The sequence below is a fragment of the Streptomyces sp. ISL-43 genome (genome assembly GCF_018614195.1).
GTDB lineage: Bacteria > Actinomycetota > Actinomycetes > Streptomycetales > Streptomycetaceae > Streptomyces.
Window position 1 is genome coordinate 1 of record NZ_JAGGOT010000001.1, and the last position, 115,343, is coordinate 115,343.

Sequence of the window (115,343 nt, forward strand, 5' to 3'; positions counted from 1 at the left end):
CGACTCTATCAGACTCTTTCGGGCCTGACTCCCAGTCAGCGGGTTTTGCCTTCCGGGCTGTTGGGCCCTTCCGACTCCCTGAACTCTAGTGGATTTCCCGGTCGATTCATAATCGGCCTTCGGAAATGAATTCGGGCATGCCGAATATGTTCCCGGTGGGAGATCGTGCTGAGTTGGGTGCCGCAACGAGGCGGCGGGATTCGCTGTCTCCGAAACCTTTCAGCTCAGGGACAACTCGAAGAACCTTACGGATCCGCGAGGCCGGTGTCAACCCCAGACTCTGGTCGGGGTCAGCTGGGGGACTGGAGGTCCTCTACGCGGCTCAGGAGACGGGCGAGCATGTCGCCCAGGACCCCGCGTTCGGCGGTGGAGAGGTCCTGGAGGAGGTCCTCCTCGAAGACCGTGGCCGCGCGCATCGCGTCCAGCCACTTGCTGCGGCCCTCCGCGGTGAGCTCCACGATCACGCGGACGCGGTTGTTCTCGTCCCGCTCGCGCGTGACCAGCCCCTCCGCCGTCATGCGGTCGATCCGGTGGGTCATCGCCGCCGGCGTGAGGCCCAGCTGCTTCGCGAGCTCGCTCGGGCCCATCCGGTACGGGGCTCCGGAGAGGACGAGGGCCTTGAGGACCTCCCACTCCGCGTTGCTGATGCCCAGGGCCGCGGTCTGGCGCCCGTACGCCACGTTCATGCGGCGGTTCAGGCGGCTCAGGGCCGATACGACCTTCTCGACCTGGGGGTCGAGGTCCTGGAACTCGCGCTGATAGACGGCGATCTGTTCGTCGAGGCTCGGTTCGTGGACGGGCGCAGTGCCGTCGGGGGTGTCACCCATGGTCCGAAGTATCGCACGAGCCCGTTGGCATCTAACTCCTTCGATGTGTAGAGTTAAGGATCGAACTTTAGGGATGAAGTCTTCAAGCTTCAGCAATCAAGGTGGTGAGAAGTGACCAAGGTGATGGGCGCTGCGATGCGGCGGATCCAGGCCGGGAACGCGTTGACCGCGTTCGGCATCGGCTACACGGTTCCGTTCCTCTATGTCTACGCGGCGAAGGTGCGAGAGCTGGACCCCATGTGGGCGACCGGCACGTTCATGGCGTTCGCCCTCGGCGCGCTTCTCGCGCTGCCCTTCACCGGGCGGGTGATCGACCGGCGCGGTCCGGTCCCCGTCGTCATCGGCGCGGCCGTCCTCGCCTCGGTCGGTGCGCTGTCGCTCGGGCTCTCCACAGGCGTGGCCGGGATCCTGCTCTCCGCGCTCGCGCTGGGTGCCGGCCAGGCCGTCATGCAGCCCGCGCTGGCCACGATGATCGTGCGGTGCTCCACTGCGTCCACCCGGACGCGTGCCTTCGCCCTCCAGTTCTTCATGCAGAACCTGGGCCTGGGCATCGGCGGGCTCATCGGCGGTCTGATCGTCGACGAGAGCCGTCCCGCCAGCTTCACCCTGCTCTTCGGCATCGAGGCCGTGATGTTCCTGGTCCTGGCCGGGGTCATCGCCACCGTGCGGATGCCGCAGGTGCCGGCCATCAGCAATGCCCTGGCCAAGGACGCCGCCCAGGCGGGCGGCGGCTGGAAGCGGCTTCTGGAGCACAAGGCCATGGTGCAGTTCTGTGTGCTCGGCTTCGTCCTCTTCTTCGCCTGCTACGGACAGTTCGAGTCGGGTCTCGCCGCTTTCGGTACCGAGGCCGCCGGGATCACCCCCTCCACGCTCGGGTTCGCGCTGGCCGCCAACACCGGTGCGATCGTCCTCGCGCAGTTCGTCGTGCTGCGGCTGGTGGAGAACCGTCGCCGGCACCGGGTGATCGCGCTCGTCGGCCTGATCTGGACCGGCGCGTGGATCATCGCCGGCTTCTCCGGTCTGGGACACGGCAGCGCCGTCATGGCCGCCGCCGCGTTCGTGACCGCCTACGCGCTCTTCGGCATCGGCGAGGCCATGCTGTCGCCGACTCTGGCCCCGCTGGTGGCCGATCTCGCTCCGGAGGGCTCCGTGGGCCAGTACAACTCGGCCTTCGCCCTGGTCAAGCAGATGGCGCTGGCGCTCGGGCCGCTCGGTGTGCCGCTGGGTGCGGGCGTGCCGATGCTCTACATCGGGATCTTCGTCCTGGTCTCGCTCGGCATCGCCGGGCTGGCCCTGCGCCTCGGCAAGCAGCTGACTCCGGTGCAGGACAACCCGTCGCCGGCCCGGAGCGCCGGTGCGGCGGAGCCGGTCAAAGCCGCCGAGCCCGTACCCGCGTAGGCGGTGGCGGGCGGGTACGTACGTACCGCGCACATGGCGAAGGCCCCGGTCCGGTGGATCGGGGCCTTCGCCATGTCCGGACGCTACTTGTCCTTGTCCTTGTCCTTGTCGGGGAGGGCGAACTCGCACCAGACGGCCTTGCCGCCGCCCGGGGTGCGGCGGGTGCCCCAGGACGAGGCGATGGTGGCGACGATGGAGATGCCGCGGCCGGTCTCGTCGGCCGGTTCGGCGCGGCGACGGCGCGGGAGGTGGTCGTCCCCGTCGGTGACTTCGATGATCAGCCGGCGGTCCGTCCGGCGCAGGCGCAGGCGCATGGGCGGGGTGCCGTGCTGGAGGGAGTTCGCCACGAGCTCGCTGGCGGCCAGGACGCCGAGGTCGCACAGTTCGACCGGGAAGCGCCAGGAGGCGAGGACGCCCTGGGCGAAGGCGCGGGCGCGCGGGGCGGCCTCGATGCCACCGAGGAGTTCCAGGGCCGCGTTGTGGAAGAGCTCGGCGTCGGCTCCGGTGCGGGCGGGCTGCTGGAGGACCATCACGGCGACGTCGTCGTCGTGGTCGGCGTCGACTCCGAGGGCGCGCATCAGGCGGTCGCAGATGACGGCGGGCGTGCCCTGGGCGCCGGAGAGGGCGCGCTCGAGGGCGGCGACGCCTTCGTCGATGTCCTCACCGCGGCGCTCGACCAGGCCGTCGGTGTAGAGGACGGCGGTGGAGCCGGGGCCGAGCGCGATGGTGCCGGAGGTGTGGAGCCAGCCTCCGGTGCCGAGCGGCGGGCCGGTGGGGTCGGCGGCGCGGCGGACGGTGCCGTCCTCGTCGCGGACGAGGATCGGGAGGTGGCCGGCGGAGGCGTAGGCGAGGAGGCCCTCGTTGGGGTCGTGGACGGCGTAGACGCAGGTGGCGATCTGGCTGGCGTCGATCTCGGCCGCGAGTCCGTCGAGGAGTTGCAGTACCTCGTGGGGCGGGAGGTCGAGGCGGGCGTAGGCGCGGACGGCGGTGCGGAGCTGGCCCATGACGGCGGCGGCGCGGACCCCGCGGCCCATGACGTCGCCGATGACGAGGGCCGTGCGGCCGGCGCCGAGGGTGATGACGTCGTACCAGTCGCCGCCGACGGCCGCCTCGGTGCCGCCGGGCTGGTAGGTCGCCGCGACGCGCAGGTCGTCGGGCTGTTCCAGCTCCTGCGGGAGGAGGGAGCGCTGGAGGGTGACGGCGGCCTCGCGCTGGAGGCGCTCGCTGGCCCGCAGGCGCTCGGCGGCCTCGGCGTGGTCGGTGACGTCGGCGAGGTGGATCAGGATCCCGGCGTGCTCGGGGCTGTCCGCCTCGTCCTCGGCTGCGGCCTTGGGGAAGTCGATGGGGGTGCAGGTGACGGTGTACGAGCTGGCGCCGCCGGGGGCGGTGCGGTTCTTGGCGGTACGGGGCTTCCCGCTGCGCTGGACCTGGTCGAGGAGCGGGAGCAGGCCGAGCTCGCCGAGCTCGGGGAGGGCGAGGTGCGCGGGGGCGCCGGGGGTGCGGGCGCCGAAGCCGGCGGTGTAGGCGTCGTTGACGTAGGCGACGCGGTGCTCGGGGCCGTGCACGAGGGCGACGAGGGCCGGGAGGCGGCCGAGGACGTCCCGTACGGAGAGCTCGTCCGGGGAGGGCACGGGCGCGGCGGAGCTTCCCGTGCCGGCGGTGGCGGGCGCGGCGGCGGTGGCCGAGCCGGTGCCGCGGACCGTGGGGTCGGCGGGCCCGCCGTCGGGCGCGGTCGCGGACTGGCCGGCGGCGCCGCGGGCGGCCGGGACCGAGCCCTCGCCCCGTTTGGCCTGGGCGGCGGCGTGTTCGGACCGGGCGGCGGCGCGGCGCTGCGTTCCGGGAAACCGGGCGCTCCAGCGCGTGAAGTTCACTGCTTTCAAGCCTCGTGGTGTCGCTCGTGGTCGCTGTGTCACTCGGTGGCACTCGGGTGGCACTCGGATGTCACGCTGATGTCACTCTGTGCAGGTGTGAGCCCACCTATGGTCACACGTCCAGTGTGGCGGACGGCACTGACAACGTCAGCCTTCGCTCTTCTTCGGAGGGTCCTTGGGGCCTCCGCCTGCTGCGAGTTCGAATTCTGCTCTGGGGTGTTCGAGGGATCCCAGGGAGACGATCTCACGCTTGAAGAGTCCGGAGAGGGTCCACTCCGCGAGTACCCGCGTCTTGCGGTTGAGGGTGGGGACGCGGCTGAGGTGGTAGACGCGGTGCATCAGCCAGGCCGGGTAGCCCTTGAGCTTGCGGCCGTAGACGTGGGCGACGCCCTTGTGCAGGCCGAGCGAGGCCACGGATCCGGCGTACTTGTGGGCGTACTCGGTCAGGAGTCCGCCGCGCAGGGACGAGACGAGGTTGTCGGCGAGGACCTTGGCCTGGCGGACGGCGTGCTGGGCGTTGGGCGCGCAGGCGGTGCCCTTCTCCGGCGCCGTGATGTCGGGGACGGAGGCGGCGTCGCCGGCCGCCCAGGCGTGTTCCACGCCTTCGACGGTCAGGAAGGAGGTGCAGGCGATGCGGCCGCGGTCGGTCTTGGGCAGGTCGCTGGCGGCGAGGATCGGGTGCGGTTTGACGCCGGCGGTCCACACGACGGTGCGGGTGGGGAAGCGGGCGCCGTCGCTGAGGACGGCGACGCGGTTCTCGCAGGATTCGAGGCGGGTCTCCAGGCGCAGGTCGATGCCGCGGCGGCGCAGTTCGCGGATCGTGTAGGTGCCCATTTCGGGGCCGACCTCGGGGAGGATCCGGTCGCTGGCCTCGACCAGCACCCATTTCATGTCCTCGGGTTTGACGTTGTGGTAGTAGCGGGCCGCGTAGCGCGCCATGTCCTCGAGCTCGCCGAGGGCCTCGACTCCCGCGTAGCCGCCGCCGACGAAGACGAAGGTGAGGGCGGCGTCGCGGATAGCGGGGTCGCGGGTGGAGGAGGCGATGTCCATCTGTTCGATGACGTGGTTGCGCAGGCCGATGGCCTCTTCCACGGTCTTGAATCCGATGGCGTATTCGGCGAGTCCCGGAACGGGGAGGGTGCGGGAGACGGAGCCGGGGGCGAGAACGAGTTCGTCGTACTCGATCTGAACGGGTCCGCCGCCCTCCTCGTCGGTGGCGAGGGTGGTGACGGTCGCGGTCCGGGCGGCGTGGTCGATGCGCTGGGCCTCGCCGATGACGATGCGGCATTTGGACAGGACGCGGCGCAGCGGGACCACGACGTGGCGCGGTGAGATGGAGCCGGCGGCCGCTTCGGGGAGGAAGGGCTGATAGGTCATGTAGGGCTCGGGAGTGACCACCGTGACCTCGGCCTCGCCGGTTCTCAGCTTTCGCTGGAGCCGGAGTGCCGTGTACATGCCTACGTAGCCGCCGCCGACGATGAGGATCCGCGTACGGGGCGGGGTACCGGGGGCCGTGCCCCGGGAGTTAGCAGCCTTCACCATCCCATGACGCAACGTGGCCGGGAGTTTGTCCACAGGCCCGACAAATTGTGTGACCGGAGGGAAGCCCGGGACGGGGCTGCCGTGGGAGGCGGATGGAGGTGAAGGTGCGCAGGTCAGGCAGTGCGGAAGGAGTGATTCCGGGGGCTTGGAACGGAAAAGTGGGGGTGAATGCTCCGATCGGGGGGCGGTCCGTCCGGGGCTGCCTCTTCTGAATTGACTCTGGCTCAACTATGTTCGTATCTCGTCGAGGAGTAGGACCAGGGCCCTCATGACCGTGGCCCCCCTCGACGCGAAGGCGGGGAGTGTCTCCGGGGGGAGACAAATGATTACCGGGGGATACACATGCACATTTCCGATTTCCATGCTTCTGCCACCGCACTGTCGACGGCTACGGCCTCGGCGGAAAGCAATGGCCGACTGATGGCGGGCGGCGCCACCACGCACGGCGTGGGCCGCTCCACTCCGCTGCGCGTCGACGCGCAGCGCAATCTCGAACACGTACTGCGCGCGGCCCGCGAGGTCTTCGGCGAGCTGGGCTACGGGGCTCCGATGGAGGACGTGGCGCGGCGCGCGCGGGTCGGCGTCGGCACCGTGTACCGGCGGTTCCCGAGCAAGGACGTCCTGGTCCGCCGCATAGCCGAGGAGGAGACCTCACGGCTGACCGAGCAGGCCCGTACCGCGCTCGGCCAGGAGGAGGAGCCGTGGCAGGCGCTGTCGCGCTTCCTGCGCACTTCCGTGGCCTCCGGCGCCGGGCGGCTGCTGCCGCCGCAGGTGCTGCGGGTCGGCGGGCCGGACGAGGACGGGGCTCAGGACGAGGGCGCTCGCGTCCCGCACCAGCGTCAGGCCGTCGTGGCCAGCGGACCGCCCGACCTGCGGGTCGTGGGTGCTTCGCGTACCGGCCTGGAGGACGAGCCCTCGGACGACGCGGGCTCGGGTGCGCTGCTGGAGGTCGTCGGCCGTCTGGTGGACCGTGCCAGGGAGGCCGGTGAGCTGCGCGCCGACGTCACGGTGGCCGATGTGCTGCTGGTGATAGCCACGGCGGCGCCCGCGCTGCCGGACGCGGCGCAGCAGGCGGCGGCCTCGGCCCGGCTGCTCGACATCCTGCTCGAGGGGCTGCGGTCCCGGACCGTCTAGTGCTGTGGCCGGAGAGGTTTGCCGGGGCGTGACCCGGTGAACCTCGCCGGGCACGGCATCAGGTGCTGACGACAGGGCCCAGGAGGGACCGGCGCGGATGACGGGCCCCGCCGTGGTGGTGCCGTCAACCGCATCCATCGAACGACCGACCGCTCGAACGGGTGAGGTGGCGTACGGCGATTCGCCGGAGCTTGCCCGGATGAGTGGTTGGCGTGGAGACGGGGCCGGCGCGCGTCCCCCATGTGACACGCTGGATCGGTGTACCGGTTGAGTGTGTCGTGCGGGGGCTTCCGCGATGAGCGTTGACGGGCGGGAAGAGCCACGCGGTGGCGCCGGTGGCGACGTCGAGGCGGGCAGCCTGCCCGCCCGGCAGGTCCCGGCGCAGCGCGAACCGGGCGGGCGCCACGCCGCCGGGCCGGGCGGTGAGCTGCCGCCGTCCGACGGGGACTTGATCGCCCGGATGCGCGGCGGCGACGACGGCGCGTACGAGGAGCTGTTCCGCCGGCACGCCGATGCCGTACGCCGCTACGCCCGCACCTGCTGCCGCGACGGACACACCGCCGACGACCTGACGGCCGAGGTGTTCGCGCGCACCCTCCAGGCCGTACGGGGCGGGGCGGGTCCGGACCAGTCAGTACGCGCCTACCTGCTGACCACCGTGCGCCGGGTCGCCGCGGCCTGGGCGAAAACGGCGAAGCGGGAGCATCTGGTCGAGGACTTCGCGCTGTTCGCGGAGCAGGCCGCCGGATCCGGTGACGGCCCGGTCGCGCTGACCGGGGACGACACCCTGGAACTGGGCGCCGACGTGCGGGCGATGTGCGAGGCCGAGCAGTCCCTCGCCATGCAGGCCTTCCGGAGCCTGCCCGAGCGGTGGCAGGCCGTGCTGTGGCACACCACCGTCGAGGAGGCCTCGCCGAGCTCGATCGCGCCGCTCTTCGGGCTGAGCGCCAACGCCACCGCCGTACTGGCCAGCCGGGCCCGCGAAGGGCTCAAGCAGGCTTACCTGCAGGCCCATGTGAGCACCGCGCTGAGCTCGGGCGGAGACTGCGCCCGGTACGCCGACCGGCTGGGCGCTTACGCCCGCGGCGGGTTGCGCATGCGGGCCGAGCGGGGGCTGCGCAAGCACCTGGAGGAGTGCGCCCAGTGCCGGCTCGCCGCCGGGGAGCTCAAAGACGTCAACGCGGGCATTCCCGCGCTGCTGCCGGTCGCGGTCATCTGGTGGTTCGCCGCCGGGTACGCGGCCAAGGCCGCCGGAGTGGTGGCGGGCGGGGCCGTCGCCGCGGGCGGTGCGGGGGCCGCCGCGGCCGCCGCGGGCGGGTCGACCGCCGGTGCCGGAGCCGGGGCCGCGGGTGGTGCGGCGAGTGGTGCCGCGGCCGGCGGGGCCGGGTCCGGCGGGATCGGCGGAGCCGTGGCTTCGGAGGGGCTGGGCCTGCCCGCGAAGGCGGCCATCGCCGCCGGGGTGGTGGTCGCCGCGGCCGCCGGGGTGGTGTTCGCGCTGGCCGGTGACGACACCGAGCCGCAGGCCCGGGCGACGCCCGCGCCGAGCGTGGCGGCGCCCGCGCTGCCGGTGCCGGGGAGTTCCGCCCCCGCCGCGCAGGAGCCCAGCCCGGCGGGGGCGCAGCCGCCGCCGGCGCGAGGCCCCGTACCGCCGTCGCGGGCGACGACGCCACCGCCGGCGGTCAAGGCGCCGGCCGCGCCGAAGCCCTCGCCGAGCCGGGAGCGGCCCTCGCCCAGTCCGAGCCGCAGCGCGAGCGCGAAGCCGGCGCCCCCTCCGCCGCCGCAGGCTCCGCAGGGGTTCCGGCTCTCCGGGCTGGACCACTCCGTGTACGGGGACCGCAGCGGCCCCGAGCTCCAGACCTGGCGCAGCAGCTGGGTGTGGCAGCGCTGGGGACCGCAGATCGGCGGGCATCGCTTCGACCACGGGATCACCGTCAACTCCCGCTCTTCCGTGGAGATCGCCCTCAACCGCCAGTGCGCGAGCTTCTCCGCGCGGGCCGGTGTGGACGGCCTGTCGCTGCTCACGGACGGCGAGGTCCGCTTCTCCGTGTACGCGGACGGGCAGCGCCTGTGGCAGTCCCGGGCGCTCGGCTACGAGGACCCCGCGGTGGGCGTGTCCGTCTCCCTGACCGGGCACAAGACGCTGCGCCTGGTCGTGGAGCGGGCCGGGGGCGGCCGCCTGCCGACCCTGGCGACCTGGGCAGACTCCGTCATCAGCTGCCGCTGACGGCGGTCAGGCTCCTGTACCGGTGACCCCGGTCAGGCTTCGGTGAGGAGCGCCGTCACCTCGGGCGGGGTGAGGGCGGCGCCGGCCGCCTGCTCCCGGGCGTACCGCTCCGGGCCGAGCGCGGCGCGGGTGCGGTCCGGGAGATCGGCGAGGGCCGCCGCCTCCGGGACCGAGCGCGGGTGGCCCGCGCGCCAGGCGGTGGCGGCCGCGAAGACCCGTACGGCCTCGGCGGGGCGGCCGGTGGCGGCCAGTTGGTCGGCGGCGGTTTCGGCGAGCGCGGCGAGGACCCGTTCCGCGCAGTGCCCGGCGACGGCGGCGGCCAGAGCGGGGACGATCCGGGCCAGGCCGGCCTCCGGACCGTGCTCACGGGCGGCGAGTACGGCATCGATGTTGTCGAGTCCGGCGGTGAGCTGCGGCGGCCCGGTGACCTTCCCAGCCTCGGCGCGGGCCAGATCGCACTCGGCGCGGGCCCGGTCGAGGTCTCCCCGGAAGAGCGCGAGCAGCGAGGCGATCAGGCGGCTGTAAGCGCGTACGTCGTACACCCCGCCGTACTGCTCGGCTTCCCGGTCCGCCTGGCCCAGCGACTGCGCGGCGCCGTCGAAGTCCCCCGTGCAGAAGGCCGCTTCGGCGATCCGGACGAGCGCGAAGGGCGCCTCGATGTGCGCGCCGACCTCACGGACGAGGCGCAGGCACTCCTCGTACTCGGTGCGGGCGGTGTCGTACCGGCCGTGGGAGAGGGCCAGTTCGCCGGCCGCGCTCGCGACCTGGGAGCGGGTCCAGCGGTCGCCGACCCGGTGGGCGATCTCGTGCAGTTCGGCGATGTCCGCGTCGACGGTGGGCAGGCCGCCGGTGAGGTCGATGGCGACGTGGGTGCGGAGCATGAGGGTGATGCCGAGCTCCCAGTCGCCCCCGTGGCGGCGGCAGTTCTCGACGCTGGTGTCGAGGTGGGCGTGGAAGTCGCGGGCGTCACCGGTGAGGTACGAGGCCATGGGCCAGAGCATGCCGGGGAAGCGGGCCGCCTCGGGGCCGCCGCGGCCGAAGGCCTCGATGATGCGGGCCGAGAGGGCGGCGTACCGGGGGGAGTGGAACTCCTCGATCTCGCGGCTTTCGGCGAGCAGGAAGACGTGGAGGACCTCCAGGCGCATGAGGCTCCAGTACGACGGGGAGCCCTCGGGCGGGTCGGGCGGGGTGACGGCCAGGACGCGGGCGGTCCATTCGGCGCCCTCGTCGCGGTAGTTGCGCAGCCACCAGAACCAGCCCAGGGCGAAGACGAGGCGTTGGGCGGTATCGCTGTCGTGGTGGGTGACGGCGGTGTGGAGGCCGGCGCGGAGGTTGTCGAGCTCGGTCTCGATCCGGCGGATCCAGGGGAGCTGGTCGGCGGAGCGGAGCCGGGGTTCGGCTTCCTCCGCGAGTGCCGTGAAGTGGGTGGCGTGGCGGCGGGCGGTGGAGGTGCGGGGGTTGGGGGCGGTGGGGGCGGTGGGGGCGGCCGCGGCGCGTTCGGTGGCGTACTCGTGGATGGTTTCGAGCATGCGGTAGCGCATGCCGGCGGGGCCGGCGGGCTCGGCGAGGACGAGGGACTTGTCGACCAGGGAGCCGAGGAGGTGGGCGACGTCAAGGGCGTCGGCTTCGGCGCCGGCTCCGGTGCCGGTGCCGTCGTCTTCGGAGTCGGAGTCGGCGTCCGCGTCGGCGTCGGCGTCGGCGCTCGGGGCGCAGACGGCTTCGGCCGCCGCCAGGTCGCAGCCTCCGGCGAAGACGGACAGGCGGCGCAGGACGGTGCGTTCGGGCTCGGAGAGGAGGTCCCAGGACCAGTCGACGACGGCGCGCAGGGTCTGCTGGCGCGGGAGGACCGTCCGGGAACCGCTGGTCAGGAGGCTGAAACGGTCGTCGAGGCGGTTGGCGATCTGCCGCGGTGCCAGCAGACGCAGCCGGGCGGCGGCCAGCTCGATGGCGAGCGGCAGGCCGTCGAGGCGGGCGCAGATCTCGGCTACGGCCGCCGGGTCCTCGTCGGGGGTGAAGCCGGGGCGGGCGGAGGCGGCCCGGTCGGCGAAGAGCCGGTGCGCGGGGGCGGGCGGGAGCGGTTCGACGGGGCGGATCGTTTCGCCGGGGACGCCGAGGGGCTCACGGCTGGTGGCGAGGATCCGTACGCCGGGGCAGTGCGTGAGGAGGCGTTCGGCGAGGTCGGCGGCGGCGCCGATGACGTGTTCGCAATTGTCGAGGACGAGGAGCAGGCGGCGGTTCGCGCAGTGCTCGACGAGGAGGGTGGTGGGGTCGTCGGCCGGGGTCTTCTCACGGGCCACGAGGGAGCTCTCGCGCAGGCCGAGGGCGCTGAGGACGGCCCCGGGGACGGCGGCGGGGTGGTCCAGGCGGGCCAGTTCGACGAGCCAGGCCGGTTCGGGGTGGTGGTCGGTGGTGGTTGCGGCTGCGGCTGCCGTTGCGGTGGCGTGGTCGGCGGCGGCGTGCTCGGCGAGGCGGGTCTTGCCGGATCCGCCGGGGCCGGTGAGCGTGATCAGGCGCAGGCGGGGCAGGTCGGCGCGGAGGGAGGCGAGTTCGGGTTCGCGCCCGACGAAGGAGGTGAGGCGGGGGCGGAGGTTGCCCTGCGGGGGTGCTGGGGGTGGGGGCGGGGTCCGGGGCGGGGCCGGCTGGAGGAGTTCCGCGTGCAGGGCGGCGAGTTCGGGGCCGGGGTCCGTACCGAGGGCTTCGGCGAGGGTGCGGCGGGTGCGCTCGTACGCGGCGAGGGCCTCGGCGGGGCGGCCGGCCGCGCGCAGGGCGCGGAGCTGCTGGGCGCGGAGGGGTTCGTCGTACGGGTGCTCGTGGATCAGTGCCTCGATCTCCGGGAGGAGCGTCGCCGGGTCGGTGGCGCCGGAGCGGAGGTCGGCCTCGACCCGGTCGCGGAGCGCGGCCGTGCGGTGCGCCTCGGCGGCGGCCGCGTGGGCGGTGCGGGCGGGCTCCGGGAGATCGGCGAAGGCGGAGCCGCGCCAGAGGCCGAGGGCGGAGCGGAGGGTCACGGCGGCGGCCGGGTACCGGCCGGAGGCCAGCTCGTGGGTGCCTTGGCGGGCCAGCCGGGTGAAGCGGTGGAAGTCCACGTCGTCCGGGCCGTCGACGGCGAGGCGGTAGCCGCCGGCGGGGTAGGCCAGGACGGTGTCCCGTGCGCCGAGGGCGCGGCGCAGCCGGGCGACCAGGGCCTGGAGGGCGGCGGGGGCGTCCTGGGGCGGGTCGTCGCCCCAGACCTCGTCGATGAGGTCCGCGACGGGGACGGGCGTGCGGGTGTCCGCGCGCAGGGCGAGCGCGGTGAGGAGTGCGCGGAGGCGGGGGCCGCCGAGGGGGCGGGGGGTGGTGGTCGCGCCGCTCGCGGCGATCACGGCGGTCGCGGCGGCCTTGTTCGTCTTGTCGGTCTCGTCGCGGGCCCCGGTGATGCCGAGGATCAGGTAGCGCACGGGGCCATACTGCCGGTCCTTTGCCGGGGGCGGACGGGGGTCGGGTGTGTTCGGCTCCGGCCGGGCCCTGGGCTCCCACCCCGGGGGCCCCGGCGCCTCGAACGCCGGCGGGGCCGGGACTGGCTGCGTCAGGGCCGGAGCGTGTGTGTCATGAGAGGGCTTTGGGGCGGAGGGGGACGCCTGTGGGGACTGCGCGGCGGCGGGGGGTGGAGGTGCCTGTCCAGCAGGTGCCCCGGCGGGCCAGGAGGCGGCCCAGCCACAGTTCCATCGAGACGAGTTCGGCCAGTCCGTCGAGCGGGACCGGGTGGCCGTCCGCGGCGTCCAGGAGGGCCTGGCGGACGACCCGGGCCTCGATCAGGCCCGCGTCCGCCAGGAGGGGGGCGGCGAAGAGGGCCAGGAGGTCGGGGAGGGCGGTGCGCAGGCCCAGGCGGGTCGCGGATTCGTTCGGGGCGTGGGTCGTGGCGCCCCAGCCCGGGGGGAGTTCACGGACGCCGGCCGAGGACAGGACGGTGCGCAGGATCGCCGCCCGCGCGCCGGGCTGGACGCGCAGGGATTCGGGGAGGGCGCGGGCGGCCCGTACGACCTGGTTGTCCAGGAAGGGGGCGTGCAGGCGCTGGCTGCGGACCTCCACGGCCTGTTCGAAGACCCGGTGGTCGGCCGCGTGGCGGGCCAGGACGGCGCGGGCCCGGGCCTCCCCCGGACGCAGGGAGAGCGGAGGGCGGCCCGCGGCGGCGGTGAGGCGGATCGATACCTCGGCCAGTGCCTCACCCGTCAGCCAGGCCGCCGCCGGGCCCGGGCGGGACCAGGTCAGGGCCGCGAGCGACGCGTCCACCGGGGAGGAGGGGCCCCCGGCGGCGGCGCCCTCGCGCAGCCGGGCCGCGGCCGCTTCCATGCCCGCGCGGTACGGCGTACGGGCCAGGCGGCGCGCGGCCGAGTAGACGGTGAGGGGGACGAGGAGGGAGTCGCCGGGGGACGTGCGGGCCAGGGCCAGGGCGGGGCGCAGCAGATGGCGTCGGCGGCGGTCCAGGAGGAGGTCCGCGAGCCGGGCGGGGTGGGCGTCGAGGACCTGGCGGGCTCCGTGGCCGGTGAAGTGGTCGGCCGAGCCGGCGGCGAGGCGGCGCCGCTCGCGCGCGGCGAAGACGAGGGAGGGGCCCGGTTCGTCGGTGAGGGGTCCGTCGAGGTCCGCGTAGGGGAGCGCTTCCTCGGCGGCGGCCACGACCACGTGGTGGAGGCGGGGGTTGGCGGCGATGGCGTGGGCGCGTTCCAGTTCGGCCTCGCGGCCCTGCGGGGTGGCGAGGTCGTTGAAGGTGACCGCGAGGAGGCGTTCCCCGGTGCGGCCGAGGATGGTTCCGGGTGCTCCGGGGAGGCCGGCCGCCAGCAGGGCGAGGGTCGCGGAGGCGCTGCCGCCGGAGAGGTCGGCGCCCACTCCGGGGACGGGCGCGGGGGCGCCGCGGGCCGCGCGCCGGTCGGCGGGGCCCATTCCGGGGACGGGCCCGGGGTCGTAGGGCATTGCCTCGGGGGCATGGCGGGGAGCCGTGAGCCGGGCGCGCACCGCGTCGACCAACGCTTCCCGTACGCCCTCCACCGCGCGCTCGGGGTCGGCCTCGGGGGCGGCCACCGCGAGGGAGGCCACCGACTCGTACCCGGTGATCTCCCGCGAGCCCTCGCGCAGGATCAGCGCGTGGCCGGGCGGGATGCGGCGTACGCCGACGTACGGTGTGCCGTCGCCCAGCGCCTCCGGGCTGTCCGGGCAGGCCAGCAGGGCGGCGAGATGGCCCACGTCGAGCTGCGCCTCGATCAGGTCGGCGAGCGGGAGGGCGGCGGTGGCGTACGCGGTTCCGCTCGCCCAGGGGGTGTAGAAGACGGGCCGGGCTCCGGCGAGGTCGCCGACGACGGTGATGCGGCGGCCGGCCTGGACGACGGCGGTGTAGCTGCCGGGCCACTGGGTGAGATGGCGCAGGGCGCCGCCGCGGGCGGCGTACAGGGCGTGGCGCAGTTCCTCGTCGGTGGCGCCGCAGCAGCCGAGGACGACGAGCCGGGTGAACGGGTCGGCGGGGTCGGCGGTGAGGGTGCGGATCTCGTCCGGGCGCCAGTCGCCGACGGCCCAGAGGGGGTCGGGGTCCCCCCAGAGCAGTTGGGCGCCCACGGGGACGACGGTGCGGTCGGCGTCGGCCGCGGCCGGGGCGTCGGGATGGTCGGCGTCGGCGAGGCCGCCGCGGACGGGGCCGTCGGCCCACCCGTCGGGGCCGGAGCCGTAGCCGGCGGTGTGGGCCGAGGCGCGTCCGGAGCCGTATCCGCCCTGGCCGGAGCCTTGCGCGGCGCTGTGGGCGGAGCCGGGGCCCGCGACCCGTCCGGCCGTGCCGAAGCTCGCGGCGATACTGCTCCAACCCACCAACCAGCGCACCGCGCCGCCTCCCCAGCCCGTGGGCACCTGACCGGGGTACGAACGGCGCGGTCGGCTCTCTGGGCGCGGTCGGCAGGACCCCGGGTGGCTCGGGGACCATGCTGCCACGAGACAGGCGTGCGAGAGTGGTTAAGGGGGGCGCACATGCAAACGAACACGCCCCGTCCATGCGGTATTTGGCGTTCCGTTCCCACCGTCCCATAGGTCGCTTTCGGCCATTCTTCGGCCGTACTGCGGACCCGCCGGTCCCATCCGGCGCGGCACGGCGAAGCGCGGCCCGGGAGGCGGCATCCGCCCCCCGGACCGTTCCGCCACCCGCGGGGATTGAGGCAGCGGCGTCCCCCGGCCCGCCGGATCCACGCGGCGGGCCGACCCACGCACCGCACATCGAATCGCCGGGCCCGCGGAGCGGCCAGAGCGCACGGCCGGGCGCACGGCCACACGGGCGGAGCACGCGCTGAGACGTGCGCCCCGGGCGCGGACCCCCGCCCGACTGTGCATACGGACAACAATCCCGCCATACGGAACAAGGGGCCTTAACGCTTGGGAGGCGGGGAACTACGCTGGGTTTACGAAATGCCGGGCGCCTATGCCCCGGCGGCGTATGCGTTCCGCGTGTGACGAGGGGTGGCGCATGTCCAGGGAGCTCCGCGAGCCCAATGAGAAGCTCGGCGCCGTCCTCGCCCTCGCGGGCATCAGCAACGCCGGGCTCGCCCGCCGGGTCAACGACCTCGGCGCGCAGCGCGGCCTGACACTTCGGTACGACAAGACGTCCGTGGCCCGGTGGGTCTCGAAGGGGATGGTGCCGCAGGGCGCCGCCCCGCATCTGATCGCGGCGGCCATCGGCGCGAAGCTCGGCCGGCCCGTGCCGCTGCACGAGATCGGGCTCGCCGACGCGGACCCGGCGCCCGAGGTGGGGCTGGCCTTCCCGCGCGACGTGGGCGCCGCCGTGCGCTCGGCCACCGACCTCTACCGCCTCGACCTCGCCGGGCGGCGTGGTGGTGGCGGGATCTGGCAGTCGCTCGCCGGTTCCTTCTCGGTGGCGGCATATGCGACGCCGGCCTCACGCTGGCTGATATCTCCCGCCGACAGTTCGGTGGCGCGCGAGCCGGGGCAGGGAGCTGGATCGGGACAGGGAGCTGGGTCGGGACAGAGGCAGGGTCAGGGTCAGGGTCAGGGTCAGGGTCAGGGTCAGGGTCAGGGTCAGGGGCCAGCGAAGAGCAGCGGGCAGGGCCAGCACCGCACGGCGTCGTCCCGCCCGACCGTGGCATCGCGCGAACCGGTGCCGGGCGCGGCCCCGCCGCAAGGCCTTCCGGCGCCTCCCGGCGCCCTCGTCGGGGGTGTGCCCGCCCAGCCTCCAGGCGAAACGCCCGCCCCTTCCGCGCCCGAGGCCGGGCCGCAGCGCGTGGGCCACAGCGATGTGACCAAGCTGCGCGAGGCCGCCGAGGACGCCCGCCGCTGGGACTCCAAGTACGGGGGCGGCGACTGGCGTTCGTCGATGGTCCCCGAATGCCTGCGGGTGGACGCGACGCCGCTGCTGCTCGGCTCCTACACCGACGAGGTGGGCCGCGCGCTCTTCGGCGCGACCGCCGAACTGACCCGGCTGGCCGGCTGGATGGCCTTCGACACCGGGCAGCAGGAAGCGGCCCAGCGCTACTACATCCAGGCACTGCGCCTGGCCCGCGCGGCAGCCGACGTACCGCTCGGCGGGTACGTGCTGGCGTCGATGTCGCTGCAGGCCACCTACCGGGACTTCCCGGACGAGGGCGTGGACCTCGCGCAGGCCGCCGTCGAGCGCAACCGGGGCCTGGCCACGGCCCGCACGATGAGCTTCTTCCGGCTCGTAGAGGCCCGGGCGCACGCGAAGGCCGGCGATTCCGCGGCCGCCGGGGCCGCGCTGAAGGCCGCCGAGAGCTGGCTGGAGCGAGCCCGGGACGGTGACGCCGATCCGACCTGGCTCGGCTTCTACTCGTACGACCGCTTCGCGGCGGACGCGGCGGAGTGTTATCGCGATCTCAAACTCCCGCGCCAGGTAAGGCGTTTCACCGAACAGGCGCTGTCCCGGCCGACGGAGGAGTACGTACGATCACACGGGCTGCGGCTCGTGGTGAGCGCGGTGGCCGAGCTGGAGTCCGGGAACCTCGACGCGGCGTGCGCGGCGGGTACCCGGGCGGTGGAGGTCGCGGGGCGGATCTCGTCCGCACGCACGACCGAATACGTACGGGACCTCCTGCACCGGCTGGAACCGTACGGGGACGAACCGCGCGTCGCCGAACTGCGCGAGCGGGCCAGGCCTCTGCTGGTTACCCCGGCATAGGCCCCGCGTCGCCCCGTTGTCAGTGGCGGGGTGCACTATGCAGGGGTGGGAGGTGTCAGTGTGGGCGGCGTGGGCAGCATGGGCAGGGTGGACTGCGATGTGCTGGTGATCGGCGGCGGAATCGTCGGGCTGTCGACGGCGCATGCCCTCGCCGGGCTCGCTCCGGGGACCCGTGTGGTCGTCCTGGAGAAGGAGGCCGGCCCGGCGCGGCACCAGACGGGCCGCAACAGCGGCGTGATCCACAGCGGCATCTACTACAAGCCGGGATCGCTCAAGGCGCGCTTCGCGGTGCGCGGGGCGGCCGAGATGGTCAAGTTCTGCGCGGAGCACGACATCCCGCACGAGGTGACGGGCAAGCTCATCGTCGCCACCGAGCGGGACGAGCTGCCGCGCCTGCACGCGCTCGTACAGCGCGGCCGGGAGAACGGCATCCCGGTGCGGGAGCTGGGGCCGACACAGATCGCGGAGTACGAGCCCCAGGTGCGCGGGCTCGCCGCGATCCACGTCGGGACCACCGGAATCGTGGACTACGGGCGGGTCGCGGAGCAGCTGGCGGAGTCCTCGGGGGCGGAGATCGTCTACGGCGGGACGGTCGATCTGATCGCGCGGCGCGCCTCCGGGGTGGCGGTGCGGACGAGCACCGGCCTGGTGGTGCGCTCCCGGGTCCTGGTGAACTGCGCGGGCCTGCAGTGCGACCGGATCGCGCGGCTGGCCGGGGACGACCCGGGCATGCGGATCCTGCCGTTCCGGGGCGAGTACTACGACCTGGCGCGGCCCGAGCTGGTGCGCGGGCTGGTCTATCCGGTGCCGGACCCCGCCTTCCCCTTCCTCGGCGTGCACCTGACGCGTGGCATCGGGGGCGGGGTCCACGTCGGGCCGAACGCGGTGCCGGCGCTGGCGCGCGAGGGGTACGGGTGGGGCGTGGTGCGGCCGTGGGACCTCGCGGACGAGCTGGCCTGGCCGGGATCCTGGCGGATGGCCGCGCGGCACTGGCGGTACGGGGCGGGCGAGGTGCGGCGGTCGCTGTCGAAGGCGGCGTTCGTCGAGGCGGTACGGAGGCTGCTGCCGGCGGTGACGGCCGGGGACCTGGTGCCCGCCGCGGCCGGGGTTCGGGCGCAGGCCGTACTGCGGGACGGGACGCTGGTGGACGACTTCCTGATCCGGGAGGGTCCGCGGACGGTGCACGTGCTGAACGCTCCGTCGCCGGCGGCCACCGCTTCACTGCCGATCGGGCGGGAGATCGCGGGCCGCGCGCTCACCGCGCTCCGCGCGGCGTAGTCCCCGGGGCTCCCGAGTCGCGGCCGCGGGTGGCGGGCCCTGCGGGGCGAGTCCCCTACCCGCCCTTCCGCCGTTCCCCGGGCTCTGCCCGGACCCGGTCCTCGAAGGCCGGGCGGGCTGGAGGTGGTCCTCGAAGGCCGGGCTGCGGGCTGGAGGGTCGGGGCGGCGGCCGCGCGTAGAATCCGGGGATTGTGTCTGAGCCACTTAACCCCCAGAATCCCGCCTCCCCGCCCGCGCCGGAGGCGACCGGTACCTACACGCCCCCGAAGTGGCGGACCGAGCCGCGGTTTCCCGACGGGCCCGCGCCCGATCCGGCCGGGTCGCATCACGAGCGGCGGATCCGGAGCTTCCAGCCCCGGCGCAGCCGGGTCACCACCGGGCAGGGCGAAGCCCTGAAGCGGCTCTGGGGAACCTGGGGGCTCGACATCGACGGGCATGACGTCATCGATCTGAAGCAGATGTTCGACGGGCTTCCCGTCGTGCTGGAGATCGGCTTCGGCATGGGTGAGGCCACCGCGCAGATGGCGGCCGCCGACCCGGGGACGGGAATCCTCGCCGCCGACGTGCACACCCCGGGCCAGGGCAACCTCCTCGCCCTCGCCGAGCGCGAGGGGCTCGGCAACGTGCGCGTCGCGAACGGCGATGCCATCATCCTGCTCCGGGAGATGCTGCCGCCCGATTCCCTCGCCGGGATCCGCGTGTACTTCCCCGACCCCTGGCCCAAGGCCCGCCACCACAAGCGGCGCCTGATCCAGCCCGAGTTCCTCGCGCTGGCCGCCACCCGCATGGCGCCCGGGGCGATCCTGCACTGCGCGACCGACTGGGAGCCGTACGCCGAGCAGATGCTCGAAGTGCTGACCGCGCAGCCGGAGTTCGAGAACACGCGGGCCGACGGCGGCTACGCGCCCCGTCCCGACTTCCGCCCCCTCACCCGTTTCGAGGGGCAGGGGCTCGACAAGGGGCACGTCGTACACGACGTGCTCTTCCGCCGCATCGACAACCCGGGGATCTGAGCTACGTCACTCCTCGTGTCGGTGTCGCTCGGTAGAGTCATGGCGTGCTCCGAGCGACAACCCGGCTGTCCCGCGCGGCCCATGTGGCCCGCGCGGCCCACGTGCCCACGTACGTGCTCGTCGTGCTGCTCGCCGCCTCCGGGATCTCGATCCTGGAACTCGTGCGGGAGCAGACCGGCACCCCCGGGTTCTTCGTCGGCCTCGGCCTGGCCCTGCTGCCGGTGGCGCCGCTCATGGCGGCGTTCCGGTGGGTGGGCCGGGCCGCGCCGCATCCGTGGAGGCAACTGCTCTTCTGCTTCGGCTGGGGAGCGTGTGCGGCGGCGCTGATCGCCATACTGGCCAACAGTTTCGCCACCGAGTGGATAGCCGCGGCCACGGCCGATCCCTCCGACGCCGACCAGCTCGGCTCGGTGGCCATCGCGCCGGTGGTCGAGGAGAGCGCCAAGGCGGCCGCCCTGCTGCTGGTGTTCCTGTTCCGAAGACGCCAGTTCACCGGCCCCGCCGACGGTTTCGTGGTGGCCGGCTTCACCGCAACGGGCTTCGCCTTCACCGAGAACATCCTCTACCTCGGCAACGCCTTCGACGAGGACGCGGAGAACGGCACCGCCGTGCTGAACTCCGTCACGGCGGCGACCTTCTTCGTCCGCGGCATCATGTCGCCGTTCGCGCATCCGCTGTTCACGGTGTTCACCGGCCTGGGTTTCGGCGCGGCCGCGCTCTGCGTCCACCGCGTGCGCCGGGCCGGGCTGCCGCTGCTCGGACTCGCCTCGGCGATGGGGCTGCACGCACTGTGGAACAGCTCGTCGGACCTCGGGGAGTCCGGCTTCTACACGGTCTACGGGTGCGTGATGGTCCCCCTGTTCGGGCTGCTGGCGTGGCTGGCCGTGTGGATACGGCGCCGGCGCCTGCGGGCCGTCGCCGGGGAGCTCGCGGTGTACGCGGCCGCCGGCTGGCTGGGCCCTGCCGAGGTCCCCGCGCTGGTGTCGATGCCGGCGCGGTCACTGGCCCGCGAGCTGGCCCGGAGCACGGGCGGCCGCCCGGCCGGGCGCGCGGTGGCCCGGTACGAGGCCGACGCGGCGGCCCTCGCCCTGCTGCGCCACCGGGTGCGCAGCGGGGGTCCGGCCCGCGAGCCCGACTTCGCCGGCCGGGAGCGGGAGTTGCTGCACCGGCTCTGGCTGCGCCGCGCCACGGCGGGACCGGCCCTGTCCCGGGCGGCGGTCCTGGAGGAGCTGCTGCCGCCCTGGTTCGACCCGCTGGGGCACCGGGTCCCTATGGAGCGGCCCGCGCCGGCCGGCGTACCGGCTCCGCGGCACCATCGCGGACTCCGGTCGCCTAGACGTTCAGACCCCGTGCCGTCAGCCATGTCAGCGGGTCCACCGTAGCGCCGCCTTCGCGGACTTCGAGGTGGAGGTGGGGGCCGGTGACGTTGCCCGTGGCGCCGACCCGGCCGATGGTGTCGCCCGCGGCGACCGAGCCGCCGGTGACCGACATCGAGGACAGGTGGCAGTACCAGACCTCGGTGCCGTCGGCCAGTTCCAGCACGATCCGGTAGCCGTACGCGCCGGACCAGCCGGCGGAAGTGATCTTGCCGCTGCCGACGGCCTTGACGGGGGTACCGGTCGGGGCGGCGAAGTCGAGGCCGGTGTGGTGGCCGGAGGACCACATCGAGCCGGAGTCCCCGTAGTGCGAGGTGAGCGTGTAGGCCGAGGTGGGCAGGGCGTAGCCGCCGGCCGCCTTGATGGCGGCCTCCCTGGCCTTGGCCTCCGCTGCCGCCCTGGCCTCCTGCGCCTCGCGCTCCTCCTTGGCCGCCTGCTCGGCCGCCGCCGCCTCGGCCGCCTGGCGCGCACGCTCCTGGGCCTCGCGGGCCTCCTTGGCGGCGGCCTCCTGGGCGACCCGCTGCGACTCGGCCTGCTCCTGGGCGGCGGCCGCCTCCTGCTGGGACTCGGCCTGCTGGAGGATGCGGCTGCGCAGCAGCTCGCCCGCGTCGGCGCGGCGGTCGGCCTGCCGCGGGAAGATCCCGGTCCGGGCCGGGGCGGCGTCCGCGTCCGCCTGCGGCGTCTCGGCGGCGGCGTCGTCGGCGTCGTCCTCGCCGCCCAGTACGCCGGGCAGTGAGGGCATGGAGGGCAGGGATATGGCGACCTGGGGCCGGTCCTGCGCGGTGGCGATGCCGCTCGCGCCGACCGCCGCGATGACACCGACGCCGAGGACGGTGGACGAACGGGCGAGTCCCCCGCGCTGCTTGAGTACGCGGTGCTTGCCGCGCGGCGGTCGCGCCGAGTCCTCCGTGGGGTTCCACTCGCCCCAGGCGCCGGCGGTGGGCGGCTCCTGGACTTCGATGCCTTCAGGGGCAGGCGAGTTGGAGGCCACCGGGGCACACTCCTCATGGACACGCACGCGCACGGCGCCGTCTCTTGCGACGGCTGGGACGACCGCGCTGCGTTATCGAACGGTAATAGAAGAAGGGGAGTGATTCCAAGCAGTTGCGATTGATCGTTAACGACAATCAGCCACCCACCGCACAGCCCTGGCCAGGACTTTTACCCCACTCAGGGATCAACTCGGGCAAAAATTGGCCGACTCGCCCACCCCTCCCGCCACATCTTGATATTGACGGTCCATCAGCAACCTTGCTGAGCGCGCCCACACGATTACGCTCCGTCCCCTCTCGGGACCACCGGGACCGTCCGCCGCCGCTCCGGCTGCCCCTCACCCGGCCGGGCCACCGCCAGTAGGGCCATGTCGTCGGTCGCCCCGCCGCCCGTGTGGTGGCGCACGTCGCTGCCGAGCGCGCTCAGCAGTTCGTCGGGTCCGGGGAAGACCCGACCGCGCAGCCGGGCCGCCGGATCGTAGAAGATCCCGGCCCCGTCCCGGGCCTCGGTCAGCCCGTCCGTGTAGAGGAGCAGCGTGGCCCCCGCCGGGAACTCCCACTCCTGCGCCCGGTCCGGCCAGCCGCCGAGGTCGCCCATGCCGAGCGGCAGCGCCGGGTCGACGGGGACCAGCTCCACCAGGCCCCCGTCCGCGTACAGCAGCAGCGGCTCGGGGTGGCCCCGGTTGACGAGGCGCAGCACGCCCGCGCCCGGCGGGATCTCCCCGAGCACGCACGTCGTGAAGCCCTCCACCGCGTCCAGGGCGTCACGCCGGGTGCCCTCGCGGGCCAGCGCCCGCTCCAGCCGCTGCGCCACCCCCTCCAGGGTGGGTTCGCTCTCCGCCGCCTCCCGGAACGCCCCGAGGACCACGGCGACGGCCTCGACCGCCCCGAGCCCCTTGCCCCGTACGTCGCCCACCGCGAGGCGGACCCCGTACGGAGTGTCCTGGACGGCGTACAGGTCGCCGCCGATGAAGGCGTCCGCCTCCGCGGCCTCGTAGCTGGCGCTGACGTGCAGGCCCGCGATGCGCTCGGCGGGCGACGGCAGTACGGCGCGCTGCGCGGCCTCGGCGATCCCGCGTACCGAGGCGAGCTGCTCGGTGCCGCGCCGCACCACGATGTTGATCAGTGCGGCCAGCCCGGAGACGGTCAGGACGGTGGCCAGCTCGGTGAGGGCCTCCGCCTTCCAGGTGGTGCCGCTGTAGACCTGCAGCAGGATCACGGCGAGCGTGGCCAGCACCCCGGTCAGCACCGTCCAGCGGAGCGTGAACAGCGGGGCGGCTACCAGCGGGGCCGCGGAGAAGAAGGGCGAGCCCGTGAAGCTGGGCGGGGTCATGACGTTGAAGGCGGCGCCGAGCGCGATCAGGGTGACGGGGACCGTTCTGACGATCCGGCGGACCACGGGGCTGCCTGCGACCGCGCCGAACACGCGCTCGCCCCTGCCCTGCCGGCCCAGCCGCGCCACGCTGCTCTCCTGCCGCCCGGTCCCTCGCACGGGTGCGGGCCCGCCGCCGCCTCGCCCCCCAAGGCTGGCCGCCACAGGGCTCGTACGGCCACCCGGACAGGACCGTTCGGGTGAGGGGAGGGCGCCGGGGAGCACACCGGGGCCGCCGCCGGGGCCGCCGGCATACGACGAAGGCCCGGTTCCCCAAGGAGAACCGGGCCTTCGTACTGAGTAGCGGGGGCAGGATTTGAACCTACGACCTCTGGGTTATGAGCCCAGCGAGCTACCGAGCTGCTCCACCCCGCGTCGGTAAACCCAACTCTACGCCATCCGGGGGGAGGGCTCCGCCAATTAACGTCCACACCACCCTGGCGATGGGTATCGCCGCAGGTCAGAGCCGTAAAACCGGGGTTTCGGGCCCGTCCGCACGCGGCCGGGGCGCCGGTGGCGCGGGAACCGGGAACGGAGCGGGAGGGGTTCGGGAACCGCCGCCGGGAGTCTGTGACCAGTCGAAGGCCTGCCGACCGGGAGGCCGAGGAGAAGGGGTCCCCGTGGCGAAGATCGTTCTGATGTCCGGCAGCACGCGCCGAGACTCGGTGAACACCGCAGTGCTGGCGACCGTGCGCCACATCCTGGAGGGTCTGCCCGGCGAGCACGAGGCCGTGTCGCTCTCCGTCGCGGAACTGCCGTTCTACGAGGCCTCCCTGGAGCAGGCCGACGGTTCGGCGGCGGTGCGCGGGGCCAAGGAGCTGGTCGCCGGCGCGGACGCGCTGTTCATCAGCACCCCCTCCTACAACGGCGAGATGCCCGGCGCGCTGAAGAACGCGCTGGACTGGCTGTCCCGGCCGGGCGGCCAGAGCCCGCTGAGCGGCAAGGTCACGGCCGTGGCCAGCGCCTCCCCCGGAGCGCGCGGCGGGCTCGACGCCCAGCCCGGTCTGGTCGGCGTACTGCGCCGCTGCGGCGCGCAGCTCGTCGAGCACGAGCCGGTCGCCGTCGGCGGCGCCGGCGCACTGGCCGTCGAGGACGGGCGCTACACCGACCCGGAGCTCGTGGGCCGCCTCGAGGGCCTGACCCTCGCCGTACTCGCCGAGGCCTCCGGGCTCACCGCCGTCGGCGACCGCGCCGAGGCGCTCGTCTGATGCCCGCCGACCGGCCCGGGCTGCTCCGGATCATGAAGGAGGACCTGGAGGTGGTGGTGGCCCGCGATCCTTCGATCCGCAGCCGCCGCGAGGCCCTGCTGCACGCGGCGCTGCCCGCGCTGTGGGCCCACAGGATCGCGCACCGGCTGCACCGGCGCGGGCTGCGGATGACCGCGCGGGCCGTCGCCTGGTACGCCCGGCGCGCCACCGCCGTGGAGATCCACCCCGGTGCGGTGCTCGGACGGCGGGTGTTCATCGACCACGGCGCGGCCGTGGTGATCGGCGAGACCGCGGTCGTCGGCGACGACGTGACCATCTACCACCAGGTGACGCTCGGCGCGGTCGGCTGGTGGAGCGACAACGACCGGGCCGACGGGGAGCGCCGCCACCCGGTGGTGGGCCACGACGTCGTGCTCGGTACGAACGCCACCGTGCTCGGGCCCGTCACCATCGGCGAGCACGCCGTCATCGGAGCCCAGGCCCTGGTGAACAAGGACGTGCCCCCGGGAGCGCGGGTGCTGGCCGCCACCGCCGTGATCAAGGCGGTCGGCGCGGAGCCGCAGCCCATGGAGGACCTGTACGCGACGACCGCCTCGGCCGGGTCCTGGTAGGGCCCGTCCGCACCGCAGGGACCGCGGCCCCGTAGAGCCACTCCGCACCGTAGAGCCCCTCCGCGCCGACTCCCGCGGAACCCGCGGATCCCCCGCGAAGACTTCACCGGCGTACGGCTGACCCGTACGACCCGCCACCCGAACACGCAGCCGTACGACCCGACTTGTGAGGAACCAGACGTGGAAAGCCGTGAGATGCGCCCCATCGCCGACAGCATCGAGGACCTGGTCGGTTCGACCCCGCTGATCCGCCTGCGCTTCGAGGACACCGCCCCGGGCACCGAGGTGCTGGCCAAGCTGGAGTCGGCCAACCCGATGTCCAGCAGCAAGGACCGGGCCGCCCTGTACATGCTGCGGGCGGCCGAGCTGCGGGGCGATCTGACGCCCGGCAACGGCACCGTCATCGAGGCGACGTCCGGCAACACGGGCATCTCGCTGGCCGCGTTCTCCGCCGCCCGCGGCTACCGCTGCGTCATCGTGCTGCCCGACAGCGCCACGCAGGAGCGGGTCTCCCTGCTCAAGGCGCTAGGCGCGGAGATCGTGCAGACCCCGCGCGAGGCGGGGTACCCCGGCGCCATCGCCAAGGCCGAGGAGCTGCACGCGGCGACCCCCGGCTCCTGGTTCCCCTGCCAGCACGAGAACCCCGACAACGTGAAGGCCCACTACGAGACCACCGGCCCGGAGATCTGGACCGACACGGCCGGCCGCATCGACGTCCTGGTCTGCGGCGTGGGCACCGGCGGGACCCTGACCGGCGCCGCGAGGTACCTGAAGGAGCAGGACCCGACGATCCGCGTCGTCGCGGTCGAGCCGGAGAACTCGCCCGTGCTCTCCCGGGGCGTCGGCGGCCTGCACCGGATTCCCGGTCTCAACGGCGGCTTCGTCGCCCCCACCACGGATGTCGAGCTGATCGACCACGTGGTCACCGTGTCCGACGAGGACGCGATGACCGCCGCCCGTGCGCTCGCCCGCCGCCAGGGCATCTTCGTCGGGGTCTCCTCCGGCGCCGTCGCCCACGCCTGCGCCCAGCTGGCCGCGCACCCGGACTACATCGGCGCCTCGATCGTCACGGTCCTGCCCGACACCGGCGAGCGCTACCTCAGCCTCTGGGACGAGAACGGCGTCCCCACGGCGCGGCCCGCCGCCGAGCCGGTCGTCCAGCCGGTCGCCCTGACCGCCAAGTCCTGACCCCCACCCTCCTCTCCCCCCACTCCGCAAAGGAACCCCGACATGCCGGTGATCACCGTCGACTGGTGGCAGGGCAACGACCGTGCCCAGCGCGCCGAGCTCGTCCGCGAACTGACCGAGACCGCCTCCCGCGTCGCCCACTGCCCGCCCGAGGCCGTGACCGTGATCGTCCGGGACGTGGAGCCGGCGTACTGGGGCAAGGGCGGCGCCCTCGCCGACGAGCTCCTCGGCGGATCCGACGCGGACGCGGACGGCGCGAGCGGCGCGCACGACGGAGCCGGGGCGTGAACTTCCGCGAGCTGCACCCGAACATCAAGCTGCGGCTCGGCGTCGGATTCGTGCAGCGGCTGCTCGGCATCATGCTGATGCCGCTGATGGTCATCCACCTGGCCTCGCTGTACGGCGCGGCGACGGCCGGCGTGCTCACCCTGGCCGTGGCGGTCGCCGGCATCGCCAGCAACTTCCTCGGCGGCCACCTCGCCGACGTCCACGGCCGCAAGCCCCTGATGGTCGCGGGCGAGGTCGGGGCGACCCTCACCTTCGGGCTGCTCGCCCTCGCCAACTCGCCCTGGTGGCAGTCGGGAGCGGCGACCTTCGTCCTCTTCCTGCTCAACACCTGTCTCGCGAGCGCCGCCACGCCGGCCGCCGACGCGATGATGATCGACGTCTCCACCCCGGAGAACCGCACGCTCGTCTACACGGTCAACTACTGGTCGATCAACATGGCGTTCACCGTCGGCGCCCTGATCGGCGGCTTCTTCTACGGTGACCACTTCGCCCTGCTGCTGACCGCGGCGGCCGCGCTGTCCGCGGTGACCACCCTGGTCACCTGGTGGTGGATCGCCGAGAGCGCCCCGCAGTACGCCAAGGCCCAGGCGGCCGGCGTCCCGGCCATGCTCCGCGGCTACCTCGCGGTCTCCCGGGACCGGGTGTTCCTGCGGCTGATGGTCGCGGCGACCCTCACCCGGGCCGTCGAGGTGCAGATCGGCTACTACATCGCCGTACGGCTCGCGGACGAGTTCCCCGAGCAGGCGCTCGCCGGCCTGGAGCGCTGGTTCCCGGCGGTCGACGGGGTCGCGATGCTCGGCATCCTGCGCGCGGTCAACACCGCCCTGGTCGTCGTCTTCGCCCTGTTCGCGGGCAGCATGTTCCGCCGCCTGTCCGAGCGGGTCCAGCTGTACGCGGGCGTGGCCGTCTTCACCGCCGGCTACATGGTCCTCGCCGTCAGCAACAGCGGCTGGATCCTGATCGCCGCCGCCGTCCTGATGACCCTCGGCGAGATCGCGAACGTGCCGGTCAAGCAGGGCCTCCTGGCCGACCTCGTGGACCCGGCGGCCCGCACCAAGTACCTGGCCGCCTACGGCCTCAACGCCCGCGTCGGGCTGCTCGTCGGTTCGCTGTGCGTGAGCGTCGGAGCCTTCGTCTCCCCGCTCGGCATGAGCCTGCTCTACGGGGCCTTCGGCCTCGGCGCCATCCTCATATACCGCTCCCTGCTGCCGCTGCGCGAGGCCCGCCGGGCCGCCGGACAGGAGCCCGGCGGCCGGCAGGACGACACCGCCGAGCAGCAGGACCCCGCGGCCGCGGAGGCGGCCCGCCCGGCCGGCCCGCCCGCCGCCCGGCCCGCCCAGAACGGAGCCCCGTCATGACCCACGCCCGCAGCACCGCCGGCCGGCTCCTGATGGTGATGCCGTACGAGCAGCTCGTCCGCAAGGCCGTCGAGGCCGGCTTCCGGGTCTGGTCGATCTGGGACCCGAAGCTCCGTACGGCCGCCTACCTCGACAAGGTCGCCGAGCACTCGGAGCAGGTGGCGCTGGTCGACTTCGAGGACGAGGCCGCGCTGCGGGCCCTGGTGGCCCGCGTCGCCGCGGAGTACGAGGTGGACCACGTCCTGCACCTGGGCAGCGAGTCCAGCATGGCCCCGGTGCTCGCCGAGGCCGAGGCCCTCGGCCTGTCGCCGAACCGCGCGGAGTCCGTCCGGCTGCTCAACGACAAGAACGCGATGCGCCGCCTGCTCAACCGCAACGGCGTCTCCGTGGTCCGCGCCCGGGAAGCGGCGCTGCTCGCCGAAGTGGAGCCGCTGCTCGCGGAGTTCGGACTGCCGGCGGTCGTCAAGCCGGCCAACTCGGCGGGCAGCCGCGGCATCGCGCTGGTCCGTACGGCCGCGGACCTCGCGGAGTGGACCGAGCGGGTCGAGGCGGCCGGTATCGAAGGCCCCTTCGTCATCGAGGACTTCCTCGACGGCCCGGAGTTCAGCGTCGAGACGCTGACCGTCGACGGCATGCACGAGGTCGTCGGGATCACCGCGAAGCAGACCAGCGGGCCGCCCCGGTTCATCGAGACCGGGCACGTCCACCCGGCCCCGCTCGACCCGGGCGACGAGGGTGCGATCCGCTCCACCGTCACCGCCCTGCTCGACCTCGCGGGCTACGAGTTCGGCCCGGCGCACACCGAGGTGATCCTCACCCCGGCCGGGCCGCGCATCGTGGAGTCCCAGGCCCGCCTGGGCGGCGACCGGATCCCGCTGCTCGTGGAGGTCGCCACCGGCTTCGACCTGGAGGCGGCGATCTTCCGGGCACTGGCCGGTGAGGACGTCAAGGTGCCCGCGCCCCACCGGTACGCCTCCATCGGCTACTTCCGGCTGCCCGCCGGTCCGCTGGAGTCCGTCGGGGGGCTGGCCGAGCTGGGCGCCCTGGAGCACGTGCACGCCGTGCACTTCCCGTACGGGCCGGGCGACGTCCTGCCGCACACCACCGACTCCGGCAGCCGCCACGGCTACGCCGTCGTCGACGGCGCGAGCCCCGCCGAGGCCGCCGAGCGCATCGCCTCGGCCCGCGCCGCGCTGCGCACCACGACCGCCCCCGCCCCCGCCCCCGCCCCGAAGGAGGCCCTGCGATGACCGCTCCGACCGCGACCGACCCGACCGCTCCGACCGCTCCGACCACCGGTACCGCCCCGGCCGCCGGGGACCGGACCATGCTGCTCGTCGGCGGCACGGACCAGCACCTCGAACGCGCCAAGGCCCTGGGCGTGCGCGTCGTGCTGATCCAGCACCCCGACAAGATCAACGCCTTCCAGACCGGTCTGGCCGACGCCCTCCTGATGGTCGACTACACCGACTGGGCCACCGTACGGCCGCTCGCCGAGGCCGCCCGCGAGGTCTGGGGGTTCGACGCCGTCGTCTCCCTCACCGAGGGCGGACTGGACACGGCGGCCCGGCTGAGGGAGCACTTCGGCTTCCCGGGCACCCGTCCCGAGGTGAGCCGCCGACTGCGCGACAAGTACCTGATGCGGCGGCACCTGGCCGACCGGGGCAAGCTGGCCATGCACTGGGACCGGGTCACCGACCGGGGGTCCCTGGAGGACTTCGCCCGCCGGGCGGGCTTCCCCTTCATCGTCAAGCCCACCGACGCGACGGCGAGCTTCGGCCTGATCCGGGTCGGCGGCGCGGGCGACCTGGACGCCGTCTGGGAGCGGATCGAGGAGCTGCGCGGCCGGCGCACGGACCGCGGCTCGACCCTCTTCACGGTGCGCGAGTTCCTGATGGAGTCCTACCTCGACGGGCCCGAGTTCAGCGTGGAGGCCTTCAGCTTCGGCGGCCGCCACGTGGTGGTCGCGGTGACCGAGAAGCTCGTCGACGACACCCACTTCGCGGAGCTGGGCCACGCCCTGCCCGCCCGGCTTGCGCCGGACGCGCACGCGCGGGTCACCGCGGCGGTCGCCGACTTCCTCGACACCATGGGCGTGAGCGACGGGCCCAGCCACACCGAGCTGCGCCTCGGCTCCCGCGGCCCCGTCGTCATCGAGTCGCACAACCGGGTCGGCGGCGGTCACATCAACGAGCTGGTCGAGGCGGCGTACGGGATCGACCTGATCGGGTACGGGGTGGCCTGGCCGATGGGCCTGGCCGAGGAGCTGGCCGGGCCCCCGGCGGCCCGCGCCGCCGCCTGCACCCGCTTCGTGCTCCGCGATCCCGGGACGGTCACGGCCGTGTCGGGCGTGGAGGAGGTCGCGGCCCGCGCCGACGTGCTGGCCGTGGAGGTCTCCGTACGCCCCGGTGATCCGGTCCGCCCGCTGCGGGACAACTGGGACCGGCTCGGCTTCGCCGCCGTCACCGCGGCCGACACCGACGCCGCGATCGCCCTCTGCGAGCGGCTGACCGGCGAGATCCGCATCGACGTGACCCCCCACGGCGCGGCCGTGGACCCGTACGACATGGAGGTGGCGGCATGACCGCGCTCGTACTGCACCGGTTCCCGCTCGGCCCCTTCCCGTACGACCGGTGGCTGGCCGATCTGGACGGCGGCGTCGTGATGATCGCGGCCCGCGACAAGATCGAGGCGGCCGGCGAGCAGGTCCCGGCGGGTCCCGGCGGCTACCGCCACCTGGAGGTCGTCGACACCTTCGACGACGAGGAGCTCCTCGACCGCCTCGCCCGCGACCTGGCCCACGAGTACCGGGTCACCCGTGTCATCGCGCACCACGAGGCCGATCTGATCCGGGCGGCCGCCCTGCGGGAGGAGTTCGGCCTGCCCGGTCAGCTGCCCGCCGAGGTGCTGCCCTTCCGGGACAAGGTCCTGATGAAGCGGAAGCTGGCGGCGGCGGGCATCGCGGTCGCCCCGCACACCGTGCCGGGGACGGCGGACGCCGTACGGGCCTTCGCCGCCGAGCACGGCCTGCCGCTGGTCTTCAAGGCCCGCGACGGCTTCGGCTCCATCGGGCTGCGGATCGTGGGCACCGGACAGGAGCTCGAGGAGCGGCTCGCCGAGGACTTCGCGCCCGGCGCGGCCCCCCGCGAGGACCTGCTGCTGGAGGCGTACGTCCCGGGCCGGATGTGCCACGTCGACGGGGTGGTCGCGGGCGGCCGTACGGTCATGGCCTGGCCCTCGCAGTACCAGTACGACCTGTCCTCGTTCCAGGCCGACGGCGGCGCCCGGGTGGACCTCACCCTGGACCCCTCGGACCCGCTGACCCCGCGTCTGCTGGAACTCGCGGAGGTGGCGCTCGGGGCGCTGGGCGGACCGGCGGACTACGCCTTCCACGCCGAGGTGTTCCACACGCCCGACGACCGCCTCGTCGTCTGCGAGGTCGCGGCCCGCCCGGCGGGCGCGCGCATCCGGGACGTGCTGACGGCGGTCTTCGGGGTGCACCCGGTGGAGCTGGCGTCCCGGGCGCACGCGGGACTGCGGCTGCCGGCCCTGAAGGAGGCCGGGGACGGGTGGGAACGGCTGGAGCCGGTCCGCATGGCGGGCCAGGTCCTGATGATGAGGCGGCCGGGAACGGTGCGCGGCATTCCGCTCACCCCGGAGGAGCCGTGGGTGGAGTTCTACGGTGTCTTCGCGGAGCCGGGCGAGGTGCTCGCCGAGGCCGCCATCTCCTCGGACTTCCTGGCGGCGGCGGTGCTGTCGGCGCCGAGCCGGGAGGAGTGCGAGCGCAGGCTGCGGGCCCTGGGGACGCGTTTCGAGACAGAGATAGTGATCGATTGAGCCAATGCCCCGGATCGGGGCCCGACACCGTGCCCAACAAGCGGACAGAGCCTGGTTCTTGATCCGTTCCCGCTGTAGCGTCCGACGTCGGTAACAGAGAGGGAACCGTTGGGGAACGGTTCCGGAGAACCTCTGTGTTGTCGAAAGCAGCACGCACAGCAGCACGGAACCAATGGGGCGGGGAACACACATGCGCAGCAAGCTGGCCGGAATCGTCGGGGTCATCACACTGGGTCTGACGGCCGTACTGGGCGCGACCACCGATCTGGGCTGGGACTTCACGGACCAGCCCCACATCCAGGCGGACACCCACGGTCCGGGTAGCCCCGCCCCCGCCCCGGCCGCCCGCATCTGAACACCGGGCCACCGGCCCGCGCCCACGGAGGCCCGCCCCTTGACCGGGGCGGGCCTCCGTCGCGCGGCACCGGGCCCGCGGCCGGCACAACCGGGAAGCGGCCTCAGAGCGGGTAGCGGGCGGCCGGCGGTACCCCCATCGCGGTGAACAGCTCGACGGCGCGGGCCCGGCTCTCGTCCGCCCTCGCCCGGTCTCCGAGGGCCTGCGCGGTCAGGGCGATGCCGGCCAGCGCCCGGGCCTCCTCCATGCGGTACTCGGCCGCCGCCGCGCGCCCGAGCGAGCTCTCGTAGAGCTCCAGGGCCTGGGCGTACTCGCCCCGCTCCAGCCGGAGGTTGCCGATCCGCCGCTCGACAACCGTCTGCCGGGCCAGGGTGGGCCGGCGCCGGAGCAGTTCCAACGCCTCCTCCTCACATGTGCGGGAGTCCCCGACGAGCCCGTAGTGCTGCTGGACGGTGGCCATGAGGACCCGCGTCATCGCGAAGTTGTCGGGCTGCCGCGAGACCTCGAAGAGCGCCATCGCTTCCTTCAGAGCAGCCTCGGCCTCCGCGAACCGGCCCAGGTCCAGGTACGCGCTCGCCAGGTCGTTGAGGGCCATGACCTCCTCGCCGAGGATGCCGATCCCGCGCGCGAGCGCCACGGCCCCTTCCGCCGCGTCGACGGCGTCCTCGCCGCGCCCCAGGCAGGAGTAGGTGGTGCTCAGCGAGCACAGGACGTGGATCTCGGACTGCACGGCCCCGGTCTCGCGGAACACCATGACGGCCTGCTCCTGGTGGCGCACGGCCTCGGAGAACTCGCCCAGGCAGCTCAGCAGCAGGCCGAGCGCCTCCAGGCTGGAGCCCTCACCGAGCCGCTCACCCTGCGCGTGGGCCACTTCCAGCGCCTCCTCCGTGACGGCGATGCCCTCCCGGAAGAGGCCGAGCTTCCACAGGGCGGTGACCTGGTTGGTGAGGCTCAGCCGCAGCGCCCGGGCGTCGCCGAGCCGCCGGGCCGCCGCCGCAGCGACCCTGCCGACCTGCAGGTACTGCTCGGTGTACGTCCGCATGTTGAGGAAGAACAGCAGGTTGCGGGCGAGCCACACCGCGTGCCGGGGGAACCCCCCGGCTTCGGCGGCCGCCACGGCGGCGATCAGCGCGTCGCCCTCACGGTCGAACCACACGGTGGCCAGGTCGGCGTCGCCGAGCCGGGGCAGCCGGGCCGGGGAGCCCGCCAGGCCCGTCTCGTAATGCGGCCGGCCGGGGAAGAGCACCGCGCACGCCGCCTCCGTAGCCGCGTAGAAGTAATCCAGCAGCCGCTCCACCGCCGCCGTGTCGTCCGCGGCCGTCTCCGGGTTGCGCAGGCTCTGCGCGAAGCTCCGTACCAGGTCGTGGAAGGCGTAGTAGCCCAGCTCGTGCTGCTGGACCAGGTGCATGTCGAGGAGGTCCTCCAGGAGGTCCTCCGCGTCGCGGCTGTCCACGGCGAGCAGCGCCGCCGCCGAGTGGAGGTCGATCTCCGCGCCGGGATGCAGGCTCAGCAGCCGGAACGCGGTGCGGTGGTCCTCGTCCATCGCCTGGTACGAGAGCCGGAGCGTGGCAGCGACGCTGCGCTCGCCCGAGCTCAGCTCGTCCAGCAGCCGGGTCTCGTCGCCGAGCCGGTCCACCAGGTGCCGCACGGTCCACCGGGAGCGGTTGCGCAGGCGGGCCGTCGCGATGCGCAGGGCCAGCGGCAGGTGGCCGCACAGGGCGGCGAGTGCCCGGGCCGCCTCCGGTTCCCGCTCGGTGCGCTCGCGGCCCAGGGTCTCGGTGATCAGCGACAGGCTGTCCTCGGGCGACATCACGCCGATGGAGATCCACTCGGCCCCGTCCAGCTCGACGAGCCGGGCCCGGCTGGTGACCAGGACCAGGCAGCCGGGCGAGGCGGGCAGCAGCGGACGGACCTGCGCGGCGTCGGAGGCGTTGTCGAAGAGGAGCAGCAGGCGGCGGCCGACCAGGGTGGCCCGCCACAGGGCGGCCCGTCCGGCGGGGTCCTCGGGGATCTGCTCGCCCGGCACGCCGAGGGTGCGCAGCAGGGCGGCGATGACCGCACCGGGCCGCAGCGGCTGTTCGCCCGGGGTGTAGCCGCGCAGGTCGACGTGGAGCTGGCCGTCGGGGAACCGCTCGGCCAGCCGGTGGGCCGCGCGGACCGCGAGCGAGGTCTTGCCGGTGCCGCCCATGCCGTCGACGGCGACGATCCGGGTGCCGCCCTCGTCTCCGGCCCCGGCGGCGTCCAGCAGGTCGGCCAGTTCCCGGTCGCGGCCGGTGAAGTCGGCGAGGTCGTAGGGGAGGGTGCAGGGCGCGGCGCCGGGGGCGGGCGGGCCGGCCTCCCGCGCTGCGGCCTCGCGGGCCGCGGCCTCGCGGGCCGCGGCCTCCCGGGCGCCGGCGGCGGCGGGGTCCACGGCGGCGGGGGCCGGCGGCTGGGGGGCGGCGAGTTCGGGGCTGTCGCGCAGGATGTCCTCGTAGAGCCGGCCGAGCCGCGGGCCGGGGTCGACGCCGAGCTCCTCGACGAGGATCTCGCGCACCCGGCCGAACTCCTCCAGGGCCTCGGCCTGGCGTCCCGAGCGGTACAGGGCCAGCATCAGGTGGCCGCGCAGGGTCTCCCGCAGCGGATGGGCGGCGACGAGTTCCCGCAGGTCGCCGACGAGCTCGGAGGTCTCGCCGTGTTCCAGGCGGAGCTGGAAGAGCTGTTCGGCGGCGGTCAGCCGGCGCTCCTCCAGGGCGGTGGAGGCGGATTCGACGACGGGGCCGCCGGCGCCGGACAGCACGGGTCCGCGCCACAGTTCCAGTGCGGCGCGCAGCTCGCCCTCGGCATCCGCCGGGCGGCCGGCGGCCAGTGCCTCGCGGGCCCGCTGGGTGTGCAGCAGGAACAGGGTGAGGTCCAGCTGTCCGTCTTCGAGTACGGCCCGGTAGCCGGGTCCGTCGGTGGCGATGAGAACGCTTCCGCCGGGGATCCGCTGGCGGAGGTCGGCGACCGCCTTGCGGATCTGATGTGAGGCGGTTGCGGGCGGTTCGTCCTCCCAGGCGGCCTCCACCAGCCGGGTGACGGGCACGACACGACCCGGTTCCAGAAGCAAAGTGACGAGCACCCGTTCCTGGATGGGACCGCCGAGTCTCAGCCTGTTCCCGCCGGACCAACCCTCCAGCGAGCCAAGGACGTTGAACCTCACCTTGGTATCGGACCGATCCGCCATTTTCCCCACCTGTCGTACGCGGAAAACCCCAGGTAGAGGCCTCGCATGGGAAAGAGCGTAAAGGGTTCCCGGATCGGGCGGTACCGCTCCGGGAGGTGATCGGGAACCCCGAAACGGAAGCTTCACAGGCCAGCAGGAGTGAGTACAGACGGAGCCCTCATGAAGACTTTCAGCCACCTCGGCAGCGCACGGATCATCACCTCGCGCGAATTCGAGTTCGAGCCCGTGCCCGACGGTTCCGGGACCGAGGTCGCGACCCCGGTGAGCCCGGCCGCGGGCGCGCCCTGGGTCACGCTGCACGTCGTACGGGTCGCCCCGGGCGCCGTGTGGAGCCCCGAGGACAGCGTGGCCGAGGAGAACACCGTGGTGGTCTACGCGGGCTCCGGCCGCCTCGGCGTCGGCGCCGAGAGCCGCGAGGCGGTCCGCTCCTGCGCCGCATACGCGCCGACGGGCCGGGAGCTGACCCTGAGCGCGGGTCCGGAGGGCATGACCGCGTACGTGTGGCGCACTCCGCTGGCCGAGGGCCGTACGCCGGGCACCGACCCGAAGGTCTTCTCCACGCTGTGGGACGACGAGACGCAGCTGCGCGGATTCGCGGGCACCGGCCAGGTCGACCCGGAGGCGGCCCCGCGCGCCACGATGAACTTCGTCTTCTGGCCCGGCGCCGGCAGCTCCCAGCTGTGTCTGCACTGCGGGATCCAGCAGCCCGGCGAGACCTTCAACGTGCACCTGCACACCCACAGCGACGAGGCGTTCATCGCCTTCGAGGGCATCGGCCAGATGTACCTCGTCGACCGCTGGATCGACGTCGAGGCCGGCGACGTGCTGTTCGCCGCCCCGGGTGTGCTGCACGGCGCCCGCAATCCCCACACGGGCCCGGGCGCCCGCCGCTTCGTGACCTGCGGCGGCCCGGCCCCCTTCGACCCTGCCCTCTACGCCGCAGCCGGCGTCTCCTCCCAGGTGGTCTGACCGACATGTGCCGTATCTACGGATCCTTCAATGCCGGTACGAGCGATCAGGAGCTGCGCACCGTCGCCGCACTGCTGCGCCACGGCGGCCCCGATGCCCAGACCTACACCGGCCGCAGCGACTGGGCCCTCGGCAACAACCGGCTCTCGATCATGGACCCCGAGGGCGGCGAGCAGCCGTACCGGCTGGGCGCGATCACGGTCGTCTTCAACGGCGAGCTGTACAACCACCGCGAGCTGGCCGCCCGTCTGGAGGCCCGCGGCCACCTCGTCCCGGACCGCTGCGACGGCTCCGTGCTGCCCGCCCTGTACCTCGAGTACGGCGAGCGCTTCGCCGAGCAGCTCGACGGCATGTACTCCGTCGCCGTGATGGACCTGCGCGAGGAGCCGAAGCTCGTCGTCGCCACCGACGGCTCGGGCATGAAGCCGCTCTACTACGCCTGGGACGAGCGGGGCGGCAAGTTCCGCTTCGCCTCGGAGATCCCCGCGCTTCTCGGCTTCGCCGACGTCACCGCCGAGGAGGACGAGTACGGGCTCGACGCCTACCTCGTCTCCAAGACCCCCTTCGGCGACCGGACGATGTTCCGCGGAATCCGGGTCCTGCCGCCCGCCGCCACCGCCGTCGTCGGCCGGCGCGGCGGTCTGCGGATCACCACCCGCCCGCTCGGCCACACCGAGGCCGCCGCGGACGCCTCGCGCAGCCTGCACCAGGCCGGCGAGGAGCTGCGCGAGCTGCTGGCGAAGGAGGTGTCGCGGCTGCTGATCGCCGACGCGCCGGTCGCCGCCATCACCTCCGGCGGTCTCGACTCCAGCCTGGTCACGGTGCTCGCGGCCCGCTCCGCGGCCGAACTGCACACCTTCAACATCGCCTACACCGGCAACTGGCCCTCCGACGAACGGGCCTTCGCGGCCGAGGTCGCGGGCCGGGCCGGCACCGTCCACCACCAGGTGGAGGTCGACCCCGCCACCTTCCCCGACCTGCTCGCCGACGTGGTGTGGCACCTGGGGCAGCCGAACGCCGACCCGATCACGCTGTCCACCTTCTCGCTGTTCCGCGCCGTCCGCGACGCGGGCTTCAAGGTGGCGCTCACCGGCGACGCGGCCGACGAACTCTTCGGCGGCTACTCCCGCATGACGCAGGCCATGGCCGCCCCCGGCGGACTCGGCTGGGTCCAGGACTACCTCGACCACCTCTCCGCGGTCCCGCGCGCCCTGCGCGAGCGCCTCTACACGGACGACTACACGGCGGCCGTACGGGCCCACGGCCCGGCCCTGCCGGCCGGCCTCACCGAGACCCTGGAGGACGGCGCGGGCACCCGGATGCGCCGGATCTGCGCCATCGAGCAGGAGTACCGGCTCCCCTCCTACCACCTGCGCCGCGTGGACCACCTGTCCATGGCCAGCTCGGTCGAGGCCCGGCTGCCCTTCTGCCAGCCGGAGGTGGTGCGCTTCGCCACCACCCTCACCGACACCCAGAAGATCGACTCCACCGGAGTCAAGCGCGCCCTGTACGCCGCCGCCCGCGGGCTGGTCCCGGACAGCGTCCTCAACCGCCCCAAGCAGCCCTTCACCCTGCCCATCACCGCCATGCTCCGCCCCGGGCAGGCCCTGTGGGACGTGGCCCGCGACGCGCTGTCCGAGTCCGCGCTGCGCGCCGACGGCCGGATCCGCCCGGAGGTCGTCACCGGCCTCTTCGAGGAGCAGGCCGGCCGCCCCTCCGACGGCGCCTCCCTCGCCCTGTGGGCGCTGATGTCCCACCAGCTGTGGCGCACCCAGTTCTTCGGACCGGACGCCCCGCGCCCGGCCGCGGCCCTGCGGGAGGCGCTGTGAGCGGCTACTTCGCCAACGCGCACGGCGCGCCCTGCCCCACCCTGGTCCTGGACGGCCGGGGACTGCCCGAAGACACCGAGGAGCTGCTGGAGCGGCTGGCCTCGATCCGCGCCGACCTGAGCGCGGAGGGCGCCGGGCACGTGCTGAAGAACGCGATCGTCCGGCCGTCCCCGCACCCGCTCTTCGACCTCGACTACCGCTTCGTACAGTCGCTGCCGCGCTCCACCTCCGCCTTCGACCTGCGCGGGTCCTGCGGCCACTCGATCCTGGCGTCCGTCGAGGCGGCCGCCCGGTCGGGGATGATCCCGCCGCTGGTCCCCGGGGCCCGGATACGGGTGAACGTCCTCAACAACGGCGACAACGTGGTGTGCGAGGTCGAGGAGGCCGCCGACGGCGGCACCCGCTTCACCGCCCACTTCCTGTGCACTCCCACCAAGCCGGTCCACGAGCTGCTGATCACGGGCGACCCCGTCACCGAGGTCTCCGTCGACCGTACGGTCATCCCCGTCTCGCTGGTCTCGATGGGCAATCCGTACGTCTTCGTACCGGCCGGGCACCTGGGCGTGGCCACCCGCGAGGAGCTGTTCGCCGCCGGCGACGAGCTCTTCGAGCAGTTCGGCCGGATCCGGCTCGCGGTCTGCGAGCAGCAGGGCTGGGACGCGTCCGGGGCCTTCCCGAAGATCGCGGCGGTACTGCCGGAGCCGGGCGGCGCGCTGGCGGTCCGCGCGGTGTCGGTGCCCTCCTGGCACCCGACCCTCGCGCTGACCGGCGCCATCTGCCTGGGCACCGCCGTCGGGATCGAGGGGACCGTCCCCTGGTCGCTGGCCCGCGGGGCCGGGCACCGGGACGGGCTGGTCCGGCTCGTCACCCCGGGCGGCGAACTGCAGGTCTCGGCCTCGTCCGTGCTGACGGACACCGGTCCGCGCCTCGCCTGGGTCTCCGTGGCGGGCAAGCGGGTCGACTACCAGGGCTGGGCGGGCCTGCCCGCCGACCACTTCAGCTACCCGCCGGCGTCCGCCGCGCAATCCCCGTCGAAGTCCCCGTCCGCATCCGTGGTCGCGTCCGCGTCCGCCAAGGAGCTCGCATGTCTGTCACTGTCAGTCTGAACACCATGGGCGCGGACGTGCTGTTCACCCTCACCGCGCTCGACCCCGAGGTGCGCGACGCGCTGGAGCGGTGCGCCGTGGCCGCGGACCGTACGGGCGAACCCGACCGGGACGCCGTCGCCGTACTGCGCGAGAGCCGGCTGCTGGGCCTCGCGGTCCCGCGGGAGTTCGGCGGCGCGGGCGCCGGCCCGGTCGACCTGAACCGCTGCGTCGAGCAGGTGGCCGCCGTCAACGGCTCCGCCTCGATCATGCTCTTCCAGCACTTCGCGGTCAGCAGCCGGATCGTCGAGCAGGGGACGGCGGCGCAGCACCGCGAGCTGCTGCCCAAGCTGGCCTCCGGCGAGTGGCTCGCGGCTTCCGCGTGGAGCGAGACGGGCGCGGGCGCCAACAAGAAGAACCTGGCCACGCGCGGCCGCCGGACCGGCACGGGCGACTGGGTCCTGGACGGCGCGAAGGCCTTCACGACCAGCGCCGGGCTCGCCGACGTCTACCTGGTACTCGCCCAGACCGGCACCGACGCGCCCGCGGCCGGCGACGACACCGGCTACGGCGCCGCCGGGCAGACCTTCTTCCTGGTCCGCGGGGACAACCCGGGACTCATCCCGGACACCTCGATGCGGCTGGCGGGCATGCGCGGCTCCGCGACCGGCTTCGTCGACCTGCGGGACTGCCGTCTCACCGACGCGGACCGGCTCGGCGCCGAGGGCGTGGCGGCCTCCGTCATCGCCCGGGTCCGCGAGAGCGGCGCCACGCTCGGCGCGGTCGCGGTGGGCCTGGCCCAGGCCGCCCTGGACTCCGTCCACGAGCACGCGCACAAGCGCGGCCTGTACGTCCACCAGTCCGTGCGCTACCGGCTGGTCGACCTCACCACCCAGGTCGAGGCGGCCCGCGCGGTGGTGGAGCGGGCGGGCCGCCGGGACGCGGCCGATCCCGGCATGGCCACGCTGCACTCCAAGCTCTTCGCCTCCGCGGCGGCCGACCGGGTCGTCTCCGAGGTGGAGCAGATCCTCAGCTCGGCCGGCTACGTCGAAGGCCACCCGATCAACCGGTACGGCCGTGACGCCCGTGCCGTCGCCCTCATGGGCCCGACCAACGACCTCTGCAGGGAACTGGTGAGCATCTCGTGGAACCGCTGAACCCCGCCGGCCGGCTGAGCGGCCGTACCGCCACCGCCGACCTCGTCGTCGAAGGCGGCCGCCTGGTCACCCCCGAGGGCGTCCGTGACGGCTCCGTCGTCATCCGCAACGGCCACATCGACGCCCTGCTCGGCCCGGACGAGGAACTGCCCGAGGGCCCCCGGGTCGACGCGGGAGGACGCTACGTCCTGCCCGGCCTCATCGACAGCCACGTCCACTTCCGCACGCCGGGCCTGGAGTACAAGGAGGACTGGGCGCACGCGGGCCGGGCTGCCATCGCGGGCGGTGTCACCACCGTCGTCGACATGCCCAACACCCGTCCGCCGTCCCTGAACGAGGCGGACCTGCTCGCCAAGGCCGCGCTCATCGAGGGCCGTTCGTGGGTGGACTACCGCTTCCACATCGGCGCCGACCCCGAGCACCCGGAAGCACTGGCCACCCTCGACCCCCAAGTCGCCACCTCCGCGAAGGTGTTCATGGCCGGGCACCACACCGCCCCGGTGGTCTTCCGCGACTGGCGGGCCCTGGAGGCCGCCTTCGAGGCCGCCGCGCAGGGCAACGTACAGCTCGTTCTGCATGCCGAGGACCAGCACATCTTCGACCTGCTCGACACCTGGCGGGGCGATCCGGGCTCGTACGACGAGTACGAGCCGCACCGCCCGCGCTCGGGCGCCATCGTCGCCTGCGCCAAGGTGATCCAGCTGGTCCGCACCTACGGCACCCGCGCCCACGTCCTGCACGCCTCCACGGCCGAGGAGGCGGACATGCTGGTCGCCGCCGCCCAGGAGGGGCTGCCGCTGACCTTCGAAGTCACCGGCCACCACCTGTCGTTCACCGACGCCGACACCTGCCGGCGCGGTCCGCGCACCCGCCTCTCGCCCGCCATCCGGGGCCTGAGCGACCAGGACCGGCTGTGGCACGCGGCACTGACCGGTGAGGCCGCGAGCCTCGGCAGCGACCACGCGCCGCACACCATCGAGGAGAAGAACAAGGTCCCGGCCGACGCACCGCCCGGCCTGCCCGGGGTGCAGGAGCTCGCCATCGCGTCCTGGACCGGGATGATGTCGCGCCGCGTCGCCCCCGACGAGGCGGCCTCGCACCTGGCGCGCCTGATGGGCTCCGGCCCCGCCGACCTGTTCCGGCTGCCCGGCAAGGGCCGCCTGGTGCCGGGCGCCGACGCCGACCTCGCGATCCTCGACCCGACGGAGCGCTGGCAGCCCACCCGGGACGACATCCAGGCCAAGTGCGGCTGGTCCGCGTACGAGGGCTGGCTGTTCCGGGGCCGCTTCACCGACGTGGTCAAGGGCGGCGAGCACGTCTGGAACGCCCGCAAGGGCTTCACCGGCACCCCCGCCGGCCGCTGGCTCGCGCCTTCGCCGGCCGTGCTGCCCGCCCCGGCCCAGAGCGACCGGGAGGCCGACCGATGAGCGCCGCCGTACTGGAGCGCGCCGGTGTCCGCGCGGAGGAGTTCCGCGCGGCCATGGCCGCCCTCGCCGCCCCCGTGACCGTCGTGACCTGCTACGACGGGTACGGAACCGCGCGCGGGCTGACCGCGAGCGCCGTCTCCTCACTCTCCCTGGACCCCCCGCTGTTCCTGGTCTGCCTGGACAAGGGGTCCTCCAGCCACGACGCGCTGGCCGGTGCCGACGCGTTCTGCGTGAACCTGCTGGGCCCCGGCGACGAGGCCCTGGCCATGAAGTTCGCGGGCCGCCCGGACCGGCGCTTCGACGGGGTCCCGCTGGCCGACTCCGTACGCGCCCCGGAACTGGCGGACGCCGCCCTGCGCCTGGTGTGCGAGCACCACGAAGCCGTCGACGCCGGCGACCACACCATCCTGATCGGCCGGGTCACCGCGGTCGAGGGCGACGGGCTCGGCCTGACCCCGGCCGGCGGCCTGGTGTGGCACCAGCGCGGCTTCGCCCACGCCCGCCCGGTCCCGCGCCCGGCGGACTGAGCCGTGCCGGCCACCGCCACCGCGACCCCGGCCACCGTCTGGGCGACCCGCCCGGCGGGTCTGTTCCGCCTCGCCGACCTGCTGGCACAGGCCGTGGAGGAACACACCCGCCCGGTGTGCCGCCGGTACGGACTCGGCCGTACGGGGCTGCGCGTGCTGACCGAGCTGCGCTACGCGGGCGACCCGTACACGCTGGCCCCCAGCGAGCTCTCCCGGGCCCTGGGGATCACCTCGGGGGCGCTGACCGGCTGCCTGGACCGGCTGGAGGAGGCGGCGCTCGTGACCCGGCTCCCGGTCCCGGGCGACCGCCGCCGCCTCGCGGTCCGGCTCACCCCGGAGGGCGTCCGTACCGCCGGCCTGGTCCTGGCCGACCTGGACCGCGTCCAACGCGAGGCCCTGTCCCTGTCCGACCCGGACACGGACCTCCTCATCGCCCTGCTGGACACCCTGACGGCCGCCCTGCCGAACACCGGCGCACCCGGCTGCCCCACGTTCCGCACGTGGGCCTGACGGGCCGTCCGCTCACACGCCGACCCGCAAACGACTGAGCGCCCCCTCCGGCCGAAACCGGAAGGGGCGCTCAGTAGCAGGTCAGAGGGGTTAACCCCCCGCCTGTGAGCAGTAGGCCATGTCGGACTCGAACCGACAACCAACGGATCAAGAGTCCCGGCAAGATCACGGCAGGCCGTCCCGCACGGTCCGGCGAGGGTCCGGAAATACCTGGTCAGAGCTGCACCGTGTCGCTTGATCCGCTCCAGAACAGCGCGTGCCAGCACATCCGCTCACGCATTCGCCCGTGCTGACCTGGGCTCTCGTAGCAGCGGCGCTGGAGATCCGCGCAGGAGCATGACCAGGTGCAGGCGACGAGGGCGGTGTGCTGGAGGGGCGGCTCACACGGTGGCTCAGCCTATTGGGTGAATGCGAACCCAGACAGTTTGGAGGGCGAAGGCGCTGAAGTCGGCCGCTGGCTAGTCGCCGACGCGGGTTGCCCGCTCGCGGAACTCCTGGGCTTCCGGGAACACCGCATTACTGCCGCAAGCGGACCCGCATGTTTTGCAGGGCGGCCTGGACCTTCACCGAGCGGAGGCCGTCGGCTCAGTCGAGGAACTTCCGCCAGGTGTCGGCCAGGTCCGCCAGGGGCAGCAGCAGGAACTCGCGCAGCGCCCCGGCCGCCGAGTCCCGTGTGGCCCACGCGGCGTGGTCGGCTGCCGTGACGGGCGCCGGGTCCGGTAGGTGCCGGGCCGCGCCCAGCAGTCCAACACGCCCCGTGTCCCTGTTCATGCTGTGGTTGGCGTCAAGGGCAATCAGGGGCCCGTGCCGGGTCCCGGATCATCGCAGCAGCAACCCGGCATAGAGGGCCGTGCTCCAGGCCCTCGCACTGGCATAGATCAAGGGATTTCGCTGACGAATGAAATCTTAGCCCACTCGATACCTTGGATAGCGAACGTCGAGCTGTCCTTATATGCAATCGCCTCAAAATGCCAGCCAGGGGCAAGCAGCTCACCAACGCTGGTGACCATCCACGTAGAGGCTACAGACCATCCGGCAATCATTAGGTGAGAGATGATGCCACCCAAAGGTTCTGGGGAAATTTTAACGCGGAACCTTACATCCCGCAGCCCTGGATCCTTCCAGTAAGTCTCTGATGATTCAAGACTCACTTCGATCGGGAATTGGTGGTGAATTCTATCTAGAAGTTTACCGAGAGCCCGTTCATTCGATACCCTAAGGAATGCCTGAAGATCTGCCGCACCATTCATTCCATCCCCCTCCCGGCCACCCGAGTGCCAGATCCGCGACGGCGGGCGCGGGCAAGACTACTACCTCCGCAAAATCAGCGAGGGAAAGACGCCATCCGAAGCCCGCAGGGCCCTCAAACGACGCCTGTCCAACGTGGTCTACCGGATCATGAAACGAGACCGGCGAACCCACCTCGCCCAAGCCGCTTGACACACAGAGGCGCTATGAAGTCACAAGCGCCCGTCCGGCCGCGTGCGTGGTGGCCCCGCCGACGAGCCGACAAATCCCAAACAGGACAGTCCAAGACGTCAGTCAGAGGGCGAGTCAGGCTCATCAACAGAACCACCAGTCACATCATCACTGTCAGAGGATGTCTCCTCGACCCCGGAGCAGTAGGCCATGTCGGACTCGAACCGACAACCAACGGATCAAGAGTCCCGGCAAGATCATGCCGGGCCATCCCGCTCGGTCCACCGAGGTCCGGCGATGCCTGGTCAGAGAGCTGCACCGTGTCGTTTGATCCGCACCAGACCAGGCCGTGCCAGCACGTCCGCTCACGCATCGCTCACGCATTTGGCGCCTCTCACCAGGCACTCCTGCCGTCTCGCGCTCGGCACCATGATCTTCGGGCAGTCCGCCTGGGGGCCGCCGGCGCCCAGATCGCGGGGCAGATCCTTGAGACCTACCGTCTACCAGGCCCGGACCAGGACACGGCGCTTCAGTCCAGTACCCGTTGCAGTCGCCGCCCGGCCGAGGCGCTGCGGTGGCGCGAACGCCGTCCCCTCGGCCGGTGCGGGGCAGGCGCGCCGCGGGCAGCTGGGTTCCGGCTCACGGTGTTGGAGGGTGGCGGCGGAGGGAGAGCCCGCAGGTGCCGTACACCTGCACACGTCACCACGGGAAACGATTCAAGGTCGCGAGCCCGCCGATACCGACGGGCAGACTCACCTCAGGCCTAGGCCGACGGCGTTGACGAATCGGCGGCGCGGCGGTATTCGGCGTTGATGCGCTGCGCCTCTTCGAGCTGGTCTTCGAGGATGATGATGCGGCAGGCGGCCTCGATGGGGGTGCCCTGGTCGACGAGTTCGCGGGCGCGGGCGGCGATGCGCAGCTGGTAGCGGGAGTAGCGGCGGTGTCCGCCGGCGGAGCGGAGCGGGGTGATCAGGCGGGCTTCGCCGAGGGCGCGGAGGAAGGCCTGGGTGGTGCCGAGCATTTCTGCGGCCCGGCCCATCGTGTAGGCGGGGTAGTCGTCGTCGTCGAGACGGCCGAACGAGTCGTCTGCTGTCATTGAACCTCTCTCATGGAACGCGTGGAGGGGCCCTGGTGCCGTATGGCACCAGGGCCCCGAAGGAACTACTACACCATCTGCCGGCCCTGGTACTGCGCCGACCTTCTGTTTCCGCCGACCCGACCGAGCTGCTGTCGGGGGTGCGGGGATCGCGGTTGCTTGACCGGAGACCACCTCACTATCGATGTCCTGCGGTACCCGGGCTCAGACTTCCGCCCGGGCGATCCTGATGGCGCTCGGCTCCTCCGTTCTTCCCTCTGGATCAATCACTTACCAAACGGGAACTGCGTACTGCTGTTACTGCGAACTGCTTGTACTTCTGGTGATGCGAACTGCTCAGTGGCCTGTGCCAGCGCCACTCTCTTCGGCAGCCAGCCCCGTCGCCCATCCTGCGTCTGCTCTGGCTTAGAACCCCACTGCCGAACTTCCCGGTGCGCGCGCCCGCAGCCGACGCCTTCACCGAGGTACCACTCACTGGCTTCACTGCTGGGTACTGCGAACTGCTCTTACTGGTACTGCCACTGCGGTACTGCTTGCGGCGGCCCCTGATCACTGCGGGCCACCCGGTCCGGTCGTCAGTCCCGTCGCCGTCCTGCAACCACCCTGGCTTCGGAACTCCACCACCGCACCGTCCTGCGCACTGCAACTGCGGGTACTGCTGCCCGGCAGTTCGTCTCTGCCAGGCCCTGCTGTCTCTCTGGGCTACGAGAGAAACCATAACCACGCCACAGCCCAATGTCTACTCTGGCCGAGATAGATTTTCCCGCCCGCTGAGGACAGCTAGGCTTTCACGGTCGGCCCAGCATGTGCAGAGCATGCTGCGCTGCAGGTCAGTCGCTCGAGAGGTCCGCGGCCGAGCGCGTGGGGGATCCGGGTTTCGCCGATTGGCGTCGTACTCCGACTGCTCTTCGACCCGCCCTTGGAGACCGAGCCGGGTTGGCGCACAAGGGGCGGGGCACAGGGATCAGGTAGGCAAGGTCCGGGCGCGCATGATCCAGAGACCAGGGTGACCTGATGAACACGATGGCTGAGAGCGTCGCAACCATTCGTTCCGCGGCGGTTGTTGCAGATGCACGCTATGCCGCGCGAGCCTTCCTGGATCGTCTGCGGCAGCCGGCGATGGCCGCAGAAGCCGCGGACACCGTGGTCTTGGTCGTGTCCGAGCTCGTCACGAACGCCCTGCGCCATGGCGGAGGCATCTGCACCTTGGAACTGACGGCCCACGCGGAGGACATTGAGGTGGCCGTCCACGACCCCAGCCCGCACGCGCCGCGCCTGCGCACCCCTGACATGGACGGCGGCACCGGGGGGTTCGGCTGGCCCATGGTCAACCGCCTCGCCCGAGCGACCGCGGTCACCCGTCGGGCCTCCGGCGGGAAGACGGTGAGTGCCCTTCTCGCCTGGTAGCGCGAACGCTGGAGCGGGCGGAAAGGCTCGTGCATAGAATCTGCTCCCATGTCGAAGCCTGACCAGCTGCTCGTTGACGTCGCCACCCTGGTGGAGTCCGGGCAGAGCAACCAGATGTCCCTGACCGTGGTCACCGGCGGTGCTGTCATCACCGGTCGGCTGGCTCCCGAAGCCGTGTGGAGGCAGAGGGTGTCGGAGGTTCTGACGGACTCGGCCCGCCTGGGCGAGTTCTCCGCCACCTTCACAGACACGACACGTCGGGAGGGGCCGCCCACCCATCTGCACTTCCACGTGGCCCGCATCCTGCAGGGCACGGTGGGGATCCCGGAGACGGGTGGGATGTACCGCGTCTCGATCCCGGATGTCAGCGCCTGGACCGTGGGCGACTTCAGCTACTCCGACCACTGACCCAGCGCCGCGTAGAGAAACCCGTCGGTATGCGGGAGGGCCCGACCGGCGTGCCGGTCGGGCCCTCCTCGCTGTTCGGGTTCGGCTCGCGCCGGCCCCGTCGGTCAGACGGCCACCGGGATGCCGAGCATCGCGGATGCCTGCTGGAACGGGCTGAGGACGCCCGTGGGCGCGGTGGCCCGGGGAATGCCGCGGCAGGTGAAGCCGAGCTGGGTCATGGCCCGGAGGACTTCGCCGACGCTGAAGTCGCGGCGGTCCTGGCGGGTGATGACCTGGCCGACCTGCTTGACGGGGTAGGTGCGACGGCCGATGATCACGGACTCGCCGATGACCTGCTCCGGCTTGACGCCCTTCATCGATTCCAGGACGCCGCTCTTGGTCAGGTCGAACGGGAAGCGGGCGATGACACAGCGCATGAATGCCTCACAGGAAGAAGGGGACGGTCGTGCCGCGGTGAGGCGGTTCAGCGGGCAAGGGCGAGGACGCCCAGAGCGCTGCCCTGCTCGTCGACGACGGGCAGGGCAGCGAGCCTGCGGTAGCGCATCGCGTGCTGGGCCTCGGCCATCGTGGTCCTGGGCGAGGTGAACGGCCCGCGGTCGCCGAGGATGTCGCGCAGCCGGATCCGGTCCGTGTACGCATCGCTGTCACGGGCGGCGGCGAGCTGAGCCGAAGTCACCAGCCCGGTGCACAGCCCGTACTGGTCACAGACGAGCAGATGACCCGCGCGGGCACTGGCCATGACGGACAAGGCCACCTCGACCGTCATGTCGTCACAGATCTGGGGGCCGACCGCCTCCATGGCGTCGTCCACCGTCCGGTGCACAGGGTTGGCACTCACCGGGCGGGGCTGCATCTGGACCAGCGTCAAAACGTGCCTCCTGCAGAGATGGGTCAGTTTCCTGATCACGTGGTTGTCAGGCCGCCGCATCGAAGGCGGACTGCCGCACACTGATGCGCCGGGCAGCCGATACGGGGTTGCGTCGGCCGCGGGAGGCCGCGCTGCGCTTGGGCCGCTCGGACACCGGCGCGGTGATGGTGACCGGGACGCCGGAGGGGGCCTGGGCGCCGGTGATGCGGTTCAGGGCTTCTTCGCCCGAGCGGACCTGGGTGGTCTGCGGGGTGATGCCCGCGGCCGTCATCAGCCGGGCCATGTCGCGGCGCTGGTTGGGGGTGACCAGGGTGACGACGCTGCCGGACTCGCCGGCACGGGCGGTGCGGCCGCCGCGGTGCAGGTAGTCCTTGTGGTCGGTCGGCGGGTCGACGTTCACGACGAGGTCGAGGTTGTCGACGTGGATGCCGCGGGCAGCGACGTTCGTGGCGACCAGGACGGTGACGTGTCCGGTCTTGAACTGGGCCAGGGTGCGGGTCCGCTGGGGCTGGGACTTCCCGCCGTGGAGAGCGGCGGCGCGGACTCCGCTGTTGAGGAGGTCCTGGGTGAGGCGGTCCACGGCGTGCTTGGTGTCCAGGAACATGATCACCCGGCCTTCGCGCGCCGCGATCTCCGTCGTCATCCGCTGCTTGTCGGCGCCGTGGACGTGCAGGACGTGGTGCTCCATCGTCGTCACCGCACCGGCCGAGGGGTCCACCGAGTGCACGACCGGGTCGGTCAGGTAGCGGCGCACCAGTAGGTCGACGTTGCGGTCCAGGGTGGCGGAGAACAGCATCCGCTGGCCTTCGGGGCGCACCTGGTCCAGGAGGGCGGTGACCTGGGGCATGAAGCCCATGTCGGCCATCTGGTCGGCTTCGTCGAGGACGGTGATCGCGACCTGGTTCAGCCGGCAGTCACCACGGTCGATGAGGTCCTTCAACCGGCCCGGCGTGGCCACGACGACCTCCGCGCCGCCACGCAGCGCGCCGGCCTGCTTGCCGATCGACATGCCGCCGACGACCGTGGCCAGACGCAGCTTCACGGCGCGGGCGTACGGGGTGAGGGCATCGGTCACCTGCTGCGCCAGCTCACGCGTCGGGACCAGGATCAGGGCGAGGGGCTGGCGAGGCTCGGCACGCTGCCCGGCGGTTCGGGCCAGCAGGGCCAGCCCGAACGCCAGGGTCTTGCCGGAGCCGGTCCGGCCGCGGCCGAGCACGTCGCGGCCCGCGAGGGTGTTGGGCAGGGTGGCGCCCTGGATCGGGAAGGGCACGGTCACGCCCTGCGCGCCGAGGGCGGCCAGCAGCTCCCCGGGCATGTCGAGATCGGCGAAGGCCAGGGCGGCGGGCAGCGCGGGAGTGATCGTCTTCGGCAGGGCGAACTCGCCCTGGACCGCGGCGGGCCGGCGGCCGTAGCCGCCCGAGCGGCTCGGACTTCCGGAACGGCTCGGGGTGGACGAGCCGAAGCGGCTGCCCCGAGGCGAACCAGCGCCAGCGCCGAAAGCGGGGCCGCCGGTGCGGGTGCGAGAGGAGCGCTCGTTCTTACGTGTGGGGTTCATTCAGAACCTTCCTTGATACGGCACATATCAAGGAACTCCCACAGCGGAAGAGCAGCGCAGAGAATCACAAGAACGGGCCGAATGGAATGCGAAAGCGAATCTGGCCACAGAGGATCTGTACGGGCGCAGGCGCTGAAATGGGCGACGTCAGACGGATGTGAAATCCAGGACGCCGATCGAAGGGTGCGGCTCCGAGGAGGTCGCAACCCTGAATGCTCCGTCCCGCAGGCGAAGTCACTGCGGGAAATGCGTGCAGCTGGGGCCCGCACCCCGAGGGATGCGGGCCCCAGCTGCACAATGCGCGTCAGCGTCAGGCGGGAACGATGTTCTCGGCCGTGGGGCCCTTCTGTCCCTGTGCGATGTCGAAGGTGACTTTCTGGCCTTCGATCAGCTCGCGGAAGCCTTGGGCGGCGATGTTCGAGAAGTGGGCGAACACGTCCGCGCCGCCACCGTCCTGCTCGATGAAGCCGAAGCCCTTTGCCGCGTTGAACCACTTCACGGTGCCAGCAGCCATGCCATATCTCCTTTGGGGCAGTACACCGGAATCCGCACTATGCGGACACCGTGTCGCCGCGATGATGCCCCGCCCGGAGAATGACCAGGAAATACAAAGTGCTTCCATGTGGCGCGGAGGCCGACTGAAGGCACTTGAAGTTTTTGGGTACCAAAACTGCAACCGAGATCGACAGTAGCATGCTGCAGTGGCTTGCGTACGTTAAATATTGCCACTCTGTATGTTGTGGCAAAAACCCTCCCTTCGAGGTCCGTTAAACTCTCAGACCGCGGGCACAGATATTCATTCACCTCGATTGCAGCGTCTTGGACAAGGGTGTCCGCCAGCTGCGCGTGTGCAGCTCGTCGGAACGTGAGCCTGCGGGCGGGCCCGGAGCGCCCGTCCCGAGTGGCCAGCGGCTCGCAGACTGGCAGGCTGGCCGGCGCCGGGTGGCGGTGACGTGGCACGCAGCCTGCACGCAATGTCCCGCCGATCGCCTGCCGGTGAGGAAAAGGACTCGGTAACCCCATCGGATCTCTCCGCCAACCCATTCGCTCAACCATCGACTTGGGAGAACTAGACAACGAAGAAGGCACAGGTCGCTGACCTGGGCCTTCTTGTCTGAGCGGATGACGGGAATCGAACCCGCGCTCCGAGCTTGGGAATCTATGGCGCGCAGGGCATCTGTAGGGCCTGCTCTGGCAGTGAGGCGCCTGACCCTCTTCGCGTGTGTGAGGGGATTCAGCCGTGCTCTTCCTCCTTGGATTCCATGTGGCGGATTCCTTCGTGGGTGAGGGTGGCCATCGCGGGGGTGTTGCCCGGCTCCCAGTCGACGGTGATCAGCCCTTCGCCCGCCAGGTAGGTGCAGGCGGCGGCCAGATCCTGTTCCGGTACGTGGAGGTCGCGCCGTAGCTGCGCTCCGGTGATGCCGAGGAGGCGGTTGCCTTCGACGGCTTCGTACAGGACCTGGAGCACCTGATCGCGGTAGGTCTTGCGTTCGCGCAGTGTGGCCATGACCGCGTCCTCTCGTGTGCGGGGTGGGCTTCGGGCCGGGGCTCTCAGGTCTCGTCGGAGTGGGCGCCGGTGCCGACGGGGGTTCTGCTGGCGGCCAGCCAGGAGCGGGCGGGGCCGGCGGGTGTTGCCGTGTCCACGGTGAGGTGGAGGCGGGTGTTGCCGTCGAGACCGGGGTAGCTGCGCTGTTCCGCGCCGCCGAAGCGCTGGCGGAGCGCCTCCGCGACCGCTCGGGCGGCTTCGGGGGTGTGCGCGATGATCCGGACCTCGGCGTGTCCGAGCGACGGCAGTATCTGGGTCTCGATGTACTTCACGTGGGCGTGTTCCCTTCGGAGTGGGCGGAGAAGTCGGCGGGTGGGCGCGGGCGCCCACCCGCTGGTCCCGGTCACGAGGAAGGCCCGTTCCTCACCGGTCCTTCCTCACCGGTCGGCATCCGTGCGGTGGGCTCGACGACTGGTGTCGTCCGGCAGACCGGGAGGTCTCGGCAGGGGCTCGCTGAAGTGGTGGGCCGCGATCCGCGCGTCGTGCTGGGCGTTGAGCAGGTGGATCAGGCGCATTCCGATACCGGTCATGAGGATGATCACCGCGATGAGGACGATGGTCTCCACGGAGCTCACCTCCAGCCGTTCCCGGGCAGCGGGAGGGTGCGTGGGTCCATCGGATTCCCGAAGGGGGACATGCAGGCCCCGCCTTCGCTCTCCCAGCCGGCTTCCTGGCGCTGGGCGTCGCGGATGCCGCGCCCGATGGCGGCTTCGTTGGCCATCAGGACGCCGGCGGTGAGGACGCTGCCCGGGATCGAGGCGGCGGCCATCAGGCGGGCCGCGGCGGCGGGCTCGGTCTCGGGCGGGACGATGAGGAGGTCCCAGCGGCCGACGGTGTACGAGAGCAGGATCAGCTTGTCGGGGTCCTGTTCGGTGAACCAGCCCACATGCAGCGCCTGCCTGTCCGTGGGAACCATGTGAGGGATGACCGGCCAGCGGGTGGGGTTCACGGTGACGCGGGTGATGCGCCCCCAGGGCTCGTCCAGGGCGGCGGCCAACGCAGGGAGCTCGGCTTCGAGGTCACGGGAACGAGGCCACCAGGCACCGTCCAGCTGGCCGACCAGAGCAGTCTTCGGCGTAAGGGACAGGCGTGCCGGAACGAGGGGAGCAACCACGCGGGACTCGGCGCGGCCAAGGGTCGTAGTCATGTCGCGGACCCGTCCCCGGGCCGTTCGCGAACGGCCCGGTGCAGTGATCGCCGGAAACGACGTCCGCAGGGGAGCGGGTGTGCGAAATACTCCCGGTCTCTCTACCGTACTCCCGGCCGTGGTCCCATAAGCCGGTTCTGACCAGGTATTTCCGGCAGCGACGGTGAGGTCGGAGAGTGGCTTCACTGCGAGGGCGGCCGGAGTACCGTGAAACGACGGAGCATTTCCCCGCTCAACAGCCCTCCCGACGCCGCTGCCGGCCGTCGGCCGGGGTGTCGCCGTACCGTGAGACAGGCGAACCGTCGCGACCGAGCTGCCCGCCCTGATCACGGCACTGACCGGGCACCTCGGGACCATCACACGGGTCGGCCGGGACGCCACCGCCTGGCAGGACATCTCGACCCGCCTGGTCATCGACGACCAAGTCGTGCACCTCGACTCGGACCCGGTAGGCGACGACACCGTGCTCATCACCCGCGGCCACGACGACCACTTCGCCCTGCTGGTGCCCCCGCAGACGACCCCTGACGCCGCCCGCGAAGCGATGGCCCGTGCCGTCCGCGCAGACAACATCACCCAGGCCGCCCAGATCCTCATCGCCCCCACCACCGACCCTGCGGACGCGTAGCCCGGGAGTGGCGGTGACGGCCGGCTGAAGCGAACTGAGACCGGGAAGGGTGTCGTCCTCTGGGCTGGACGGCCTGTTCTTCCTCCTGATCATCGGCATGGTGTTTCTGGCGCATGGCCACCGGCCGCCTCGTTGCTCGTGCAGAGGTGCGGGGTCGGCTGTGGGGGAGGGAGGATGGGAGGCGCCGGGAGTCGCGGGCGGCAAAGGCGCGGGCAGAATCCGGCCCGGGACGCCCAGCCCGAGCAGCGGGTGGAAGGAGTTCCGGGATGCGCGCGACCGAATCCTTCCCGGCCTACCCCGGCCAGCCGTCGGATCGTGGTTCCCCCGAGCCGGGGGGGCTACTGGATGTCCTGAAGGTCGCGGCTGTGGTGCTCGACGCGGACGGGCGGATCATGTTGTGGAGTCCGCAGGCCGAGGAACTGTTCGGATACACCGCCGATGAGGCTCTCGGCCGGTTCGCGGGCCGGCTGCTGGTCCACGAGCAGCACCTGGAGTTGGTGGTCGAGCTGTTCGCGCGGGTCATGGCGGGCGGGGCGAGCTGGGCGGGCGTGTTTCCCGTGCGGCACAAGGATGGCGGCACGCGGCTGGTGGAGTTCCGGAACATGCGACTGGAGGACGGCCGGAAAGGCGTCTATGCCCTGGGCCTGGCAACCGACCAGGCGATGTTGCGGCGGGTGGAGCGGGATCTGGCGCTGTCCACTCGGCTGATTTCGCAGTCCCCGATCGGGCTGGCGGTGATAGACGCCGATCTGCGGTGCGTGACCGTCAATCCAGCGCTGGAACGTATCAACGGCCTGCCGGCTGCGGAGCATGTCGGCCGGAACGTCCGCGAGGCATTGCCTTTTGGGGACGCCGAGGCCATCGAGTCCGCGATGCGTGAGGTTCTGGCCAACGGAATCCCGATCCTTGACCTTGAGTCCACGGGGCGCACCCCGGCCGACCCTGACCGAGAGCACGTCTGGTCGGTGTCCTTCTATCGGCTGGAGGCTTCCAACGGGAAGGTGCTCGGCGTCGCGACCTCCGTCGTCGACGTCAGTGAGCGGCATCGCGCCACGGCCGAGGCCGCCGGGGCCCGGCAACGCCTCGCGCTCGTAGCCGACGCCTCCATGCGCATCGGGACCACGCTCGACCTCGACCAGACCGCCCGCGAACTCGCCGAGGTCTCAGTGCCGGAACTGGCCGACGTGGCCGCGGTGGACGTGCTCGACAGCATCCTGCACAGCCGTGCGGCCGTTGCCGTACACGAAGGGCCGGCGGTATTCAGGGCCCTGGCCGTGGCTGCCGCTTACCCCACCGACGCGGTGCGTGCGGCCGATCCGCCGGGTGAGGTGGCGCGCTACGACGCCGACCGCCTGGTCACCCGGTGCGTGAACACCGGCCGCCCGGTCCGCGTGCCCCACGTGGGCGCCGATGACCTGATCCGCATCGCCCGCAGCCCCGAAGCCGTCAGCATGCTGGCCGCCGCGGGACTCCACTCCTACCTGGCCGTGCCGCTGATCGCCCGCGGCGAAGTCCTCGGCGCCCTCGACCTCAAGCGCCTCCGCAATCCGGAACCGTTCACCGCCGACGACGAGGTCCTGGCCGGCGAGCTGGCCGCGCGTGCCGCCGTGTGCATCGACAACGCCCGCTGGTACCAGCAGGCACGCAACACCGCCCTCACCCTCCAGCGCAGCCTCCTCCCTCAGGAGCCGCCGGACCCGCCCGGCCTGGAGATCGCCTACCGCTATCAGCCCGCCCAAGCGGCAGACGAGGTCGGCGGCGACTGGTTCGACGTCATCCCCCTGACGGGGGACAAGACCGCCCTCGTCGTCGGCGACGTCATGGGCAGCGGCATCAGCGCCGCCGCAACGATGGGCCAGCTCCGCACCGCCACCCGCACCCTGGCCGAACTCGACCTCGACCCCGCCCAGGTACTGCGTCACCTCGACCGTCTGACCGACCCCATGGGGCAGACCATCACGACCTGCGTCTACGCCGTCTACGACCCCCACCGCACCCGATGCCTCATCTCCAACGCGGGGCACATGCCCCCCGTGTTGATGCGCCCCGGACGGCCGCCTGAACTGCTCGAACTGCCCACCGGCGCCCCCCTCGGCGTCGGCGACGTCCCATTCGACACCACCACACTCGATCTGCACCCGGGCGACCAACTGGTCCTCTATACCGATGGCCTGGTCGAAACCCGCGACCAATCCATCGACGAACGCCTGAACGCTCTCCGTGCCCTGCTCGCAAAGCCGCCGCGATCCCTGGAGGAGACCTGCGACATGCTCCTCCACACACTGCGCCACCCCGGCGACCACGACGACGTCGCCCTGCTCATCGCCCGGGTCCAGCACTGACACTCCCGCGGCCGGGCCGGGCGTCACATGTGGAGGCCGGCGTCGGGCACGACGTGACAGAGCCCGGCCGGGGTGACTGTGGACCGGCCGGGCTCTGGGTGTGTGGACGAGTGGTGCTCCGGTCAGAGCGTCTCGTCGTGCAGGTCTTCTTCGCGCAGCAGATCGTCCTCGCGGCGACGCGAAGCGGTCTCCTCATGGCCCTGCTTCTGCTTCTGCCTCTGCTTCTGCTCCTGGCCCTGCTCGCGGGACGGCTTGCCCGGCTGGGGCTGCGCAGGGTCTCCGGGGCGACGGTGCTCCTGCGGCTCGCGGCCCTTGCCCGGCTCCTGACGCTTGTCCTGCTTACCGTCCATGACGGCGACTCCTCTTGATGCGTGGGGTACGGATTCCTCTCGAATGACGCTGACACGCACAGTGACGGTCTGCATCATTTCGACTACGAGGCGAGGCAGACGGGTGACCCCCGTCCCCGAAGTGGCGGCGCCGGAAGGCGGGCCATCCCTTCAATGCCGAGGATGGGCGCGATCCCACCCCCCCTGCCTGCTGTCAGGAGCCCGTCTCATGCTGGAGCGCACGCTGAGCAAGGACCGCACGAAGGTCACCTTCGTCCTGCCCGCCGACACCCCACCCGGCCCGGTCAGCGTGGTGGGCGACTTCAACGACTGGGAGCCTGGTGCCCACACCCTGCGGCCGCGTAAAGACGGGAAGCGGGCCGTCACGGTCGAGCTGCCGAGCGAGAGCACGCATTCCTTCCGGTACCTGGCCGCCGGTGACTACTGGTTCAACGACGAGAGCGCCGGCGGCGACCCGAAGGCCGTGTGTTGCTGCAGGTAACCCGATGGGGTGTGCTCGGCATGCGCCGAACCTGTCTTGTCGGGTGAGCCTGCGGGGGCGTCTTACATACCCCGTGCGGGCGGCCTGTCAACGATATCGCTCGGCTATGACAAGCAAGGGCTGCGGCCAGCAGCTGGACGTCCCCACTTGATGATCTTCTTGTCTCTCCAGCGCACTGCTTCTCTGGGCCGCACCGTGGGCGCATCGGTCAGGCACGTGTCCAGGTGGCTGTTCCGTCCGAGGCCCGCTCAGCCTCGGCTCCTCGGTCCAGCGGCTCCCCCTCCGGTACCCGGTGGATCCTGAGAAGGCCATGCGCTGGTTCGCCGACCTGGACCAGAACTTCGCGGCCGGCGAGGCCGAACACCCGATGCTCCACCATCACCTCGACCATGCCGAAGCGCTGGCTGCCGCCTTGGCCTCGATGAAAGGCGAAGGCGAGCAGCGACAGGTCGCAGACCAGGCTGCCGATGACACCGAACGAGCTCAGGCCCTGCGCGCTCAGGCCGACTTCGCCGAGTACGCCGCAGGAGCCAAGTACGAACTCCGCAGGGTGCGCAGGGAGATCCACGCCCAGGGCGGGTTCCTCCCCGACCTGCCGGCCACACTCGCCGACGTCGATCCCGACGAGGGCTACGAAAGGGACACCGTTTGAAGGGCTCCACCCACCGCCGCTGCTACTGCCGTGACGCGAAGGCCGGCCGACCGCTGGGCAGGCTTTGCCCCAAGCTCTCCAGCCGGAAGCACGGCTCGTACTCCGTCCGCCAGGAGCTCCCGCCACGCGCGGACGGCACCCGCCGCTCCTTCAACCGCGCCGGATACGAGAGCTTGAAGGCCGCCCAGGCCGACCTGGACCACGTACGCGCCCTCCTCGGTACAGCGGAAGCGGACGACCCCGAGAGCGTGGCCAGCATCGCGGCCCTCCTGGAGCAGGTGGCCGACGAGAAGGCCCCGCTTCCCGACGTCGAGGAGACCCGGCGCCGGCTGCGGGCCGGAACATCGCTCCTCGGGTCGATCACCGTCGGCGAATGGCCGGAAGGCCCGTCGCGGCCGAGCGGGCACTCCTGGCTACCGAGCGGGCCAGGCTCGCCGCCATGGATCCCTTCCGGAAACCGACCGGCCCGGCGACCCGGCAGGGCATCCGCCGCACCCTGCGGGCCGCGCTCACCGGAGCGATCCGCCAGCAGCTCATCACCTTCAACCCGGCGTCCCACGTCGAGCTGGAATCCGGCAAGCGCCCCAAGCCGCTGCTGTGGACAGAAGCGCGCGTGGCCCGGTGGCGCCTCACCGGCGAGAAGCCCGCCCCCGTCATGGTCTGGACTCCGGTCCAGTGCGGCGCCTTCCTCGACGAGGCCGAAGGCGACCGGCTGTACACCCTCTTCCACCTCTCCGGCACCCGAGGCCTGCGACGGGGCGAGTGCGTCGGCCAGGAGTGGTCCGACGTCGACCCGGCCGGCGGGCAGATCACGCCGGCCAAGGAGATCGTGGTGGACGGCTGGGACCCGTACGAGTCCGCGCCGAAGACGGACGGCAGCGCCAGCACGATCGCCCTGGACAGCCTGAACGTCGCCGCCCTGCGCGAGCACCGCGCCCGCCAGCTCAAGGAGCGGGAGAAGTGGGGGGACGCCTGGCAGGACACCGGCAAGGTCCTCACCCAGGAGAACGGCGCCTGGCTCCACCCCGAGACCGCGTCGGAGACCTTCCGGCAGATCCTGGCCCGCACCGACCTGCCGCCGATCACCCTTCGGGATCTGCGTCACGTCGCGGCCACGCTCACCCACGGCGGTGGCGGCGACCTCCACACGATCAAGGAGACGCTCCGCCACTCCACGATCACGCTGACCTCGGACACGTACACGAGCCTGCTCCCCGAGGTCGACCAGGCAGCCGCCGAAGCAGCTGCCCAACTGGTGCCTCGTGCCCGTTCGTCCGCCTCCTGACCAGGGGATGACGGCCCGTCCGCTCACGCATCACTCACGCACGGGCCCGGAAACGACTGAGCGCCCCACCTGGACGAAACCAGGTGGGGCGCTAGGTGTCAGGTCAGAGGGGTTAATCCTCGCCTGTGAGCAGTAGGCCACGTCGGACTCGATGGCATGGGCTTCCCGCGGCCCCTGCCGGGCGGGCACGGGACACGCTTGGCCATCACACCCCGGGCGGCAAGGCGACCTTCCTCACCTCCCGGCCTACGGCCGCTCGGGCGCCGTCACCAGGCCAACGCGACGTTCGAGAGCACCGTCCCGGTGGGCCGCTTGGACGGGGCGGGGCAGGACTCCTCTACCTCTGCCGCGTAAGGGCGTGCTGCACCCCGCCGCGCCAGGTCACACCGTAGTCGTGGCGCAGTCGGCGCACCTCCCAGACGGACAGGCCCGTGATGGCGACCGGGCTTCCGATAGAGATCATGACAGCCAGCGGAAGGGGCAGCCTGGGGTCGTAGCCAAAGCGCAGGTCGACCATTGCCAGTGCCCAGGGACTGCATGGGGCCAGCATCGCGGGGAGCAGCAGGTGCCCGTCGATCGCGTTGAACAGGTGGCGCAGCACCAGCCATACGGACACCGCCCCGTAGACCGCCGCCGGGATCAGGGCGAGCACAGTCACGGTGAGGAGGACCAGTCCGTAGACCGCGAGCCACCCCTCCGGCGAGGAGGGCACACCAGGTAGGGGATACGTCCGTCGGGTGTTGAACAGCCTCAGGCCGACAGTGAGGTAGGACAGGCCGCCGAACAGCGCCAAATAGGCGCCGGTGAAGGTGAAGAGGGTGACCAGCGGCCGTTTGAGCGCTCGCGTGGCCTCCCCTCGCAGGCCGCGCCTGGTCAGGACGAGAAGCAGCAGCGCGCACGCCGGGAGCATGAGCAGCGCGGCCAGGCCGGTAACCAGGACCCGCGCGCTGAAACGGACATATTCGGTATGCATGTCGTACCCGTAGAAGACGAACACCCACCCCATGGTGGCCAGTCCAACCAGGCCACGGACGAAACGCGCCCGTTCCAGCGAATCGTCCCTCGGCTCGATCCGGCGCAGCGGGGCGTAGCGCTCGATGGCGGGCCGCCACGGTGTCAGCAGGAACCTGCCTACGGGCGTCCGGGACCGCCCGGGCGCGGGCCCGACCCTTCGGTGCCGTCGTCGGGCGGACGCCGGCGGATACGGTGGTGGCGGCGGATAGGCCATGAGCGATCTCCCCCCTCCCCCCAGATCCCGGCCGCGTATGTTAACCAACACGTATCGCTGGACGACATCATTCCGCCGCAGATCCCCACCATCCGGAGGGATTCGTGGTACGGGAAGGAGGACCCCAGGTCCGAGCAGGCGCAAAGGCTGCATGGCCTCGCGGCGGGACCTGGCCGAGGAGGCATCTGCGGCAGGGGTTTCGACCGAGCTGCTCCAACAGTGGGGTCTCAAGGGATTGGTGCGAGCCATCAGAGGATCCCAGGCCGTTGGCCTCTTCCGGGAGATGCTCCACAACAGGCACCTCAACACGGGCACGACGTGGCGACCGAATGACCTGACGGACATGGTCTACCTGTCCTGTGCGGTCGCGTACGCGGACTTCGTCGTCTGCGAGAGGACGATGCTCGATCCCCTACAGCACGGCTTGAAGCGCCCGGGTCGCCGGCGCAGGTCTACCGCCGCCTCACGGCCGCAGTAGCGGCCATCGAGGAGGCGCTGGAAACGCCTCCAGTCCCCGTCGAGCCCTCGCAGTAGCGCTGGATGATGCCCCGTCCGGGAGCGTCCGCTCACGCATCGCTCACGCACAGTCGAGGAAACGACTGAGCGCCCCGTCCGTACGAAACCGGATGGGGCGCTCAGATGCAGGTCAGAGGGGTTAACCCCCGCCCGCGAGCAGTAGGCCATGTCGGACTCGAACCGACAACCAACGGATTAAAAGTCCGCTGCTCTGCCAATTGAGCTAATGGCCCTTGGCGTGCTCAACCCAGAGCATAGCCGCAGAGCGCCGGACAGCCGATCGCATATCCCCTGTCCGTCCCGGGCCATGTCGGCGGGGGCTCCCGGATCAGCGGGCCGGAGTACGGACAGGGCCCCTGCGACGGTGTGTCGCAGGGGCCCTGTCACTCGCTCAGTTCAGCGGCTGTGGTCAGCCGTTGCGCTTCCAGCGGGGCTTGTCGTCGCGGCGTCCACCGAAGGAGGAGCCGGTCGAGCCGGTCGAGCCGCCGCCGGAGGGGCGGTGGTCGTCGCGGCGGCCGTACGGGCGGTCGCCGCCGCCGGAGCGGAAGCCGCCACCGGTGGGACGGTCGCCACCGCGGTCGTCACGGTTGAAACCCCCCGAGGGGCGGTCGTCGCGACGGAAGCCACCACCGGTCGGACGGTCGCCACCGGAGCGGAAGCCACCACCGGTCGGACGGTCACCACCGGAGCGGAAGCCACCACCGGCCGGACGGTCACCACCGGAACGGAAGCCACCGGACGGACGGTCGTCGCGACGGAAGCCGCCACCGGTGGGACGGTCGCCACCGCGGTCGTCACGGTTGAAACCACCCGAGGGGCGGTCGTCGCGACGGAAGCCACCACCGGTCGGACGGTCGCCACCGGAACGGAAGCCACCACCAGCCGGACGGTCACCACCGGAACGGAAGCCACCGGACGGACGGTCGTCGCGACGGAAGCCACCACCCGTGGGACGGTCGCCACCGCGGTCGTCACGGTTGAAACCACCCGAGGGGCGGTCGTCGCGACGGAAGCCACCACCGGTCGGACGGTCGCCACCGGAACGGAAGCCACCACCAGCCGGACGGTCACCACCGGAACGGAAGCCACCGGACGGACGGTCGTCGCGACGGAAGCCGCCACGGTCGCCACCGCGGTCGCCGCCACGGTCACCACGGTCGTCACGACGGTTGTCACGGCGCTCGTAGTTGCCACGGTCGTCACGGCTCTGGAACGCGGGGCGCTCCTCGGCGGCCGGCACGGCCGCGACGGCAGCCGCGACCTCGGCCTCGGCGGCCTCGGCCACCTCGGCGACAGCGGCCTCCGGGTCCTCGCCACGCTCACGCGCGGATCGGGCGACCAGGCGGTCGGCCTCCTCGCGCAGCTCGACGGCACGGCGCGACAGGCGCTCCAGCTGCTTGGTCAGGTCGGCGACCTCGCGCTCGGCCTGCTTCGCGGCGTTGTTCGCGGAGTCGGCCTGGACCTGCGTCAGCGAACGGGCACCGGTGATCTCGGCGACCTCGGGGTCGAAGGCGCCGACGCCCTGGACGATGTGGCGCGAGGCGTCGACGCCCGCGTCCTCCATCAGGCGGAAGATCTGGCGGCGCTGGTGCGGCAGGGCGAGGGAGACGACCACGCCCGACTTGCCGGCGCGGGCGGTACGGCCCGAGCGGTGCAGGTAGTCCTTGTGGTCGCCGGCCGGGTCCACGTTCAGGACCAGGTCGATGCCGTCGACGTGGATGCCGCGGGCGGCGACGTCGGTGGCGACGAGCGCGTTGACGTAGCCGTCCTTGAAGTCCGCGAGGACGCGGGTACGGGCACCCTGCGTCATGCCGCCGTGCAGCGCGTCGGCCTTCACGCCGGCCTCGATGAGCTGCTCGGCGATGCGGTCGGCGCCCAGCTGGGTGCGGACGAAGATGATGGTGCGGCCCTTGCGGGCGGCGATGGCGGCCGTGACCGGCGCCTTGTCCTTCGGCTTCACGACGAGGACGTGGTGCGTCATGGTCGTGACGTTGCCCTGCGCGCTGTCGACCTCGTGCGTGACGGGGTTGGTCAGGTAGCGCTTGACCAGGGTGCCGATCTCGTTCTCCATGGTGGCGGAGAAGAGCATGCGCTGGCCGCCGCCGGGGATCTGGTCGAGCAGCTCGGTGACCTCGGGCAGGAAGCCCAGGTCGGCCATCTGGTCGGCCTCGTCGAGGACCGCGACCTGGACGTTCGCCAGGGAGCAGGCGCCGCGGTTGATGATGTCGCGCAGACGGCCCGGGGTGGCGACGAGGACGTCGACACCGCGCTCCAGAGCGAAGATCTGGTTGCTCATGGAGGTACCGCCGCAGACGACCTTCATCTTGAGGCCGAGCACGTCGCCGTAGGGCTGGAGAGCGTCGGCGACCTGCATCGCGAGCTCACGCGTCGGCGTCAGGATGATCGCGCGGGGCTTCTTCTTCTCGGTGTGGCCGCCGGCCAGCGAGGCCAGGGTCGGCAGACCGAAGGAGAGGGTCTTGCCGGAGCCGGTGCGGCCGCGGCCGAGGATGTCCTTGCCGGCCAGGGCGTCCGGGATGGTCGCCGCCTGGATCGGGAAGGGCGAGGTGACGCCGTTCTGGGCGAGCTTGCGCACGATCCCGTCCGGCAGACCGAGGTCGCCGAAGGTCAGGGTGGGCTCGGCGTCGGCGTCGGCGTCGTCGGCCTCAGCGTCGGCGTCGAAGTCGGTGGTGGAGTCCTCGAAGGACTCGCCGGTCGTCACGTCGGCCTCAAGAGCCTCGATGATCTCGTCGGCGACTACGGCCTCGATGGCCTCGGTGACCGCGAGGGTCTCGGCGTCGACGATCTCGTTGGAGTCGTTCTCGGGCATGACGGAACGGTCAGAACTGGAAATGGACATGCGAAATGCGAAACCTTCCGGAGTCTCGGCACGCGCCCAAACTCCGTGAATCGCAAATCGACCGCCTCAATGCGGTCAGCCACGGCTAGGGAGAGTACGCGCCACGCGGCGCTCTTCGGAGTCGGCGCCGGGCAATGGGATCAAACGATCTATAACCATACGCACCCTCCCCGGGGTCTGGCAAGTCTCCTCCCCAAAGAGGGCTCTGACCTGCGCAAACGCCATCCGCCCCGGGGATCCCTGGGCCTGGCCCTCGGCCCGCTCCGGACCTACGGCTGCCCGCCGGGCGCCCCACTGGGGTCCGGCTGCGTGGGCTCCGGAGTCGGTGTGGGATCGGTCACTGGGGGCGGCGAGACCGGCGGAGGCGAGACCGGCGGCGCGGGGGTCGGGGAGCCGGGCTGCCCGCCTCCGGAGCCGCTCGCTCCACCGGAGCCCGGACCGGAGCCGGAGCCGCCGGCCGGAGGCTGCTGGGGACCCTGGCCGCCCGCGCCGCCGCCCGGCCCCGCCGACGGCGAGGGAGCACCGGGCGGGCCCGCCGGGGCGCCCGGGCCGGGCGAGGCCCCGGTCGCGCCGGAGGCCTTGCCCGGCTCCCCGGCCTTGCCGTCCTGGTTCCCCGTACCGTCCTTCGAGCCGTGGCCGCCCCGCACGGACCCCGAGCCCTTGCCGGACGAGGCACCTCCGCCCGACTTGCCGCCCTGGACCCCCGCCGAGGAGGAGGGCCCGGGCTGTGCGGCGTCCTCGCCGACGCTCATGCAGCCCGCCGTCGCCGCCACCGCGAGCGCGGCGACCGCCAGACGCAGGGGGCGAAGGGGGCGCGGGGGGCGGAGGGAAGCGGTCAACTGGCGCACGGGGCACCTCCGGAACACAGGCAAGGGTCCGCGATGAGCGGGTCGATGTGCCCAACTCCCATGGCCCCGTAAGGGACACGCTCCAGCGGGGAGAAGGGCCGCGCACCATGAGCCGAACGGCCGGGCGAACGGCCGGGCGAACGGGCGAACGGGCGAACGGACCGTCACTCGAACAGCTGGCGCGCCACCTGGAACCCGAGCGTGACCCCGCCCAGCCCGACCAGCACCGACCCCGCCGCGTTCGCCGCCGCGAGGAACCCCCAGCCCCGCTCCGCCAGTCGCAGCGTCTCGTACGAGAAGGTCGAGTACGTGCTCAGCGCCCCGCACAGCCCCGTCCCGAGCAGCAGGCTCAGCCGCGAGGAGGCCGCGCCGTCCAGCACCGCCCCGGTCAGCGCCCCCAGCACCAGGCAGGCGACCGCGTTCACCACGAAGGTCCCCCACGGGAAGACCGAATCGTGCCGCGCCTGCACCGCGCGGTCGGTCAGGTAGCGCAGCGGCGCCCCCACGGCCGCGCCGACGATCACCACGAGCCAGTTCACCGGCGCACCGGAGCCCCGCCGCCGCCCACCGCGCGCCGCGTCACCCGGGCGGCCGCCCACACCACGCCCAGCGCGCCGGCCACCGTGAGCCCCGCGTACGCCAGCGCGGTCCCCGCCTCACCGGCGTCCAGCAGCCGGGCGAAGTCCACGGCGTAGGTGGAGAAGGTGGTGAATCCGCCGAGCACCCCGACACCCACGAAGGGCCGTACGAGGGGATGCGCCGACCGGCCGCCCTCGCTGATCAGCACCATGAGGACGCCGATCGACGCGCAGCCCGCCACGTTGACCCAGAAGGTCCCCCACGGGAAGGCCCCCGGCGGGGCCGGCCACAACAGCCCTACCCCGTACCGCGCCGAGGCGCCCACGGCGCCGCCGGCCGCCACGGCCGCGAGGACCCGGCCCTGCGGTTCGGCGCGCTGCGCCGGCACGTGGAGGTCGACGTCCGGGTCGATGGCCTCGGAGCCCTCGACCGGCCGGGTCATCCGCGCCCCGCTTCGCATGTCGCCACCCGGCCATTCTCGCGCGCCGTGTCCCGACCCGCCTCGATCGGCCGCGGAGACGCGAGAATGACCACGTGCTGGAGATGACGCGAGACGCGTTCGAAGAGCTGGTGGCCGAAGCCCTGGACTCGATCCCCGAGGAGCTGACCCGGGTCATGGACAACGTGGCCGTCTTCGTGGAGGACGAGCCCGCCGCCGACGACCCCGACCTGCTCGGCCTCTACGAAGGGACCCCGCTCACCGAGCGCGGCGAGTGGTACGCCGGGGTCCTGCCGGACCGGATCTCGATCTACATGGGTCCGACCCTGCGGATGTGCGAGACCCCCGACGAGGTGGTCCACGAGGTCGCCGTGACCGTGGTCCACGAGATCGCCCACCACTTCGGCATCGAGGACGAGCGCCTCCACGAGCTCGGCTGGGGGTGACCTCGGGGGGATCCCGGGGCGACCCGCGGGCGACCCGGGAAACCGTTTTGGCGATCGCCGCCGGGATCCCATATGCTTCTCACGTCCCCGACGCGCTGGAAAGTGCCCGGCGGGCCTTTAGCCCTCATCGTCTAGTGGCCCAGGACGCCGCCCTTTCAAGGCGGTAGCACGGGTTCGAATCCCGTTGGGGGTACGCAGTAACCGTGTGCGAGACTTGTGCTCGCACATTGCAAGGACCTGTGGAGCAGTTGGTTAGCTCGCCACCCTGTCAAGGTGGAGGTCGCGGGTTCAAGTCCCGTCAGGTTCGCTGAAGCCGGAAACGGTTTCGTGGCTGGGTAGCTCAGTTGGTACGAGCGATCGCCTGAAAAGCGATAGGTCGCCGGTTCGACCCCGGCCCCAGCCACCAGATACGAAGAAGGCCCCGTCCATCGGACGGGGCCTTCTTCGTCACTCCCCTTCGGCGCCCGCCGTCCGCGCCCGCCGGCGCCACTGCACCAGGCCCACGCCGGCCGCCACCACCGCGACCAGCCCGAGCAGCATCCAGTCGGGGACCGCGTCCGCGACGGCCTGGACCCGCTGCTCCACCGCGAACGAGTCGTCCACGTCCAGCAGCCCCGGCAGTGCGCTCGCCCCGTCGTAGGCCAGGAACAGCGCGCCGAGCACGATGAAGAACAGGCCCGAGGCGAGCGAGGTCGTGTGCAGCTCGAAGCGGCCGACCGCGAAGGCCCGCCCGCGCAGCCAGCGCCGCCGGCCCAGGTCGAAGCGCTCCCAGAGCAGCGCCAGCACGAACAGCGGAACGGCCATGCCCAGCGCGTACACCGCGAGCAGCAGGCCCCCGTAGACCGGGCTGCCGCTGACCGCCGCCACCGTGAGGACGCTGCCGAGGATCGGCCCGGCGCAGAAGCCGGCCAGCCCGTAGACGGCGCCCAGCGCGTACACCGACAGGGCGGTGGTCGGGCGGATCCTCCCCGACAGCTCGGCGATCCGCTTCGAGGCGAAGCCCAGGCCCAGGATCTGCGCGAGCCCGAGCGCGATGATCAGCCAGCCGCCGGCCAGCACGAGCTCGTCGCGGTTGCTGTGGAAGAACCGCCCGGCGTACGAACCGGCCGCCCCCAGCGGTACGAGGGTGCTCGCGAGGCCCGCGTAGAAGATCCCGGTGCGCGCCAGCAGCCGGGAGGCGGAGTCGATCGAGTAGGCGAAGAACGCGGGCAGGAGCAGCGCGCTGCACGGGCTGAGCAGCGCGAGGAGGCCGCCCAGCAGGGCGGCCAGGTATCCGATGTCGGTCACTTCGCGGCCGCCTGCGCCTGCGTCTTGGCCTTGGCGATGGCCGCGGCGAAGGCGTCCGTCGGCTGGGCTCCCGCGATGGGCTGCCCGTTGACGAGGAAGGAGGGGGTGGAGGTGACGCCGATGCGGTAGCCCTCCTCCTGGTCCTTGTTCAGCGCGGCGGCGGCCTGCTCGCCCGCCATGTCCTTCTCGAAGCGCTCCAGGTCCGGTACGCCGGCCTCGCGCGCCAGCTCGGTCAGCCGCTCCCCGCCGAAGCCCTTCTCCTTCGAGCCCTCGGCGTACGCGGCCGCGTGGAACTGCTGGAAGCGGTCCTGCTGCCCCGCCGCCCAGGCCGCCTTGGCGGCGGCCTCGGAGTCGGCGCCGAAGATCGGGAAGTTGCGCCACTCGATGCGCAGGGTGCCGTCCTCCACGTACTTCTTCACCAGAGCGGGCTCGGTGTCGCGGGCGAACTTCCCGCAGTAGCCGCACTTGAAGTCGGAGTACTCGATCAGGACGACGGGGGCGTCGGCGCGGCCGACGGCGAGCTTGTCCCCGGACTCGCGGCGGGCGAGCGCCTTCAGCTCGGCGGCGGGGTCGGTACGGGGCGCGCCCGAGGCCGGGGCGGAGGAGCCGCCGGCGGGCTTGTCGGCCGGGGCGGTGGCCTGCCAGGAGACGAGGCCGAGGGTGATCGCGGCGACGGCGACGCCGGCGGAGATCAGCAGGGGCTTGCGGTTCGAGGACCGGGAAGAGGACATGCGGGTGCTCCAGAGCTGTGCGGGGTGGGGTGAGGCGGACCGGCGGATGCGGCCGGTCCTCCAGGGGGCAAGACGCCCCCTAAACCCGCATCACGGACAGCTCGGTCGGGGACGGCGCCGCCTGGCGCGGCCCGCGGAGGAGGACCCGTACGGGTATCGCGTGCGGCCGGTCCGCCGCCCCGGGCTCCGGCCGGGCGGGCGGGGCCTGGGCCTGCGCCTGGTCGGACCCGGCCCGCGCCGGCACGGCGGGCACGCCGTCGCGGTCCGCGGACCCGGGGGCGCAGGCGGGTCCCGGGGAGCCGGCGCGGGCGAAGGCGGCGACGGGAGCGGAGCCCGGCTCCACGGGGGCCGCGGCGGGGGAGGCCGCCGGGGAAGCGGCCGGGGAAGCGGCCCCGAAGGCCCCCGCCGGGGCGGCCGCCGCCTGGAAGGTTCCGGCCAGCAGCGCCCAGCCCAGCAGCACCGCGAACACGCACCGGAGGCGGCGGGGGCGGGGCATCGTGGGCGGCCTCTCACTGGAACACTTCAGGGGGACACTCGGGCGGACTCTGGGGACTCGTCCCGAAATGGTACGGGTCCGCCCCACAAATGCGTTCGCCACCCGGCACCTACGGGTGAGATCCTCGACCAGGTATGTCTACTTCCTTCGCCGCCCTGCAGACGCTCCTCGGGGAGATCTCCCTCCGTGACGCGCACCGCCTCGGCCGCCGCCTCGAAGGCGCCCGCCGCATCCGCAAGCCCGAGGCCAAGCAGGCCGTGCTCGACGAGATCGCCGCGGAGGCCGAAAAGGCCGCCGCGCGACTGGCCGGACGCGCCTCGCGGATGCCGGAGGTCACGTATCCCGAGAACCTGCCCGTCAGCCAGAAGAAGGACGAGATCGCCGAGGCGATACGCGACCACCAGGTCGTGATCGTCGCGGGCGAGACCGGCTCCGGCAAGACCACGCAGATCCCCAAGATCTGCATGGAGCTGGGGCGCGGTGTCCGGGGCATGATCGGGCACACCCAGCCGCGCCGGATCGCGGCCCGCACGGTCGCGGAGCGCATCGCGGAGGAGCTGAAGTCCGAGATCGGCCAGACGGTCGGCTGGAAGGTCCGGTTCACCGATCAGGTGGACCAGGACGCGACCTTCGTGAAGCTGATGACCGACGGCATCCTGCTCGCCGAGATCCAGACGGACCGCGAGCTGCGCGCCTACGACACGATCATCATCGACGAGGCCCACGAGCGGTCGCTGAACATCGACTTCCTGCTCGGCTACCTGGCCACGCTGCTGCCCAAGCGCCCCGACCTCAAGGTGATCATCACCTCGGCGACGATCGACCCCCAGCGGTTCTCCCGGCACTTCGGCGAGGCCCCGATCGTCGAGGTCAGCGGGCGCACGTATCCGGTGGAGGTCCGCTACCGCCCGCTCCTGGAGGAGGAGGGCGACGACAGCGACCGCGACCAGATCACCGCGATCTGCGAGGCCGTGGACGAGCTCCAGGCGGAGGGGCCGGGCGACGTCCTGGTCTTCCTCTCCGGCGAGCGCGAGATCCGCGACACGGCGGACGCCCTCAACAAGCGGAATCTTCAGTTCACCGAAGTGCTGCCGCTCTACGCGCGCCTCTCGCACGCCGAGCAGCACCGGGTCTTCCAGCAGCACACCGGCCGGCGGATCGTCCTCGCGACCAACGTCGCCGAGACCTCGCTGACCGTCCCGGGCATCAAGTACGTGATCGACCCGGGCAATGCCCGCATCTCCCGCTACAGCCACCGCACCAAGGTCCAGCGCCTGCCCATCGAGCGGATCTCGCAGGCCAGCGCCAACCAGCGCAAGGGCCGCTGCGGCCGTACCAGCGACGGCATCTGCATCCGGCTGTTCTCCGAGGACGACTTCGAGAGCCGCCCGGAGTTCACGGACGCCGAGATCCTGCGCACCAACCTCGCCTCCGTCATCCTCCAGATGACCGCGGCCGGCCTCGGCGAGATCGAGAAGTTCCCCTTCATCGACCCGCCGGACCACCGCAACATCCGCGACGGCGTCCAGCTCCTCCAGGAGCTCGGCGCGCTGGATCCCTCGGAGAAGGACCACAACAAGCGACTCACCCCCATGGGCCGCCAGCTCGCCCAGCTCCCGGTGGACCCGCGCCTGGCCCGCATGGTGGTGGAGGCGGACAAGAACAACTGCGTCCGCGAGGTCATGGTCATCGCGGCGGCCCTGTCCATCCAGGACCCGCGCGAGCGGCCCTCGGACAAGCAGACGCAGGCCGACCAGAACCATGCCCGCTTCAAGGACGAGACGAGCGACTTCCTCTCGTTCCTGAACATGTGGCGCTACGTCCGCGAGCAGCAGAAGGAGCGCGGCTCGTCCTCCTTCCGCCGGATGTGCAAGCAGGAGTACCTGAACTTCCTGCGGATCCGCGAGTGGCAGGACATCTATTCGCAGCTGCGTACGGTCGCCAAGACCATGGGCATCCACGTCAACGAGGCCGACGCCCCCGAGACGAGCGTGCACATCTCGCTGCTGGCCGGCCTGCTGTCGCACATCGGGCTCAAGGACACCGACAAGAACGAGTACCTGGGGGCCCGGTCCGCCAAGTTCGCGATCTTCCCGGGTTCCTCGCTCTTCAAGAAGCAGCCGAAGTTCCTGATGTCGGCCGAGCTGGTGGAGACCTCGCGGCTGTGGGCCCGGGTGAACGCCAAGGTCGAGCCGGAGTGGGTGGAGCCGCTCGCCCAGCACCTGATCAAGCGCACGTACAGCGAGCCGCACTGGGAGAAGGACCAGGCGGCCGTGATGGCCTTCGAGAAGGTCACGCTGTACGGCGTGCCGATCGTCGCGCAACGGAAGATCAACTACGGCCGGATCGACCCCGAGGTCTCGCGCGAACTGTTCATTCGCAACGCCCTGGTCGAGGGCGACTGGCGGACCCACCACAAGTTCTACGCCGACAACCGCAAGCTCCTCACCGAGGTGGAGGAGCTGGAGAACCGGGCCCGGCGCCGCGACATCGTGGTCGACGACGAGACGCTCTTCGACTTCTACGACCAGCGGATCCCCGAACACGTGGTCTCCGGGGCGCACTTCGACTCCTGGTGGAAGCACAAGAAGCGGGACGAGCCCGAACTGCTCGACTTCGAGCGCGAGATGCTCCTGACGGAGAAGGCGGCCGGGGTCACCAAGGCCGACTATCCGGACTCCTGGACGCAGGGGCAGCTGAAGTTCCGGGTGACCTACCAGTTCGAGCCGGGCGCCGACGCGGACGGCGTGACCGTCCACATCCCGCTCCAGGTGCTGAACCAGGTCACGGACGAGGGCTTCGACTGGCAGATCCCGGGCCTGCGCGAAGAGGTGGTCACCGAGCTGATCCGGTCCCTCCCCAAGCCGATCCGCCGGCACTACGTGCCCGCACCGAACTTCGCGACCCGCTTCCTCGCCACGGCGCACCCGCTGCAGGAGCCCCTGCACGTGACGCTGGCCCGGGAGCTGCAGCGGATGGTCGGGGTCCCGGTCACCGCCGAGGACTTCGACCTCACCCGCATCCCCGACCACCTGAAGATCACCTTCCGGATCGTCGACGAGCGCCGCAAGAACCTCGCCGAGGCCAAGGACCTGGAGGCCCTGCGCCTCCAGCTCAAGCCCAAGGCCCGCCAGGCCCTCTCCCAGGCCGCCGCGGCCAGCGCCGAGCGCGCGGGCGGGGAGTCGGTGGAGAAGACCGGACTGACGGACTGGACGATCGGCACGCTGACCAAGGTCTTCGAGACCCGGCGGGCGGGTCAGCCGGTGAAGGCGTACCCGGCGCTGGTGGACGAGGGCGCGAGCGTGTCCGTACGCCTCTTCGACACCGAGGCCGAGCAGGAGCAGGCGATGCGGCTCGGCACCCGGCGCCTGATCCTGCTCAACATCCCGGTGAACCCGGCGAAATTCGCCTCGGACCACCTCAGCAACCAGCAGAAGCTGGCCCTGTCGCGCAATCCGCACGGCTCCATCCAGGCGCTGTTCGACGACTGCGCCACCGCCGCGGCCGACAAGCTGATCGCGGACCACGGCGGCCCGGCGTGGGACGAGGCGGGCTTCCGCAAGCTCTACGAGGCCGTGCGGGCCGACCTGGTGGACACGACCGTACGGACGATCACGCAGGTGCAGCAGGTGCTGGCGGCCTGGCAGGCCTGCGAGCGGCGGCTGAAGGCCACCGGCAGCCTGGCCCTCATGGCCAACGTCCAGGACGTGAAGAACCAGCTGGCGGCCCTCGTGCCGGCCGGCTTCGTCACGCTGGCCGGGCTGCGCCGGGTGCCGGACCTGATGCGCTACCTGGTGGCGGCCGACCGGCGGCTCCAGCAGATGCCGACGGGCGTCCAGCGCGACACCACGCGCATGGAGAAGGTCCACGAGATGCGGGACGAGTACCTGTGGCTGCTGGAGCAGTTGCCCAAGGGCCGGCCGGTGCCGGCGGCGGTCACCGAGATCCGCTGGATGATCGAGGAACTGCGGGTCAGCTACTTCGCGCACGCCCTCGGAACGGCCTATCCGATCTCCGACAAGCGCATCGTGAAGGCGGTCGACGCGGCGGCTCCGGGACCGGCCCGGTGATCGGAGTCGACTGCACCCCCTGAGCTGCGGTACAGTCTGTTTCGCAGCCGCCTAGCGGCCGCGAAACAAGGACCTGTGGAGCAGTTGGTTAGCTCGCCACCCTGTCAAGGTGGAGGTCGCGGGTTCAAGTCCCGTCAGGTTCGCAAGATCGTCAGGGCCCGCATCCTCAGGGATGCGGGCCCTGACGCGTTTCCGGCCCAGGAGCCTCCCCAAAGGCCCAGGAGCCCCCTCAACCCCAACCGCCCCGCCGGAGCGCCCCCAAAGGCCCGCCGAGGGCCCCCTGGAGGGCCCGTACGGCCGATCCGGCACCCCGTCAGCCGAAAGGGCGGGGCCGCGGGGGCCGGCCGCCCTGGAGGAGCCGGGCCGAGCTCGGGCCGAACGGGGCCGGCCCGGAAAATCACCCGTTCGCATGACGCGCTCCGCACGGCACGTCCCTTTACGGGCTGCGCCGCCCTATTCACAAGAGTGATCAACTGTGACGGGAGTCACTACATGTGTTTTTGAGACGTACGTTTTTATCGCACCCCTACGCGTGCTCGATTTAATATGTGCAATGGCACCCACCTCCGGCCACCCCGCGCGCCAGCCCGATAGCGCCCTGACCAGGGCACAAAAAAGATCGCGCTGGACCCGGCGGAGTCCAGCGCGATCGAACGACTGAGGAACCTGTTGGGGCAGGCCCGGTCGCATGAAGCCATGTGGGGCTCATCGGATTGGGGGACCCGATATAGACCCGTCAATAGGGTGTTGCTTAGGTGTTGCTGCGGAACCTCAGGCCTCGCTGCGCTGCTGCGGAATTCCCGCAAGCAGTGCGCGAACCTCAGCCTCGCGGTAACGGCGGTGTCCACCCAGGGTGCGGATGGACGTGAGCTTGCCAGCCTTGGCCCAGCGGGTGACCGTCTTCGGGTCCACGCGGAACATCGTGGCAACCTCAGCCGGGGTCAGCAGCGGCTCGGCATCAGGGGTGCGAGCGGTCATGAGCGGCCTCCTCGGGAGAACCGAACCATCTCGGTTCTTTCCTCTAAATTCTGCACCTTGGCCCACGTTGCCCGAAATGGACATACGCGGGCCGAGTCGGTTATAGGACGAACGGCTTGTCCTCGGCACTACAACTACACCATCCGTCCAGCCTCGACGGCCAAACCGACGGAATTGCCCTCCGAGGTGTTCATCAGCGGCGGAAGCCGATGGACCGTCCCATAACGGACAGTCACCCCACTGTGACGATCAGTCACAGAGCGATCAGGAGTCGTCAGACCCCCCGTAGAGTGCAAATGCCGAGTATTCCGCCCTTAGTTGGACGGAAGGAACCCTCCCCGGACTCCTTGTCCTATTTTGGCACGAGGGTAGGGGAAGGGCGCAAGGGTGTAGAAAGTGCGGTCCGTCACGCTTGGGCCAATGGCCCGTATCGGGACGTAGGTCCCGGAACAAAGACCCAAAAGAGGGCATCCCGGCCGTGAGCTGGCCGTTCCCTCCGAAGAGGGGCCGATCGGCCGGTGGACATCGGCGCTCCGCTCCGCTACCCCCACCGACCCGCTCCGGATCGCACTAGTTCGCGAAAAGTCTCTCCCGGACCGCCCGCCACCGGTCCGCCAGGACCCCGTACGTCTCGGACGCCCCGTCCCGGTCCCCGGCCCGCAGCGCCGCGATCCCCTCCGCCAGGTCCCGGGCCGAGCGGTCCCGCTCCAGCCGGTCCGCCGGCAGCGCGTGCAGCAGCCCGCCGTAGTCCAGCTCCACCATCGAGCGCGGATGGAACTCCTCCAGCCAGCTGCCGACCTCCACCAGCCCCTCGGCGAGCATCCCGTAGCCCTCCGCCTCGCGCAGGGTCCGCAGGCCGCGCGCGAGCCGGCGCCGGGCCTGCACCATCGGCGTCCGGTAGCGCAGCCGCTCGCCCGCCACGTACTCCCGCTCCTCGTCGGACACCAGCACGAACCAGCGCAGCGGCACCTGCCACACCCCGGTACGGATCCACGGGCGCGCGTCGGGATTGCGCCCGCGCCAGGCCTCGTACTCCTCGGCGGCCCGGCGGCGGGTCGTCTCGGGCAGCACGGCGTCGAGCACCGGCGCCGGGAACTCGGCCACCAGCTCCTCCAGGGCCAGCCAGCCGCGCAGCCTGGTCCGCCAGGGGCAGACCAGCAGCAGCCCGTCCACCTCGGCGGTGAAAGCGTCCGCGCTCTCGTGCGCCGGGACCCCGACCACGGGCACCCGTACCAAGTTCACCAGCGAACGGCGCAGTTCGTCCTGGGCGGTCGGGATGACCCCGCGCCGGGCGTAGTCGGCCCAGTGCGTGCGCTCGGGCTCCGGGAAGGCCGCCAGCGGCTCGTAGACGCGCAGGTACGAGGCGTACGGGACGGCCGGCACCGAGCGGGCGGAGGGCAGCCGGGGATCGGGGGATTCGCTCACGCTCTCGTACTCCCCCGCCCCGCCCGGCCCTACTCCGACGGCGGCCCGCGGCCCGTCCGGCGGCCCGTCCCGCGCCCCGTCCGGAAACCCGGGAGTGTCCCGATCTCCGGACAGGGAGGATCGCCGGGCTCCTCAGGTCTTACGCTGCTCCCAGCACGCCCTCCCCCACCCGCAGGGCGGGCGTCTTTCCCGCCGCATCTCTTCCATGGGAGTCACCACCGTGACCGAAATGACCGACGGCGTCCTGCACACCCTGTTCCGTTCGGAACAGGGCGGTCACGAGCAAGTCGTGCTGTGCCAGGACCGAGCCTCCGGCCTGAAGGCCGTCATCGCGATCCACTCCACCGCCCTGGGCCCGGCCCTCGGCGGCACTCGCTTCCACGCGTACGCCTCGGACGAGGAAGCCGTCCTCGACGCGCTGAACCTCTCGCGCGGCATGTCGTACAAGAACGCGCTCGCCGGGCTCGACCTCGGCGGCGGCAAGGCCGTGATCATCGGCGACCCGGACGTCCTCAAGAGCGAGGAACTGCTGCTGGCCTACGGCCGGTTCGTGGAGTCCCTCGGCGGCCGCTACGTGACCGCCTGCGACGTCGGCACCTACGTGGCCGACATGGACGTCGTGGCCCGCGAGACCCGCTGGGCGACCGGCCGCTCCCCCGAGAACGGCGGCGCCGGCGACTCCTCGGTCCTCACCGCCTTCGGCGTCTTCCAGGGCATGCGCGCCAGCGCCCAGCACCTGTGGGGCGACCCGACCCTGCGCGGCCGCAAGGTCGGTATCGCCGGCGTCGGCAAGGTCGGCCACCACCTGGTCGAGCACCTGCTGGAGGACGGCGCCCAGGTCGTGATCACGGACGTCCGTACGGAATCCGTCCAGCGGATCCTGGACAAGCACCCGGGCAAGGTGACCGCCGTCGCCGACACCGAGGCGCTGATCCGCGTGGAGGGCCTGGACATCTACGCCCCCTGCGCCCTCGGCGGGGCCCTGAACGACGCGTCCGTACCGGTTCTGACCGCGAAGGTCGTGTGCGGAGCGGCGAACAACCAGCTCGCGCACCCGGGTGTGGAGAAGGACCTCGCCGACCGCGGGATCCTCTACGCGCCGGACTACGTGGTCAACGCGGGCGGGGTCATCCAGGTCGCCGACGAGCTGCGCGGCTTCGACTTCGACCGCTGCAAGGCCAAGGCCGCGAAGATCTTCGACACCACGCTGGAAATCTTCGCACGTGCGAAGGCGGACGGGATTCCGCCGGCCGCCGCGGCCGACCGGATCGCCGAGCAGCGCATGGCGGACGCCCGCAGGGCGCGCACGGTCTGATCCTGACGGGGCCCTCATCGGGCTTCCAGGTGCGCCCGCCGGGGTGCGGCGAGACGGAACTCACTGCGCTTCGGCGGGTCGCCCGTCAGGAAAGGGCTAAAATCGCAGCTGACCAGCGAGGACGGGGCGCCTCGTTGGTACTGCACCGGGGCGCGTCATGCGGGCGGCGTACCGTATGGCCGCGGAAGCAGGTACCGTTAAACCCCTACGGACGGTCTCTCCACGGAGAGCCCGCTCCGAACCATGAACGCGTGTCAGACTCTGGGGCCGTCGAGCCCCGTCACCGAGGGGGTCGAGCCATGGGGCGCGGCCGGGCAAAGGCCAAGCAGACGAAGGTCGCCCGCCAGCTGAAGTACAGCAGCGGCGGGACTGACTTGTCGCGTCTGGCCAATGAGCTGGGCGCATCGCCGACGGATCCGCCGCTGCCTGTCAGCGTGCCGGTCGAAGTCGATGACGATGACGATCAAGATGAAGATGACCCGTACGCCAAGTACGCGGCTCTTTACAACGACGATGACGACGAAGACGAGGACGAAGAGTCCGGTCCGTCGGCGCATCGTCGCGGCGCTTGACGCTCTAGTGGTGTCTGCACGCCAGGCATGAAGCAAGAAAACCCGGTCCAGGGCATCGCCCCGGGCCGGGTTTCTGTGCTGCCCGCGCGGCTCGCACCGCGCGGGACCGCTCAGCTCGCGTAGTCGCCGGTCAGCGTCGCGCCCTCGGCGTGGTCGCCCCGGTCGAGGATCTCTCCGGCGACCCAGGCGTCGACGCCCCGGTCGGCCAGCGCGGTCAGGGCCACGTCCACCGACTCCTGCGGGACCACGGCCATCATGCCGACGCCCATGTTCAGGGTCTTCTCCAGCTCCAGGCGCTCCACCTGCCCGGACTTGCCGACCAGGTCGAAGATTGCGCCGGGGGTCCAGGTCGAGCGGTCGACCGTGGCGTGCAGGTGGTCCGGGATCACCCGGGCGAGATTGGCCGCGAGGCCGCCGCCCGTGATGTGGGAGTAGGCGTGGACCTCGGCCGTCCGGGTGAGCGCCATGCAGTCCAGCGAGTAGATCTTGGTGGGCTCGAGCAGCTCCTCGCCGAGGGTCCGGCCGAGCTCCTCCACGTGCTGCTCCAGGGACATTCCGGCCCGGTCGAAGAGGACGTGGCGGACCAGCGAGTACCCGTTCGAGTGAAGGCCGGAGGACGCCATGGCGATGACGGCGTCGCCCGTACGGATACGATCCGCGCCCAGCAGCCGGTCGTACTCGACGACTCCGGTGCCGGCGCCCGCCACGTCGAAGTCGTCCGGGCCCAGCAGGCCCGGGTGCTCGGCGGTCTCGCCGCCGACCAGCGAGCAGCCGGCCAGGACGCAGCCCTCGGCGATGCCCTTGACGATGGCCGCGACGCGCTCGGGGTGGACCTTGCCGACGCAGATGTAGTCGGTCATGAAGAGCGGCTCGGCACCGCAGACGACGATGTCGTCCATGACCATCGCGACGAGGTCGTGGCCGATGGTGTCGTACACGCCCATGCGGCGGGCGATGTCCACCTTGGTGCCGACCCCGTCGGTGGCGGAGGCGAGCAGGGGGCGCTCGTAGCGCTTGAGGGCGGAGGCGTCGAAGAGGCCGGCGAAGCCGCCGAGGCCGCCGAGGACCTCGGGGCGCTGCGTCTTCTTCACCCACTCCTTCATCAGCTCGACGGCGCGGTCTCCCGCGTCGATGTCCACGCCCGCGGCTGCGTAGCTGGCACCGGTGGTCTTCTCTGTCATGACAGGAGAGAGCTTTCGTGTCGTTGCTGCGTGTGGTGCGAGGCCCCGGGAAAAGCCTGAAAGACGAGGCCCCGCGCAGTTTGAGCAGGATGAGCAGGATGAGCAGGGCTTACGGGTCCGCGGGCTCGGGTGAGCCCGCGGACCGTAGGCGGCTTCGCGTCCCTACGGGCGCCGGAGCGCGTCGGCGGCGTCCGTGCCGCCGGCCAGCTCCGACTCCAGAAGCTGCTTGCCCAGGAGCTGCGGGTCGGGCAGCTCCATGGGGTACACGCCGTCGAAGCAGGCACGGCAGAGGTTGGGCTTCTGGATGGTGGTCGCCTCGACCATCGCGTCGAGCGAGATGTACGAGAGGGAGTCCGCGCCCAGCGACGTGGCGATCTCGTCGACCGTCATGCCGTTGGCGATCAGCTCGGCCCGGGTGGCGAAGTCGATGCCGAAGAAGCACGGCCACTTCACCGGCGGCGAGGAGATCCGGATGTGGACCTCCGCCGCGCCGGCCTCGCGGAGCATCTTGACCAGGGCGCGCTGGGTGTTGCCGCGGACGATCGAGTCGTCGACGACCACCAGGCGCTTGCCCCTGATGACTTCCTTGAGGGGGTTGAGCTTGAGGCGGATGCCGAGCTGGCGGATCGTCTGCGAGGGCTGGATGAAGGTCCGGCCCACGTAGGCGTTCTTGACCAGGCCGGAGCCGTACGGGATTCCGCTCGCCTCGGCGTAGCCGACGGCGGCGGGGGTACCGGACTCCGGCGTCGGTATCACCAGGTCGGCTTCGACCGGGGCTTCCTTGGCCAGGCGCCGGCCCATCTCGACGCGCGAGAGGTAGACGTTGCGGCCGGCGATGTCGGTGTCCGGGCGCGCCAGGTAGACGTACTCGAAGACACAGCCCTTGGGCTTTGCTTCCGCGAAACGAGAGGTCCGCAGGCCGTTCTCGTCGATCGCGATGAGCTCGCCGGGCTCGACCTCGCGGACGAAGCTGGCGCCGCAGATGTCCAGGGCGGCGGTCTCGCTCGCCACCACCCAGCCGCGCTCCAGGCGGCCGAGGACCAGCGGGCGGATGCCCTGCGGGTCACGGGCGGTGTAGAGCGTGCCCTCGTCCATGAAGACGAGCGAGAAGGCGCCCTTCACCTTCGGGAGGACCTTGGTGGCCGACTCCTCGATGGTCAGGGGCTTGCCGTCGTCGTCCGTCTGGCCGGCCAGCAGGGCGGTGACCAGGTCGGTGTCATTGGTGGCCGCCACCTGGGTGGCGCGGCCGTCCTGACGGGGAAGGTCGGCGACCATCTCGGCGAGCTCGGCGGTGTTCACCAGGTTGCCGTTGTGACCCAGGGCAATGGAGCCGTGGGCGGTCGCGCGGAAAGTGGGCTGCGCGTTCTCCCAGACGGAGGCTCCGGTGGTCGAGTAGCGGGCGTGACCGACCGCGATATGACCTTGGAGCGAGCCGAGAGAGGTTTCGTCGAAGACTTGGGAAACGAGGCCCATGTCCTTGAAGACGAGGATCTGGGAACCGTTGCTCACAGCGATGCCCGCGGACTCTTGTCCGCGGTGCTGTAGTGCATACAGTCCGAAGTAGGTGAGCTTGGCGACCTCTTCACCCGGAGCCCAGACACCGAAGACGCCGCAAGCGTCCTGGGGGCCCTTTTCGCCGGGGAGCAGGTCGTGGTTGAGTCGTCCATCACCACGAGGCACGCTTCCGAGTGTAGGCGAGATCGACCACTGGTCCGAATTGGAGAGGGCCCGTAAAAGTCACAGTGCGGACAGTCGGGTAACCCGTGCGGAGGGTGACCGCTCGTGCGACCTTCTCGATATCCGGATTGCCCTGGTTGACAGTCGCCTGTGGGTTCACACGAGCTTTAGCCCGCCCAGCTCGACGGGGTCAGCCTGGGCTCCTCACTCCGCGGCGGAGGCCGCCGTGGCGGTGACGGCCTTGCCGCTGCCGTCGCTCGCGCTGAGGGTGAGGACGTCCGCCCGGATCCTCCAGTCGAGCGGGCCGCCGCCGAACAGCTCGGTCAGCGCCCGCTCGACCTCGCCGGCCCCGCCCTGGCAGGCCATCCGCGTGGTGGCGAGCGGGCCGAAGGTGAGCTTGTTCCCCTCGACGGTGGCCTTCGCGTCGAACCGGTTGCAACCGAGGTTGCCGCTCGCGCTCCCGTCCGCGGCCAGCGTGAAGCGGGCCCGGCCCTGGGCGTCGGCGGGGACCGAGGAGGTGAGGTCGCCCTCGATCAGGGAGTTCACCGTCCACACGGTGGCGGCGAGCGGGGGCTCGGGATCACGGGGCTTCGAGCTCAGGTTGACCGTGTTCCCGTCCGGCGCCGTCAAGGTGATCTCCTGAAGGTGGTGCCGGACGGTCAGCCGGCCCTGGAACAGCTTGCCGAAGGCCGTCTCGAACGGCAGGTCCGGGCAGGCCATGTCGGTGACGGCACCGGGCGTCACGGTCATGGTGGTCCCGGTGTCGAAGACGACCCCGGCGGTGAAGCCGTTGCAGCCGTAGTTGCCGGTGGCCTCGGCCTCGTGGCCCTTGCCGCGCTCCACGGTCAGCTGGGCGGCGGCGGGGGCGGTCAGCGTCTTGCCGTCCACGGTCAGGCTCTCGACGGACCAGGATCCGGAGAAACCGCGGCCGATGGACTTCCCCGGTGTGCCGCCGCCGTCACCGCAGGCGGTGGCGGTGGCGGACAGCGCGAGTACGGCGACCAGGGCGGCGGGGAGGAGCGGAAGCGTACGCATGCCGGTGGGACGGATCCCGCGCCGGGGCGGTTCCGCCCGGTCAGCTCATCAGCGGCAGCAGCGCCGAGAGGTCGGCGCGCTCGCCGCTGGCCCGGACCTTGGCCTCGTCCAGCGCCTCGGCCCAGCCCGTACGGCCCGTCGCGAGCCGGATCCAGGTCAGCGGGTCGGTCTCCACCACGTTCGGCGGGGTGCCGCGGGTGTGCCGCGGGCCCTCGATGCACTGGACCACCGCGAACGGCGGGACGCGCACCTCCACCGAGCCGCCCGGCGCCTTGAGCGCGAGGGCGTCGGCGAGCAGCCGGGTGCAGGCCGCCAGGGCCTGGCGGTCGATCGGGACGTCCAGTCCGGTGGCGCGGCGCAGGTCGTCGGTGTGGACGACGAGCTCGACCGTACGGGTGACCAGGAAGTCGGCGAGCGTCATGGCCCCGATCCACAGGTCGAGCACCCGGCTCCCCGCGTTCGCGTCGAGCGCCTCGGCCAAGCGGGCGCCGGCCCGGTCGTAGAGCTCGCGCAGCGGCGCGCCCTCGAGGGTCTCCTTGGCCGCCTCGGCGATCTTCCCGGCGAGCGAGGCGGTGGCGAAGGGCCACTCCGCCGCGGGCAGTTCGGCGACGGCGGCGGGCGGCCGGGCGAGGCCGGCGGCCAGCGAGTCGGCGATCCACGCGATGTGCGCGGCGAGTTCGGCCACGGACCAGTCCCCGACCCCGCTCGGCCGGGCGAACTGCTCGGGGTCCAGGCCCCGTACGGCGTCCTGGACGTGCCCGAACTGCGCGATGACGGCCGCGCGGGTCTTGGCGTGATCGTAGGTGCGCGGCTTCTTCTTGGCGGGCGGCATGGGGCCGACCCTACGCCGCCGAACGCCTCGGGGGCCGACCGCGGCAGCCGAGTCTCAGCAGGCGAACCCGGCAAGCCGAGCGTCGGCGATCGAACGTCAGCGGCCGGCCGCCGTCAGGTCCTGCGGCACTTCGGGGAGGCCGGTCGCGCAGCCCGCCTTCGCTGCCGCGCGCAGGGCGGCCTCCCGGGCCAGCGCGGCCAGTTCCCCGGGGTCGGCGAAGTCCGTGCGCTCGAACTCGGAGGTGGCCGTAACCCGGAACGAGGTCACCCCGGTGCCCTCGACCGGCTCGGCGCACTTCGCCGTCACCACCACGGAGCGACCGCCGACGTAGTCGAACCGGCCGTCGCCGGTGACGGCGCCGGGGGAGCCGGCCACAGTGAGGGAGAAGTACTCATACATCTCCTCCTGGCCCTCGAACATCGCGGCCCGGCGCAGCACGCACAGGTGGTCCCCCCGCTCGCCGGCGTCCACCTTGTCCGCGGGGCGGCCGAGCCGCATCACCCGCTCCGGGTCCACCAGACCCTCGCAGGCCTCGGTGATCTCCGCTCGGCTGTTCGCGCGGTCCTGACGGGTCCCGTTCCACTCGTAGAGGAACCAGCCGCCCAGGCCCGCGGCGGCTATGCACACGACCACACCGAACGTACCGAGCCGTCGGCCCCTGTTCTCGGACATGCGTCCCCCCGTCCTCAGTACGGGCATCATGCCGGAAACGGGCGAGCCCCCGCCCGGAAAGACCGGACGGGGGCTCCAAAAAACCGCTGCTCAGGCGAGCAGCGCCGGGATCGTCGCCTCGTGGGCGGTGCGGAGCTCGGCCAGGGGGAGCGTGAACTCGCCCTGGATCTCGATCTCCTCGCCGTCCACCACACCGATCCGGGCCGCCGGCAGGCCCCGCGCACCGCACATGTCGGTGAAGCGGAGCTCCTCGCTGCGCGGGACGGCCACGATGGCCCGGCCCGCGGACTCGGAGAACAGGAAGGTGAAGGCGTCCAGGTCCTCGGGCACCACGATCCGCGCACCGTTGCCGCCGCGCAGGCAGGACTCGGTGAGCGCCTGGATCACGCCGCCGTCGGACAGGTCGTGCGCGGCGTCGATCATGCCGTCGCGCGAGGCCGAGATCAGGATCTCGCCGAGCAGCTTCTCGCGGCCCAGGTCCACCTTGGGCGGCATGCCGCCGAGGTGCTGGTGGACGACCTCGGACCAGGCCGAGCCGCCGAACTCCTCGGCGGTGTCGCCGAGCAGGTACAGCAGCTGGCCGGCCTCCGCGAACGCCATCGGCGTGCGGCGGTTGACGTCGTCGATCACACCGAGGACCGCCACGACCGGGGTCGGGTGGATCGCGATGTCGCCGGTCTGGTTGTACAGCGAGACGTTGCCGCCGGTCACCGGGGTGCCCAGCTCCAGGCAGCCGTCCGCGAGGCCACGGCAGGCCTCGGCGAACTGCCACATGACGCCCGGGTCCTCGGGGGAGCCGAAGTTGAGGCAGTCGGAGATGGCGAGCGGCTTGGCTCCGGTCGCCGAGACGTTGCGGTACGCCTCCGCCAGCGCGAGCTGCGCACCCGTGTACGGGTCGAGCTTCGCGAAGCGGCCGTTGCCGTCGGTGGCCATGGCGACGCCGAGGTTGGACTCCTCGTCGATGCGGACCATGCCGGCGTCCTCGGGCTGCGAGAGCACCGTGTTGCCCTGCACGAAGCGGTCGTACTGGTCGGTGATCCAGGACTTCGACGCCTGGTTCGGCGACGAGACCAGGGCCAGGACCTGCGCGCGCAGTTCCTCGGAGGTCTGCGGGCGGGGCAGCTTGCCGGCGTCGTCGGCCTGGAGCGCGTCCTGCCACTCGGGGCGGGCGTACGGGCGGTGGTACGTCGGGCCCTCGTGCGCGACGGAGCGCGGCGGGACGTCGACGATCTGCTCGCCGTGCCAGAAGATCTCCAGCCGCTCGCCGTCGGTGACCTCACCGATGACGGTGGCGATGACGTCCCACTTCTCGCAGATCGCCATGAAGCGCTCCACGTTGGCGGGCTCGACGATCGCGCACATGCGCTCCTGCGACTCGCTCATGAGGATTTCCTCGGGCGAGAGGGTCGCGTCGCGCAGCGGAACGGTGTCCAGCTCGACGCGCATGCCGCCGGAACCGGCCGAGGCCAGCTCGGACGTCGCGCAGGACAGGCCCGCGCCGCCGAGGTCCTGGATGCCGGAGACCAGGTCTTCCTTGAAGATCTCCAGGGTGCACTCGATGAGGAGCTTCTCCTGGAACGGGTCGCCGACCTGGACGGCCGGGCGCTTGGCCGGACCGGTGGAGTCGAAGGTCTCGGACGCCAGGACGGACACGCCGCCGATGCCGTCGCCGCCCGTGCGGGCCCCGTAGAGGATGACCTTGTTGCCGGGGCCGGAGGCCTTGGCGAGGTGGATGTCCTCGTGCTTCATCACGCCGATGCAGCCGGCGTTGACGAGCGGGTTGCCCTGGTAGCAGGCGTCGAAGACGACCTCGCCGCCGATGTTGGGCAGGCCCAGGCAGTTGCCGTAGCCGCCGATGCCCGCGACGACGCCCGGCAGGACGCGCTTGGTGTCGGGGTGGTCGGCCGCGCCGAAGCGCAGCGGGTCGACGACCGCGACCGGGCGGGCGCCCATGGCGAGGATGTCGCGGACGATGCCGCCGATGCCGGTGGCCGCGCCCTGGTAGGGCTCGATGTACGAGGGGTGGTTGTGCGACTCGACCTTGAAGGTGACCGCGTAGCCCTGGCCGACGTCGACGACGCCGGCGTTCTCGCCGATGCCGACGAGCATGGCCGTGTTCTCGGGGGTCTTCTCGCCGAACTGCTTCAGGTGGACCTTGCTGCTCTTGTACGAGCAGTGCTCGGACCACATGACCGAGTACATGGCGAGCTCGGCGCCGGTGGGCCGGCGGCCGAGGATCTCCCGGATCCGGGCGTACTCGTCCTCCTTGAGGCCGAGTTCCTTCCAGGGCTGGGAGGAGTCCGGGTTCTCCGTCGCGTTCTTGACCGTGTCGAGGCTCATGCGTTGACCAGCTTCTTCAGGACCGACGTGAAGAACGGGAGGCCGTCGGTGCGGCCCGTCCCGATCAGCGGCTCGACCGCGTGCTCGGGGTGCGGCATGAGGCCGACGACGTTGCCCGCGGCGTTGGTGATGCCGGCGATGTCGCGCAGCGAGCCATTGGGATTCACGTCGACGTACCGGAAGGCCACTCGGCCCTCGGCTTCCAGTTCGTCCAGCACACGCTCGTCGGCGACGTACCGGCCGTCCATGTTCTTGAGCGGTACGGAGATCTCCTGGCCGGCGGTGTAGTCACCGGTCCACGCGGTCTCCGCGTTCTCCACCCGCAGCTTCTGGTCGCGGCAGATGAAGTGCAGGTGGTTGTTGCGGAGCATCGCTCCCGGCAGCAGATGGGCCTCGGTGAGGATCTGGAAGCCGTTGCAGATGCCGAGGACGGGCATGCCGCCCTTGGCCTGCTCGATGATCGTCTCCATCACCGGCGAGAAGCGGGAGATGGCCCCGGCGCGCAGGTAGTCCCCGTAGGAGAAGCCGCCCGCGAGGACGACCGCGTCGACCTGGTGCAGGTCCTTGTCGCGGTGCCAGAGCGAGACCGGCTCGGCCCCCGCGAGGCGGACGGCGCGCAGCGAGTCACGGTCGTCGAGCGTTCCGGGGAACGTGACGACTCCGATGCGAGTGGTCACCGTCAGGCCTCGACCTTCACGGTGAAGTCTTCGATGACGGTGTTGGCGAGGAACGTTTCGGCCATCTTGTGGATGCGGTCGAGGGCGGCCTGGTCGACCGGTCCCTCCACCTCCAGTTCGAAGCGCTTCCCCTGGCGGACGTCGGCGATCCCTTCGAAGCCCAGGCGCGGCAGTGCACGCTGCACCGCCTGGCCCTGGGGGTCGAGGATCTCCGGCTTGAGCATGACGTCGACTACGACGCGTGCCACTGGCACTCCCGATGAGGTGGTTGGTGCGAAGGCGGTTCCCTCAGCGTACCCGGCCAAAATTTCTACGCGGGTAGATATCGTCGTGGTGTGATCGTCCAGCCGTTTCGGCTTCACCAACGCTTCGCAAAATCCACCGGAAAACCACGTACCCGGGATTGCGGCGGGACACGCGGAGAGAATTAACTGGGCTTCGCAATGCAATGGGAATCGGGGTACAAAGGATTCCTCCGATGTGTCGGCATTATCCGCCGCGCGACGGGACCGGAAAGATGCATTGCTCCGAAACATCCACACAGGCGGCAGCACAGCTCCAACCCCGCACGTCAGCGGGGAGGCGGCGCCGCACGAAGGGACCGATATCCGTGGCGCAGCGCGTAGTAGTCACGCTCTCCGACGACATCGACGGTGGAGAAGCGGTGGAAACGGTCGTCTTCGCTCTGGACGGTAAGACGTACGAGATCGACCTCAATGAGGCCAACGCAAAGAAACTGCGGAAGGGCCTGGCCCCCTTCGTGGCGGCCGGCCGCCGCCAGGCCCGTTCCGGGAAGGCCTTCAAGCACACGTCCATCGCCCCCGACCCGGCGGTTGTCCGGGCCTGGGCCAGGTCCAACCAGCTCGACGTCCCGCCGCGCGGCCGGATCCCCAAGAAGGTCTACGAGGAGTACAACGCCGCTCACTGAGAGCCGATTTGCCATCCACCCCTACCGGTCCGCTAGTGTGTGGATCACGCCAAGGGGCGAGGCCGCAGGCCTAACCCCGAAGTCGTGCGGGTGTAGTTCAGTAGCAGAACATCCCCCTTCCAGGGGGAAGGCGCAGTGTGCGATTCCTGTCACCCGCTCTGCAACGCATTACCGACCACGGTTGTGGATCAGGTAGAGTGATGCACGCATCGCACGGCACTTCATGCCGTGGTGAGTATGCGGACGTAGCTCAGTTGGTAGAGCACCACCTTGCCAAGGTGGATGTCGCGCGTTCGAGTCGCGTCGTCCGCTCAGCGCACAAAGGCCTCGGTCATCGACCGGGGCCTTTGTCGTATGCCCGTATCGCCGTATCCCCCTATCGCCGTATCCCCGCCCATCGGACTTCGGGCCCTACCCGAAGTCCGATGACATGTGTCATGGCCCGGACGGTCCGGCGGCCGCGAGACTGGGACCATGAAAATCACCGGCTGGTGGAAGAACCGCAGCAGCGCCGGGAAGGTCGAGCTCTACACCCGCTGGTCGTTCCACTTCTTCGCGCTCATCGAGATCTTCTCGATCGGGCTGGCAGCGCTCGGCACCGTGGCCGGAGACACCTCCCCGGCGATCGCCCTCTCGCTCTTCCTCCTCGTGTGCGCCCACTCCGTGCTCGTCGGGTTCCTCTCCTCCCGGGCGATCGACTGGATCGTCGGCCTGCGCGAGCGGCCGGCGCGCCTCGCCGTCGCCACCGCCGCCCTGACCGGCGCCGCCGTGCTGGGCGTCCTCGCCGTCCGGGCGACCGGCCGCGACGGGGACCCCTCGGTGGCCCCGACCCTGGTCGTCGGCATGACCTGCTTCACCAGCGGCACGCTCGTCCTGTGCCTGCGCGAGGTCCGGCACATGCGCTACGTCGCCCCGGTCGCGGCCGCCGGCACCGGGGTGGGGGCGCTCGCGCTCGGCCTCCCGGCCGGCGAATCCGCCGGGCTCGCCGTCGGGGTACTGCTGACCAGTCTCTTCCTCTGCGCGGCCTGCGGCTTCTCGGGATGGCTGCTGAACACCGTGTACGAGCTGGACCGCGCCCGCGAGGTCCAGGCTCAGCTCGCGGTCGCCGAGGAGCGGCTGCGCTTCGGGCGGGACCTGCACGACGTGATGGGCCGCAACCTCGCGGTGATCGCCCTCAAGAGCGAGCTGGCGGTCCAGCTGGCCCGGCGCGAACGCCCCGAAGCCGTCGAGCAGATGATCGAGGTCCAGCGGATCGCCCGGGAGTCCCAGAAGGAGGTCCGCGACGTGGTCCGGGGCTACCGGGAGGCGGACCTCTCGGTGGAGCTGGAAGGCGCGCGCGGGGTGCTGCGCGCGGCCGGGATGGACTGCCGGGTCGAGTTCGAGGCGGAGGGCGACCTGCCCGCCGAGGTGCAGTCGGCGCTCGGCTGGGTGGTCCGCGAGGCGACGACGAACGTGCTGCGGCACGGAGACGCCCGCAGCTGCGTGATCCGGCTGACCGCCGAGGAGCGCACGGGCGCGCTCACGCTTGTGGTGGAGAACGACGGGGCCCCCAAGGCCCCGGCCGGGCCCCCGGGTTCGGGGCTGGCGGGCCTGCGGGAGCGGCTCGCGGCGCTGGACGGCACGCTGGAGGCCGGCCCAGTGGGCGGCGGCCGGTTCAGGCTGCTCGCCGAGATCCCCGGCCCGGCCGGGCGGATGCGACAGGAGGCGCGGGCGTGATCCCCGTACGAGTACTGCTGGCCGACGACGAGCACCTGATCCGGGGCGCGCTGGCCGCGCTGCTGGGCCTGGAGGATGATCTGCTGGTCGTCGCGGAGGCGGCCTCGGGGCCGGAGGCCCTCGCGATGGCACGGGCCCACCGGCCGGACGTGGCGGTGCTGGACCTTCAGATGCCTGGGGCGGACGGTGTGAGCGTGGCCACATCCCTGCGGGCCGAGCTCCCCGACTGCAAGACCATGATCGTGACCAGCCACGGCCGCCCCGGCCACCTGAAGAGGGCCCTGGAGGCGGGCGTACGGGCCTTCGCCCCGAAGACGGTCTCGGCGCAGCGGCTGGCCGAGCTGATCCGCACCGTGCACGCCGGAGGCCGTTACGTGGACCCGGAGTTGGCGGCCGACGCGATCAGCGCGGGGGACTCCCCGCTGACCGCCCGCGAAGCGGAAGTACTGGAACTGGCCGGGGACGGGGCGCCGATCGCGGAGATCGCGGAGCGGGCCTCGCTGTCGCAGGGGACGGTACGGAACTACCTGTCCTCGGCGGCGTCGAAGCTGGGCGCCGAGAACCGGCACACGGCAGTGCGTCTCGCGAGGGAGCGAGGTTGGGTATAGTAGGTCTCGCGTTACGGCGCATGCGGACATAGCTCAGTTGGTAGAGCACCACCTTGCCAAGGTGGATGTCGCGCGTTCGAGTCGCGTTGTCCGCTCTGTAACGAAGAAGCCCCCGGTCCTCGGACCGGGGGCTTCTCCCGTTTCCGGCCCGCTCAGGGCCCATGGGGCCCGGTCCGGGGCCCCGTTTCCGGGGCCCCTTCCGGGCTTCCGCCTCAGGCCCAGGTCTGGCCGGTGAGCCGCTCGTAGGCCTCGACGTACTTCGCGCGGGTCTGCTCCACGACCTCCTGCGGGAGGACGGGCGGCGGAAGTTCGCCCTTGGAGTCCCAGCCGGAGGCCGGGGAGGCCAGCCAGTCGCGGACGTACTGCTTGTCGAAGGACGGCTGGCTGCGGCCCGGCTCCCACAGGTCGGCCGGCCAGAAGCGCGAGGAGTCCGGGGTCAGCACCTCGTCGGCGGCGACCAAACTGCCGTCCTTGTCGAAGCCGAACTCGAACTTGGTGTCCGCCAGGATGATCCCGCGGTCGCGGGCGATGTCCCGGGCCCGGTTGTAGACGGCGAGGGTGGTCTGGCGCAGCAGGGCCGCCGTCTCGGCGCCCTGGGTGCGCGCGACCTCCTCGTAGGGGACGTTCTCGTCGTGCTCGCCGACCTCGGCCTTGGCGGCCGGGGTGAAGATCGGGGCGGGCAGCTCGGAGCCGTCGACGAGGCCCTCGGGCAGGGCGAGACCGCAGACCGTACGGGTCTTCTTGTACTCGGCGAGGCCCGAGCCGGTGAGGTAGCCGCGGGCCACGCACTCGACGGGGACCATGTCGAGGTTCGTGCAGACCAGGGCGCGGCCGGCCCAGTCGGCCGGGGCGCCGGCGGGCAGCTCGGTGCTGATGACGTGGTTCGGGACGAGGTCCGCGAGCTGGTCGAACCACCACAGGGAGAGCTGGGTCAGGATCCGGCCCTTGTCCGGGATCTCCGTGGGCAGCACCCAGTCGGCGGCGGAGATGCGGTCGCTGGCGACCATGACGAGGTTGCCGTCCTCGTCGCGGTAGAGGTCGCGGACCTTGCCGGTGTGGAGGTGGACCAGGCCGGGCACCTGGACCGGCTCGGGCTTTTCGACGAATCCGGGCACGGAGTCTCCCTGTGGTTCTGTACGAGCGCGCGGCCCATTCTCCCGCACCTGTTCGCGAACAGGGACAACGGGTCCGGGGTCCGGCGGGTCAGTCCCTCTTGCAGATCCGGTCGAGGAGATTGGCGGTGGCCCGCTGGACCCGCTCGTCCACGTGCCCCGGACGGTCCAGGGCCGGGGACCAGGCGAAGGTGCCGGACGCGAAGACGAGCGCGCCGCTGGGGGACCGGTAGAGCGAGGTCTCCTGGTGCCGGCGGTGGCCTTCGCCGTCCTCGTACGGGGAGTGCGCGAGCAGGATCCGGCTCTGGTGCTCGGGGAGCTGGGTGCGCGGGAAGTACCGGTCGGCCTCGCCCGCGACCAGGCCGGGCAGCTCGTCGTTCTCGGCGGCGCCGGTGGAGTCCCAGAGCCAGTGCGTGGCGTTGCGCACGATGAGGGGCGCGGGCTCGGGGACCCGCCCCGCGTACTGGATGCCGAGCAACTGCTGTTCCGGGCGGTCGACTTCGCGCCAGAGGCTGGGGCGGCCGGGGCCGCGGCGTTTTCGGCAGGTGAGGAGCCGGTCTGCCACCCCGGAGGGCGAGGGGGAGAGCTCGACCTGCCAGTACATGGTGTTGGCGGAAAGGAAGACGAGCGAGGTGCCGTGGTCGCGGGCGCGCTCGACGGTGCGGCGCATCGGGACGGACCAGTACTCGTCGTGGCCGGGGAAGACGAGGCCGCGGTAGCGGGTGGGGTCGACGCGGCCGGCGTGCAGGTCGCTGGCGTCGGCGTAGGCGAGGTCGTAGCCGTAGCGCTCGGCCCAGCGGATGAAGTCGTAGGCGTGGCCGACGTGGAGGGGCAGGCCGGCGCCGGCGTGGGGGCGGTCGAAGGAGACGGTGATGGCGGCGTCGCGCTCGCCGAGCAGCCGCCCGTCCTCGTCCCAGGCGTGGTAGAGGCTGGCGCCGGTCCGCCCGTCCTCCGGGTAGAGGTTGTAGGCCTGCCAGGTGATGTCGGGGAGCAGGAGCAGCAGATCGGCCGGGTGGTCGTCGCGCACCGTGAACGGGATGTGCGAGCGGTACCCGTCGGCCGTCGTCAGGACCGCCACATAGGCCCCGACACTCCAGTACGAGGGGACCTGCAGCCGCCAGGAGAGCCACCAGTGGTGGCAGGAGACGGTGCGGTCGGCGGTCAGGGGCGCGGGCTGGACGATGCCGGAGAGCCGGGGGCTGGTGGTGATCTTGGAGGCGCCGTCGCCGCCGTAGTGCCCGATGCGGTAGACGTCGACGGAGAACTGCTGCGGCGGGTCGACGGTGATGTGGAAGTCGATGGCCTCGCCGGGAGCGACCGCCCCGGTGGAGGTGAACCCCTTGATCTGCCGGTGCACGTCATCCGCGGTCCGCGGGCCGCCGTTGCTCCGGGCGTGGGGGATCTGCCCGGGGCCCGCGGCGACGGCCGGGTCGACGTACCAGGGCACGACCTGCCCGTTGTCGTCGTAGTAGAGCTCGCTCCCCCGGAACCACGGCAGCGGGCCCTGCCCGAAGGGATCGGTCACCGCGTGCGCGAGCGCACCTGACTCCCAACGCCGAATCTGCTCCGCACCCATACCGCTCCCCTCCCTCGCTCCCCCGAACGCCACGACCGGTCCCAGCACATCACATAACGCACGCGCTCCGTCACCCTTCGTCGCGAAAAGTTCAGCGGTCAAAGAGTTGCGCCGGCCCGGGCCGGCGCGGCCGATGCCGCCACACCCGTCGCGACAGCTGCCGCTACACCAGCCGGACCGGCTTCTCCGGGCGTACTCCCACTTCCGCGAGCCAGTCCCGCAGGGGACCGGAGTCACCGTCCTCCACCAGCGACAGCACCCGCGGCGCGAGGTCCGCCCGCCGCGCGCCCCCGACCAGCAGCACCGGACCGTCCAGCCAGTCCAGCCCGGGCGCGGCCCCGGCGGAATCCACCGCCGCGCAGCACACCAGCGCCACCACGTGGTCCGTCAGCAGGTCCCGCCCGCTGCGCGGCGCCTCCAGCGGGAACAGCGGCAGCGCGTCGGCGCCCCGCGCCCCGGCGTGCGCGGCGGCCGGTGCGGCATCCCGCGCGACGTCCGCGCTCAGCCAGCCGGCCAGCGCCTCTCCATCACCGTCCGTGAGGTACGACAGCACCCGCTCCACGGTGGAAGCGGCGGGCGCGGACAGCGCGTCCAGCGCGGCGAGCAGCCGGGCGGCCTCCGTACGCCACTTGCGGTCGACGACTTCCTCCGGATAGGCCGCCCAGTCCACCGGCGACCAGTCCGGACCGGCCTCGGCCGGCCCGCCGTGGAACAGCCGCGCGGCCAGCAGCGAGGCGGCCTCGTCCACGGCTCCGGGCCGCTCCAGCAGATCGCACGCCGGGCGCTCGCCCAGCCGGGAGGTGAACCCGTCGGCCAGTCGGTCGCGCCGGGACAGCTCGGTCAGCGCGGAGACGACCCCCGCGTCGAGGCGGGCGGGCCAGCGGCCCATCCGCCAGGCGGGCAGCGCGACGCGGGTCAGCAGCCGGTCCCAGCCGGCGTACGCCAAACCGACCTGTTCCTGGGCGACGATGCGCAGCCCGTAGTCCACACCCTGTGCACGGTCCGACGCTGCGGCGGCGACCCCGCGCTCCATCTCGGCGGCGTCCAGCCGGCACAGCCGCAGCAGCAGCCGGGCGGGGGCGGCGATCCAGCCGAGGAAACGACCGTTGCCCACGTCCACGGCGGCGTCGAGGCCCCGTACGAATCCGCGCGCGTCGGCTATGTCCGGGTGCGCGGAGGGGCCCGTACCGGCGACGACGGGCGCGAGCACGGCGCGGAGCTCCGCGACGCGCATCCACCACAGGAACGGCGAGCCGATCACCAGCACGGGGGCGGCGCCGGGCTCCGTCTCCTGGCCGGGAGACCCGGCGGGTCCGGCGGCTCCGGCCGATATGCGCGTGCGGGCTCGGCGGTGGGCCGCGTGCGTGCGGTCCTCCAGCCAGCTGTCGCAGTCGGGCGTCAGGGCTATCGCGGAGGGCGCCGGGACGTCCATCCGGTCCGCCAGGTCCCGCACGAGCCGGTAGAGATCGGGGGCGGCGTCCTCGGACAGCGGGACCGTCGGCGTCATGGCGGGGCTCGCCCGCAGCACGACGGCGGCGAAGATCCCGCCGACGAGGAGGACGAGCGCGGCGACCGCGCACACGGTGAGGGTCACCGCCGGCCAGGGGTCACCGGCGAGGCGGCCCGTCATCCGGGCACTCACCAGGACCACCGCGAGGGCGGCGGGCAGCAGCACGGCGGCCAGGGCCCTGCTGCGCACACGCAGCACGGCCAAAGCGCGGGAACGCGCGGACGGCGTGCCCACTTCAGCGATCGAACCGGTTCCGGACACGGCCGGACCTCACCCCCCTCTGCCCTGCGGCGGCTTTGCTCACTCCCCCACTGTGACACCCGCCCCTGACATCGCAATGCCGGTGGGCCATGTGCCGGAATGAGGACCGGAATGCTTGCGCCGCACCATAGTTGGGGCGGGAGCAGACGTCAGGCAGACGGGGTGACGATCACCCGATGGAATGGCTTTGGGTAAAGCTGGGTGCGCTCGAACGGGGCTGGAGGCACTCGCACGCGAGCATGCGCGCGGGCCCGGTCGCACCGAGTGCGTACCGGGCCCGCGTCCGTGGAATCCCGCTGCTCAGCGGCCTTCCGCCGCCTTGGCCGCGATGTCCGTGCGGTACTGCGAGCCGTCGAGCCCGATTCGCGCGACGGCCTTATACGCCCTTGTCCGAGCCTGCGCCAGATCGGAACCGGTCGCCGTCACCGACAGCACGCGACCGCCCGCGCTGACGACCGCGTCGCCCTCGCGCCGGGTACCGGCGTGCAGCACGTAGGCGTTCGGGGCGTCCTGCTCGGCCACCTCGGCCAGCCCCTCGATGGGGTCCCCGGTGCGCGGGGTCTCCGGGTAGTTGTGGGAGGCGATGACGACGGTGACGGCCGCGTCCTCGCTCCAGCTGAGCGGGGGCTGGGCGTCCAGGGTGCCGTTGGCGGAGTTCAGCAGCACGCCCGCGAGCGGGGTGCGCAGCCGGGCCAGGACCACCTGGGTCTCGGGGTCGCCGAAGCGGGCGTTGAACTCGATGACCCGCACACCGCGCGAGGTCATCGCGAGGCCCGCGTAGAGCAGCCCGGAGAAGGGGGTGCCGCGGTGGCGCAGCTCGTCCACGGTCGGCTGCAGGACGCTCGCCATGACCTCGTCGACGAGCTTCGGGTCGGCCCAGGGGAGCGGGGAGTAGGCGCCCATGCCGCCGGTGTTCGGGCCCTCGTCGCCGTCGAGCGCGCGCTTGAAGTCCTGCGCGGGCTGGAGCGGCAGCACGGTGACGCCGTCGGTGATGGCGAAGAGGGAGACCTCGGGGCCGTCGAGGAACTCCTCGATGACGACGCGGTCGCAGCCGAGCGCGTGGGCGCGGGCGGCCGCCCGGTCGTCGGTGACCACGACGCCCTTGCCGGCGGCGAGGCCGTCGTCCTTGACCACGTACGGGGCGCCGAAGGCGTCGAGGGCCGCGTCCACCTCTTCCGGGGTGGCGCATACGTAGCTGCGTGCCGTCGGGACGCCGGCCCCGGCCATCACGTCCTTGGCGAAGGCCTTGGAGCCCTCCAGCTGGGCCGCCTCGCCGGACGGGCCGAAGACGGGGATGCCGGCCGCGCGCACGGCGTCGGCGACGCCGGCGACGAGCGGGGCCTCCGGGCCGACGACGACCAGGTCGGCGCGGAGCTCGGTGGCGAGGCGGGCGACGGCTTCGCCGTCGAGGGCGTCGACGGGGCGGAGCTCGGCCACCTCGGCGATGCCGGCGTTGCCTGGGGCGCAGTACAGCGCGTTGACGTCGGGATCGAGGGACAGAGAGCGGCACAGGGCATGTTCGCGGGCGCCGCCGCCGATGACGAGGACCTTCACGTCGTGCAGCCTAGCCCGCGCCCGGGGGTCCCCTTCGTGCGGGCACCCAAATCGGACCCTCTAGTCGTTCGTGTATTCCTCTACAACGGTGGCTCCGAGCTCGCGCACGATCAGCTCGTGTCCGCTCAGCGCGCTGTCGACGAGGTCGGGGTCGTCGTCCTCCGGGACGTCGTCCTCGGGGGCGACCGGCGGGGGCGCCTGGTGGGCGGGCGGCTGCTGCTGATGGGGCTGCTGCTGGTACGACTGCTGCGGCGGCTGCTGCTGTTGGTGTGACTGCTGTGACTGCTGCTGCGACTGCTGCGACGGGGCCGGGGCCTGCTGGACCGGCTGCGGGTTGTAGGCGGGAGCGGGCGGAGCTCCGTAGGAGGAGGCGGACACGGGCCCTGCGGGCTGTCCGCCCCCGCCGACCACGGCCTCGATCTTCCACGTGACCTGGAACTGCTCGGCGAGGACCGCCTTGAGCACGTCCTCGCTGCCGCTGCTCGCGAAGTTGTCGCGGGCGCCGGCGTTGGGGAAGCCGAGCTGGAGGGTGGTGCCGTCGAAGCCGGCGACCTGGGCGTTCTGGCTCAGCAGGATCCAGGTGAAGCGGCGGCGGTTCTTGACGGCTTCCAGGACGGCCGGCCACATCGCCTGGATCTGCCCGGCGCCGGCGGCCATGCCGGGCGACGGAGCGGCGGCGGCCGGTACGGGCGCGGGCGCGTGGGCGGGGGCCGCCTGGGGTGCCGGGGCGGCGGGCGCGGAAGCACCGGGCCAGGCTCCGGCGGCGGGGGCCTGGGCCTGGGCGGGCGGAGCGGGCGGGGCCGCGGGGGCGCCGGGGGTGGCGGCTCCCGGCCAGGCGCCGGGGGCGGATCCGCCGCCGGGCTGCGCGGCTCCGGGCCACGCGCCGGGCGCGGCGGCGGGCTGCGCGGCGGCGGGGGCGGCCGCGGCGGCGGGCTGCGCGGCCGGCGGGGCCGGGGCATGGGCCGGGGCGGCGGCCGGGGCCATCGGCTCGGGCGGAGCCACGGGGGCCGGGGCGGGCGCGGGCTGCGCGGGAGCCCGTACGACCGCGGGGGCCATGGCGTGCGCCTCCGGGCCGGGTACGTATCCCATGGCGGGGGCGGGGGCGAAGGAGGCCGCGGCGGCGGCCGCTCCGCCGCGCTCCAGCCGGTCGAGCCGCGCCTGGACGGAGCGCTCGTCGTCGAAGGCTGCGGGCAGCAGCACGCGGGCGCAGATCAGCTCCAGCTGGAGCCGGGGCGACGTCGCGCCACGCATCTCCGTGAGCCCGGTGTTGACCAGGTCGGCGGCCCGGGACAGCTCGGCGGCCCCGAACACGGAGGCCTGGTCCTGCATCCGCTGGACGATGTCGGCGGGGGCGTCGATGAGCCCCTTCTCCCCGGCGTCCGGCACGGCGGCCAGGATCACCAGGTCGCGCAGCCGCTCCAGCAGGTCGGCGACGAAGCGGCGCGGGTCGTTGCCGCCCTCCACCACCCGGTCGACGATCTCGAACGCGGCGGCCCCGTCCCCGGCGGCGAAGGCGTCGACGACGGCGTCGAGCAGGGTGCCGTCCGTGTACCCGAGGAGCGAGGTGGCCATGGCGTACGTCACACCCTGGTCGGCGGCGCCGGCCAGCAGCTGGTCCATGACGGACATGGAGTCACGGACGGATCCGGCGCCGGCGCGCACGACGAGCGGCAGCACGCCGTCCTCGATGTGGGCGCCCTCGCGGTCGCAGACCTCGCCGAGGTAGTCCCGCAGGGTGCCGGGGGGCACGAGCCGGAACGGATAGTGGTGCGTCCTGGACCGGATGGTCCCGATGACCTTCTCCGGCTCGGTCGTGGCGAAGATGAACTTGAGGTGCTCCGGCGGCTCCTCGACCACCTTCAGCAGGGCGTTGAAGCCCGCCGGGGTGACCATGTGCGCCTCGTCGATGATGTAGATCTTGTACCGGCTGGAGGCGGGGCCGAAGAAGGCCTTCTCGCGCAGGTCACGGGCGTCGTCCACACCACCGTGCGAGGCCGCGTCGATCTCGATGACGTCGATGGAACCCGGCCCGTTGCGCGCGAGGTCCTGGCAGGACTGGCACTCCCCGCAGGGGGTCGGCGTGGGGCCTTGCTCACAGTTCAGGCACCGGGCGAGGATGCGCGCGCTGGTGGTCTTGCCGCAGCCTCGCGGACCACTGAACAGGTACGCGTGATTGACCCGGTTGTTGCGCAGGGCCTGCATCAGCGGGGCAGTGACATGCTCCTGCCCGATGACCTCGGAGAACGACTCGGGGCGGTAGCGGCGGTACAGCGCAAGGGACGACACGTCTACGAGGTTATCCGGGCCCGCCGACAACAGTGGCCCGCAGACCCCGCCGGGCCTGTCTCCACCCGGCCCGGCGCGCCCGCGCACACCCCGGTCCGAGCGCGCTCACCCCGGTCCGACCGCGCCCGGCGCCTCGCCGAAGGCCGGTCCCCGGCCCGTCCCGAGCAGTCCTGGAACGCAAAGCGCCCCCCACGCACCCGCCAGAGCCCACTTACCCTTGCTGCCTTCCGGCCCTGGGGGAGTTGGGTGAGATAGCGCCACGTGAGGGGCTGGCCCCACCCTAGCGGATGAAGCCCCCAGGAATCGAGCCGGACCCCTGCGAGGTCACCGCCCGACGATCACGTTCGCGAGCACCCCCCAACGTCTTGTATTGTTTGCGGCGGAGGATTCGCCTAGTGGCCTAGGGCGCACGCTTGGAAAGCGTGTTGGGGGCAACCCCTCACGAGTTCGAATCTCGTATCCTCCGCACTCGCCCACCAGGGCAAACGAAGGACCCGACCGCATCGCGGCCGGGTCCTTCGTCGTTCCGTGGTTGCAGTTCTGGTTGCAGTTCCCGATCTACGCCCCTCGCTGCCTTGGGATGACCGAGGCCCCGGCAGGCGTCACAGGCCATCGCCGCGTTGGGCCCGTACCGGCGCATCAGCTGCCCGCAGCCGATGCACGGACCGACCTCCCACGGAGGACATCCCAGGGTGGCTGCTGCGGCGGACCGCTCGACTTGTGTGATCCACGTCGCACGCCGCTTCCGATGGGCCGGCATGCGGGCGAGGGTGAAGCCGCCCGTGGGCTGCCCAAGATCCCTGACCGGCCTGGGGTCGCTCCGAAACCACCCTTCCTCGCCGGCCTGGCAGGAACGATCGATCTCCTGCTCGGAGAAGGTGATCTCGTCGTCAGCTTCCTGCTCCTGGACCTTGGGCAGGGGATCCCACTGACCGGTCAGCTCCCGCCAGGTCCGACAGTCGGTGCGGGGAACCCACATGTGGCGGCCGGCCCGACCGCCGCCACGGCTCGGCACGAAGACCGGCACGCTGTCGCCGGTGGCGCTGGTCAGGATCAGGTCCTCGATCCGGACGGGAGGCTTGGGCGGGTCGCAGAGCCGCCGGGAGGAACCACTCGGCGTGGACCGCGCCGCAATGGCCCGTGCCGCCGTTGTCGGGACAGTGGAGCGCGCTGCTCGACAGACAGCGCCAGACCTGTAGGTGCCGGTACCCGCCGCGGATGACCATCTCGCTGCCGTCGGCGATCTCCCGCCAGGACATGTCGTCGACCCGGGCCCAGGGTGCTCGGTCGATCAGGGCCGCCGTGTCGTCCTTGGCGACCCACAGCGGTGTGATGTCGTGCTCCATGGCGTTGACCGACCGCCGGTGGACGCTGCTGGGGCTGAGCGGGGAGTACTGGATCTCCCAGCCGATCTGGATTCCAGAAGGCCCAGTAACCACAGCATCGGTAACGCCGCGCCGGTTGGGCATACCCACCTCGGCGTCTGCGGCCAGCCCGTACCCCTCGGCGGTCTCGACGACCCGCTCCTTGGTGGCCTTGTGCTGATCGCTCTCCGCCGGCGTCGGCTTGTGCGTGATCGGCAGGTGAGCGGCAACCAGCGGTGAGCGGCCACCGACGCGAGCCCGCCGGATGAACATCCACGGGGACTTCCCACCCGCCTCGGACGCGCACGGCTTGCCGGCCTTGTGCGCGAGGCACTCCAGCAGCTGGGGGTTCCGCTCCGACACGCTGGTCATGATCTCTTCGAGCAGACCGGGGTAGCCGCGGACCCCCAGGTCTGGCTGCGTCAGGTTGATCGCAATGCCGTATTTGGTATGCCACACGCCATTGGCCATCCATCCACGATAGGAGGGACTACTGACACACGACAGGGCGCATAAAGGCTCGAACTCGACTCAGCGCCAAAGAAGTTCGCCGTCTCAGCAGAGCGGAGGGCCCATGCAGCTCGGCTACGAGACCCCTCCCGCTCCAGCTTTCTACGCGCCAAAGAGAAATTCGCACCAGACGGCCTTGCCACCGCCTGGGGTTCGACGCGATCCCCAGGCAGAAGCAACCGCCGCGATAACCGAAATGCCACGGCCGGTCTCATCGGCTGGCCCTGACTGCCGCCGACGGGGAAGGTGATCGTCCCCGTCAGTCACTTCGACGACCAAGCGGCGGTCAGTACGGCGCAGCCGGAGCCACATGGGCGGGCTGCCGTGCTGGAGAGCATTGGCCACCAGTTCGCTGGCGGCCAGGACGCCGAGATCGCACATGTCCGCTGGGAGATCCCACGAGGCCAGGACGCCCCGAGCAAACGCCCTGGCTCGGGGTGCTGCTTCCGTTCCCCCGAGGAGTTCCAGGGCGGCGTTACGGAACAGATCAGCCTCCGCACCCGTGCGGACGGGGTTCTGCAGGACCATCACAGCGGTGTCGTCGTCATCGTCTGGCTCGACGCCGAGGGCACCCATGAGACGGTCGCAGATGGCAGTGGAAGTGCCCTGCGCACTGCTGAGGGCAGTCTGCAATGTAGCGACGCCTTCGTCGATGTCCACGTGGCGGCGTTTGACCAAGCCATCGGTATAGAGAACAGCGGTAGAGCCGGGGCTGAGGGGGATGGCTCCAGACGCGTGAAGCCAGTCTCCAGTGCCCAAGGGTGGACCAGTGGGTTCGAAGGCCCGGTGCACAATGCCGGCTTCGTCGCGGACGAGGATCGGGAGATGACCGGCGGAGGCGTAGACGAGCTGTCCCTCGTTCGGGTCGTAGACGGCGTACACGCAGGTAGCGATCTGGCTGGCCGCGATCTCGACGGCGAGACCATCGAGGAGCTGGAGGACCTCGTGCGGCGGCAGGTCCAGGCGGGCATACGCCCGAACGCCGGCGCGCAGTTGGCCCATGACGGCGGCGGCGCGGACCCCATAGCCGCCCAACACGTCGCCCACGACGAAGACCGTGCGGCCAGCGCCCAGAGTGATGACGTCGTACCAGTCGCCACCAGTGGCGACCTCGGTGCTGCCCGGTCGATAGGCAGCCGCAATCCTCAAGTCGTCGGGCTGCTCCAGCTCCTGTGGCAGGAGGGACCGCTGGAGATTGACAGCGGTGGCACGTCGGTCATTCTCGACAGACGCCAGCCGCTCCTGTAGCTCCGCAACGATCTCTTCCGAGCGGGTGACGCGTTCCCCAAGCTCCGTAGGTTCTCCCTGCTCATCTGGGTTGTGCGGAGTTGTTCGGGACAACCCAGAAGGATGGGCTTCGAGCGTTCCGGGCTTTGGCAGCACCTCCCCCGGGATCACGCGCTCATCACCGGTGCCGTCAGAAGCAACACCGAGTTCGTCTGCGGCGTCCTGGACAGCCTCCTCTTCACGATCCAATGCATCGCCTGTCCGCGCGAGGATCTCGTCGATTTGATCAAGAGCGCTTTCCTCGCCCAGACCGCGTTGGTCAAGGGCGCCGGAGGGAACGGCTGGAAGCTCCCCAGCCTCGCTGGAGTACGGTCGTTGGCCGATCTCCAGCAGGTACGCCTCCAGCGCCTGTACGCGGCGGGCAGCGAGGTCCGCGATGCGCTGGGCCTCGTCACGTTGCCGCACGGCACGCTCAAGCTGAGCATTCAGGCGCACCTCCTGCCCTCGAGCACGTTCAAGCTGCGGCTGAAGCGCCTGCATCCGGTCCTGGAAGGGCGTGCTCGCACTCGTGAGGGCATCGATACGCCGCGACAGCTCCGCAACCTTGGCCTGCGCCTGCCCCAGGACGAGGAACAGCATCGAAGCGATCTTGAGGGCTTGTTCGCGCCCCTGCTCACTCGTCTCGTATGCCTGGCGCGCTCGAACAAGGTCCCTATAAACCTGGATCGTTCGCTCCTTCTCCTCAATCAGTTCGCGGGGCGAAACAATCGCCTGCCCATCCAAGCCAACCGAAGTGGGGGAGGTATGCGCCTTGTCCCACAGGGCCCGCACGGTGCGCACCCGTCGCTGCGCCTGCTCGCTTGGCTCCTCCGGGAAGCACACGTCGGCGACTGCCTCCACCACGTCCCAGTTCAAGTCCTCGCCTGACAGGTGTACGCGTAACCGGCGAAGATCCGGCACGTTCCCGGTCTCGAAGTGGTCAAGGGTCAAACGCCCATGAACCTCGCGAACGCTCAGTCCGGCTTCATCGATCCACGACCGAATCGTGTGCACCAGTGCGTTGGCTTCAACACTGGCCCCCTTGGGTGCCGACCAGGGACGTCCTGGACGCTTCGGCCTTGCCCCCACCGCAACCCCCCAATTGTTCCGCGACAAACCGTCATTGTCGCCGGAACAACATCCAAGCGGTCCCACGAGGCGCAACGCAGCCGGATCGTGTTCTCGCACACAAGAGAGACCCGCGTAGCGCGAGATCGGAGACACCTATGTACCTCACTCACGCCAGCCTGCTCCTCGCCACACTCCTGTTCATCAGCCTGCTGGCCATGGGAGCAGCAGGTGCAGCGGTCGCCCTCGCTCGCTGGGACGGCCACACTGTGCCCGCCTCGCTCAGCCGAGGGGCTATCGCCTTTGCGGGCACGATGACCCTCGGAGCGTCACTTGTGGGTCTCTTTATGGCGCTCAGGTGAGGCGGCACGGGACCGCCCCACCCGGCGACGCGCAATGCGACCCATCCCTCCGTAGGCCCTTCGGCGGTTCATCTACCACTCGTCGGTATCGCCGTACTTCCCCGGGTTCCGCGCACGGTCCACGGCCTGAGCACACGCCTCTACGAAGGCCGCCTCAACGGCCGCCTTGTCCGTGCCTCGCACCTGCGCCTCGACCTCCTGGCCCGAACCGGGGCGTCGCGCCGTGCGCCAGGCCGAGGCGCGGTCGGTGTAGACGTCGGTCTCGAAGTCCCAGGCCGGCACCGACCACAGTTCGGGAAGTGCGGTCACCACGCGTTCCCCACCGGGCAGGAACAGGGCTCGGCCGTGGAAGACCACGGAGCGCTCCGGCATCTGATCGCGAAGGACGCTTGCGCCGCCGGGGCCCTGGTGCTCCCGGCGCCAGCGGTCCCACACTTCCACCTCGGTGGCGTGATCAGGCCAGTCCTCGCTCCACCGTGCGACGACCTCGTCGGCGTGCTCGCGGTGGAGGAAGGCAATCCGCCGCTCGCCGAGGCGGGCTACGTGGATCATCAGCTCGGCGGGGACAGGGCTCTGACCCGCGCCAGCAACACCTTCTTCTGGCCCTTGCTCCGTACCCCACAGGAGGCCGCCGACCTTGTCAGCAGTGTCCTTCAGGACGCGACTGGTGAGGTGTTGGTAGCGGCGGCGCATCCGGGCGGACTTGCCGGGTTCCCAGCCCATGATGGCGTCGACGACCGCGTCCGGAACGCCGACCGAGGAGTGGTTCCGCACCCGGGTTCTTCCCCGCGTGTCCGGCGCGCGGTTTCTCCCCTACCAGGTGCGGCAGCTCCGGAGTGAGCACGTCCCCGCGATGCTGCGCGACGAGGACCGGAAGAGCATGGTCCGTATCGCGGGGGACCTGGTGAAGGTCTCCGCGCGGTGGTACTGCCTGCCCTTCCACTACTTCCGCTACGCCGGATACCGGCGCGAGGTGTCCGCCGAACGAGCCTGCTGCTACTTGCAGGAGACGGCCCTGTTCCACCGGCTCCTGCCTCGCGTGAACCGGGACACGATCGACCTGGACGACAAGACGTCCTGCAAGAAGATCCTCGCCTCGGCCGGAATCCCGCAGCCCGCCCTGATCGCGAGCGGCGACCACCGCGCGGGTGTGACGTCCGACGGCGAGGCGGTGTCGCTGCCGGACGTCCTCGATCGCGTCTCCGGCTTCGGGCGCGTGGTGGTGAAGCCCTCCCGCTACTCCAGCGGCGGATCCGGCGTGGTGATCGTGCGCCCTGGCGAGGACGGCTTCGACCTGCCGGCCTACGCGCAGCAGTGGGGCACGTGGCTGGTGGAGCAGCACATGCCCCAGCATCCCGACCTGGACGTGTTGAACCCGTACGCCCTCAACACATTCCGCGTGATCACCCTGCTGCGTGAAGGCGCCGCCGAGGTCCTGTACGTGATGTTGAAACTCGGTGGCACAGAGAGCACCACGGACAACTCGGCCGCCGGCGGCATGCAGATCCGAGTCCACCCCGACGGAAGACTCGACCGCCACGGCTACGACCGGTACCTGACCGCCCACACCCGCCACGAGGTCAGTTCGGTGCCCTTTGCCGACCACCGGATCTCCCGCATGACGGAGGTCCAGGAGCTGGCCGCCCGCGCCGCCCGCCTGTTCCCGCAGGTTCCCTTCATCGGCTGGGACATCGCTCTCACGCCCGAGGGACCCGTGGTCATCGAGGGCAACAGCAGCCCTTCCCTCGGACACATCCAGCGCACCCACGGCGGTGTCGCGCTGGAGCTCGTCCCCGCGCTCCGCTCCGTGATGGATCGCCCGATCATCTGACCAGGAGTTCTCGTGGAAAACCTCAAAATGCAGGCCCGTGCCGCGGCCGGGGGCCTGCTCAACACGCTCAAAACGATGCCCGACGTCCAGGCGCTGTACGTCCTTTCCTCCTCGGCCGTCGCGCCGCGCAACGTTACGCGGTTCAGCACTGACTCCGACTTCGACCTGGCCGTCGTCCTCGACGTCCCGATCAAGGACGACGAGTGGAGGCCGCGGTCGGCGGACACGTACGCCCTGGTCCGTGACCGGCTCCCCGCCTGGGTCCCGGAGTTCAGCTTCCACCTGCCCGTGCCCTGGGGGCTCATGGAGATCAACGTCCACCAGCTCCTCTTCCAGTACGAGGCCGACCCGCGCACGACGTGGAACAGCGACAAGTGCGACGCCTACGGGAACAAGGGCGAGCCGCTGTTCGACCGCGAGAACGCCTTCGAGGCGCTGATCTCCCACAAGACGCGGGAGCAGCTTGAACGGCTGGAGGGCGAGACCCACCGGCTGTACAACCGGATCACCTGGGACGTGCGTGAGATCCCGCTGCGCATGGCGCGGCGGGTCGGCGTGCCCACGGGTCACTTCGTCCTGTCGGGGGCGCTGGACGAGGTCGTGGACTGGATGTACGCCCGCTCGGGTCGGCTGCTGCCGAACATGAAGTGGAAGCTGTACTCCCTCGGTGCGCTCGGTCTGATCAGCGGCGAGCAGGAGAACCTGCTGATCGAGGCCCAGCAGTGCGACCCGCTGTCGATGGTCGACCTGGAGCGGCGGTGCGAGGCCCTGGGGGAGTTCTGCCTGTCCGCCGGGATGGACCGAGCCCCGGCGCGATCGCGGCCGTGCGGAAGGCGTACCAGCAGGCCAACCACCACCTGCTCGGGGACGAGGCAGCGGTCTTCGCCACCCTGCCGGCCCCGCGTCTCGTTCCCTTCGGCGGGCCCGGCGGTACCAGTTAGACGCTTATGTCCGGGCGTCAGTACGCTGCGTGATCCGCTTACACAGGAGGCATGATGTCGATCAAGGTCCACAACACGCTCACCGGCCAGTCGGAGGAGTTCCGCCCCGAGCGGGAGGCCGAGGTGCGGATGTTCGTGTGCTGACCCACCGTGTACGGCCCCAGCCACGTCGGGCACGCGAAGACGTACACGCAGTTCGACTTCATCGCCCGGTACCTGGAGGCGAGCGGGTACAAGGTCACCTACCTCCAGAACATCACCGACGTCGACGACAAGATCATCCGGCGGTCGGCGGAGGAGGGCGTCCCGCCGGAGGAGATCGCGGCGCTCTTCGAGAAGCAGTACCTGGAGGACATGGCCGCGCTGGGGAACACCCGCGTCGACGTCCACGCGCGGGCCCACGACCACATCGACGCGATCGTGGACCAGATCAAGCGGCTGATCGACCGAGGCCACGCCTACAAGCTCGACGACGGCTGGTACTTCGACCTGGCCTCGTTCCCCGCCTACGGCAAGCTCTCCGGTCGCACCGACCTGCGCCCCGAGGACTCGGTGTCGCGGATCGACGATAACTCGAAGAAGCGCAACACCGGCGACTTCGCCTTGTGGAAGGGCCGCAAGGACGGCGAGCCGTTCTGGGAGACCGAGCTGGGCCAGGGCCGGCCGGGCTGGCACATCGAGGACACCGCGATCACGGAGACGTTCTTCGGGCCCTCGTACGACCTGCACGGCGGGGCCGTCGACCTCATCTTCCCGCACCACGAAGCCGAGGTGGCCCAGATGGAAGCCGCCTCCGGCATCGAGCCCCTGGCCCGGTACTGGATGCACACCGGTCTGCTGCGCGTCGACGGCGAGAAGATGTCGAAGAGCACGGGGAACTTCCTCACGATCCGCGACGCTCTCGCCCGGACGGACTTCCGCACCCTGCGCCACGCGTTCCTCTCCCAGCACTACCGATCCTCCATGGAGCTGAACGACTCCACGCTGGAGCAGGCCCGAGGGGCACGCCGCCGGATCGAGAACTTCGCCCGGACCATCGACCCCGCGCACACGGACAGCCAGGCGAACGCCGCACGCGCCGCCGATGCCGGGAAGGAGATGCGTGAGCGCCTGGACGACGACTTCGACACCCCCGGCGCCCTCGCCGTCCTGTTCCAGTACATCCGCGAGCAGAACCGCATGGAGGAGCCGGCCGGCCCGGCCGCTCTGCGGCTGATCGAGGACGTGAACAACCTCTTCGGAACCTTCGACATCCCCGGCTCCGCCCAGAGCGACGCCGCCGTCGACGAACTCGTGAAGGAACGCGACCGGCTCCGCGCGGCGAAGAAGTTCGCCGAGGCCGACGCGATCCGAGACCAGCTCACCCAGCAGGGCGTGATCCTCGAGGACTCGCCCGAAGGCACCCGTTGGTGGAAGGAGCCCACCTCATGACCTGGAAGAACCGCTTACCGCTCGTCGTAGAGAGCGCGATACCCCTCAGCCTCTGCGGAGCGCTGATGGACCACGTAAAGAACCAGACCGCCCGCCCGCGTACATACCAGGGCCTCATCGACGAATCGCTGCGCAAGAGCGAGATGCGCGCCGCCTTGCTGACCGAAGCAGTCCGGAAGTCGCTGGTCAGATCAAGGTGATCAAGGGTTGGGCAACGGCCTTGACCGCGCCGACCGTCCCTGCGGCCCCGCCTACCCTTCCGTTACCGCCAACAGAAGCTTCGAAGTGCGGCCAGGGTCGGCTGGGCAGACATGCGGAGGACTCCGCACGGGTGGGCGCACGACACCGTGCGTGGAAGCGAGTGGAGTTCCGCTGGTGGGCACGCTGCTGACGCGCCTCCGGACGGTGAGACCAGGTGCACTCGGCTGGTGTTCCCGGTGCTGCCGGGAGTCCGGACCTGGCTTCCACAGCTAACTCACACGAAGCGGCCAAGATCGATGCGACCGTTTGATCCGCAGCCACTCCCAAGGTGCAGGCCGCGTACCGCGCACCGAACTCGTCGGGGATACCGGAGGGTTCCGCATCCAACTTATCCGGGTGCGCGGCTATCCGCCGAGGCCTGCCAGCCTACTGCCAAGTCAACCGTGTCGCTCAGCGCCTGGCAACCGACGGTGCCGCCCCGCCCTTGAAGAAGCCCCAGGGTCGGACCCTGGGGTTTCTCCGGGCTCATGCCGTGGGTGGCCTCATTCCTTTGCGGCCTTGAAGGAGACTGCCGACACCGTGACCAGGATGACCGCGAGTACGACGCATATCCCTCGCAGCGTGGCATCGGTTCCGAGGGCGCCGCCGGCGGCCGCGGCGATCGCCGCGGCGAGCGCCGCAAGGGCGACCGTGCGGGAGCGGCCGGACTTCGGGGTCTGCTGCATCTCAACCTCAATCATCTCTTGCTGCATGGTGCATCCATGATCGGCCATGGGCGATGCCGAAACATCATCTTGTGGCCAGAAGTGCGCGGTTGACGGTGAGGGGATCGCTAAGTCCCTGCGCGGCGATCACCCCCAGCAAGGCCTCCTCCCGGGGGAGAACGCCAAGCCGGTTCGTCATCATGTGCACCTGATGGAACAACAGGTGTCCCGTGGTGCGCGGGATCCCGGCAGCGGCCGCCTCGCGCAGGTGGGCGGTGAGCGTCGCGGTCCACGATGCGAGCTGTGCCGTCACCGACGTGTCCGCCGCGAGTTCGGCCGCACGAGGGCCGATGCCCCAGCGGTCCAGCGCCGCTTCGTCGCGCAGTCGCGACTGCAGTTCCCCGGCCTCAGGGCCCGCGTCCCGTGTCCACCAATGCAGGTGCCGGGCCCAGAAGTGCGCGGCGTCGAGCGGTACGTCTGCGGCTGCCTCGCCGAGGTGGTCCAGCGAGCGGACGGCAGCCTCCATCAGCAGTGTCGCCAGTGCGGCCCGATCCGGCGAGCGCCGGAAGTCCGCTGCCCACAGGGCCAGGTCGCTCGACTCCTGGAAGACCGCTTCGGCAAGCCGCGTACCGTCTGGGCCGCCGTACTTGCCGTATTCCGGCTCGTACACCGCGACATCGGCCCCCGCGTACCGCCCGCCGAAAGGCCGGAAGTCGAGGTCGAAGAGGGAGAACCGCTGCTCGGCGCGCTCCCGGCCCAGTGCGGCACACTGCGCGGCCAGCTCCGGCAGGCGCTGGTGCAGCGCGTCGAGCAACACGCGTGGGCCGTGGATCCGCAGCCGTAGATGTGGACCCCGCCAGTCGGTGTACTGGATGTGGAACCACCGGTCGGCGCCCTGCTCCACGGCCCAGGTGACCAGGGGGCGCAGTACGTCGACGACTGCCCTGTCGAGCTGGTCCAGTCCGCCCGGGTAGAGCCGTACATACCACCAGCCCGGCTCGTCGAGTGCTCGTACGTCGTTCACCGTCACCTTCCTTCCTTCCGGACCGGCCGGTCCCAGCGCAGCAGTGACACATGCTCGGCGGCCCGGGTCAGCCCGCGCCCGTCGCGGACCCAGAACTCGTCGGGCTTCGGTGACATCTCCGCGAACCGGATCGCCGCGCTGTCCGCTCCGCCGATCCGGCTGAGCGCAGCCCACACGGCGTGCGGACTGCGGAAGGACAGCCACGCGGGCTTGGCGGCGGACTGGTCGCCCATCGGCACGGCCGACTCCACGGACAGGAACACCTGGTCCGGCATCCCGTGTTCCAGGCGCCATCTGTGCACGCGCCGGTGGAAGGCGACGGCGTTCTCGCCCTGTTCCGGTCGGGGAATGAGCCCCGGGGCGCAGCGCCAGGTACGCCTGCCCAGCACCAGGCGGCCGTGTTCGACCGGCGGGATGACCTGCATCTCGTCGGGTGCGGGCGCGGGCGCCGTGTCCAGCGGGCTCCGGGTGCAGCGTTGCCGGGAGCCGTTGACCCAGGGGTCGGCGAGGCACAGCAGCAGCCTGGACACGCCCGGTATGAGGTGCAGCGGCACGACGCCCAGGTAGACGGGCGCCACCGGCAGGCCGTCCGGTCCGGTGAGCGACAGGGTGTCGTCCACCGTGCTGTGGTGCACGGCGATCCCGGTGAACGGCGCTCGCGGCACGCCGGACGCACCGGGTTCGCCCGGCCAGTCGAGTCGGCCCGGCAGGATCGCGTCGGCGACCCGGTGCATGCCGTTCACGTCACCGGACAGGGTGAGCTGACGCGGGGTGGCGTCGGGGTACGCGGCACAGATCCAGTCCCTCAGCCGCGGGGTCAGGCCGCCGTCGCCGGGGGCCGCGGGGCCGGGGGCATCGAGAAGGTGCCGGAACCGTGCGACGAGGCCGCCCATACCGGGGTTGTACTGGTTGATCACGACCCGGTGTCGCCCGGCGCGAATCTCGTCGGCCGACGCCGCCGCGACCTGGTACAGCACCGCCGTCGTCGGTGGCGCGCTGCTGGCCGAGACCGGCAGCCAGGCCCGGTCCGTGGGGCCGCCCATGGTCCGGTGGTCCAGGGTCAGTGCCCGGGCGAACTTCTGGTCGTGGGCGGGATCCGCCGCCACGTCCCAGAGGAAGTCGAGTACGTCGTCGCACCGCCCGCCTGCGCCGTAACGTACCGTGAACTCCTCGCAGAGCCAGTCGTACAGGTGCGAACGGAAGATGTACGGCCGGATGAGGGCACCCAGCTCGGCGATATCCGCACTGACCTCGGACACCGGGAGGTCCACCCGTACGTCGGACGTCGCGTCCTCGTAAACGGCGAACGGGGCGGCCGGGCGGGGCGAGCCCGCGTCGTCGGGCCGGGTCAGGGCTGCGAGGCGCTCCACGTTCCGCGCCCGGTCCGCGCCGGGCAGCCCGCTCAGCTGCGCGGTCTCCTGCTCCAGTTCGGACAGGAGTCGGGCGGTGGCGCGCACGTCAACGCCGTCCAACTGCCGCAGCCTGTCCGCCAGTACGGTGAGCGGCCGCGCGTCGTCGGGCCGCCAGGGCAGCACCAGCCGGAGCCAGCCGGTGTCGAGCAGCCTCACGTAGGCGGCGAAGGGGTCGGCGCCGCCGATCAGCTCCAGGCACTCGGCCACGGACATCCGGGGCCACGAGCAGATCTGCCGAAGCAGCGGTGCGTACGCGGAGGCGTCGGTGAGGGTGTCGGTCCGCCAGGCGGTGGATCCTCCCTCCCCGCTGTTGTTGTACGAGGGGATGAGCAGCCGGGGAGCGCCGCCGCTGTATCGGACCGAGTCGTTCGGCTCGACCTCCAGGACCGGCGCGAAGCGGTGGTCCCGGGCGAGCGCGTCGAGCCAGGACCGTACGTGCTGCTGCGCGACGTAGGTGTGCCCCGAACCGTCGGCGGGCATCCCGTCGAGGGCGAGCGCCGTCAGATGCGAGAACGGGCTCGTCTTCAGGGCGGCCCGCGTGACGTACCCGAGGACGGAGCGCGCGGCCTTGCTGCGCGGCGTCAGCGGATCGGACGACAGGTACAGGAGCACATGCCGGTTGGCAAGGGCGAGCCCCTGGGCCAGCCGGGGCTCTTCGAGGATCTCGCGGAGCCGGCGGGTCGCCCGCTCCGCTTCGGCCTCGTAGCGCGCCTCAGTCTCGGTGTACTGCCGGGTGAGGCGGCCGGCGGTGGTGAGCCAGGAGTCCAGTCGGGCCCGGTCCACCGGGTCGAGGAGTGCGGCGACGTCCTCCACAGCGTCGAAGGCCTTCAGCCTCCGGTTGTGCATGGCGCGGCGCAGGTTCAGGACCTTGCGGCGCAGCGCCGGCGTCTCGTCGAGCGTCGGCACCAGCGCGTGGAGTGCGTCCGACAGCTTCGCCGACACGTCGTCGAGCTGCTGCTCCAGTTCGGTTTCGAGACGCAGCGAGGCGTCCGTCTGCGGCATCTCCAGGTCGAGCGCCTCTACGGGGAGCCCGTTGACCCGGTGGACGGTGAACGGCGACACGAACGGGGTCATCATGCGATCACCGCCTCGATCACGCCCCACCAGGAGCGGAGCACGAAACCGACCAGGACCACGCCGTAGGCGAGGCACAGCGTGCCGAAGGCCAGGTAGCCGAAGCGCTTGGCCCGGCCGGTGGCGGCGAGGTTGCTGGGCAGCGGGGTCCGCGTCACCAGGTGGGCGAGGTAGGCGAAGGAGCGGCCGCGTACGTTGACCGAGCCCATCGTGGACTCGAGCGCGTGGTAGCCGTCCGAGGGCAGCAGCGGGTTCAGGTTGACCAGCATCAGCAGAAGCTGGAGCTGGAGCAGCGCGCCCGCGACATCGTGCACCGGCCCGTCGGCGGTGAGGAGCAGCAGGCCCGCGACTCCGGCCCATACGGCGTCGCTCATGGGACCGGCGAGCGCGATGAGGACACGGGGGGCCCGGGAGCGCACCCGGTAGGCGTCGGTGCGGTCCACGTACGCCACCGGCATGACGTAGAGCATGAGGGTGATGCCGGCTTCGCGCACGGGCACCCGCAGGTACTGGCAGACCAGGGCGTGGCCCAGCTCGTGGACCGCGATCTGCAGCATCAGCAGGGGGATCGCGAGCCAGGACCAGGACGTGTACGACGGCAGGCCCTCGGCGGCGACGGCGTAACCGGCGGTGGAGAGGGCGGCGGCCACCAGGACGAGCCAGGAGGCGACCACGGCCGAGGACGGAAACACCCGCAGCAGTCGTGCGACGGGGTCGAGAAGGACGTGGACGGAACGGGTCAGCGGCAACCGGGGCATTCGTTCGCGCAGGGACCAGCTCATGAGGCGCTGGCGGCGGGACTCGTCCTGCGGTGCCATCGTAAGGACGCCGGCCTGCCGCAGCTCGTGGAAGAAGCGTGTCACGGCCGCCTCGATCCGCTGGGGATCGCCGGACGAGGACGCGATAACCCTGCGGATCACATCATCGGCGGTCGGCGCGTCGTCGAGCAGCGAAAGGACGACGGTGCCCGCCTTCGAGACCGCCACATACCGGCCGCTCGAGCTGTCGAAGAGCAGCGGCCGGCCGTCGATCCCTTCCAGCAGTTCCACGGTGCCTTTCAAGGCGAGTGGTTCGGTGCCGAGCCACGCCGTGTCATCGGGCGCCTCGACCTCGCCCGGCGCGTCCACGGCGTCGGCCGGGGGCTTCCTACGCCGCACGGACATGGCGACGGATCGCATGGGACCTCCTGAGGGGATACTGGGCTGAGACCCCGCGGGGTCGGCAATCTTGCACATTGCCGACCCCGCGGGGCCGATCAGCCGGCGATCGATGACTCGGTCATGGCGCAGGCCAGGCCGGGGATTGGCTGCCTGCTGCGGCTTTGGCCGTGAAGCCGCGCCGACTCAGCCTGCCGAGGACCAGCTGCCGGCCGAGCTGACCGAGGAGGCCGGGCAGCTGCCGCTGCCGGCGCAGGCGAAGCTGCCGGAGGTTCCGAGCAGCGCCGTCTTGCTGAGGGGCTCGATCGTCAGATCCTCGGCGGTGAGGTCGAGGGCGAAGAGGTCCGCGGTGGGATCCGTCGACGCGGGGGCCGTGGTGGTGTGCGACACGGTGTGTTCCTTCCTGGTGGAAACCGGAGGCGGTGCGCTCCGGAAGAATGGACCGATCAGTTGCTGCAGGACCCCGTGGAGGCAGTCGACGCGGTGGACGCGGGGCAGCTGTACGAACCGACGCTGCTGCTGGAGGTCCAGCTCGCGAGGGAGGCGGTGTCGCTCAGCTGCTCGACCTGAAGGCCCTCGGCGAAGTCCTCGGCGAACAGGTCGAGGTGCGCGGTGCTTTCCATGTGCTTCTCTCCTGGGTGATAGAGGTGATGCGGTGCGGTGTGCCCTCTGCCGTCGGCTAGCCGGCGGAAGAGGCGCTGGCGCTCGTCGATGCCGTGGACGCCGGGCAGGAGGCGCTGGTGAAGGTGCCCGCCGAGCCCCACGTGCCGAGCAGGGCGGCGTCGTCGAGGACCTCTGCGGTCAGGTCGGAGGCCAGATCCTCGGCGAAGAGGTCCAGGCCGTCGTGGTCGCGCATATCGGATTCCCTTGGTCGGTCGAAGTGATCGGGAAGTGTGGTGTCAGCCCCGCGAGCTGGCGGTACCGGCACACATCGCGGTCGATCCCGGGCAGGACAGGCAGCCCATCGAGCCGACGGTGGAGACGGACGCCAGCGAAGAATCGGTGGGCAGCGCATCGACCGTGAGCGAGATGTCCTCGGCGAACAGGTCGATGGCAATGTCCTCGTGATGCACCAAAAACTCCTTGTCGTGGTGGTTCGGGTCGGCCGCGCCCCGACTGGGCGCGGAGTCTGTGGGGCCCTTGAGGGCTCAGGCAGCCGGGCCGTCGAGCGGCGGGCGGCCCACGGCGAACGCCAGCAGCTGTGCCGTGCGGTAGCCGTCGAGCCCCAGCAGCGGCTTGAGGGCAGACGAGAGGAAGCCGGCGAAGATGCTGCCCACCAGGCCCTGGTCCAGGGCGGCGAGCCAGGCGGTGTGGGCGGCCGCTCCCGCTCGGGCCATGAGCAGGCGGTGGCCGTGCTCGCCGTGGCGGTCCAGGGAGGCCGCGAGGGAGCCGCAGACCAGCACGATGGCCGGGGCCCAAGCGAACTCCATCTGGAGGACCATGCTTTCGGCGGCTTCGCCCTCGGGGAGATCCGCGAGCCGGGAGAACTCCCCGAGCTCGGGTTCATATCCATAGAGCCCGGTGGGGAGCCCGGTCACATTGCGCGCGGCGACCAGGAAGCCGAGCGGGCCGCCCGCATGGTGGTCAGGCCAGCTGAGGCTGTCGAACGACTGCGCCTGGTTCAGTACGGCGGCCAGCTCGTCAGCGGTCACCGGGGCCGGCGCGTACGTCCGTACGGCGACGCGGTCCCTGAGCAGCTCGTCCAGCGGCCGGGCTCCGGCGGCGGCCGGTGTCACCGGCACGCCCGGGGCGTCGGCCTCGAGGGATGGGGTCGCGAGTGCCGGATCGGGCGCGTCGTTGTAGCGCCGCACGGCCGCTTGGTCAAGACGGCTGCGCACTTGGAGTTCCCGCATCACGTCGTTGTAGTCGAGCGGGCCGGACAGGGGTTCGGGGCGCTGCCAGGTTGCCGGACGCGGCGTCATGGTCAGGACTCCTTCGCGACGGAGGGGTGAAGTGTCAGCACTCCGGTGATCGGTTCCGACTCCAGGTCGAGGTCGAGGACTTCGGCCAGGCCCAGGTCGTCCCACCGGTCGAGTGGTTGTGCCCGCAGGCCCAGTGAGCTCGCGACGTGGCACATCTGCGCCAGTGCCACGCCCGCGTCGAGGTGGACGACGCGCCAGGCGAACGCGGAGTACTTGGACGCGACCCGGGCCAGCGCGCCGGTGAGGACGATCGTCACCGGGGCGTCCTGGCCCCCTGCCACGGCGGGTTCGCCGTTCCGCTCGGAGAGCAGGGCCATCCGGTGGCCGGCCGTCTCGTACCCCCACACGCCGCTGGGCAGCCCCTCGACGTCCCGTACCAGCGCGTGGAGTTGGACCGACCCCAGGTTGCCTCCGGTAGGAGCCCAACGCTGGATGTCCTTGGCCGGCGCAGGGTCCTGCCGCAGGCCGGCGCCGCGCAGCAGGACCGAGGTCAGATGGCCGAGATCGACGCGGGAGACGAGGGGAGCGGAGCCGTCGCGCAGCGGGGTGAGCGGGGCGGTACCCGTGCCGGGCAGCGCCACCGTCAACGCGCTCGGCCACTGCTTGCTCTCCCTCTGCAGGACGATGTTCCCCGGCTTGTAGTGCATTTGGTGATCACGGGGATTGAGCAGGCGGCGCGGGGGGAACGCGACCGACGTCTCGAAGGCGACCGCCAGCGGCACCCCGCCCTGGGCGAGCGTCGAACCGCCGTCGGTCCGCTCCGGTACGGGTGCCGTCACGTGGACCGACTGCTGCCAGGTGACGAGGTCGGTGCGCACCCGGCCGCGCAGGACGGGTGTCGATCCGACCCGGGCTATCAGTGCGGTGGCGTGGCTGACGATCAGCGCGGCCAGGACGAGTGGTTCCGGGTGCTCGCCGGTCGGCCGTTCGTCCGAGGGCGGCGCAGGCGTGCGCTGCCGCTCCGCTTCCCCGAACGACAGGGTGAAGGACTCGTCGATGTAGGGACCGACGTCAAGCGTCGGGCCGGTGACATGGACGGGCAGCAGGGGAACAGCGTGCTCCGCGCACCAGGAGCCGATCTGGCTCATGTCCTCGGCGCCAGTGTCGCTTCCGCCGATCGCCACCACCAGATCCAGCTGAGCGTCGCCGGACGGCTCGGGCGACGCCCATACGTCCGCAGCGACACCCACAGCGGCAAGCTCGTCGCGCACCAGTGCGCAGATCGGGCCGTCCCCCGCCACGGCGACCCTTGCCCGGGTGAGCCGGCGGGCCGCCTCGAAGGCGCTGATGTTCACGCGGGTGGAGTCCAGGTTCCGCGACAGGTACCTCGCGACCGGCCCGTCCCCGTCGAAACTCCCGGCGCCATCGGCCGTCGCGTCCGGGTCCTGCGGCGCGCCTTCTTCGAGCAGCCCGCAGGTGTAGAGCAGAGCCCGCGCCTGTTCGACGTGCTCGACGCGGACGTCGGCGGCCGCCGCGACGGCGGACACCTCGCGCGTCCCGTCGAAGAGCGGAAGGAGCTTCGGGATCAGCTCGCGGGTCGCGGCGCCGCGGAGCACCTGGCGGCCTGCGGCTCCCTCGACGAGGATGCCGTCCGGGAGCGGCACCGTGACCAGCCCGCGGCACAGCGCGGGCCGTCGCGGGACCCGGAACTGCGGGTCCGTCACCACCGCCCGGTGCATGTCCCGGGCGGAGAGCAGTTTGCTGTCGACCATGGTCTTTCCTCAGTCACGGGCGAGGAGCGCGGGCGCGTCCTCACGCTCGGTTCCGGCCGGCCGCGAGCGGTCGGCCGTACGGGAATCCGCGTCGGCGGGAGGCAGCAGGCCGGAGAGGTCCTGGGCCAGGGCCTCCCAGCTGGGGCGCTCCTGGCCACTGCGGGGGCGGCAGCGGTCGCAGCCGTGGACGCCCACGACCCGGGCGTGGCTGATGTGCTGCTCCAGCAGATGCCAGTGGCGTACGCTGCCGGCGTCGTGGCAGCCCCCGTCGCGCTCCATTCCGTGTAGCAGCTGCAGGGCCGCGCCGGCGGCCATCGCGGTGTGCTGGGGCAGGAATCCTCCCGGGCCGGCGGTGGGGTGCGCGTCGTAGTGGGCGTGGAGGGCCGCCGTCAGTGTGCTGCCCTGTTCGTGCTGGGCACGGCGGCCTCGGAAGCACCGGTAGCAGGCTCCTTCCCCGGGCACCACCACGGGGCCGACGCGCAGCCTCGGGTGCTCGTTGACTACCGCGAACCAGGGGGTTCCCCAGTCGGCGGACTGTGCGTCGAGCACCTCCGCGAGCGCCGGGACCTCCCGCCAGGAGACCAGCACCCGGATGTCGGCCACGGGCCAGCGTGCCGGGAATGCGAGGTCGGCGGCATCCTGCCCGGCGGTGACCTCGATCGCGTCGTGGTGGCGGAGCATGCGCTCCGCGACGGCTTCGCCGAACTCGCCGACGGCGAGAACATGCACCTTCGTCATGACTGGTTCATCTCCAGGAGGCGTGAGCGGGCGCATCACGCGAACGGCTGCGGCAGCGGGTTGAGGTCCGGTTCGGCGTGCACGGGGTATCCCATGCGGGCCGGTGCCTCGTAGAGCCGGGGGTGTGCGAGATACCGGGCGCGGTGGGTGAAGGACAGCGGCATCAGGCCCGGTACCAGTACGCGGACCACGCGGAAGCCGACGTCGCGCGCCTCATCCGTCGTGCAGTCGACGGCCACCGCCTCGTATCCGGCCCGCGCGAGCATGTCGACCAGCAGCGCCAGGTCCTGGCCGCTGTCCCCGCTGGACAGGTGGGGCAGCTCGCTGAACGGCGTCCGCGCCTCCCCCTTGAGGAGGAAGTCGAAGTCTCCGAGCCGGTCGGGGCTCCCCATGTAGGACGCGCCGTGGAAGACGTGCTGGAAGTCGTCGACCGAGTCGGGCATCGGCCGGTTGACCTGCATGGCGATCCGCGAGGACGCCGACTCCCTGATGATCTTGGCCACGGAATCGGCCGGGTCCAGGCTCGTGTTGCACATGACCATCTGTCCCAGCACCTCGTTGTGCGGGGACAGGTCGACCGAGTAGACGGTCGGGATGCCGAGGTCTGTGGTCGCGTCGAAGAAGACGGTGTCCACCAGGCTGTCGCGGGACTTCTTGAGGAACGGCTCCAGAGCGGCCGGCACCTCGTCGAAGTCGATACGCGGCAGGGCGAGGCGCTGGTACCAGGTCAGTGCGATCGCGTCGCGTTCCACCACTTCGCACAGTCCGTTGATCAAGGCCTGTGCGAGGTCGGTGTGCGTGGCGCAGCCGGTGGAGATGGGGTTCCAGCCCCGCTCGCCCACCGACTGGGGCGGGATGTGCATCCACACCTGGACCGCGGGGACCCACTTCGGCTCTCGCCGGGTCAAGGACCAGCCCCGAACCCAGCGCATGGGAGCGCGGGTGTCGACGTCCACG

The 115,343-nt window shown here is 71.6% G+C and carries 97 protein-coding genes, 10 tRNA genes, 1 other RNA gene and 2 pseudogenes (1 of these 110 running past the window's edge); 49 read left to right on the top strand and 61 right to left on the bottom strand.

Annotated features, from left to right (window positions below):
- Positions 1-290 precede the first annotated feature (290 nt).
- Positions 291-827, bottom strand: coding sequence for a MarR family winged helix-turn-helix transcriptional regulator (locus J7F03_RS00005; protein WP_214946520.1), 537 nt, complete (start codon positions 825-827; stop codon positions 291-293).
- Positions 828-938: 111 nt separating this feature from the next.
- On the opposite strand from J7F03_RS00005, the gene J7F03_RS00010 reads away from it, so the two are divergent.
- Complete coding sequence (locus tag J7F03_RS00010) at positions 939-2,225, top strand: MFS transporter (protein WP_374104244.1); 1,287 nt, start codon at positions 939-941, stop codon at positions 2,223-2,225.
- A gap of 83 nt (positions 2,226-2,308) precedes the next feature.
- Here the strand turns inward: J7F03_RS00010 and J7F03_RS00015 are convergent, their stop codons facing one another.
- Positions 2,309-4,096 (bottom strand): ATP-binding SpoIIE family protein phosphatase, encoded by a 1,788-nt coding sequence (locus tag J7F03_RS00015; RefSeq protein ID WP_214946521.1) that lies wholly within the window; start codon positions 4,094-4,096, stop codon positions 2,309-2,311.
- A gap of 147 nt (positions 4,097-4,243) precedes the next feature.
- Positions 4,244-5,638 carry an NAD(P)/FAD-dependent oxidoreductase gene (locus tag J7F03_RS00020; RefSeq protein WP_214946522.1) on the bottom strand — a complete coding sequence of 465 codons (1,395 nt, stop codon included), beginning with the start codon at positions 5,636-5,638 and terminating at the stop codon, positions 4,244-4,246.
- Between the two features lie 342 nt (positions 5,639-5,980).
- Between J7F03_RS00020 and J7F03_RS00025 the strand changes: the two genes are divergently transcribed.
- A complete protein-coding gene (locus J7F03_RS00025; protein ID WP_214946523.1) occupies positions 5,981-6,772 on the top strand; it encodes a TetR/AcrR family transcriptional regulator in 792 nt (263 codons plus the stop codon).
- A gap of 295 nt (positions 6,773-7,067) precedes the next feature.
- Positions 7,068-8,996 carry a sigma-70 family RNA polymerase sigma factor gene (locus J7F03_RS00030; RefSeq protein ID WP_214946524.1) on the top strand — a complete coding sequence of 643 codons (1,929 nt, stop codon included), beginning with the start codon at positions 7,068-7,070 and terminating at the stop codon, positions 8,994-8,996.
- Positions 8,997-9,028: 32 nt separating this feature from the next.
- Here J7F03_RS00030 and J7F03_RS00035 read toward each other — a convergent pair whose 3' ends face one another.
- Both J7F03_RS00035 and J7F03_RS00040 read right to left on the bottom strand, forming a co-directional pair.
- Positions 9,029-12,430, bottom strand: coding sequence for a BTAD domain-containing putative transcriptional regulator (locus J7F03_RS00035; RefSeq protein WP_214946525.1), 3,402 nt, complete (start codon positions 12,428-12,430; stop codon positions 9,029-9,031).
- Between the two features lie 148 nt (positions 12,431-12,578).
- Positions 12,579-14,834 carry an asparagine synthase-related protein gene (locus tag J7F03_RS00040; protein ID WP_214946526.1) on the bottom strand — a complete coding sequence of 752 codons (2,256 nt, stop codon included), beginning with the start codon at positions 14,832-14,834 and terminating at the stop codon, positions 12,579-12,581.
- A gap of 634 nt (positions 14,835-15,468) precedes the next feature.
- Here J7F03_RS00040 and J7F03_RS00045 point away from each other — a divergent pair.
- From J7F03_RS00045 to J7F03_RS00060, 4 genes are all read left to right on the top strand, one after another.
- The gene (locus J7F03_RS00045) at positions 15,469-17,151 is read left to right on the top strand and encodes a sporulation protein (protein WP_214946527.1); all 1,683 of its coding nucleotides are present in this window, start codon (positions 15,469-15,471) and stop codon (positions 17,149-17,151) included.
- A 78-nt stretch (positions 17,152-17,229) separates the two neighbouring features.
- Positions 17,230-18,429 carry an L-2-hydroxyglutarate oxidase gene (gene lhgO / locus J7F03_RS00050; RefSeq protein WP_214946627.1) on the top strand — a complete coding sequence of 400 codons (1,200 nt, stop codon included), beginning with the start codon at positions 17,230-17,232 and terminating at the stop codon, positions 18,427-18,429.
- 191 nt (positions 18,430-18,620) lie between these two features.
- Positions 18,621-19,442, top strand: a complete 822-nt coding sequence (trmB, locus tag J7F03_RS00055; RefSeq protein WP_214946528.1) for a tRNA (guanosine(46)-N7)-methyltransferase TrmB — start codon at positions 18,621-18,623, stop codon at positions 19,440-19,442.
- 44 nt (positions 19,443-19,486) lie between these two features.
- Entirely contained in the window at positions 19,487-20,824 is a 1,338-nt protein-coding gene (locus J7F03_RS00060) for a PrsW family intramembrane metalloprotease (RefSeq protein WP_214946529.1), read from the top strand.
- On the opposite strand, the gene J7F03_RS00065 is transcribed toward J7F03_RS00060, so the two are convergent.
- From J7F03_RS00065 to J7F03_RS00075, 3 genes are all read right to left on the bottom strand, one after another.
- Positions 20,775-21,809 (bottom strand): M23 family metallopeptidase, encoded by a 1,035-nt coding sequence (locus J7F03_RS00065; RefSeq protein ID WP_214946530.1) that lies wholly within the window; start codon positions 21,807-21,809, stop codon positions 20,775-20,777. The genes J7F03_RS00060 and J7F03_RS00065 overlap by 50 nt on opposite strands.
- Positions 21,810-22,090: 281 nt before the next feature.
- On the bottom strand, positions 22,091-23,272 hold the full coding sequence (locus J7F03_RS00070; RefSeq protein WP_374104245.1) for a PP2C family protein-serine/threonine phosphatase: 1,182 nt from the start codon (positions 23,270-23,272) through the stop codon (positions 22,091-22,093).
- A 211-nt stretch (positions 23,273-23,483) separates the two neighbouring features.
- Positions 23,484-23,557, bottom strand: a tRNA-Met gene (locus J7F03_RS00075).
- A 245-nt stretch (positions 23,558-23,802) separates the two neighbouring features.
- On the opposite strand from J7F03_RS00075, the gene J7F03_RS00080 reads away from it, so the two are divergent.
- From J7F03_RS00080 to J7F03_RS00120, 9 genes are all read left to right on the top strand, one after another.
- Positions 23,803-24,390 (top strand): NADPH-dependent FMN reductase, encoded by a 588-nt coding sequence (locus J7F03_RS00080; protein ID WP_214946531.1) that lies wholly within the window; start codon positions 23,803-23,805, stop codon positions 24,388-24,390.
- Entirely contained in the window at positions 24,390-25,001 is a 612-nt protein-coding gene (epsC, locus tag J7F03_RS00085; RefSeq protein WP_214946532.1) for a serine O-acetyltransferase EpsC, read from the top strand. Before J7F03_RS00080 ends, epsC begins: the two co-directional genes overlap by 1 nt.
- Before the next feature lie 195 nt (positions 25,002-25,196).
- Positions 25,197-26,189: a PLP-dependent cysteine synthase family protein gene (locus J7F03_RS00090; RefSeq protein ID WP_214946629.1), complete on the top strand. Its 993-nt coding sequence runs from the start codon at positions 25,197-25,199 to the stop codon at positions 26,187-26,189.
- Between the two features lie 42 nt (positions 26,190-26,231).
- Positions 26,232-26,477 (top strand): 4-oxalocrotonate tautomerase family protein, encoded by a 246-nt coding sequence (locus tag J7F03_RS00095; RefSeq protein ID WP_214946533.1) that lies wholly within the window; start codon positions 26,232-26,234, stop codon positions 26,475-26,477.
- The gene (locus tag J7F03_RS00100) at positions 26,474-27,835 is read left to right on the top strand and encodes an MFS transporter (RefSeq protein ID WP_214946534.1); all 1,362 of its coding nucleotides are present in this window, start codon (positions 26,474-26,476) and stop codon (positions 27,833-27,835) included. The genes J7F03_RS00095 and J7F03_RS00100 overlap by 4 nt, the downstream gene beginning before the upstream one ends.
- A complete protein-coding gene (locus J7F03_RS00105) occupies positions 27,832-29,085 on the top strand; it encodes an ATP-grasp domain-containing protein (RefSeq protein ID WP_214946535.1) in 1,254 nt (417 codons plus the stop codon). The genes J7F03_RS00100 and J7F03_RS00105 overlap by 4 nt, the downstream gene beginning before the upstream one ends.
- On the top strand, positions 29,082-30,419 hold the full coding sequence (locus tag J7F03_RS00110) for an ATP-grasp domain-containing protein (RefSeq protein WP_251071192.1): 1,338 nt from the start codon (positions 29,082-29,084) through the stop codon (positions 30,417-30,419). The genes J7F03_RS00105 and J7F03_RS00110 overlap by 4 nt, the downstream gene beginning before the upstream one ends.
- Positions 30,416-31,672, top strand: a complete 1,257-nt coding sequence (locus tag J7F03_RS00115; protein WP_214946536.1) for a hypothetical protein — start codon at positions 30,416-30,418, stop codon at positions 31,670-31,672. Before J7F03_RS00110 ends, J7F03_RS00115 begins: the two co-directional genes overlap by 4 nt.
- Positions 31,673-31,862: 190 nt before the next feature.
- A complete protein-coding gene (locus tag J7F03_RS00120; RefSeq protein WP_214946537.1) occupies positions 31,863-32,027 on the top strand; it encodes a hypothetical protein in 165 nt (54 codons plus the stop codon).
- A 103-nt stretch (positions 32,028-32,130) separates the two neighbouring features.
- Here J7F03_RS00120 and J7F03_RS41835 read toward each other — a convergent pair whose 3' ends face one another.
- Positions 32,131-35,088 (bottom strand): BTAD domain-containing putative transcriptional regulator, encoded by a 2,958-nt coding sequence (locus J7F03_RS41835; protein WP_374104246.1) that lies wholly within the window; start codon positions 35,086-35,088, stop codon positions 32,131-32,133.
- A 300-nt stretch (positions 35,089-35,388) separates the two neighbouring features.
- Between J7F03_RS41835 and J7F03_RS00130 the strand changes: the two genes are divergently transcribed.
- The 7 genes from J7F03_RS00130 to J7F03_RS00160 are packed head-to-tail and all read left to right on the top strand — an operon-like array spanning position 35,389 to position 42,733.
- The gene (locus J7F03_RS00130) at positions 35,389-36,198 is read left to right on the top strand and encodes a cupin domain-containing protein (protein WP_214946539.1); all 810 of its coding nucleotides are present in this window, start codon (positions 35,389-35,391) and stop codon (positions 36,196-36,198) included.
- Positions 36,199-36,203: 5 nt separating this feature from the next.
- On the top strand, positions 36,204-38,027 hold the full coding sequence (gene asnB, locus J7F03_RS00135) for an asparagine synthase (glutamine-hydrolyzing) (RefSeq protein ID WP_214946540.1): 1,824 nt from the start codon (positions 36,204-36,206) through the stop codon (positions 38,025-38,027).
- Positions 38,024-39,133, top strand: coding sequence for a PrpF domain-containing protein (locus J7F03_RS00140; RefSeq protein ID WP_214946541.1), 1,110 nt, complete (start codon positions 38,024-38,026; stop codon positions 39,131-39,133). The genes asnB and J7F03_RS00140 overlap by 4 nt, the downstream gene beginning before the upstream one ends.
- Positions 39,112-40,269, top strand: coding sequence for an acyl-CoA dehydrogenase family protein (locus J7F03_RS00145; protein ID WP_251071193.1), 1,158 nt, complete (start codon positions 39,112-39,114; stop codon positions 40,267-40,269). The genes J7F03_RS00140 and J7F03_RS00145 overlap by 22 nt, the downstream gene beginning before the upstream one ends.
- Complete coding sequence (locus J7F03_RS00150) at positions 40,257-41,696, top strand: dihydroorotase family protein (RefSeq protein WP_214946542.1); 1,440 nt, start codon at positions 40,257-40,259, stop codon at positions 41,694-41,696. The genes J7F03_RS00145 and J7F03_RS00150 overlap by 13 nt, the downstream gene beginning before the upstream one ends.
- Entirely contained in the window at positions 41,693-42,223 is a 531-nt protein-coding gene (locus J7F03_RS00155) for a flavin reductase family protein (RefSeq protein WP_251071194.1), read from the top strand. The genes J7F03_RS00150 and J7F03_RS00155 overlap by 4 nt, the downstream gene beginning before the upstream one ends.
- A 3-nt stretch (positions 42,224-42,226) precedes the next feature.
- The gene (locus J7F03_RS00160; RefSeq protein WP_214946543.1) at positions 42,227-42,733 is read left to right on the top strand and encodes a MarR family winged helix-turn-helix transcriptional regulator; all 507 of its coding nucleotides are present in this window, start codon (positions 42,227-42,229) and stop codon (positions 42,731-42,733) included.
- A gap of 585 nt (positions 42,734-43,318) precedes the next feature.
- Here J7F03_RS00160 and J7F03_RS00165 read toward each other — a convergent pair.
- The 3 genes from J7F03_RS00165 to J7F03_RS00175 form a co-directional block, all read right to left on the bottom strand.
- Entirely contained in the window at positions 43,319-43,504 is a 186-nt protein-coding gene (locus tag J7F03_RS00165) for a hypothetical protein (RefSeq protein ID WP_214946544.1), read from the bottom strand.
- A 107-nt stretch (positions 43,505-43,611) separates the two neighbouring features.
- Positions 43,612-43,983, bottom strand: coding sequence for a hypothetical protein (locus tag J7F03_RS00170; RefSeq protein WP_214946545.1), 372 nt, complete (start codon positions 43,981-43,983; stop codon positions 43,612-43,614).
- A gap of 932 nt (positions 43,984-44,915) precedes the next feature.
- Positions 44,916-45,248: a MerR family transcriptional regulator gene (locus J7F03_RS00175; RefSeq protein WP_214946546.1), complete on the bottom strand. Its 333-nt coding sequence runs from the start codon at positions 45,246-45,248 to the stop codon at positions 44,916-44,918.
- Positions 45,249-46,262: 1,014 nt separating this feature from the next.
- Between J7F03_RS00175 and J7F03_RS00180 the strand changes: the two genes are divergently transcribed.
- Positions 46,263-46,655, top strand: a complete 393-nt coding sequence (locus tag J7F03_RS00180; protein ID WP_214946547.1) for an ATP-binding protein — start codon at positions 46,263-46,265, stop codon at positions 46,653-46,655.
- 48 nt (positions 46,656-46,703) lie between these two features.
- Positions 46,704-47,063 carry a hypothetical protein gene (locus tag J7F03_RS00185; protein ID WP_214946548.1) on the top strand — a complete coding sequence of 120 codons (360 nt, stop codon included), beginning with the start codon at positions 46,704-46,706 and terminating at the stop codon, positions 47,061-47,063.
- A 104-nt stretch (positions 47,064-47,167) separates the two neighbouring features.
- On the opposite strand, the gene J7F03_RS00190 is transcribed toward J7F03_RS00185, so the two are convergent.
- From J7F03_RS00190 to J7F03_RS00225, 8 genes are all read right to left on the bottom strand, one after another.
- Positions 47,168-47,479, bottom strand: a complete 312-nt coding sequence (locus J7F03_RS00190) for an SCO5918 family protein (protein WP_214946549.1) — start codon at positions 47,477-47,479, stop codon at positions 47,168-47,170.
- Between the two features lie 47 nt (positions 47,480-47,526).
- Entirely contained in the window at positions 47,527-47,931 is a 405-nt protein-coding gene (locus J7F03_RS00195) for a CBS domain-containing protein (protein ID WP_214946550.1), read from the bottom strand.
- Between the two features lie 46 nt (positions 47,932-47,977).
- The gene (locus tag J7F03_RS00200; protein ID WP_214946551.1) at positions 47,978-49,486 is read right to left on the bottom strand and encodes a DEAD/DEAH box helicase; all 1,509 of its coding nucleotides are present in this window, start codon (positions 49,484-49,486) and stop codon (positions 47,978-47,980) included.
- Between the two features lie 310 nt (positions 49,487-49,796).
- A complete protein-coding gene (locus tag J7F03_RS00205; protein ID WP_214946552.1) occupies positions 49,797-50,000 on the bottom strand; it encodes a cold-shock protein in 204 nt (67 codons plus the stop codon).
- A gap of 720 nt (positions 50,001-50,720) precedes the next feature.
- Positions 50,721-50,993: a hypothetical protein gene (locus tag J7F03_RS00210; RefSeq protein WP_214946553.1), complete on the bottom strand. Its 273-nt coding sequence runs from the start codon at positions 50,991-50,993 to the stop codon at positions 50,721-50,723.
- A 44-nt stretch (positions 50,994-51,037) separates the two neighbouring features.
- Positions 51,038-51,304, bottom strand: coding sequence for a hypothetical protein (locus J7F03_RS00215; protein WP_214946554.1), 267 nt, complete (start codon positions 51,302-51,304; stop codon positions 51,038-51,040).
- A gap of 105 nt (positions 51,305-51,409) precedes the next feature.
- Positions 51,410-51,598 (bottom strand): hypothetical protein, encoded by a 189-nt coding sequence (locus tag J7F03_RS00220; RefSeq protein WP_214946555.1) that lies wholly within the window; start codon positions 51,596-51,598, stop codon positions 51,410-51,412.
- A gap of 5 nt (positions 51,599-51,603) precedes the next feature.
- The gene (locus J7F03_RS00225; protein WP_214946556.1) at positions 51,604-52,179 is read right to left on the bottom strand and encodes a DUF5994 family protein; all 576 of its coding nucleotides are present in this window, start codon (positions 52,177-52,179) and stop codon (positions 51,604-51,606) included.
- A gap of 295 nt (positions 52,180-52,474) precedes the next feature.
- Between J7F03_RS00225 and J7F03_RS00230 the strand changes: the two are divergent.
- A pseudogene (locus J7F03_RS00230) lies at positions 52,475-52,807 on the top strand (DUF5994 family protein); the annotation flags it as partial.
- A 266-nt stretch (positions 52,808-53,073) separates the two neighbouring features.
- A complete protein-coding gene (locus J7F03_RS00235) occupies positions 53,074-55,149 on the top strand; it encodes a SpoIIE family protein phosphatase (RefSeq protein ID WP_214946557.1) in 2,076 nt (691 codons plus the stop codon).
- A 122-nt stretch (positions 55,150-55,271) separates the two neighbouring features.
- Here the strand turns inward: J7F03_RS00235 and J7F03_RS00240 are convergent, their stop codons facing one another.
- Complete coding sequence (locus J7F03_RS00240; protein ID WP_214946558.1) at positions 55,272-55,499, bottom strand: hypothetical protein; 228 nt, start codon at positions 55,497-55,499, stop codon at positions 55,272-55,274.
- 208 nt (positions 55,500-55,707) lie between these two features.
- On the opposite strand from J7F03_RS00240, the gene J7F03_RS00245 reads away from it, so the two are divergent.
- The 3 genes and pseudogenes from J7F03_RS00245 (at position 55,708) to xerC (ending at position 57,917) form a co-directional block, all read left to right on the top strand.
- Positions 55,708-55,980: an isoamylase early set domain-containing protein gene (locus J7F03_RS00245; RefSeq protein ID WP_214946559.1), complete on the top strand. Its 273-nt coding sequence runs from the start codon at positions 55,708-55,710 to the stop codon at positions 55,978-55,980.
- Between the two features lie 292 nt (positions 55,981-56,272).
- Complete coding sequence (locus J7F03_RS00250) at positions 56,273-56,632, top strand: hypothetical protein (RefSeq protein WP_214946560.1); 360 nt, start codon at positions 56,273-56,275, stop codon at positions 56,630-56,632.
- A pseudogene (gene xerC / locus J7F03_RS00255) lies at positions 56,629-57,917 on the top strand (tyrosine recombinase XerC). Before J7F03_RS00250 ends, xerC begins: the two are co-directional and overlap by 4 nt.
- Before the next feature lie 337 nt (positions 57,918-58,254).
- On the opposite strand, the gene J7F03_RS00260 reads toward xerC, so the two are convergent.
- The 6 genes from J7F03_RS00260 to J7F03_RS00285 all read right to left on the bottom strand — a co-directional run bounded on the left by J7F03_RS00260 (position 58,255) and on the right by J7F03_RS00285 (position 64,405).
- Positions 58,255-58,914, bottom strand: coding sequence for a hypothetical protein (locus J7F03_RS00260; RefSeq protein WP_214946561.1), 660 nt, complete (start codon positions 58,912-58,914; stop codon positions 58,255-58,257).
- A gap of 907 nt (positions 58,915-59,821) precedes the next feature.
- A tRNA-Lys gene (locus J7F03_RS00265) sits at positions 59,822-59,894 on the bottom strand.
- 176 nt (positions 59,895-60,070) lie between these two features.
- A complete protein-coding gene (locus tag J7F03_RS00270; RefSeq protein ID WP_214946562.1) occupies positions 60,071-62,518 on the bottom strand; it encodes a DEAD/DEAH box helicase in 2,448 nt (815 codons plus the stop codon).
- A 269-nt stretch (positions 62,519-62,787) separates the two neighbouring features.
- On the bottom strand, positions 62,788-63,357 hold the full coding sequence (locus J7F03_RS00275) for a hypothetical protein (RefSeq protein ID WP_214946563.1): 570 nt from the start codon (positions 63,355-63,357) through the stop codon (positions 62,788-62,790).
- Between the two features lie 173 nt (positions 63,358-63,530).
- Positions 63,531-63,905, bottom strand: coding sequence for a fluoride efflux transporter CrcB (gene crcB / locus J7F03_RS00280; protein ID WP_214946564.1), 375 nt, complete (start codon positions 63,903-63,905; stop codon positions 63,531-63,533).
- Positions 63,902-64,405 carry a CrcB family protein gene (locus J7F03_RS00285; protein ID WP_251071195.1) on the bottom strand — a complete coding sequence of 168 codons (504 nt, stop codon included), beginning with the start codon at positions 64,403-64,405 and terminating at the stop codon, positions 63,902-63,904. Before J7F03_RS00285 ends, crcB begins: the two co-directional genes overlap by 4 nt.
- 74 nt (positions 64,406-64,479) lie before the next feature.
- Here J7F03_RS00285 and J7F03_RS00290 point away from each other — a divergent pair, with 74 nt between their 5' ends.
- The 4 genes from J7F03_RS00290 (at position 64,480) to J7F03_RS00305 (ending at position 65,236) form a co-directional block, all read left to right on the top strand.
- Positions 64,480-64,830 (top strand): metallopeptidase family protein, encoded by a 351-nt coding sequence (locus J7F03_RS00290; RefSeq protein WP_214946565.1) that lies wholly within the window; start codon positions 64,480-64,482, stop codon positions 64,828-64,830.
- A 120-nt stretch (positions 64,831-64,950) separates the two neighbouring features.
- Positions 64,951-65,023 (top strand) — tRNA-Glu (locus J7F03_RS00295).
- A 40-nt stretch (positions 65,024-65,063) separates the two neighbouring features.
- A tRNA-Asp gene (locus J7F03_RS00300) sits at positions 65,064-65,137 on the top strand.
- A gap of 22 nt (positions 65,138-65,159) precedes the next feature.
- Positions 65,160-65,236 (top strand) — tRNA-Phe (locus tag J7F03_RS00305).
- Between the two features lie 41 nt (positions 65,237-65,277).
- On the opposite strand, the gene J7F03_RS00310 is transcribed toward J7F03_RS00305, so the two are convergent.
- The 3 genes from J7F03_RS00310 to J7F03_RS00320 form a co-directional block, all read right to left on the bottom strand.
- Positions 65,278-66,117 carry a cytochrome c biogenesis CcdA family protein gene (locus J7F03_RS00310; RefSeq protein ID WP_214946566.1) on the bottom strand — a complete coding sequence of 280 codons (840 nt, stop codon included), beginning with the start codon at positions 66,115-66,117 and terminating at the stop codon, positions 65,278-65,280.
- Positions 66,114-66,848 carry a DsbA family protein gene (locus J7F03_RS00315; RefSeq protein WP_214946567.1) on the bottom strand — a complete coding sequence of 245 codons (735 nt, stop codon included), beginning with the start codon at positions 66,846-66,848 and terminating at the stop codon, positions 66,114-66,116. The genes J7F03_RS00310 and J7F03_RS00315 overlap by 4 nt, the downstream gene beginning before the upstream one ends.
- A gap of 79 nt (positions 66,849-66,927) precedes the next feature.
- Positions 66,928-67,344: a hypothetical protein gene (locus J7F03_RS00320; RefSeq protein WP_214946568.1), complete on the bottom strand. Its 417-nt coding sequence runs from the start codon at positions 67,342-67,344 to the stop codon at positions 66,928-66,930.
- 134 nt (positions 67,345-67,478) lie between these two features.
- Between J7F03_RS00320 and hrpA the strand changes: the two genes are divergently transcribed.
- Both hrpA and J7F03_RS00330 read left to right on the top strand, forming a co-directional pair.
- On the top strand, positions 67,479-71,414 hold the full coding sequence (gene hrpA, locus J7F03_RS00325; RefSeq protein WP_214946569.1) for an ATP-dependent RNA helicase HrpA: 3,936 nt from the start codon (positions 67,479-67,481) through the stop codon (positions 71,412-71,414).
- A 69-nt stretch (positions 71,415-71,483) separates the two neighbouring features.
- Positions 71,484-71,557: transfer RNA gene (locus tag J7F03_RS00330), tRNA-Asp, on the top strand.
- Positions 71,558-72,185: 628 nt separating this feature from the next.
- Here the strand turns inward: J7F03_RS00330 and bldC are convergent.
- Entirely contained in the window at positions 72,186-72,392 is a 207-nt protein-coding gene (gene bldC, locus J7F03_RS00335; protein ID WP_003949541.1) for a developmental transcriptional regulator BldC, read from the bottom strand.
- Positions 72,393-72,962: 570 nt separating this feature from the next.
- A complete protein-coding gene (locus J7F03_RS00340; protein ID WP_308378849.1) occupies positions 72,963-73,817 on the bottom strand; it encodes a hypothetical protein in 855 nt (284 codons plus the stop codon).
- A gap of 220 nt (positions 73,818-74,037) precedes the next feature.
- Between J7F03_RS00340 and J7F03_RS00345 the strand changes: the two genes are divergently transcribed.
- Both J7F03_RS00345 and J7F03_RS00350 read left to right on the top strand, forming a co-directional pair.
- Positions 74,038-75,132: a Glu/Leu/Phe/Val dehydrogenase gene (locus J7F03_RS00345; protein ID WP_308378851.1), complete on the top strand. Its 1,095-nt coding sequence runs from the start codon at positions 74,038-74,040 to the stop codon at positions 75,130-75,132.
- A gap of 299 nt (positions 75,133-75,431) precedes the next feature.
- A complete protein-coding gene (locus tag J7F03_RS00350) occupies positions 75,432-75,704 on the top strand; it encodes a DUF3073 domain-containing protein (RefSeq protein WP_214946570.1) in 273 nt (90 codons plus the stop codon).
- Positions 75,705-75,814: 110 nt separating this feature from the next.
- Here J7F03_RS00350 and purM read toward each other — a convergent pair whose 3' ends face one another.
- From purM to purS, 8 genes are all read right to left on the bottom strand, one after another.
- Positions 75,815-76,885, bottom strand: coding sequence for a phosphoribosylformylglycinamidine cyclo-ligase (purM, locus tag J7F03_RS00355; RefSeq protein WP_214946571.1), 1,071 nt, complete (start codon positions 76,883-76,885; stop codon positions 75,815-75,817).
- A 162-nt stretch (positions 76,886-77,047) separates the two neighbouring features.
- Entirely contained in the window at positions 77,048-78,565 is a 1,518-nt protein-coding gene (gene purF / locus J7F03_RS00360; protein ID WP_214946572.1) for an amidophosphoribosyltransferase, read from the bottom strand.
- Between the two features lie 201 nt (positions 78,566-78,766).
- Positions 78,767-79,597 (bottom strand): META domain-containing protein, encoded by an 831-nt coding sequence (locus tag J7F03_RS00365; protein WP_214946573.1) that lies wholly within the window; start codon positions 79,595-79,597, stop codon positions 78,767-78,769.
- 40 nt (positions 79,598-79,637) lie between these two features.
- Positions 79,638-80,429, bottom strand: a complete 792-nt coding sequence (locus J7F03_RS00370; RefSeq protein WP_214946574.1) for a maleylpyruvate isomerase family mycothiol-dependent enzyme — start codon at positions 80,427-80,429, stop codon at positions 79,638-79,640.
- Positions 80,430-80,525: 96 nt separating this feature from the next.
- Positions 80,526-81,101 carry a hypothetical protein gene (locus J7F03_RS00375; RefSeq protein WP_214946575.1) on the bottom strand — a complete coding sequence of 192 codons (576 nt, stop codon included), beginning with the start codon at positions 81,099-81,101 and terminating at the stop codon, positions 80,526-80,528.
- A gap of 90 nt (positions 81,102-81,191) precedes the next feature.
- Positions 81,192-83,441 (bottom strand): phosphoribosylformylglycinamidine synthase subunit PurL, encoded by a 2,250-nt coding sequence (gene purL, locus J7F03_RS00380; RefSeq protein ID WP_214946576.1) that lies wholly within the window; start codon positions 83,439-83,441, stop codon positions 81,192-81,194.
- The gene (gene purQ / locus J7F03_RS00385) at positions 83,438-84,118 is read right to left on the bottom strand and encodes a phosphoribosylformylglycinamidine synthase subunit PurQ (RefSeq protein WP_214946577.1); all 681 of its coding nucleotides are present in this window, start codon (positions 84,116-84,118) and stop codon (positions 83,438-83,440) included. The genes purL and purQ overlap by 4 nt, the downstream gene beginning before the upstream one ends.
- Positions 84,119-84,120: 2 nt before the next feature.
- On the bottom strand, positions 84,121-84,372 hold the full coding sequence (gene purS / locus J7F03_RS00390) for a phosphoribosylformylglycinamidine synthase subunit PurS (RefSeq protein ID WP_008740952.1): 252 nt from the start codon (positions 84,370-84,372) through the stop codon (positions 84,121-84,123).
- A gap of 356 nt (positions 84,373-84,728) precedes the next feature.
- On the opposite strand from purS, the gene J7F03_RS00395 reads away from it, so the two are divergent.
- The 6 genes from J7F03_RS00395 (at position 84,729) to J7F03_RS00420 (ending at position 87,465) form a co-directional block, all read left to right on the top strand.
- On the top strand, positions 84,729-85,046 hold the full coding sequence (locus J7F03_RS00395) for an Lsr2 family protein (protein WP_214946578.1): 318 nt from the start codon (positions 84,729-84,731) through the stop codon (positions 85,044-85,046).
- Between the two features lie 86 nt (positions 85,047-85,132).
- Positions 85,133-85,204 (top strand) — tRNA-Gly (locus tag J7F03_RS00400).
- An 81-nt stretch (positions 85,205-85,285) separates the two neighbouring features.
- Positions 85,286-85,358 (top strand) — tRNA-Gly (locus J7F03_RS00405).
- Positions 85,359-85,520: 162 nt separating this feature from the next.
- A complete protein-coding gene (locus J7F03_RS00410; protein WP_214946579.1) occupies positions 85,521-86,762 on the top strand; it encodes a sensor histidine kinase in 1,242 nt (413 codons plus the stop codon).
- A complete protein-coding gene (locus J7F03_RS00415) occupies positions 86,759-87,370 on the top strand; it encodes a response regulator transcription factor (protein WP_214946580.1) in 612 nt (203 codons plus the stop codon). The genes J7F03_RS00410 and J7F03_RS00415 overlap by 4 nt, the downstream gene beginning before the upstream one ends.
- A gap of 22 nt (positions 87,371-87,392) precedes the next feature.
- A tRNA-Gly gene (locus tag J7F03_RS00420) sits at positions 87,393-87,465 on the top strand.
- A 117-nt stretch (positions 87,466-87,582) separates the two neighbouring features.
- Here J7F03_RS00420 and J7F03_RS00425 read toward each other — a convergent pair.
- The 6 genes from J7F03_RS00425 to ffs form a co-directional block, all read right to left on the bottom strand.
- Positions 87,583-88,485 carry a phosphoribosylaminoimidazolesuccinocarboxamide synthase gene (locus J7F03_RS00425; protein ID WP_214946581.1) on the bottom strand — a complete coding sequence of 301 codons (903 nt, stop codon included), beginning with the start codon at positions 88,483-88,485 and terminating at the stop codon, positions 87,583-87,585.
- A gap of 88 nt (positions 88,486-88,573) precedes the next feature.
- A complete protein-coding gene (locus tag J7F03_RS00430; RefSeq protein ID WP_214946582.1) occupies positions 88,574-90,058 on the bottom strand; it encodes a N,N-dimethylformamidase beta subunit family domain-containing protein in 1,485 nt (494 codons plus the stop codon).
- Positions 90,059-90,221: 163 nt separating this feature from the next.
- Positions 90,222-91,829 (bottom strand): hypothetical protein, encoded by a 1,608-nt coding sequence (locus tag J7F03_RS00435; RefSeq protein WP_214946583.1) that lies wholly within the window; start codon positions 91,827-91,829, stop codon positions 90,222-90,224.
- A gap of 300 nt (positions 91,830-92,129) precedes the next feature.
- Positions 92,130-93,383, bottom strand: a complete 1,254-nt coding sequence (gene purD, locus J7F03_RS00440; protein ID WP_214946584.1) for a phosphoribosylamine--glycine ligase — start codon at positions 93,381-93,383, stop codon at positions 92,130-92,132.
- Between the two features lie 60 nt (positions 93,384-93,443).
- Positions 93,444-95,669, bottom strand: a complete 2,226-nt coding sequence (locus tag J7F03_RS00445) for a DNA polymerase III subunit gamma and tau (protein WP_214946585.1) — start codon at positions 95,667-95,669, stop codon at positions 93,444-93,446.
- A gap of 175 nt (positions 95,670-95,844) precedes the next feature.
- Positions 95,845-95,943: signal recognition particle sRNA small type (gene ffs, locus J7F03_RS00450), an RNA gene on the bottom strand.
- Positions 95,944-96,050: 107 nt separating this feature from the next.
- Here ffs and J7F03_RS00455 point away from each other — a divergent pair.
- Positions 96,051-96,135 (top strand) — tRNA-Ser (locus J7F03_RS00455).
- Positions 96,136-96,559: 424 nt separating this feature from the next.
- Here the strand turns inward: J7F03_RS00455 and J7F03_RS00460 are convergent.
- From J7F03_RS00460 to J7F03_RS00470, 3 genes are all read right to left on the bottom strand, one after another.
- On the bottom strand, positions 96,560-97,504 hold the full coding sequence (locus J7F03_RS00460; protein WP_251071197.1) for a hypothetical protein: 945 nt from the start codon (positions 97,502-97,504) through the stop codon (positions 96,560-96,562).
- Positions 97,505-97,645: 141 nt separating this feature from the next.
- Positions 97,646-99,175, bottom strand: coding sequence for a SpoIIE family protein phosphatase (locus J7F03_RS00465; RefSeq protein ID WP_374104248.1), 1,530 nt, complete (start codon positions 99,173-99,175; stop codon positions 97,646-97,648).
- Between the two features lie 1,136 nt (positions 99,176-100,311).
- Entirely contained in the window at positions 100,312-101,013 is a 702-nt protein-coding gene (locus tag J7F03_RS00470; RefSeq protein WP_251071199.1) for a hypothetical protein, read from the bottom strand.
- A gap of 46 nt (positions 101,014-101,059) precedes the next feature.
- Between J7F03_RS00470 and J7F03_RS00475 the strand changes: the two genes are divergently transcribed.
- From J7F03_RS00475 to J7F03_RS00490, 4 genes are all read left to right on the top strand, one after another.
- The gene (locus J7F03_RS00475; protein ID WP_214946586.1) at positions 101,060-102,070 is read left to right on the top strand and encodes a sugar-transfer associated ATP-grasp domain-containing protein; all 1,011 of its coding nucleotides are present in this window, start codon (positions 101,060-101,062) and stop codon (positions 102,068-102,070) included.
- Positions 102,071-102,082: 12 nt separating this feature from the next.
- Entirely contained in the window at positions 102,083-103,066 is a 984-nt protein-coding gene (locus tag J7F03_RS00480; RefSeq protein ID WP_214946587.1) for a hypothetical protein, read from the top strand.
- Positions 103,067-103,161: 95 nt separating this feature from the next.
- Entirely contained in the window at positions 103,162-104,442 is a 1,281-nt protein-coding gene (gene cysS, locus J7F03_RS00485; protein ID WP_214946588.1) for a cysteine--tRNA ligase, read from the top strand.
- Entirely contained in the window at positions 104,439-104,642 is a 204-nt protein-coding gene (locus J7F03_RS00490) for a hypothetical protein (protein WP_214946589.1), read from the top strand. Before cysS ends, J7F03_RS00490 begins: the two co-directional genes overlap by 4 nt.
- Positions 104,643-105,185: 543 nt before the next feature.
- Here J7F03_RS00490 and J7F03_RS00495 read toward each other — a convergent pair.
- The 12 genes from J7F03_RS00495 to J7F03_RS00550 all read right to left on the bottom strand — a co-directional run.
- Positions 105,186-105,383: a hypothetical protein gene (locus tag J7F03_RS00495; protein WP_214946590.1), complete on the bottom strand. Its 198-nt coding sequence runs from the start codon at positions 105,381-105,383 to the stop codon at positions 105,186-105,188.
- A gap of 49 nt (positions 105,384-105,432) precedes the next feature.
- Entirely contained in the window at positions 105,433-106,371 is a 939-nt protein-coding gene (locus J7F03_RS00500; protein WP_214946591.1) for a thiopeptide-type bacteriocin biosynthesis protein, read from the bottom strand.
- 2 nt (positions 106,372-106,373) lie between these two features.
- The gene (locus tag J7F03_RS00505; RefSeq protein WP_214946592.1) at positions 106,374-108,860 is read right to left on the bottom strand and encodes a lantibiotic dehydratase family protein; all 2,487 of its coding nucleotides are present in this window, start codon (positions 108,858-108,860) and stop codon (positions 106,374-106,376) included.
- Positions 108,857-110,035: a PqqD family peptide modification chaperone gene (locus J7F03_RS00510; protein ID WP_214946593.1), complete on the bottom strand. Its 1,179-nt coding sequence runs from the start codon at positions 110,033-110,035 to the stop codon at positions 108,857-108,859. The genes J7F03_RS00505 and J7F03_RS00510 overlap by 4 nt, the downstream gene beginning before the upstream one ends.
- A 165-nt stretch (positions 110,036-110,200) precedes the next feature.
- Positions 110,201-110,404 (bottom strand): thiocillin family RiPP, encoded by a 204-nt coding sequence (locus J7F03_RS41840; protein ID WP_214946594.1) that lies wholly within the window; start codon positions 110,402-110,404, stop codon positions 110,201-110,203.
- 56 nt (positions 110,405-110,460) lie between these two features.
- On the bottom strand, positions 110,461-110,637 hold the full coding sequence (locus J7F03_RS00520; RefSeq protein WP_214946595.1) for a thiocillin family RiPP: 177 nt from the start codon (positions 110,635-110,637) through the stop codon (positions 110,461-110,463).
- A 56-nt stretch (positions 110,638-110,693) separates the two neighbouring features.
- On the bottom strand, positions 110,694-110,870 hold the full coding sequence (locus J7F03_RS00525; RefSeq protein ID WP_214946596.1) for a thiocillin family RiPP: 177 nt from the start codon (positions 110,868-110,870) through the stop codon (positions 110,694-110,696).
- A gap of 43 nt (positions 110,871-110,913) precedes the next feature.
- Positions 110,914-111,087, bottom strand: a complete 174-nt coding sequence (locus J7F03_RS00530) for a thiocillin family RiPP (protein WP_308378857.1) — start codon at positions 111,085-111,087, stop codon at positions 110,914-110,916.
- Between the two features lie 75 nt (positions 111,088-111,162).
- Positions 111,163-111,936, bottom strand: coding sequence for a nitroreductase family protein (locus J7F03_RS00535; RefSeq protein WP_214946598.1), 774 nt, complete (start codon positions 111,934-111,936; stop codon positions 111,163-111,165).
- A gap of 2 nt (positions 111,937-111,938) precedes the next feature.
- Positions 111,939-113,648, bottom strand: a complete 1,710-nt coding sequence (locus J7F03_RS00540; protein ID WP_214946599.1) for a nitroreductase family protein — start codon at positions 113,646-113,648, stop codon at positions 111,939-111,941.
- A 9-nt stretch (positions 113,649-113,657) separates the two neighbouring features.
- Complete coding sequence (locus J7F03_RS00545; protein WP_214946600.1) at positions 113,658-114,386, bottom strand: TOMM precursor leader peptide-binding protein; 729 nt, start codon at positions 114,384-114,386, stop codon at positions 113,658-113,660.
- Between the two features lie 35 nt (positions 114,387-114,421).
- Positions 114,422-115,343, bottom strand: the 3' portion of a protein-coding gene (locus tag J7F03_RS00550) for a YcaO-like family protein (protein WP_214946601.1). It continues 413 nt past the right edge of the window; the window shows 922 of its 1,335 coding nt (coding positions 414-1,335); its start codon lies beyond the right edge, outside the window; its stop codon occupies positions 114,422-114,424.

Excerpts from the sequence above, each read along its gene's own strand:
- purM (WP_214946571.1), bottom strand. The coding sequence starts at position 76,885 with ATGACAGAGAAGACCACCGGTGCCAGCTACGCAGCCGCGGGCGTGGAC.
- J7F03_RS00270 (WP_214946562.1), bottom strand. The coding sequence starts at position 62,518 with ATGTCCATTTCCAGTTCTGACCGTTCCGTCATGCCCGAGAACGACTCC.
- J7F03_RS00105 (WP_214946535.1), top strand. The coding sequence starts at position 27,832 with ATGACCCACGCCCGCAGCACCGCCGGCCGGCTCCTGATGGTGATGCCG.
- bldC (WP_003949541.1), bottom strand. The coding sequence starts at position 72,392 with ATGACCGCTCGCACCCCTGATGCCGAGCCGCTGCTGACCCCGGCTGAG.
- J7F03_RS00020 (WP_214946522.1), bottom strand. The coding sequence starts at position 5,638 with ATGGTGAAGGCTGCTAACTCCCGGGGCACGGCCCCCGGTACCCCGCCC.
- J7F03_RS00130 (WP_214946539.1), top strand. The coding sequence starts at position 35,389 with ATGAAGACTTTCAGCCACCTCGGCAGCGCACGGATCATCACCTCGCGC.
- J7F03_RS00095 (WP_214946533.1), top strand. The coding sequence starts at position 26,232 with ATGCCGGTGATCACCGTCGACTGGTGGCAGGGCAACGACCGTGCCCAG.
- J7F03_RS00410 (WP_214946579.1), top strand. The coding sequence starts at position 85,521 with ATGAAAATCACCGGCTGGTGGAAGAACCGCAGCAGCGCCGGGAAGGTC.
- J7F03_RS00430 (WP_214946582.1), bottom strand. The coding sequence starts at position 90,058 with ATGGGTGCGGAGCAGATTCGGCGTTGGGAGTCAGGTGCGCTCGCGCAC.
- J7F03_RS00045 (WP_214946527.1), top strand. The coding sequence starts at position 15,469 with ATGTCCAGGGAGCTCCGCGAGCCCAATGAGAAGCTCGGCGCCGTCCTC.
- J7F03_RS00110 (WP_251071192.1), top strand. The coding sequence starts at position 29,082 with ATGACCGCTCCGACCGCGACCGACCCGACCGCTCCGACCGCTCCGACC.
- J7F03_RS00245 (WP_214946559.1), top strand. The coding sequence starts at position 55,708 with ATGCTGGAGCGCACGCTGAGCAAGGACCGCACGAAGGTCACCTTCGTC.
- J7F03_RS00545 (WP_214946600.1), bottom strand. The coding sequence starts at position 114,386 with ATGACGAAGGTGCATGTTCTCGCCGTCGGCGAGTTCGGCGAAGCCGTC.
- J7F03_RS00520 (WP_214946595.1), bottom strand. The coding sequence starts at position 110,637 with ATGGAAAGCACCGCGCACCTCGACCTGTTCGCCGAGGACTTCGCCGAG.
- J7F03_RS00225 (WP_214946556.1), bottom strand. The coding sequence starts at position 52,179 with ATGACTACGACCCTTGGCCGCGCCGAGTCCCGCGTGGTTGCTCCCCTC.
- J7F03_RS00115 (WP_214946536.1), top strand. The coding sequence starts at position 30,416 with ATGACCGCGCTCGTACTGCACCGGTTCCCGCTCGGCCCCTTCCCGTAC.
- J7F03_RS00285 (WP_251071195.1), bottom strand. The coding sequence starts at position 64,405 with ATGCGAAGCGGGGCGCGGATGACCCGGCCGGTCGAGGGCTCCGAGGCC.
- J7F03_RS00535 (WP_214946598.1), bottom strand. The coding sequence starts at position 111,936 with ATGACGCCGCGTCCGGCAACCTGGCAGCGCCCCGAACCCCTGTCCGGC.
- J7F03_RS00235 (WP_214946557.1), top strand. The coding sequence starts at position 53,074 with ATGCGCGCGACCGAATCCTTCCCGGCCTACCCCGGCCAGCCGTCGGAT.
- J7F03_RS00170 (WP_214946545.1), bottom strand. The coding sequence starts at position 43,983 with ATGAATGGTGCGGCAGATCTTCAGGCATTCCTTAGGGTATCGAATGAA.
- J7F03_RS00145 (WP_251071193.1), top strand. The coding sequence starts at position 39,112 with ATGTCTGTCACTGTCAGTCTGAACACCATGGGCGCGGACGTGCTGTTC.
- J7F03_RS00370 (WP_214946574.1), bottom strand. The coding sequence starts at position 80,429 with ATGCCGCCCGCCAAGAAGAAGCCGCGCACCTACGATCACGCCAAGACC.
- J7F03_RS00205 (WP_214946552.1), bottom strand. The coding sequence starts at position 50,000 with ATGGCTGCTGGCACCGTGAAGTGGTTCAACGCGGCAAAGGGCTTCGGC.
- J7F03_RS00495 (WP_214946590.1), bottom strand. The coding sequence starts at position 105,383 with ATGATTGAGGTTGAGATGCAGCAGACCCCGAAGTCCGGCCGCTCCCGC.
- J7F03_RS00090 (WP_214946629.1), top strand. The coding sequence starts at position 25,197 with ATGCGCCCCATCGCCGACAGCATCGAGGACCTGGTCGGTTCGACCCCG.
- J7F03_RS00240 (WP_214946558.1), bottom strand. The coding sequence starts at position 55,499 with ATGGACGGTAAGCAGGACAAGCGTCAGGAGCCGGGCAAGGGCCGCGAG.
- hrpA (WP_214946569.1), top strand. The coding sequence starts at position 67,479 with ATGTCTACTTCCTTCGCCGCCCTGCAGACGCTCCTCGGGGAGATCTCC.
- J7F03_RS00365 (WP_214946573.1), bottom strand. The coding sequence starts at position 79,597 with ATGCGTACGCTTCCGCTCCTCCCCGCCGCCCTGGTCGCCGTACTCGCG.
- J7F03_RS00180 (WP_214946547.1), top strand. The coding sequence starts at position 46,263 with ATGAACACGATGGCTGAGAGCGTCGCAACCATTCGTTCCGCGGCGGTT.
- J7F03_RS00525 (WP_214946596.1), bottom strand. The coding sequence starts at position 110,870 with ATGCGCGACCACGACGGCCTGGACCTCTTCGCCGAGGATCTGGCCTCC.
- J7F03_RS00540 (WP_214946599.1), bottom strand. The coding sequence starts at position 113,648 with ATGGTCGACAGCAAACTGCTCTCCGCCCGGGACATGCACCGGGCGGTG.
- J7F03_RS00155 (WP_251071194.1), top strand. The coding sequence starts at position 41,693 with ATGAGCGCCGCCGTACTGGAGCGCGCCGGTGTCCGCGCGGAGGAGTTC.
- J7F03_RS00190 (WP_214946549.1), bottom strand. The coding sequence starts at position 47,479 with ATGCGCTGTGTCATCGCCCGCTTCCCGTTCGACCTGACCAAGAGCGGC.
- epsC (WP_214946532.1), top strand. The coding sequence starts at position 24,390 with ATGCCCGCCGACCGGCCCGGGCTGCTCCGGATCATGAAGGAGGACCTG.
- J7F03_RS00350 (WP_214946570.1), top strand. The coding sequence starts at position 75,432 with ATGGGGCGCGGCCGGGCAAAGGCCAAGCAGACGAAGGTCGCCCGCCAG.
- J7F03_RS00025 (WP_214946523.1), top strand. The coding sequence starts at position 5,981 with ATGCACATTTCCGATTTCCATGCTTCTGCCACCGCACTGTCGACGGCT.
- J7F03_RS00315 (WP_214946567.1), bottom strand. The coding sequence starts at position 66,848 with ATGTCCTCTTCCCGGTCCTCGAACCGCAAGCCCCTGCTGATCTCCGCC.
- lhgO (WP_214946627.1), top strand. The coding sequence starts at position 17,230 with ATGGGCAGGGTGGACTGCGATGTGCTGGTGATCGGCGGCGGAATCGTC.
- purL (WP_214946576.1), bottom strand. The coding sequence starts at position 83,441 with ATGAGCCTCGACACGGTCAAGAACGCGACGGAGAACCCGGACTCCTCC.
- J7F03_RS00030 (WP_214946524.1), top strand. The coding sequence starts at position 7,068 with ATGAGCGTTGACGGGCGGGAAGAGCCACGCGGTGGCGCCGGTGGCGAC.
- J7F03_RS00210 (WP_214946553.1), bottom strand. The coding sequence starts at position 50,993 with ATGGCCACACTGCGCGAACGCAAGACCTACCGCGATCAGGTGCTCCAG.
- asnB (WP_214946540.1), top strand. The coding sequence starts at position 36,204 with ATGTGCCGTATCTACGGATCCTTCAATGCCGGTACGAGCGATCAGGAG.
- J7F03_RS00175 (WP_214946546.1), bottom strand. The coding sequence starts at position 45,248 with ATGACAGCAGACGACTCGTTCGGCCGTCTCGACGACGACGACTACCCC.
- J7F03_RS00185 (WP_214946548.1), top strand. The coding sequence starts at position 46,704 with ATGTCGAAGCCTGACCAGCTGCTCGTTGACGTCGCCACCCTGGTGGAG.
- J7F03_RS00320 (WP_214946568.1), bottom strand. The coding sequence starts at position 67,344 with ATGCCCCGCCCCCGCCGCCTCCGGTGCGTGTTCGCGGTGCTGCTGGGC.
- J7F03_RS00120 (WP_214946537.1), top strand. The coding sequence starts at position 31,863 with ATGCGCAGCAAGCTGGCCGGAATCGTCGGGGTCATCACACTGGGTCTG.
- J7F03_RS00510 (WP_214946593.1), bottom strand. The coding sequence starts at position 110,035 with ATGCGATCCGTCGCCATGTCCGTGCGGCGTAGGAAGCCCCCGGCCGAC.
- J7F03_RS00375 (WP_214946575.1), bottom strand. The coding sequence starts at position 81,101 with ATGTCCGAGAACAGGGGCCGACGGCTCGGTACGTTCGGTGTGGTCGTG.
- J7F03_RS00460 (WP_251071197.1), bottom strand. The coding sequence starts at position 97,504 with ATGGCCAATGGCGTGTGGCATACCAAATACGGCATTGCGATCAACCTG.
- J7F03_RS00165 (WP_214946544.1), bottom strand. The coding sequence starts at position 43,504 with ATGAACAGGGACACGGGGCGTGTTGGACTGCTGGGCGCGGCCCGGCAC.
- J7F03_RS00505 (WP_214946592.1), bottom strand. The coding sequence starts at position 108,860 with ATGATGACCCCGTTCGTGTCGCCGTTCACCGTCCACCGGGTCAACGGG.
- J7F03_RS00490 (WP_214946589.1), top strand. The coding sequence starts at position 104,439 with ATGACCTGGAAGAACCGCTTACCGCTCGTCGTAGAGAGCGCGATACCC.
- J7F03_RS00200 (WP_214946551.1), bottom strand. The coding sequence starts at position 49,486 with ATGAACCCCACACGTAAGAACGAGCGCTCCTCTCGCACCCGCACCGGC.
- J7F03_RS00005 (WP_214946520.1), bottom strand. The coding sequence starts at position 827 with ATGGGTGACACCCCCGACGGCACTGCGCCCGTCCACGAACCGAGCCTC.